This is a genomic window from Halonotius pteroides (assembly GCF_003605635.1).
GTDB lineage: Archaea > Halobacteriota > Halobacteria > Halobacteriales > Haloferacaceae > Halonotius > Halonotius pteroides.
This window is the reverse complement of the sequence record NZ_QMDW01000004.1, coordinates 55,204-157,694: the sequence shown is the minus strand read 5'-3', so window position 1 is coordinate 157,694 and position 102,491 is coordinate 55,204. Positions and strand designations below refer to the sequence as shown.

Below are 102,491 nucleotides of genomic sequence, written 5' to 3'. Positions count from 1 at the left end.
CGTCTTCCGGTCGGGATCGCTGGAGCTTGATCGGATCGGCGTTGTCGAGAATCCATTCGGCCTTTGTCGCCGAGAAATAGGCATCACATTCGAGGCCGGTCTTCTCGCGGATCTCCTCAACCTTGCCAGCTTCCTGGATCTCTTCGACGCGGTCGGTTGTGCGTCGATCCTGCCAGACGAGGGCGTTGTGTACTGGTTTGCCGGTTTCGGCATCCCAGATAATCGTGGTCTCCCGCTGGTTGGTGATGCCGATCGATTCGAGCTGGTCGGCATCGAGGCCCTCCTTGTCGAGCGCCTCGTTAATGACGAGCTTCGTGTTCTCCCAGATCTCCATCGGGTCGTGTTCGACCCAGCCGGGCTCCGGATAGATCTGTTCGTGTTTTTCATAAGCTTGCGATACGACGTTCCCGTCATGGTCGAAGACCATGAAACGAGTTCCGGTCGTCCCTTGGTCGATTGACCCAACGTATGTGTCTGTCATAGATATCACCTGGTCGTATGGCGGGTGTCATGGCGATCGTGACCCACCGCACAGTCGAGATCGTCGCTCGCCAGTGGCACCCGAGCCATGTTATGCGTACAGAAACCACCAGTATAAACATGATCATTAGAAATATATCATGTTTATATTTGTATATTAATTTCTGCTGAAACTGAGACTATATGCTATATAATGTTATTTTTAGCTATTTTTGATCCACAGCGAGCCGAATAACCGGATGCCCAATGTGTTAGAAAAACAGTGTATGTGCCGATCCCGCTGGTAACGATTACAGCTCTTTGTTTGCTGCCTTTGTGCGAAGCTCGTCGACGCGATCGCGGATCGCCGCCATCTCATCGGACTCCTGTTTGGTATCGACATGGCTATACATCAGCCCCATGCGGTGGTTGCTTCGCAGCTGCTCCTCGTTTCGGTCGAGAAAGTCCCAGTACAACGCGTTGAACGGACAGGCCTTCTCGCCGGTCGTCTTTGTTTTGTAGTACCGACAGTCAGCACAGTAATCCGACATTTTGTCGATATAGTTAGCAGACGACACGTACGGTTTTGTCGCGAAGACGCCGTGGCCGTACTGACCCATCTCGATCACGTTCGGGGTTGTCACCCAGTGGTAGGCGTCGACGTACGTCGCGTGAAACCAGTCGTTGAGCTCGCTCGGTTCGACACCCCACAGCGTCGCGAAGTTGGCCAACACCATCAGCCGCTGGATGTGATGGGAGTATCCTCGGTCGTGGACATCGCCGACCGTCTGTGAGAGACACTCCATCTCGGTGTCGCCATCCCAGTAGAACGCTGGCAGCGACTCGGTCGCATCCAGCTGGTTGGCCTCAGCTAAGGCCGGCATCGCGTGTCGATAGACGTGTCGCATAAACTCCCGCCAACCCAGAATCTGGCGAATACACCCTTCGACCGCGTTGAGCGGAGGCTCCTGTGAGTTGTAGGCGTCGGTGATCGCCTCGATAACCTCAACCGGGTGCAGCAGTCCAAGATTGATCGACGAGCCGAGCAGTGCGTGGGCCATCGCCCAGTCGTCGCTCCGCATTGCATCCTGATACTGACCAAACTCGCCGAGTCGTTCATCGATAAACCGGGCTAACGCCTCACAGGCCTGTTTGCGGGTGACCGGCCACGGAAACTCTTCGATCGACGCGTTCCCCCACGTCTCAAAGGTCTCTTCGACCCACGCGGCCGTTTCGGCGGTCTGGTCGTTGGGCTCGGGCGACGGCGTCGGCGGGGCCGTCCACGAGTCGTCTGGAAACTCCTGGTTTTCGTCGTCGTAGTTCCACTCGCCGCCGACCGGCTGGTCGCCGTCCATCAACACACCCGTTTCGCGGCGCAGCCACCGATACATGGACTCGTGTTTGAACGTCGGCGTCTCGTCGTCAGGGTCGGCGTTGGCCCACTCATCAAACGCCTGTCGGGTGCTGACAAACAGCTCGTTGTCAACAAACCGCACGTTGCCGTCAGCGTCCTCAATCAGGTCTCGAAACCGGCGTTCGGAGCCGTAGCTGGGCGATCGCATCGCAACCAACCGTTTGTCGGGGTGGTCGTCGAAAAACGCCGCAAACCCGTCGGCGAAGCTGTCGGCGTTGATGTAGGTGACCTCGTAGCCGGCCTCCCGCAGCCGATCGCGGAACTGTCGCATCGCACTGAAGACAAGCGTCAGCTTGTGGTGGTGATACGGTTTTCGGCCCGCAAAATCGTGGGCCTCGATCAGGAGTACCTGCGACCCCTCAGGCGCGCGGGCAAGCGGGCCAGACTGGGTGGTCAACTGCGTGCCGAGCAGCCACGGGACATCCGTGTCGGCAAGCGAATACTCCGGTGGGTCGCCGACGATCGGCTGATGCATACAATGGGTAGACGCCCCGCGTACTTAGACGTGTAGCCGCGGTGTCTATGTGGTTGGTCAGCCTGCTCACAGGTGCCATTGAGCGGCTACAACGTGGCGTCAGCTTTCGGGAGGGTGAGGGTAAACACACTCCCTGTCGGCTCGTTGTCGGTGATCTCGATCGCCCCGCCAAACAGCGTTATAAGCGTATCAACGAGATACAGCCCGATCCCAGAGCCCGGACTCTCCAAACCCTGCTCGCCGCGACCAAAGACCTCCTCGCGGCGGTCTTTGGGGATACCGGGGCCGTTGTCGGCGACGTGAACAACGACGCTGTCACCGTGTTCTTCGCCGTTGATTGTCACCTCGGGTGTCGATTTGTCGTTGTGCGTGACCGCGTTGGTGAGCAGGTTTCGGAACACCGACGAAAGCAGCTCGGTCGCCGCAACCTCAACCCCGGTGGGAAACCCATCGTCGATCCGGATGTCAGCATTCCCATAGGTATCGCGTGCTTTCCGGCATTCGTCGGTCACCACCGCGGTAAGATCGATCGGCTCCAGTTCGGGTTCGGCGTCGCCACGGAGGACATCAAGGAACTCACCGACGGTCTCGGTGATGTCGGTGATATGTGTCGCAGCCCGCAACATCGGCTGAAGCGAGTCCACTACCGACTCATCAAGCCGGTCGGCGAGACTGTTACCGTGGCCTAAGATCACCGCCACATCGTTTTTGATATCGTGGCGAACGACCTGATTCAGCAGCGCGAGTTCCTCGTTTGCGGCTTCGAGTTCGGCCTGTGTCTCTCGCAGCACCGCCTCGCGTTCAGCCTGATCAAGGGCCGCAGTGACCGTCGCTGCCAACACCTCGATCACCGTGCGATCGGTCTCCGAGAAGGCATGCGCTGTCGTTGCCCCGGTTACGAGGATCCCGTGATCGCCAAGCGGCACCAACATCTCTGAGCCGAACACCGTCTCCTCGTTGTGCAACGCCTCGGCGTCGGTGAGGTCGTCACACACCCGGGAGTTACCGTCGATGAACACCTCCCACGCCACGGCCTCACCCTGGTGGAATGTTGGCTGGCCGTCGAGTAACTCGGTTGCCGCAGTCGTCTGGGTCGCCGGCAGGAGCGCCTCGCGGTCGTTGTCGTACCACCAGACGCCGGTGAGCGACAGGTCGAGCACCGACGCCGCTTGATCGACTGTGACCTCAGCGATTGCGTCACGCGATTCCGCTGTCATCAGCTGTCTGGCGGTCTTGTTGAGCGCGGTGAGTTTGGCCGCAAACGCGTTGCTCGAAAGCTCTGACCCAAGCCATTGGGCAGCGATCTGGGCGAACGCGGTATCGCCGTCGGTAAACGCCTTGCTTCGGCTGTCTTGGGCGGTAAAGCAGAGCGTTCCGTAGGGTGTGTTGTCGACGACAACCGGCACACCGAGATAGGTCTGAAGCCCATCGGTTCCATACGCTGCCGTGTCGACGGTTTCATCCTCCGGCCCGCTGGTGAATGTGACGGGCTCGCCGGACGCAACAACAGAACTACAGTAGGTCTCCTCAAGATCGAAGCTGTCGCCGGCGGTAATCGGCCCGTTGTCCGGCACGGCGGCCTCCACCGCGTAGGTGCCGGCATCGACGCTGGCAAAGACGCCGATATCGACATCGAGATAGTCGACACCCAACTCCAACACCGATTCGACGGTTGCCGCAAAGGAGCGTTCCTCATCGGTCGTGATCGCGTGGAACCGCCGGAGGGCGTCGTTTCGGGCCTCGATCTGTCGCTCGTAGGCCATCCGGCTGCTCACATCACGGATCGATGCCAGCGTTGCCAACACCGCCCCGTTGGGGCCGGTCAGCGTTGTGCTGAGCGTCTCGCCCTCAAAGGTCGTGCCATCGGCCCGCTCGTAGGTGAGGACGTATGACTGGTCGTCGGCCGGGGCGGTGCCGTCGACCGCGCCGATAGGTTCCCCGTACAGCGTCGATACCGGCTGGCCGGCCACCTCCTCCGTTGTGTAGCCGAACAGCGATTCCGCGGTTGGGTTGAGATCCGTGATCCGACGGTCGCCGTCGGCGACGATCAGGGCGTCTGCGGTCTGCTCAAACACCGCCTCGAAGAGCCGTTGTTTCCGCTGTAGATCGAGGTCGTGGCCGTCCTGATCGGCGAGATCACGAAAGACCACAGTGAGCCCGGTGTCGCTGGGATGGGCCCGCACCGAGAACCATCGCGAAAGCGGCTCATAGTAGATGTCGAAGCGGGTCGCCTCGCCGGTCTCCATCGCGGTGCGAAACTCTTCACCGACGAGCCCCCCGGCGGCGTCCGGAAACGCCTCCCACAGCGTTTGGCCGAGCAGTGTCTCCGGGTCTGACGCAAGCAGCTCGGCGGCGTGCTGGTTACAGAAGGTAAACTCCCAGTCGGTATCCAGCGCGTAGACGGCATCGTCGATGCGGTCAAGCACTGTCGCAACCGCGGTATCATCGCTGCGCACAAAGGTGTCGTCGGTGGGCATCGCGCTATGACCCCCCGCCGGATTCCGAACTCTTGAACGCATCGGTATCGGCGTCCGCTGGCTGGTGGGAGTCGTCGGGGGACGTTGCTGCGTTGTCGTCTCCGGTCACGTCGTCGTTTTCGTTTTGAGCCGCCTGAAGTGCTTTAACTGTCGACTGCCGGGCGAGATACGCCTGCAGTTGGCTGTCGTACTCGCCCCGCTCGATCAGATCGGCGACAACACTCTTGAACTCAGCTTCCGACACCGGCTTGGTGAGATACTCATCGAAATCGAGATCGAAGAGGTCCGTACCGGGTTCCTCGGCGGTGATCATCACAACTCGGGTGTCGTACTCCTGTTCGCGGAGCCACGCCAACACCTCGTCGCCGGATCGCCCCGGCATTCGGCGATCAAGGACAAGCACGTCGACCTCGGGGCCGAGCTCCTCGATCGTCTCATCACCATCGTGGGCTGTGCGTACCGCGTACTTCCCGGAGAGCCACGCGGTGTGCATCGTTGCGACGCGTCGGTCGTCGTCGGCGACGACGATAATCCGCTCCTCCTCAGGGACGGTGTCAACCCAGTCGGCGAGCTGCCGGCAGATCGCCTCTAACTCGGCCCCACGATCGGTCAGCACGTAGGCGAACTCGGGTGGGTGCTGGCTGATCTCGACCCGTTCGAGACTGTCGGTGGCCTCCAGCGTTGACAGCGTCTCTCCGAGTAGTTCCTCGCTGATCTCGGGGAGTGCCGCGGCGAGCTCTTCAAACCTCATCCCGTCGCTGTCGGCCAATGCTCGGAGGACGACCGGTGGCCACGGCTCAGCAAGGAGCGCTGCGGCTTCACGGAAGGCGGTAGACGCACCGGCATCGCCAAGTGGCCCGCTGTCGCTCATGGGTGTACCACGAACAGCGGGTGTAAAATCACTTTGGGGCGGGTGATTGTCTGTGAGACAGGAAGTTGCCTCCACTGTCGACTATTCAAGCTCGAAGGCGACCTCAACCTCCGCTTGATACTCCTTGTCGTCGGCGGTGGCAAGTTCGACGCCCAACTCTTCGACTTCGACCCAATGGAGGTTTTCCAGAGTGTCGCGGGCGCGGGCGATCGCGTCGTCGACGGCTGCATCGAAGCCATCCGTGCTGGTGCCGATGAGTGTGACCTTTTTGTGTACCATCGCAACAACACATTTCACGCCGGTGAGTAAAAAGCCACCACCCGGAGTCAAGCGACGCCCGAAACGCTACTGCACCCCAAGCGACTGCCAGTCAGCTACGTCCAGACTACACTCCGCGTCGACCGATGGTTGCTGACCGGGAGCGAGCGCGTTGACGAAGATAAGCGGTATGCGTGGTGCAGGCACTGCACTTATACCAGTCGGCGTGCTCTGTGGCGGTATGCAGCGACGCCAGCGATCAACTCACCCCCGCTGTTCGGAGCGAGGGGTGTTCGATCGCTGTCGAATGAGGGCATCCGTGCGATGGGGTCGATAGATGGCAGAGATCGATCGCTCACTCCGCATCCGCTCGTTTCTCAACGAGTGGGCGACCGTGCTCAGTGTCATCCTGATACTCGCCGCCGCCGGCGTCGGCTGGTGGGCCTATCAGATCAATCTTGAACCCAGCGTCGAAACCGAACAGCGGCTGACAGAACAGTGGTCGGAGTCAACCGGCTACAGCCACAGCGCGCCGATCACCAACGATAGCCTACCGTTTGCCGCCGGCGAGCGAGCCAGTAATCGCCCCCTCTACTACACCGCGCTCTCAAAGCGGCTGGAGGGCACCTACAGCTACGAGTACACCGCCGACAGTGGCAGCGTTGTCGTTCGCACCGACACCTATCTGCTGATCCGCGGCGGGCAGATGGAAAACGGCAATATGACCGAAACCTACTGGGAGGTCTCCGAGCCATTAGCTGCCGACAGCGAGACACTTGCTCCTGAGGAAGCACACCGCCTCAACTTCACCGTCAATATCATCGATGTGTTGCGACGGATCGGCACCGTCGAACAGCAGCTTGCTGCGACCGAAGGTGTCGTCGACGTGCGGGTGGTATCGGTCTCGAACCTTTCAGGCAGTGTCGAAAGCGACAGCATCAACACGACCTACCGGAGCGAACTACCGATCGTCGTCTCGCCGTCGACGTTCCGGGTTGCTGAGGCCGAGACCATCGATGAAACACACCAATCCTTCGAGACCGTTGAGGTGTTTGCTGAGCCCTCACCGCTACAGGCCTACGGCTCGATAATCGCTTTCGGGCTCGTCGTCATGCTGTTGGCTGTCCTCATCGGACTGCGGTACACCGGCTACACCGAACTCACCGATGAAGAAGAGGAGCTCATTGACATCGAACAGGCCCGCGAGCGGTTCTCCGAGTGGATCACCACCGGCGAGTTCCCCTCCGAGCGGGAGTACGAACAGACTGTCCTCGTCGACACCCTCGAAGGGTTGGTCGACGTGGCGATCGATACCAACAAACGCGTTATCGAAGACGACCAGTTGGGTGTCAGCACCGTGTTGGATGACACGTACATCTACATCTACATCCAACCGGATTCGCCGGCCCGCGACTGGCTGGTGAGCTACGCGGATACGACCATCGATGAGTTCGATGAGTATGAGTTCTGATCCGGGTGTCCCTCGATGAAGCCCTCAGCGTTCCTGCAGTACGTCGCCGGCGGGCTGTTGATCGGATTTATCCTCCTGTTGTTGGTGAGTCAACTCCTCGGCCAGCCGGCGATCGTCTTCGTCGAAACCGGGAGTATGGCACCGACCTTGCAGCCAAACGACGGCTATCTCGCGGTGCCGGGGATGCTCGCCGGCGAGCCCGAGGTCGGCGATGTCATCCTCTTTCAATCACAGAATCTCGGCGGGGGTGAGCTGACGACCCACCGCGTCGTCGAGATCACCGACGAGGGGTATATTACCCAAGGGGATGCCAACCCGTTTACCGATCAGGATGGGGATGAACCCCCTGTCTCGGACGGCCAGATCAAATCCGTCGCGTTGACCGTCGGCGATGGGATCGTCGTGATTCCGGGGTTAGGTGCCTCGGTCACCGCGGTGCGGTCGGTTGGCACCGCGATTCAAAACGTTGTTCTCGTTCCGCTGGGCCTCGATATCGAGGTAACAACGCTATCGACGGCCGCGATGGTCACCGGCCTCGTGCTGTTTGTGTATGGGACGGTCACCGGCGCGACCGACAAACGACAGCGGAGCCGGACGCGGGGTGGCATCTTCGAAAATGCCATCATCGTGATCGCGGTGCTCACCTTGGTCGTTATCATCCCGCTCAATATCTCGATGCTGTTGCCCTCCGGTGTCTATCAGTATGAGATCCTAAGCTCGGAGTCCCCGACCGACAACCCACAGATCATTCCCGTTGGTGGCGAAAGCGAGGTGACCTACGCGATGCAGAACAGCGGCTACCTCCCGGTGGTGGTCTTCTTAGAGGCCGCAGGCGACGGCGTCGCGGTCAGTGACTCACAGATTTACGTCCCAAGACGCAGTACGGTAGAGACATCTATCACGATGCAGGCCCCCAATCAGACGGGGAGTTACCTGCGGTTTGTCCGTGAGTACCGGTATCTGGTCGTGTTGCCGCCGTCGTTGATCGCCAGCCTGCATACGATCCATCCGATCGTCGCCATCGCGGGGATCAACCTCTTTGTCGGGAGTGTCGTCGTTGGGGTGTTTGTGGCCACGGTCGGCACCGATCGGCTCCGGCTGCGCTCCAGAAAGCGCGAACTCGAACTCGGCGAGGAGCTGCGGCGGATCATGCCCTCGTTTCTGTTGCGGTATGTTGGCTCAGCCCCACCGAGCCCGCCCGGCGCGTCGCAGGACGCCGCAAACCGTGGCAGAAACTGGCTGCGCTCCGATGACCCCACCGGGGGCCCGACGCCACAGCCACCCGAGTCGACAGCTGAATCGGCGACTGAGACGACCACATCGTCGGCTGCCGACAGCCCACGATCGACGCTCACCGACTCGGAACAGGTCGCTGTCAACAACACGCTTGATGCGCCACCCGAGGCCGCCGGGCTTGACGCCGAGTCGTGGTCGTTGCCGCTGTTGCAGCGGTATCTCTTCGAGGAATACGGGATCGACTACCCACGTGAAGACTGCAAGAGACTGCTGCGACGGGCCGGTCATCTAGCGACGGACGCAGGGGTCGATACGCCACAGTCTACCGACGAGAGTGGGGCCAATGCTGCTGACTCTGCCCCTGATGACGCCGATGACCCCGTCGTCGGCCCGGAGCTGCAGTCAGCATTCGAGTCCGCCGTCGAAACGAAGCCGTCGGGTGAGCCCGATGGTGCTATCGCCGACGATAATGTTCTCGCTGATGCGGAAGCCGACCGCGACACCACAGCCGACAACCGGGATGATGACGGTATCGACGTAGACGACGACGGGGATGGGTGGGACGACGAGAGCGTCGACTCCGGAGATGGTGGCGATGATCTCACCGCCCACGACGACTTCATGTCGCTGGGTGGCGACGACGGTCTCACCGACGAACAGTACATGATGGTAATCACCGCTCTCAACGATACACCGTCAGCCGTCGCTGTCGACGCCGAGACGTGGACGCCGGCGGCGCTACAGACGTACCTGGCCGACACCTACGATGTTGCCTACTCCCGAGAACGGTGTGTTGAGTTGCTGCGATCAGCTGGTCATGAGGTGGGAGAGTAGCGCGTTCCCACTGCCGTCTGCAGATAGTATCGTTAAGTAGCTCCAGTTTGTCGCTCTCGGATAGAGCCGTCGTGTCGGCTACGTTACGATGAGTTCGATTATCTCACCCGACGCCCGCGAAAGTAAAAACACGCTGTTTAGCGTGTTGAGTAGCCATCGCCGGCGGTATGTGTTGTATGCCTGCAATCAAGCTGACGGCGAGACGACGCTGTCGGATGTCGCCGAACAGGTCGCTGCCTGGGAGTACGACAAGCCGATCGGCGAGATCACCTCGACAGAGCGAAAGCGTGTCTACACCTCGATCCAACAGCATCACCTCTCAAAGTTGGAAGACGCCGGATTGATCACTGTCGACGGCGACCGGCTGTCTCCGACAGCGAAAGCAACAAATCTCGATGTCTATCTCGAAGTCGTCCCCGAGGAGACGGTGCCGTGGTCGGTGTACTATCTTGGCTTAAGTCTCCTCGGCAGTGCCGTGCTCGGTTTTAGCTATCTCGACTGGCTGCCCGACGGTATCTCAGTGGGTGTTGTTACCGCGGTGTTGCTGGCAGCGTACCTGATCTCCTCGCTTGTCCATCTCAATCAGTCAGAGCGGGTCAGTCTCGGCGGGCTCGACGACGAGCCGGAGTTTGCCGACAGCGACGATGACACAGCGTGAGACGGCTTCCGAACGGTGCTTGCTCGGCTGTTCGTTTACCGAGATACCACACTTCGGTTTTCGATGACGATCCCGGTGTCGGGCCGAATCGAAAAGGCGATCTTATCGTCGACCTGTTGGCCCATGCCGGCGAAGCGACACACGTTGAGCCACCGATACTGCCGGTCGCCGGAGTTGTCGACCGTGATATCGAGCAGCACGTCAGCCACCGCTCGGAGTGGTTCCAGCGTTTCACGCGGCAGCCCGCTTGGCGACAGCAACAGCACGATCGTTGTGCCTGTCGCCATGATTCGCCGGAAGAATGAGAGAATCCGCTGGATAGCCCGACGGTAGCCATCCTTGGCGGCAAGCGACTCAACGGTTGGATCATACAGGAGGATATCGCTGAACGTATCCAAGATGACGACATCGCTCGTCCACAGCCGTTGGGCGGCCTGCAGCCGTGAAAGCAGTTCCGGCTGGTCGTCTGCATCGGAGCCGATGAGATTACCGTACAGATACAACAGATCACGCCGAAGCAGCGATCCCTGAACCGTATACGACAGCGATCGCATCTGGCTGAGAAAACGCCGAAACTCGCGTTCGGTTGAAAGATACGTAACCGTATGGGACTGTTCACAGAGCCCGTAAGCAAACCGGCCAGCCAGGGTACTTTTACCGGAGCCATGACGGCCCTCAACCGCAACGAGACTGCCCGTCGGCAGCCCGCCGCCGAAGGCGCGGTTTACCTGATCCCGGCCAGCCAACCCGAGTGAGTAGATGTGCTGCAGCTGCGGGGTCACAACCATAACCGCCCATTTGCTGTGAACCGATATAACCACCGGGGCCCGGCGCGTTTACACCTCGGGTGGCGAGTCCCGACCGATGTGGATCGCCTGTCCCTCGATCGACTCAAACGCGGCGACGAGTCCGCCGACCCGGATCCTGTCGTCGCCGGTATCAACGAGCAACGAGGCGACCGACTCGTTTTCGCGGAACTCGATGTCCTCGACGGCTCCGCTGATCACAACCGGCTCGCCCGTTTGGGTGTCTCGTCCCTCGACAGTTGCATAAAAATCCCCGCCGAGGTCGCGGATATCCTTGACCGCTCGGCGGATCGAGGCGTATCGCCGCGGAAACGCCCGCTCGGTCGGCGTCGTCGACAGCGTTTCGGCGGTCGTCCACAGGACGGTCTCGAAAAAGCCTGAGACCAGAAAGCCCAGCGCGGAGCGACTGAAGATCACACCGTAGCGATCCCGGTCATCACGGAGGGCATCCTGGGTCGCGTAGATCGAATCCGTGCCGTCGGCGACCGCAATCACCGGTGTCGTGATCCCCTCGCGGGCCCGAACGGTCGTTGCGACCGCCTGATACTCAAAGTCCGCCGGATCAGGGGCCTCACGGGCGGGCGTGAGCAGGAGTTCGATGCTGACGCCGCTATCGATCTGGTCGCCCAACGTTTCTTCGAACTCCGCCAGCAGCGATGGCGTCAGCGACAGCGTGAGCTCGTCGGCCGCGCTTTCGATGATCTCGGTGAGATAGCGAATGATCGTCGCCCGCGATTTGACCAACGACACCGCCTCGGTGTCCCGGGCCGGCGCGGTGTACCGGGCGGTAAGCTCGTCGACGAGCTCGGTAAACGACGACTGGAGGTCGCCGAAGGCCGTTTCGGGGTCGATGGCGACGACCTGCATCGGCCGTGACTCCCGGAGCTCAACGAGGGAGCGATCTGAGAGGCTGCGAACCGTATCGTAGACCCGCGGTTGAGGGATATCGGTGCGGTCGGCGATCTCGCTGGCGGTGAGCTCCCCGTGTTCAAGCACGGCAAGATAGGCGTCGATCTCGTACTCGCCGAGATTGAACCGCTCGCCGACGTGTTCTAGGGTCATCCGGAGGTCATCTGCCATACTGATCTGTTAGCGCCTGTGTGTATGAAATTTACTCTTTACTGAGTTGCACCTTGTTTCGGAACACAGTACTTCTGGCAGGGGTAGACGTTGCAGGCGAGATCGCAGGGGACAAGCCTTTTTCGCGGCGGCGGAGAGTTCCAGCCAATGACGACTCCCCAGCCGGCGGGGGCCACGGAGGCCGCAGCCGCCGAGGTGGCCGCTGTGTTGCTGCCGACGTGGCTGCAGTTCCCCGGCCACCGGGTTATCGCCGCGCTACTCGTTGTCGCCCTTGGCGTCTCGCTGTCGAAGGTGCTTGTGAGCCTTTTGGGGCGGCCGATCGCCCGTCGGTTTGAACGCCAGAGCGTCGCCCAGATCGTCTTAGGTGGCGTTCGTGCCACCACGATCGCCGTCACGCTCATTATCGCTGGCTCGCTTGTCGGCCTCCAGATCGGCAACATCGTCCTCTCGGTGACTGTCTTCTCGGCGGTCGTCGGGATCATCCTCGCACCGATCGTCGGCAACGTGCTCAACGGCATCTTTGTGCTGGCCGACCAGCCCTTCGAGATCGGTGATATGATCGAACTCGATGATGGCACCCGCGGCTTTGTCGACGATATCACGATCCGCTATACCAAGGTCGTCACCCTTGACAACACCTTTCTGGTGATTCCAAACGGCAACGTCCGCGACCGGGATGTGACCAACTACTCCGCGGAGGACGAACGCACCCGCCTCTCGCTTGACGTGTTGGTCACCTACGAGTCCGACATCCCGGAGGCCCGCCGCCAGATGGAGTTGGCCGCCCGAGACACCGACGACGTGATCAACGGCGGCCCGGATATCCGGGTCGGCAGCGCGCGGTACCCCGCCACCCCCAGCTGTTTCATCGCTGATTTCGCCGACAGCGGCGTGTTGCTTCGGTTGCGCTACTGGCTAACAAAGCCCTATAAGATCGCTACTATCGAATCCGCGGTTCGAACCGCGATCCGCCAGCGGTTCATCGACGCCGAGGCCACCCTTGGGATGGCTTACCCCCACCGGCAACTCGTCTATGCTGATCGCCCACGAACTGATCCGGCTGAGAGCCGCTCCGAGGAGCCGCCGGCAGCCGAGTCAACCGCCCCAGTTGGTGACAACGCCGCTTCGGACTCATCGACTGACAACGGCTAACCCGAGGGTGACAATCCCGTTCGCTCGGCTACGGATAGGGATGGTACGACCGATCCAGCCGTGGTTCGAAACCCATTGATTCCGGCACCGAACGAGCGCGCTCGCCGAAATACGGGGCTCCGGTAAACAACGGCTGGGCTGCCGGTACTACGGCTCGAACCGCCTCAAACCCAAGGGCGTCGATATCCCGGGTCGTCAGCCGCGCGGCGTAGGCGTCGAGATCAGCCGCCGACAGCCGATCACAGACGGCCCTCAGTTCAGCCGCACCCGTCACCGCCGGCTCGCCAACCCCCTCGGCCGGTATCCGACTGTCGGGGTCGACAAACGACTCGGCGGCCGCCGGTAGATCGGCGTACTCGGCGATCGCACCGCCCTGGTCAGCGGCCATCTCCGGGCCCATCGTCCGTAGTTCCATCCAGTTTTGGAGGGCCTCAGCGAGAGCCGACCGTGCCGCGGAAACCGGATCAAGGGTGGCCCCCGAGCCAACGGCAAACCGGGGCCACGCATCGTCGCGATGGACGGCGGCGGCCACGACAGGCACATCGACATCCTGTGTGACAAGCAGCAGGGTGACACTCAGTGACTCAGCCCGTGCTCGCTTGGTCAACTCGTCGACAACGTCGTCGTCAACTGCCAGCCCCAGCGGCTCGAACGTCGAGTACCACGCAAGCATCGTCGCGTCGCGTTCGATCACCTCATACAACCCCGCGAGCACCGCCTCTATCGGCGAGTTTCCAAGGCCAAGCCCGGTCGTGATCGCCGGGCGGTATCGTTGCGTGGGTGGCGGAAACCACACAAACTCCGCCGGCAGCGACACCGCCTCGCCGTCCGGCAGCGATCGCCCGTCGATCCAATCGATCCGGTGGGCTGGCTCCGGGTGGTCGAATCCGTCAGGGCGCACAAACCGACGCGGCGAAATGGGGGCAGCCAGCGTCCGTTCCGAGCCACGGGTCGCTGCTCGCGTTCGATACACGCCGGCACTGTATCGCTCAAGTGCCTCACCGATCGCCTTCATGTAGGCCCGATCCCAGTCAGGGTCGACCCCAGCGGCGAGGTCAGCGGCCGCCGTGTCGCTAAAGCCCGTGGTGTCGGCGATATCGGCGATGTAATAGGGCGCTGGGAACGACTCGCGCTCGCCGACGGTTGTGACGAGGCCGACCCGCTCGTCGACAGCGCGCTCGGCTCGCGTTAACGCGTCGTCGACAGCGACGCTGCGATGGGTCAGCGGAAGCGACCGTGAGACCGCCCCGTCACTACCACAGTCACAGTCCGGCACCGACAGCAGGTGCCGCTCAGGGCCTGGCAGCTCTCTGATCGTGCCGCCGGTCGTCTCGCCGGCTAGTAGCGAAATGAGTCGGTTGCCGGCGATAGCTCCGGCCAGCCGCACCGTGCTGCGATCGCCACAGGGGCTCTCACCGGATGCGTCCTCGTGGGCACCGACCCGGTAGGTTAGACAACGATAACAGGCTGTGTCGGGGCCGAACGTCGTCACCGCCGCGTCGATATCGGCGATCGGGTAGCCGCCGAGGCCACCGATCTCAACGGCGACCCAGCGGTCGAAGTGATCGGTTGCCACCGGAAACACCTCGGCACCAGTCGGGGCGACGACCGCCCCGGTTGCGGGCAGCGAGGCGGTCTTCTCGCTGAGGGCTGTCGGCTCGATCTGGCGGACGGTGCCGTCGATATCCTCGGCGGCGGCTGCGATGGCATCAACAGCGGGGCCGCGACCACAGACCGCGAGTTCCATACGTCGGCCACGACGGCCCAACGCAAAAACGGGTCGACTCCGGGCGCTTAGCTGAGGATGTCGGCGGCAGCGGCAGCGAGATTGTCGGCCGGGGCCTCCCGCAGTCGGTCGTCGCCGAGTTGGAGACGGAGCCGCGGCCGTCCGACATCGATCGGAACCTTCTCGGTTGTGATGACACCGGACTCCTCCAGTCGACTCTTTGTTCGTGAGAAGGTAGCCTTACTGGCGATCCCGACATCCTCACCCCACTTTGAGATGTCGTACAGCAGCACCTCGTTTTTCGCGGCGATGAGCAGTGAGATCGTCACCTCATCGAGGCCGTCGCCGTCACCGCGGGCTGTCTCAACTGAGGCCAGCAGCTGATCGAAATCCTCGCGGCTGGCCGCGCCGATCTCCTCGGCCAGCGTGGCTCGGATCTGTGAGATCGCTGGGGTTCGCAGCTGGAAGGGATCGGCTGCTGCCCACTGATCGGTGATGCTGTCCCGGGTTGTCTCGACGAACTCGGTGTCGTCGGTGCGGAGCCCGGCGACCTGTTCGCCCGCGGCGACGACGGCTGTGACCGCCTTCTCGGTGAGAATCAGTGAGTTCGTGGTTGGTGCCTCAAGCGTTCGCACCGCAAGCGAATCATCGTCGAGTAGATCCGCGGTGCGGCTGGCAACCAGAAAATCCCCAAACGTCGCTTTGAGCGTGTCCTCAGCGGCCAACAACCGCAGTTGCGGGAGCGTGGTAGTGTTACTGGCGACATCGACGACCGCGGTGATCGTTTCCGGGGTTGGATCGACAATCCAACAGCCATCCGTCGTCGCGGCCAGTGCCGTTGTGAGCAGCTCACGGCGGTCTTCTGTATGCGTGTTCGACGCCATCCTGATAAGTGAATTAGGGGCGAAGCCACACTTAATATTATCGACGACTACAGCGTTCATTACTCGATTTTTGGCTAATTTAACCAGCAAATAGTGCTAATAAATCTCCGTTGTTGCCCCTTCTACCAACCGGCGGGGTAGCCCTGTACAGACACACTTATTGGCCTGAACACCCCCGTTTCAGTATGGACTACGAGCAGGTTCGTGCGGTCGATCCGGCGGTCGCAGACGCGCTCGAAGGCGAGGATACTCGCCAAGAAGAGACGCTGGCGATGATCGCAAGCGAGAACCATGTTAGTAAGGCCGTCCTGGAAGCACAGGGTAGTGCGCTAACCAACAAGTACGCCGAGGGGTATCCGGGGAAACGCTACTACGCCGGCTGTGAGTACGCCGACGAGGTCGAAGAGCTCGCTATCGAGCGCGCCACGGAGCTTTGGGGGGCCGAACACGTCAACGTCCAGCCCCATTCGGGCACACAGGCCAATCAGGCCGTTTACTTTGCGACCCTCGACCCAGGTGACAAGATCCTCTCGTTGGATCTGACACACGGCGGCCACCTCAGCCACGGCCACCCCGCAAACTTCGTCGGCCAGTTCTACGAGGTCGAACAGTACGAGGTCAACCCCGAAACAGGGTATCTCGACTATGAGGGGCTCGCTGAGATGGCGGATACATTCGAGCCGGATATGATCGTTTCGGGGTACTCCGCCTATCCACGTGAGGTTGAGTGGCAGCGGATTCAGGATGTCGCCGACGACGTTGGAGCCTACCACCTCGCCGACATCGCTCACATTACCGGGCTCGTCGCCGCCGGCGTCCACCAGTCACCGGTCGGTGTCACCGACTTCGTGACAGGATCAACCCACAAAACGATCCGCGCCGGTCGCGGCGGGATCGTGATGACCAGCGAGGAACACGCCGACGACATCGACAACGCGGTCTTCCCCGGCGGACAGGGCGGCCCGCTCATGCATAACATCGCCGGCAAGGCCGTCGGCTTCAAGGAGGCACTCCAGCCGGAGTTTGACGAATACGCCCAACAGGTCGTCGACAACGCCGATGTGTTGGCTGAGACGTTTGCCGACCACGGCTTTGAGCTTGTCTCCGGCGGTACCGACACCCACCTCGTGCTCATCGACCTCCGGGAATCACATCCTGATCTGCCGGGCAGCCCAGCCGAAGACGCCCTTGCTGAGGCCGGGATTGTCCTCAACGCCAACACCGTCCCGGGTGAGACGCGCTCGCCGTTCAACCCCAGTGGTATCCGCGCCGGGACGCCGAGCCTGACGACCCGCGGATTCGATGAAGAAACGATCGCGGAGGTCGGTGACCTGATCTATCGCGTTGTCGACAACCACGACGACCAGCGTGTCATCGATGAGGTCAGCGAGCGGATCGACGAGCTCTGTGCGGCCTATCCGCTGTACGAGTAACGCGACCAACGCTGTCACCCCCGCCGTCTGACCTGCGTCTGACGGGTTCTTATTAGTACGCCACTATTTCACCCGACGTGTACCTGTTTCCCGCCCATGGGGGCGTCGGGCGGCAGCACCACACGCTGCAACGATGACCATCTCGCAGCTATGAGCTCCACACCCTGTTCCACCGGCGACCGCTCACTCGGCGATTCATCGTCGCCACCCGAGGAGGCAGCGCTCTCGACAACTGAGGAGGTATCGCCATCACACGCTGGGACTGACCGAGCCGCCGATCACGGGGGAGAGTTTGCGTTCGATCCAGATCTCGAACACCACGATCCGGTCGTCTCTCTCACCGAAGCCTACGAGCGTGGCGACCTCACAGCCTCGCTGTTAGAGCAAGCGGAGGTCGAATCGCTGAAAAGATTTGTCGTCCGCGCCGAAACCGGGGCCTTTGAGGTGCGATCAAATCCCGATCTGGAGGCCGCTGTCCGAATCGCTCGGTCGATTATTCACGAGCGACACCAGAGATAACCACACATCGAAGGTTATCGGTGTTTGAGCGATCAGGATTCGTCGCCGCCCAACAGCGTTGATTGGAGCGTCTTGCGCCACTGTGAGAGATCGTCGAGTTCGGCTTCAATATCGGTGATGCGCTCGCCGACATCACCCTCCTCGGAGAGTCGGTCTTCGAGCGTTGCCACGTCGCTACCGATGGACTCGATCTCCGCGGACAGCGAGGAGAGTTCCTCGGCGTGCTCATCGAGCGTTGCCGCCAACTCCGCACGGTGGTCGTCGGACGCCTCGAAGCCAGCGTCGACCTCCTCGCTGAGATCGCTCAGCGAGTCGGCGACACCGTCGACCTCGGCGGACACATCGGCGATATCGGCCTCGTTGTCCGCTGCCGTCTCCTCAACCGAGCCGATCGCCTCGTCGTGGGCGGCCGTCGTTTCATCGAGGTCGGCAATCGCCACGTCGTGGTGTTCCGTTGTTTCTTCAAGCGATTCGATGTCGTCGCCATGCTCCTCGGTTGTCTCGTCGAGCGTTTCGATCTCCTCGGCGTGAGCCGCAAGCTTGTCCGACAGGTTTGTCTCAACGGTATCGATCTCCTCGTCGATCGTATCGACCCGATCCTGTACCGCATCGATCCCGCCGCGCTGGGTTTCGAGTGTGGATTCGATGCTGTCGATGGTTTTGTTGTTGCTCCACAGCTCGTCTTCAAGCTCGTTGACATCGTTTTCGAGTTCGGTCAGCGCCGCATCGTGGGAGCGCGTCTCCGACTGGAGGGCACTAACATCGGCCTGCATCGATTCGAGCTCCTCCCGGGTGGTTTCGATGATCTCGCTGCCGGTGCCGTTCTCGCTGAGGAACTCCTCTAAGGCCGAGGTATAGGCTTGAAGCTTACTCAACTCGGTTTCCAGCCGCCGGATACGGGCCTCGTATTGGCCGCTGCCGACGGAGGCCTTCTCGACGGTTTCTTTGATCCCGTTGATGCTGTCGAGGAGTTCTTGGCCGATCGCTGACTCGGCTTGCGCTGCCGCCGCAACGACATCAGCCTCGTCGGTGTCGGACAGTGCCGGCTCCTCATCGGCTGTTGCGGCTGGTACCTCTGGCGTCTCGTCGGCGTCCGATTCCTCGACAGCCGCCTCGTCAGCCGGCTCTTCGGCCGCTTCCTTGTCAGCTGCGTCCTCGTCTGGGGGTGTCGCCGATGTCTCGGTCTCGGCTGGGGCCGTATCTGCCTCGCCGGGCTCCTCGCTGGCAGCGTCAGATTTCTGATTCGGGGACTGTGCGTCGTCGGTGGTGTCGGCTGTGTCGTCGGTCATAGATTGCGTAGGTGTGGTGGTGTCCTCGGCTGGCGATACGTCGTCGGCCGTCGAACCGGTCTGTTCGGCTGACGATACGTTGTCTGTCTGTTCCTCGGGTGGCAGTTCGACGGCGGCCTCGTATCGATCGCGGGTGTCTCTCACGAAGGCGACCCGGCTGTCAGTTTGTGCGGCGACCTCGGCGTTTGACAGCGACGGATTCCTCAGCATGACGCGAAGCACGTCGGCTTCGGCCTCGTCGATCAACGCGTCGTCGGGATGCAACGGCTCGGCATCGGTCGCTAACTCGACACTGTCGTCGGTGAGCGACGCCGACCTCTCGGCACCGTCGCCTGTTGTCTCGGCACCAGATTCCGCACCACTCCCAATCTCACCGTCGCTATCGCCGGTATCGACCGCCACGCCGTCGACAGCGGTTGTCTCGACAGCAGATTCTGTCTCGGTATCGCCGGCATCATCGTCAGCTCGCTCGACATCGTCATCGCCTGCTTCCTCGTCGTCATCGACGCCCGACGCCGCGGCAGTATCCTCGCTGTCGTCGACCGCACTCGATGCATCGGTTGAAGCCGCCGTCGCCGCAGCTGTTTCGTTGTCGGTGCTGGCACCATCGGGATCGGTAATCTCGATCTCCGGTTCCTCCATCCACTCGCTGAGGTTCGATTTCAACGCCCCCTCGTAGGTGTAGGCGGTACGAACCCCGTCGCTGTCGATCCGGGTGCTGAAGACGAGGTGATCGTCCTCGATCGTCCACGCCAGATCATCGTCGGCTCTGGAGGCGACGCGGTCGGCGTCGGCGACAGCCGGGATCGCCTCCCGGATGGTGACAGTCTTCGGCCCCGGCGACCACAACCGGATGTAGTACTCGATGCCGGCTGGGCCGTCGTCGAAGTCCTTGTACGACTTCGTTACCGTGATGTCGTCTTTGTTTATCGGCTCCATCGCTCTGTCATTAGCATCCGCTACCGAACGAGTGTACTTAGTAGTATACCTTCCCCGAGAACCGTCTCCCGTGGCGTGGTACGGCCATCGATCAAGCAGATGTTACTCCGGTCGTCGTCGGATGGGTGCTACGGACGCGGTGCCAGCAGCGCTATAGCTTCGCGTGCCGCTGGGCTGCGTCCGCGCGGGACTCACCACCTGATAGCCGGCCACCACAGCCGGTGATCGCCCGCCGTCACGCTCTTCGTGGTGGCTATCGAATCCCCGGTAGCAGTGGCTACGACGGGACTGAACGCAGCCCGAACGAGGACGGGTTCGCCATGACGTTTGACGCCTTCACCGACGCCGACAGCGACGACGCCGACGCGCGGATTATCCTCCATGTGGATATGGACTGCTTTTATGCGTCGTGTGAACGCCTCCGTGAGCCCGCGCTTCGCGGCGAACCCCTTGTCGTCGGGATGGGCTATGAGGCCGGCGAACCCCACGGCGCGGTCGCGACCGCGAGCTACGAGGCCCGCGACCACGGGATCGAAAGCGCCCAACCGATCAGTCAGGCGCTTGCGGTGCTCCCGCGGGCCGCTGAGACCAACGCGGATCCGGCCTGCCACTACCGCTCTGTCGACCTTGATTTCTACGAGGAGGTCGCCAGTGAACTGAAAGAGATCCTGCACGATTGCGCCGACGTTGTTCGTGAGGTCAGCATCGACGAGGCATATCTCGATGTGACCGACCGCACGAGTTGGGGGCTCGTTGACGACGGTGACGCCGATGCCGGTAGCGACGATGGCGGTGCCGACGACCCACGCACGATCGCGGAGGGGTACGCCCGACACGTCAAACAGCGGATCAGCCGCGAGGTCGGCGTGCCAGCCAGCGTCGGCGTCGCCCCGAACATGGCGACCGCAAAGATTGCCAGCGATCACGACAAACCCGACGGGCTGACCGTCGTCCGGCCTGCCGAGGTGGCAGCCTTTCTCGGGCCGCTGCCGGTGGCGGCGATCCACGGCGTCGGCCCGGTGACCGAACGTGAGCTCGCCGAGCTGGGCATTGAGACCGCCAGCGACCTCGCAGCCGCCGATCCGACCGTTCTTGTCGACCGCTTTGGTGAACGCGGCCGTGAACTTATCGCCCGCGCCCGTGGCGACGACGACCGCGAGGTGACACCAACCGGTCGCCCCAAAAGTCTCTCCAGAGAGTCGGCGTTCACCGAGACCACCGAGGAGCCTGCGGCCAAACGCGAACGGGTCAGCGCGCTTGCGGCCGATGTCGCCGCCCGCGCGCGGAGCCGCGACGCAATGTACCAGACCGTCGGGATCAAGATCGTTACCCCACCGTTCGATGTTACCACGCGTGCCTCCTCGCTGTCCGGGCCGGTCGACGATCCCAACCTTGTCGAATCTATCGCCCTTGAGTTGCTCGATGAGTTTGTTGACGCGCCGGTTCGCAAACTCGGCGTTCGGGTCTCGAATCTCAGCTTTGCCGCGGGTGAGCAGGTCAGACTTGATGGGTTTGACGCCGCATCCCTCGCCGGCGAGTCTGTTGATGACGCCAATGGCGTCGCCGCCGCCGGCTGGGCAGACCCCGCTCCTGTTGAGCACGCTGTCGACACCGACGCTCAACTCACCGATTGGATCGATGACGAAAGCGACGGTGGAGGCACTGATGACACAACACAGCCAGCCACAGACGACGACGGGCAGTCCTCGCTCGGATCGTTCGACTAACGTCAGACGCCCGGCTGACACCACCGACAACAGGAACTATGTGGGCTCACACAGACGAATAGGTAAATGAGCAGCGAGGAAACCATCACGGTCGCGGACGTGAGCGCTGGCCCTGGCGGCACCGACGCCATCACCTCCGGGACAGCCGTCGAGTTGCCGGTCGTCGACCTCCTCACGGGCCGTGGCTTCATCACAGGCAAAAGCGGCAGCGGGAAATCAAACACAGCCTCGGTGATGCTGGAAAATCTCCTTGACAACAACTTCCCCGTCCTCATCGTCGACAGCGACGGGGAGTACTACGGGCTCAAGGAGGCCTACGAGATCCTCCACGTTGGGGCTGACGAGGAATGTGATATTCAGGTCACCGCCGATCACGCCGAGAAGATCGCCTCCTTGGCCCTCGAAGAGAACATCCCGATCATTCTTGACGTCTCGGGGTATCTCGACGACGAGGACGCCAACGAACTGCTCTTAGAGACCGCTCGCCACCTCTTTGCGAAAGAGAAGAAGCTCAAAAAGCCCTTCCTGTTGGTCATCGAGGAGTGCCACGAGTACATCCCCGAACAGGGCGGGATGGGCGAAGCCGGCAAGATGCTGATCAAGATCGGCAAACGCGGCCGGAAACACGGCCTCGGGATCGTCGGCATCAGCCAACGTCCGGCTGACGTGAAGAAGGACTTCATCACACAGTGTGATTGGCTTGTCTGGCATCGACTCACGTGGCGCAACGACACCAAGGTCGTCGGGCGTATTCTTGGCTCGGAGTACGCCGACGCCGTCGAGGAGTTGGCTGACGGCGAGGGGTTCCTTGTCGCCGACTGGTCGGACGATATTCGCCGGGTACAGTTCCATCGCAAGGAAACCTTCGACGCCGGGGCAACCCCCGGCCTTGAGGATATCGAACAGCCGGAGCTCAAATCCGTTAGCGACGATCTGGTCTCTGAACTCACCGATATCTCCGACGAGAAGGCCCGCCGAGAAAGCGAGTTGGCTGACCTCCGTCAGGAACTCGACAAGAAGAACGCCCGGATCAGCGAACTGGAACGCGAGCTTGCGGAGGCCCGCGACCTGAGCCGGATGGCCGACCAGTTTGCCCAAGCGATGTTGCAACGATCCGAAGCCGCCTACCGTGGCCCCGACGAGCCCGCCGACGCGGAGACAGACACAGCATCCACCGACAGCACGCCGACTGACACCGCGGCGAACGGGGCTGAGATGACGGCTGAGGGTGTTTTCGGCGATGATCTCACGCCGGCTGATTTCGCCAACGCGGTTGCCGAAGCCGCAGAAGACGACGCCACGGCGGCTGAAGCTATCGCCAACGAGGCGACCAGTAGCGACGACAGCACGGACGAGACAGCATACGACGGCTCGGCCCCGATCGATCCCCAGCCGGTCGATCCCTCGGAGGTAACTGGCCCCGAGGAAACCACAGGGTCGACCGGTGGAAGCGCGCCCACGTCGACGCGGTTCGGCACCGTCACCCGCAGCGATATCGCCGAGGAGGCCATGGAGTTTGTTGAGGCTGTCGAACACGGCACCCGCGAGGCGGTCGTCACAGAACTCAAAGACCGCATCGCCGACCTGCCGCTGCGATCGGTTGGGATGTTAGAACACTACCGCGAGGGTGGCGAAAGCGACCCTGTCTCAGCACATATCGCCGCTGGTGGTGACGACGACCACCAACTCGCCTACAGCCGCAACCGGCCGCTCCGACAGTCACAGCTGATTCGACACGTTGGTGAAGGCCGCTACCGGTATGCGATCCCGGAACTCATCCGGGAGGCCTACGCTGATACGCTCACCGACAGCGAGCTGTCGACGATGGTACAAGCGGTCGAAGCCAGCTTTCTCGATGACGTCTCTGAGCCAGAATAAGCCGGGCGTCGCTTAGAGCCCGGAGACGAGATCTTCGAGGGCGGCCCGCGGATCGTCGGCTTTGGCGACGCCGCTGGCCAGCAGGATGCCCGAGGCACCGAGCTCTTCGGCGGTCGTCACGTCGTCACCGGTTGAGATCCCCGCGCCACAGTAGACATCGACGTCCTCGTCAACGCCGCTGGCGGCGGCGACAGCGTCGGTGACGATATCCGGATCGGCCGTGGCGACCGACACATCGCCGCCGATGAGCGCCGGCGGCTCGACGGCGACCGAATCAGGTTGGAGCGCGGCGGCGGCGGCGATCTGATCCGGGTTGTTCGCACAGACACAGGTTTCCAGGCCGGCGCGTTCGGCGGCCCGTACCGCGGCGTCGATGTCGGCGAGCTTGCGGCGGTTTTCCGAGTGGTTGAGCAGCGTCCCCTCCGCGCCGGCCTCGGCGACGGCCTCCGCGAGGGTGCTGCCGGTGAAGCTGCCGTAGCCGTTCGGCGAAACATGTTGGGCCCACGTTTCGACGCCGGTGTCGGCGACGGACTCGAGGTGGGCGGCCTGCGGCGAGACAGCGATACGGACGCCGGCGTCTTCGGCGACATCGCGGGCGGCGGTGGCGACTTCGATCGGATCACACGGGTACGCTTTCAGGTTCACCAAGATGAACATACTCCACCGTTTGTCGCCGGGGTGATATAGCTTCATCTTTCTGCCGTCGGCCCGACCTGTCAGAATCGTTCACAAATTATCAAATACCTCCCGTGGTAAGGTGACTGATAGTAGGGATGTCGTTGCAAGAGCTCATCGCGGATATCGAAGCCCGCACGATGACGCTGACAGTTATTAACACACCTGAGTCCATCGTCGACGATCTCCGCGAACAGTATGCGGATCGACATCTCACCATCGATACCCGAAGGCTCTCAGAGGAGCCCGAGCAGTTCGCGATCCTCAGTCGCGAGGATGCCTTTGTGACCGCGGTTTCCTTAGATGACATCTACCGGCCACCGGCGGCGGAGCAGTCGATAGCGGCAGGTGTCGACCGAAGCCCGATCCTCGACCACCTCGATGAGACGCTGTTTACCTCCTACTCGATCGAGGATATGTTCATGGCCTCCCGGGAGATCGAAGATCGCGCCTGGCGGATCGGCAGCGGCGAACTCCACGCTGGGTTTCAGACGCTATCAGTACTCGATGACCAGACAGACACCTACAACCAACTTGGCGAACACACCGCACTGTCGGTACATACCTACGCTGCACCCGTCAGCGACAGCCCAGTCGTGCCCGATCACGAATCGTACACCCTCCATATTGAACACGACGAGGAGATCCAGAAGACCTGGTTTGTCGCCTACGACGGCGATGGCGTCGATGAAAACATGTGCGCGCTGTTGGCTGAGGAGCGCGGCGACCGGGAGTTTTTCGGCTTTTGGACGTACGATCCGACGACTGTTGAGTATCTGATCGGCTACCTGAAAACGGCGTACGGCGATGTTGCCTCGATGGCCGATCTCGACGTCGACGGTGACTCACACGCCGTCTGAGCCGCCCGCGATCAGTCCTTTCGTTCGACCACATCGCCCAGCGTCATCGACCCGGTGGACTCGCCTGACCACTCGGTGTCGTCGACATCAGCCCCCTCGGTAAGCGTGATATCAAACGTCGATTCGAGCTTCTTGCGAACCTCGTCGCTTGGGAGCACGTCGCCGCCTTCGAGCTTCCGGATGAGACTTGCCTTCTCGTTGAGGTTGTTGGCGAGTTCCTCTTGGGTAAGCCCCTCACCCTCGCGGGCCTCCCGGATGCGGTCGTCGTAGTCGGTGGCGATCTCATCCATATCGTCAAACATGTCTTTCCGGCGTTGATTCGACGAGCCACCCGAGCTGCCCGTCGATCCTGTTGAGGTGGCACCGCTGCTCCCGCCCGAGGAGCCGGAGCTACTGCTTGAGGTCGAATACTTGCTTGACCCCGACGACGAAGATTCGGTTTTAACCGCCGTCCCGAACTCCGTACACTCGTCACAGAGTTCCAGTTTCGCCCCTTCGACTTTCGTGGTGGTAAGCGACGACTGCTCGGCACCACACATCTCACATTGGGCCATACGAACCGATACCGTATCGCCCGGTATAAACCATGCGCCGTCGGCGGCTTACAGATCGTTCCACGCGCCCCAGAATCGCTGGGCGGCGGTGAGATGGCCGATGAGCGTAAAGAAGGCCAACAGCAGTTCGACAACCCCATAGCCTGCCACAACTGGGCCGCTGACAACGGCGGCGGCGACACCGGTGAGCCCGATCAGCGCCAGTCGATCGGCCCGCCCGACGAGGCCGCCGTAGGCCCGCCCGAGGCCGACCGCCTGGATCTGCGTGCCGAGATACGAGGTCATCAACACGCCGGTCACAGCGAGAAAGCCGAGCGCGAAGTTACCGACACCGGCCGCGAGCCCGCCGATGATCGTCAGGTCTGCATAGCGGTCAATCACGTGATCCAAGAGGTCGCCGCCGGCGGAGGCGGTCTCCTGTTGGCGGGCGAGCGCGCCGTCGATCAGATCCAGCCAGCCGTTGGCGAAAACGAAGCCAGCACCGGCGGCGTAGAACAGCGGCTCGGCGACAACGAAGGCCCCAGCCGCGGCGACCGCGACGCCCAACGAGATGACGCTGACGCTGTTCGGTGTCAACCCAACCCGATCGGCTCCGGTGACAAACGGCGTCAACAGCCGGTCAGCGACGGGACGGAGGCGGTCGAGCGTCATTCAACGAGATACCCCGTGAAGTCGATCTCGCCGACACCGGGCTCGCGGTTGCCGTGGCGGACGGCAGCGATCTCGGCGGCGACCGCACTCGGCTCGCGATCGGTCGTGTCGATCTCGTAGACGGCCTCGCGGCCGTGTTGGTCGACCGCCTCCGAGAGCACGACATCCAGCGCCTCGCTTTCGGCGTTCTCGCGGGCTTTTGCCGCGGTGTCGCCGCGGTCACGCAGCCGGCGTTCGAGTTCGTTCGGTTTACACCGAAGAACGACGACGCGGTCGGCCTCAACGTGGTGAGCAAGGTGTGATTCGACGATCCCGCGCCACTCCCCGAGATGCTCTTTGACCGCCTCGAGATCGGTTACCAGCGAATCGCGCTCGGCGTCACGCTCACCGTAGAGATCGAACTCACGGATCACGTCGTTGAGGTGGATGATCTCCGCGTCAGTGTCGCCGGTGAGCTGTTCGGTCGCGGTCGTTTTGCCGGTGCCGGGCGTGCCGGTGACGACCAGTGTTTCGGCTACCTTATCGCCGGCTGTCGAGCCGGTCGTTGTTGGGTCATCTGTCATCGCCGGATCCGTGGTCGTGGCCGGCTCCTCTGTCACGTCGTCGTCACCTCGGCGACGATCTCGTTGAGCGTCTCGACGGCCGTTTTCGTCTGCTCGCGGGTGCCACAGGAGATCCGAACACAGCCCGGCAGCCCGAAGCTACCGCAGTCCCGAATGATGACGCCGGCGCGCTGGCTGGCTTCGGCGACGCGGCCGGCGTCGCCAACGTCAGCCAGCACGAAGTTTGCCGCGCTGTCGAAGGTCGGAGCGTCGAGGTTTTTATGCATGTACTCGCGGGCCCACCGAGCGGAGTCGACCGACTGCTCGACATGGTCGTCGTCATCGAGGGCCGCCAACGCGGCTCGACAGGCGACCTCGTTGGCCGCAAATGGTGTGTTGACGCGGGCGTAGGCGTCAGCCCACGATTCGGGGACGGCCGCGTAGCCGATTCGCAGCCCGGCGAGGCCGTAGGCTTTCGAGAAGGTTCGCAGAACGGCAAGGTTCTCAAACGCACCCAACAGACCGATACTGCTCGGCTCCTCGGAGTACTCGCCGTACGCCTCGTCGACGACAACGAGCGTTTCGTCGTCGACCTCGCCCAGCAGCGTCCGGATCTCGTCGCGCGTCCACTCGCTGCCGGTCGGGTTGTGCGGCGAGGTGATGTGGACGATCCGCTCGCCGTCGTACGAGTCGAGAACGAGATCGGCCGTCTGGGCGAAGCCGTCGGCCTTCGAAAGCTCGTACTCGGTGATCTCGCCGTGGTGGTGGCGTGTGCTCATCCGGTAGTACGAGAAGCCCGGATCGGGGACGAGCACCGACTGCCCTGGGTCAAGCATCGCGCGGGAGAGATAGTCGATCGCGCCGTCGGCACCGGGCGAGACCCAGATCTGCTCGTCGGCGACGCCCCACTTTGCGGCGAGTTTCTCGGCAAGATCGGTGTGGGACGCCTTTGGATAGACATGAAGGCCATCGTCGGCCTGTTGATAAACAGCGTCGACGGCTTTCGGACTGGAGCCGTGTGGATTCTCGTTGGAGGAGAGTTTGATAAGCTCGGCCGGATCGAGCCCGAGATCGCGAGCGACTTCCTCGATCCCCCGGCCCGGCACGTACGGGCTAGTGGCGGAGAGATCCCGTGGTTGCATACCCGTGTGGAGCGGCCCGCGGGACTTAAGCGTGCTTACACGGGGGCGGCTGAGAGGGGATGCACTGATCGCTGGTAGGACTGCTCTTGCTATCGATACTCGTCGATCCACTCGCAGAACGCCTCGAACTCTTCTGCGCCAGCATCGTCGGCAATGTCATGGAGCGTCCCGATGCTGATCGAATCGTGGGTCGTGACAGTTACAACGCAGGCGTCAGTCTGTTCGTGATCTTCAAAATATTGAGCGAGTCCGTGACAAACACCCGAATCCGCATCAGGAAGAATATCGTTGTTACGCCGACGATCTCGACGCCGAGATGCAGCATCCTGTAGTCAACGGAACCAGAAAAGGCTGCAAAGCGGGCAGTAAAAACTCTGAATCGGTATTGAGTGCGAATTCAGCCGTCGATCGAATCGAGCTTTTGCACCAGTTTTGCATACATACTCGGTGAACAGTACCACCCCGCTTCGATCATCTCGTCAATCACCGTTCGTGCTGTCTCAACACTGAGTACCTGCTGGTCAGCAAGGTGCAACACAAGATATGCGGTGCCGCGAGTTGTGACACCCTCAGTGGCGGCGACATCACGGCCGTAGGTTTCATCCATCACAGCGATGCCATCATGTTCGAACGCACACGCAAGCACTGCACAATCAGCGTTGCTGAGCTTCGGATTTCGGCACAGCCGCTGGAACACACCAGCCTCATCGACTGATTGTACGGTGAACGTCTCATCGTCGACACAGTGTTCGATCCGCCGAGCATCCGGATAGCCCTCTTCGATGCCTGTCTCAACGACCTCGGTATAAACCTGATCTGGGATGACACACGAATCGTCGAGCGCTGAGATCAGTGTGAGTTGGTCGACTTTTGCGAGATAGATGAGTGGCGTTGCATCAAAGACCCACATTCAGAGCGCCTCTAGGTCGTCATCGAGATGGTCGTCATCGACCCACGTGATGTCGTGCTCTTCGGCTAACTGAGCAAAATCCCAGACAGACATCTCTGCGAGTTCGGCCGCCTTGCTGAATGTCACCGTCCCATCGGACAACTGTTCGAGTGCTTGTTGTCGACGCCACTCTTCGAGGCTCTCTGAGAGTAGTTTGCGGACAGCCGTACTTCGGTCAAGATTCTCGTCTTCCAGATATGTCTCAAGCTCTGTCTCTAACTCATCCGGCACCCGCGCGGAAATTGTCCCCATGCTGTTTGCTATGTTTGCAATGTATACAAACGCTTCGGTCGGATATACGAAGGACTCTCCGTGTTTGTTTTCGTTGCGAATCCGCATTATCCCCCTCTAAGGGATCACCACGTCGTGTTCCAGCGTCCCGATCCCCTCGATCGCAACCTCCACATGATCGCCATCTGAGAGTGCGCCGACGCCAGCTGGCGTCCCTGTCGAGATCACGTCGCCCGGCTCTAAGGTCATGTACTCCGTGATTTCCGCGATCAGCTCCGCGACTGAGAAATAAAACTGGTCGATCGTCGCGTCCTGTTTGGTCTCGCCGTTGACCCGAAGTTTGATGCTGGCGTCGTCGGGCACCTCATCGGGCGTCGCTATCACCGGGCCGAGCGGTGCGGCGTTGTCAAAGGCCTTCCCGCGCACCCAGTTCTGTTCGCGGTCTTGGTCGTCGCGGTTCGAGAGATCGTTGAGACAGGTATACCCGCGAACGACATCAAGCGCGTCGGCCGCGGCGACGTTGCGGCACCCCTCGTCGATAACGACCGCAAGCTCGGCTTCCCAATCGATCCGCTCCTTCCCTGCAGGGAGCGTCACCGTCGACTCGGGGGCGGCGACGGCGTTTGGCGGTTTGAGGAACAACAGCGGCCGATCCGGCACGTCGGCGTCGCGTTCGGCGGCGTGGTCAGCGTAGTTGCGGCCGACACAGATGAGTTTCGTCGGCTCACAGGGCGGGAGGAGGTCGACGCTGTCGCGGGCGTGCTGTTGGTCGCCGAAGGCGACGGTGTCGTTGGTGGCGGTGCCCTGCCGGATGGTACCGGATGGATCACGGAATCTGACGAGATGCATACCGGCTGTCGTGGTGGTGAGCAAAAACGTGTTGTGGTCACCGCGGCTAGTGTTCAAAAACGTAGTTTTGTGAGGGTTGCAGACATAGAAAGCCCTCGGCGCGCTCGGCTCCCGGAACCCGCTGCGCTCCTCGTTCGCTTCGCTCACTGCGGTGCTTACGTCGTCCAGATTCGCCGACCTCACCTCGCCCTTTCATTCCACCAGGGCGGTAGTTGATCAGTTGGCTGACCTATTTGTTCGGCTGGCTTGTATCTGAACAACTCCTGACCACCCGGCCGAATTTTATATGCCTGCTGACGATAGTACCGTGTGACTATGTCGTTCGAACTCACCTATCACGGGCATTCCACATGGCACGTCACCGTCGACGACACCACCCTGCTGATCGACCCCTTCTTCGACAACGCACACAGCGAACTCACAGCCGACGACGTTGACACCCCAGATTACCTGCTGCTCACCCACGGCCACGCCGACCACATCGGCCACGCCGCACAGTTCACCGAGGCAACGCTGGTTGCGACCCCCGAGATCGTCAGCTACGCAGGCGACGAACTCGGCTTTGCGGATGCCATCGGTATGAATCTCGGCGGCACCGTCGAATGCGACGACGCCTTTGTGACGATGGTGCGGGCCGACCACACCAACGGCATCAACACCGACCACGAGTACGAGGGCGGGATGCCCGCGGGCTTCGTCATCAGCGACACCGAACCCACACAGGTCGCCGACACCGAGTCGACGACGTTCTACCACGCCGGCGACACCGCGCTGATGAGCGAGATGAAAGACGTGATCGGGCCGTCTCTCGAACCCGACGCCGCGGCCGTCCCGATCGGCGATCACTTCACAATGGGGCCGATGCAGGCAGCCATCGCTGTCGACTGGCTCGACGTTGAGCACGCGTTCCCGATGCATTACGACACCTTCCCGCCGATCGAGGTCGATACCGACGACTGGGAGCGGGAGGTACAGGCGACCGAAAGCGAGGTAACAACCCACATTCTTGACGGCGAGGAATCGGTCGTTCTCGATTGACGAACAGTACTGCGGCCACGAGAGCCGGGGGCAGCACGGCCGACGCCTGCTGTCGAACGCGGTGGTGGTGGTCTGTCATCGCCGTCCCGTCGTTGCTCACGAGATCACGAGCCCTAGGGTTGTGGCGACTCGGTGTCGACGGTTTTCCCAGAGGACGTATTCAAAGTAGCGCGTTACCACACTGTGAGGCAAGCTACCGGCGGAGACAACACTTCATCAGACACCACCACATCCCCGATCTTAGGCGACGTATCGCTCAGCCGTTCCCTCGACGATCGCCCCGAGTTCGGCCAGCGAGTCGATAACGTAGTCAGGTGTGACCGCTGACTCCGCGACAGCCGATCGACTCATAATCCCGGTCGTCACCAACACCGTCGTCATGCCGGCGGCCGCGCCGAGTTGGATATCGGTGTTGAGTCGGTCGCCAACGACGAGGCAGTCATCGGCGGGGACAGCAAGATAGTCGAGGACTGTTTCGCGGGCGTACGCTGAGGGTTTGCCACAGATCACATCGACCGATCGGTCGACAACGCCCTCCATCGCGTGGATGATCGCCCCCGAGCCCGGGCGGTCAGGGCCGTCCTGTGGGATAACCGTATCCGGGTCGGTGCCGACGAAGGCGGTGTCGTCGTCGATAGCGATAATCGTCTCACAGAGCGTCTCGTAGCCGAAGTCTGTCGACAGGGAGCCGACGACAACATCGGCCGCTCGTGGGTCGGTCGTCAGCGACAGCCCGGCGTCGGCAAGTTGGTCTCGAAGGCCGTCCTCGCCGACGAGAAACACCTGCTTGTCGCCGTGTTCGGTCTGGAGGTAGTCGGTGGTGATCGTCCCAGCAGTGAACACCTCATCGGCCGAGACGGTGAACCCGGCTTCAGCGAACCGTGCTTCGTAGGCCGCTGGTCGTTCAGTGGGGTTGTTCGAACAGAAGACTCGTCGGAGCCCCGCATCGTCGACGGCGTCCAGCCCCTCGGCCGCGCCGGCGATCGGTGCTGCCTCCCGGACGACCGTGCCATCGACATCGAGGACGATCCCCTGATAGCGCATAGGGGTAGTCACCGGAGCACCGAATTGAAACGCTCGGTTTGCTGGCCCCGGGCTAACAGAAAGACACTAAGTATATCCCCGCCTATGGGTTGGTGTGACGACCCAGCTGACTCTCATTCAGATCGACAACTACGGACCATGGACGGTCACCCCCGAACCACGCCGAGAAATGGATCTTCAGACGTTGCAATCCCGGCTGTTTGCCGACATCGCACAGTTCGTCGGGAGCCGCGGCGGCTACGTCTTTTTCAGCCGGTTTGACAACATGATCGCCGTCACCAACGGCATCGGTCGTGCCGGTCACAAATCCCTGCAAGAAAGCGTCCGCAACCGGTATCCGGTCACCGTCAGCCTCGGTATCGGCACCGCTGAGACGCCGGCGGCCGCCCTCGATGCGGCGACCGAGCAGATTCAGGCTGCCGGCAGTGCCCAAGACAAGAGTCGCACCGAGGTACTCGCCGGCGAGCCTTTAGACGGCGACGCTGACGCCACAACACATATGGCCCACTTCGATGTCAACGACGCGACGGGCAAATACACCGACCAACTCAACGAGTTCGACTCCTTCATTCACATCGAACGCAGTTACGCCTCGCTGATGGAGTACATGCGCGAGGCCCACGGCGCGCTCTCATTTTTTGTCGGCGGCGACAACATCATCGCTGTCTGCCCTGAGCTGCCGACGAATGCCTATCAGGACGCCATCGATCACGTCGAAGATGATGTCGGCGTCGAACTGAAGGTCGGTGTCGGCCGCGGCGCGACGGCCCATGACGCGGGGTACGACGCCAAACACGCCCTTGAGGACTGCCGATACGAGGGCACGGCCGTCGAGTTCGAGTACCCACAGGCAGCGACCGGAGACGATTGAAATGCCCCGCCACGATCGATCGCCACCCTACCGATGAGCGAGACCGCGCTGTACTTCACCGGCCCGGAGACGGTCGACCATCGTCCGGTCAACGTCGATCCGGCCCCGACTGAGGTGGTCGTCGAGACCGATGCCTCCGCGATCAGTGCCGGCTCGGAGCTGCTCGTCTACCACGATGAGATGCCGACCGACCTCCCGGTCGACGAGAGCATCGAGGCCTTCGACGACACCTTCGAGTACCCGATGCGATACGGCTATGCCGCCGCCGGTACCGTCGTCGAGGTCGGCAGCGACGTGACCGACAGCTGGCTGGATCGGTCGGTGTTTGCGTTCCGCCCACATCAGACGCGTTTTGTGGCCGACCCGGACGATCTTATCACGCTGCCTGAGGGTGTTTCGGCCGCCCACGGCAGCCTCCTGCCGACGGTTGAAACTGCGACGAACCTCGTTCTCGACAGCGAGCCGCGGCTCGGCGAGTCGGTCGTCGTGTTCGGGGCCGGTGTTGTCGGTCTCTGTACGACCCGGCTGTTGTCGGCGTTCCCACTCAACGAGCTCGTCGTTGTCGAACCACTTGCTGCCCGGCGAGAGGCGGCGACCGCGATGGGCGCAGATCGAACGGTGACGCCCGAGACTGCCGCGGCCGAACTGGGCGACTGTGATCTCGCCGTCGAACTCTCCGGTGAGCCGGCGGTGCTCAACGACGCCATCGACGCCGTCGGCTATGACGGCCGTGTCGTTGTGGGCTCGTGGTACGGCGAGAAGCGCGCGCCGATCGATCTTGGCGGCTCGTTCCACCGCGATCGGATCGAACTCGTCTCCAGTCAGGTGAGTACGATCGATCCCGCCCGGCGTGGCCGCTGGGATCGCGAACGCCGGTTCGACACCGCAGTTGAGTGGCTTGACCGGGTTAATTGTGAGCGACTTATCAGCCACCGAATCCCGTTCGAGCAGGCAGCCGACGCCTACGAACTGCTGGACGACCACTCGGAGCCGGCGTTACAGGTCGTCCTTACGTACTAACCCGCCCTCCCTTCTTTCATATAGCTCAAGATCGTCTGCCTGCGCCCGGCCAGCAGGCGCGTTGCGATGAAAAACGCGGCCGCCCCGATGGCGACCCCGACAAGGGTGTCTGAGAGATAATGGGTTCCAAGATACATCCGCGAGACAGCGATCAGGACAGCTAACACAGCTGTCGGCGCAAGTGGCAGCCGGTCGGAGCGGACAGCAAGAAGCGCGAAAACGGTGACACCGGCGGCATGTCCGGACGGAAACGAGTGGGCGACCATTTCGCCGCTCGTGACACAGACCGGATTTGGCGGAAACGGTCGCTGGACGAGACCCATCAGCGTCAGGACAACAGGCCCGGTGAGTCCAAGCGCAAGCACCGATGTTGCGACCTCCTCGTGGAGGTCGGCCAAATACAACAGCCCGACGATGACGGCCGCTGCGGTCGCCGAGCCGAGGCCGGTTACCGAGTTCATGATCTTCGTGATCGCGGGATCACGGATCGAAACGAGGAGGTCGGCGGCGAGGTGATCGAGACTGACAATGAGCGCGCCGATCTCGGCGATGAGTTGTGTCATATGGGTGCCGAATCGTTGGGCCGAACGGACAAAGCCTCGGCGGCATCGACTCAGTTCGGTGTGTTGCTGGCCCCGCGCCGCAGCGACCACGCGGCGAGTACGCCGACGGCCACCCAGAGCAGCACTTCGAGATAGAACGACGGGCTGCCGAGATAGACCCAGACAAACTCCCCCGGCGGGATCGCCGGCGGGGTCGGCGGCACCACCAGTGGCCAGCCGAGAAACAGCGCGTCGCTCGGTCGGCCGTTGATGACAACATGGAGCCCGTCGAGCAGGAGATGCGACCCCCAGCCGACGGCGAGTGCCAACCCCTGCCGACCGACGAGGCCAACCACAATCAGCACCGGCAACAACAGCGCGCTGTGGCCGAGTGAGTGGAAGAGATCGGTCACGCCGGCCATTCCCAGCGGTTTGTCGATAAAATCCGGCAACGCAGCCCCGACGACCAGCCAGCCGATAGACAGCGTGGGCTGGGAGGCGGGTTCCGTCGACGCCCCAGATCCTGCGGCACGGAGCCTACTCCCGATACCGATGCCGGCGGCGGCGACCAGATGCGTCGGAAACAACACAGGTTGGCGTACGACAGCGGCCGGCTTAAGCGTCGTCGCTGTGACCAGCGGCGTCTGTGCCGCAGTTCGGCGGATACAACCCGTTGATCGCTAGAATATCCCGCCCGAAAACCGCCAGCGACGGGGCGAGGATAATCGGTGCAAGCCGCCAGCCGAGTCCGGTCGGCACCACCGGCAGCAACACGGCCGTCAGGAAGCCCATCTGGACGCCTGCAAGGTATTTTCCAAGGTCACTGTCCGGCCGCTCGAAGACCGGCAAATCGCGAGCGCGACGGAGCCACCCCGCCCCGAGAAAGGCATACCGCGCCACCGACAGTAGCAGATACCACGGTGGCAACAACCCCCAGCAGACAGCCACAACCGGTGCAGCGACGAAGCCGGCGGTGTCGACAGCCATATCCAGCCGCTCGCCGAGGGCGGTCTCTTGGCCGACCGTCCGGGCGACCGTTCCGTCAAGCGTGTCGAGAACGATTCCGACGCCGTAACACAGCCCGGGCAGCCACACGACCATGGCGGTCGGGGCAGCAACAGCCAGCCCGGCGACAACACTGTAAAGGCCGCTCCGCAGCAGTGAAAGTGTGTTTGCGATCCCAAAGAGGTAGCGTACCGGCCGCTCGCCGAGCTCGGCACGCCCGGTTTGCCGCCCGATATGCCACAGCTGCCCGGCCCATACCACCGCAGCGACCGCCCACGGCGATACCGGCGACCACACCGCGGGTGTGGTTGATAGCCCGGCTGACACCAACACGGCGAGACAGCCCGCAGCGACCGCCGGCACCCCAAATCGGAGCCCGACCTCGATTGTCGCCGTCCGCCGATACCATGTGGACACGACTACCTCACCGAAGGAGCGCGATGAGGACGACAATCAACACGAGCTGTGCAACCTTGTCGATCGCTCCGATGGTGCCGATATCTGCCGGAAACGCCTTGCCGCCGGCCGCGAAGTTGACATAGTACCAGATACCGATCTGCACCGCGGTAAACGGGATGCCGACAGCATAGACCGTCCGGCGGCGGTAGTTGACGAGAACGAGACCGACCGCGCCGAGGAAGCCGAGCCCCGCAAGGATGAAGCTGATCCCGAGCGGCGACTGGATGAACCCGACGCCGAGCCGGAGATGGATCACCGCCGAGATGACCGCGGCGATGATACCGACGTAGGCGAGACCGCCCAGCGGTTCGGTGTCGACCGAGAGGCCACCGGTGTTTGTGCTCATAGCATCATATCGGCCGGAATCCACATAATCGTACCGCCTGTGTGACGATTACCGGCTGAACGCGGGGTCGCGGAGTTCGTCGATCCGTGCACAGTCATCCGGGCTGAGCCGTGTTGCTACCGCGGCTGCGTTGGCGACGATGTGCTCGTCGGTCGTGCTTGACGGAATTGGCACAACACCGCGGGTCGCGTTCCACGCCAACACGACGCCGGCCGGCGAGAGGTCGTATGTCTCGCCAAGCTCAGCCAACACCGGCTCCTCAAGCAGGCCGGGAGCCGACAGCGGTGAGTGAGCCACGACAGTCATATCATTGTTGTGGCAGAACTCGACAAGTTCAGACCGCGGCTGGTAGGGATGTCGCTCGATCTGGACGACAGCCGGCGGGATCGTTCCCGAGTCGAGGATCGTGTTGAGCTGTGACTGTGAGACATTACAGACGCCGAGTGTCTCCGCCCAGCCCCGCTCGGCGACCTGCTCAAGATTCGCCCACGCCTCCGGGAGCGAGACCGACGCCGGCTTGATCTCACCGTCGCCGTCGGTCGGAAAGGTCAGTGTCTCCTGTCGGTCGACCGGTTTCTGGGCCAGCCGATCCAGCGATCCCTGGTGAGCCCATGCCTCCGGCCAGTGGAGCATATAACAGTCGAAGGCGTCGATTCCGAGTTCGTTGAGACTCCCTTCGCAGGCTGCCAGTAGATGTTCCTGTCGGTGGTTCGTTCGCCAGACTTTCCCAAGGATCGTCAGCCGATCTCGATCCGGTGTCCCCGGCGCGGCCAGCAGCTCGCCGATCCGGAACTCGTTGCCGTACAGCTCCGCGCTATCGAGCAAGCGGTAGCCCGCATCGAGCGCGGTTGCGATCGACGCTTTGCGGTCGACGTACTCGTCGCCACGGTAACGCGAACAGCCGACGCCGATCGGCGGCATCGACATGCGACTCTCGTCGGGTGTTGTCGCTGTCAACGCCCTCATATCGGTGTCCGTGACGCCGTGGGTTGCCACGTCGATCGGGCCACCCTTGGCGGCCGCCGTCTCGATGGCGTTACAGACGGCGACGACATGGGCCCCGCGGCGCGCTGTTCGGCGATCCGGCTCGCCGGCAGTGACGCTGGCCGCAAGGTCGGTGACGGCGTCGATATACCGTCGTGAGTTGGTCGGCGACTGCGGCGGGACGGTCGTGTACGATCGGCCGAGCCCGCCGTACTGGACAGCGTCGTCGTCGGGTGCCATCCGACCGGTATTGTCGAGAAACAGCGAGCCATCGTCACCGTGGAGCTCCAGCCCGTAGAACTCTCGACTGCGGTGTGGCGCATAAAAGCTCGCTGTGAGCCGCACCGTCGGGCCATCTCGAAACGCCAGCGTCGCCTCAACGTGGCTGTCGGCGTCAGGCTGTTTGGGTTCCTCCGCCGGCCATGTGTCGAGGCTGTCAGCGACACGGACACGATCGACGGGGCCAAACCACGCGACCAGCAGTGACAGCGGATAAACTCCGCCGTCGTACAGCGGCCCGATAGAGAGGAAGGAGTCGGGGCGGTCATGCCAATCGGTGACGCGGCCGACGTGGGCGTGGGCGTAGGCCAGTTGGACTGATCCGAGTCGGCCCTCCCCGAGCAGGCGGCGGGCGCGCTGTTGTGTCGGCCCGTCCACGGATGCCGGTGCACAGCCAAGCGCGAGATCTCGATCGACGGCCATCTCGACCAGTTCACCGGCCGTCCCACTATCGAGTGCGAGCGGTTTCTCCGAGTAGACGTGGCGACCGGCTTCAAGAGCAGTGCGGGTGATCGCGGCATGGGCCGCGTGGCTCGTCAGGTTGACGACCAGCGGTGCGTCGAGTGTGTCAAGGGCGGCGTCGAGATCGGCGAAGGCAGGGCAGTCGTGGCCCGCGGCGAGGGATTCGGCGCGGTCGCTGTCGAGGTCACAGACGCCAGCCAGCGTGAGCGCCGTGTCACCGAGGCCATCGGCGTACGACGCCGCAATCGAGCCCGCGCCAACGAACAAACAGTGCACACTGTTATCGCGCGGGCGAGGGGTAAAATTCCCTCGGCGATGGGCTGTGATATCGCCGATGGGGTTTTGCCAGTCTCGGCCGAAGGATAGCCGTGATAGAACCGGGAATGAGCCGGCTTGGGACGGCCTATCTGCGGGCGATCCAGGCTGTCGGCCGTCGCCTGCCGTACGGGACGAACGTCTTCGAGCGATCGTGGGACGTGTTGGTGGTTCTTGACGGCTGTCGGGCCGACCTGCTCGCCGCGGTCGCCGACGACTACGAGTTCCTCCCCGAAGTCGGCTCGCTCCGCTCGGTCGGCAGTGCCTCCTCTGAGTGGCTTCAGAACAGTTTTGTCGGCCACCCCGAAACCGAGCGGACGGTCATGGTGACCGGAAACACGTGGACGGATCGCTATCTTGATGCGGACTCCTTCGCCGCGCTCGATGAGGTCTGGAAGTACGCGTGGGACGACGACCACGGAACGGTTCCACCGGATGCGATCACGGATCGAGCTATCGTACACACCCGAGAAAGCCGCCCTGAGCGACTCGTTGCCCACTACATGCAGCCACATCACCCCTTCGTCCCCGATCCGCTCGATGGCGACGACGGACTGATACGGGCTGGCAGCCACAGCAACACAGGGAATCCGTGGGTCGCGTTGCGGCAGAATCAGGTCAGCGCCGACCGTGTGTGGGACGCTTATAGGGCGAATCTTGCGTACGTACTCAACGAGGTCGAATCGTTGTGCGAGAACGTTGACGGTCGGGTTGCTATCACGGCCGATCACGGCAACCTCTTCGGCGAGTGGGGGCTGTACGGCCACCCGATGGAAACGCCGGTGCCCGCGCTCATCACCGTCCCGTGGGCGACGATAGCGGCCTCCGACCGACAGACGCGAACGCCGACGCTGCAACCGCCGGAATCGCTGCCTGTCTCGCGGGTTTACGGCGACGACACCGAAAGTGAGCAGCTGGCGGCGTTGGGATATCGCGAATGAAGCTTGGCTTTGTCGTCTACGGCGACCTCGACACCCAATCGGGCGGCTTTCACTACGACCGTCAGCTCATCGCGGAACTCAGAGCAGCCGGCGACAGCGTCGAGCTCATCGAGCTGCCGTGGCGATCCTATCCGCGCGGGCTGCTCGATAACTTATCCCGCCGGCTGCGGCGGCGACTCACCGGCGACTACGATGTCTTGCTGCAAGACGAACTCGCCCATCCCTCGCTGGCGTGGACGAACCACCACCTTTCGGCACCGATCGTGAGCATTGTTCATCACCTCCGGGCGAGTGAGAGCCGACGGCTTCAACCCCTGTATCGGGCAGTCGAACGCTGCTATCTCCGGGGTGTTGACGGCGTCGTCTGCAACAGCAGCGTCACGCGCGACGTTGTCACCGATTTCGGCGTCGCCGCCGACCGAACAGTGATCGCGCCGCCGGCCGGCGACCGGTTCGGTTCAGCCATCGCAGCCGACCGGATCACCGAGCGCGCCCACGAGGGGCCGCTTCGCGTGCTGTTCGTCGGCAACATCACGCCGCGGAAAGGCGTCGACACGCTCATCGACGGGCTGGCGGCTGCCGACGGCGACGCCGAGCTCACCGTTGTCGGCAAACCGGTCGACGAGGGCTACGTCTCACGGTGTCGCAACCGCGTCGCCGACCACGGGCTAAACGAGCGTGTTACGTTCACCGGCGGCATCGACGACGACGCGCTTGCCGCGGCGTTCCGTGATCACCACGTTTTGGCCGTTCCCTCCCAGTACGAGGGGTACGGGATCGTCTATCTCGAAGGGATGGGCTTCGGGCTGCCGGCGGTCGCCTCACGGGCCGGCGGCGCGACCGATATCGTCACCGAGGGGGAGAATGGGTTTCTCGTTGCGCCCGGCGACGCGGCGGCTGTCGCCGACGCGATCACGACGCTGGCGGCCGACCGCGACCGGCTGGCGACGATGGGGCTGGCTGCACGCAAGCGGTATGAGTCCCAACCCGACTGGCGAGAGACGACCGACAGGGTTCGGGAGCTTCTTAACTCGGTTGTCGACGGTGAACACAGCTAAGAACAGCGCACCGTCTCGTCGTGACTGGAGGTCGCGCTTCAACTGCGAAACGATGGTAGGCTGCCGGTTCAACACGTGACGGCGATAGCAACGAACTTGGAGCCGGTTGTAAGCGGCATGTTTGAGTGACTGTGAGCTTCTTCTGATGTGACGACCGTTCCGCGGCCGGTATACTGTTCATGCCACCAGGCAGTAGACTCGTGATCTCGTATTGTTTTTACTGCTTGAGGCTGAGTATCGGTGTATGACCGCGCTTTCGTTCGATGAAACCGGCGTCGACGTTGTCTACAACGGCACCGAGTTCCGTCTTGAGAAGGAGCTCATCGAGGATGCGATCCAGAAATCCTATCCCGATATCACCGACCACGAGGTGATCCAGATCGTCGAGGAGGCTCCCGAGCTATCGGGTGAACCCCGGCAGATCGCCGATCTGCTTGAGGAGTAATCGCCGCTTAGCAACAACACAGACCGAAAGACAGTTTCCAGCCGTCGGTGAATGTGAGGTATGCTCTCTCTTGCGCTCGCGGGGAAACCCAATGCGGGCAAATCGACGTTCTACACGGCGGCCACGCGCGCTGATGTCGATGTCGCCAACTACCCATTTACCACCATCGACGCCAACCGCGGCGTCGCCACGGCCCGCACCGACTGCCCCTGTCTCGAACTGGCTGAGCGGTGCGACAACGACCGCTGCCACGACGGAGTCCGCTACGTCCCCATCGAGCTCTACGACGTGGCCGGCCTCGTTCCCGGTGCCCACGAGGGCCGCGGCCTCGGCAATCAGTTTCTCGATGAGTTGACGAACGCAGACGCGATCCTCAACGTGTTGGACGCCTCCGGTAGCACCGATGAGGAGGGCGAACCTGTCGAAGCCGGGAGTCACGATCCCGTCGAAGACGTCGAGTTCATCGAACAGGAGATGAATCAGTGGCTGACCGGGATCATCGACCGCAACTGGGAGTCGGTCGAACGCAAATCCCGCTCGCCTGATTTTGACATCAACGACGCGCTCACCGACCTGCTCACTGGCTTCGGTGCGACGACCGCTGACGTGGCGGCCTGTCTGCGGGATCTCGACTATCCCGACGATCCGATCCAGTGGGACGACGGTGACACCGAAGCCCTCGCGGCGGCGGTTCGCGCGCGAACGAAGCCGATCATCCTCGTCGCTAACAAAGCCGATATCGCCGACAAGAAAACCCTCGAACGACTCCAAGACGCCGCTGAGATCGTCATCCCCGCGACGGCCGACGGCGAACTCGCGCTTCGCCGGGCAGTTGAGGCTGGCGTCATCGACTACACCCCCGGCGACGGCGACTTTGAGATCGTCGGCGACATCAGCGACGAGCAGGCCGCCGGGCTTGAGCAGATCCGCGATGTGATGGCCGAACACGGCGGCACCGGCGTCCAGACCGCGCTCAACGCGGCCGTCTATGACCTTCTTGATCATATTACGACCTACCCGGTTGAAAATGAGACAAAGTGGGTCGACGGACAGGGTAACGTCCTGCCTGATGCCTTCCTTCTGCCGGAGGGCTCGACACCGACTGATCTCGCAGCCAAGATCCACTCCGATATCGCCGAGGGGTATCTCCACGCTGTCAACGGGAAAACGAACCGCCGGATCTCAGATAGCTACGAACTCGAAGACGGCGATGTGATCAAGATCGTCAGTACAGCGAACTAAAGCGTTGGTGGGGTATCACTCACATCCCGTTGGACTCTTGTACAGAGTTGAGACACAGCTGAATAGTTGTGCCTGACTCGGTGTCAAACTCAATGCTTGCATCTGAATACTGTGTGATTCGCTCAATAAGCCACAGGCCAACGCCACTGCCATGCTCTAATGCTGTCTCCTCGTGCTTTGTGAGAACATCTAACTCCTCCTGTGGGATCCCTGGGCCATCGTCTGAGACCTCAAGCAGGACACCATCGTCAACCGTTGTTGTTCGCACCCGAATACAGTCTGCTCCTGTCCGCGGATCATTGACCGCATGCTCAAGGCTGTTTGATACCATATGATAGATCGCATCTGAAAGTTTAGGGTGTCCAACAACGTCGGCTGTTGTAGACAGATTCAAGCTGATCTCTGTCTGTGGTGACCGGGTACGAAGCCGCTCGACAGCATCTGTGACGGCGGTTTCAAGGTCGATGATCTTTGCCTCATTCCGAGTTTTAACCACATCCCGCATTGTACGGGCAGTGTTTGCGGTTCGTTCAAGACTTTCACACTTTGTGAGGATATTATCTACAAACTGAGATGTCTTATCGGCATCATCAGCTAACGCCTGGGCGTATCCTTTGATTACAGTAAGATCATTGCGGATATTGTGTCGAAGCACACGACCGATCACCTGATCAAGAAGATCAATCTCGTTACGATTATCAACTAACTGAGTTGCAGTCTCAAGGCTAGAGGCCAATGTAGTGATTATATCATGATCGATATCAGTGAACTCTTGTGAACGCACTGATCCGGCCACTAACAGCCCAAAGTCCCCAAGTGGAGCTATCACCTCTGAGTTGATTGGGCTGCTCTTGTTGTACACCTCAGGATGGGTATTAACATCATTAACAACTATTGTTTCGCCTGTTTGAAATGCTTCCCATGCAATACCTTCCCCTTCCGCAAAGCTAGGTGCTGTCCCAATGATCCTTTCAGCAGCATCAGTTTGTCCGATAGGATCAAGCTGATCCCGTGCAGAGTTATACTCCCAAATACCAGTCAATGGAAAGTTTAACGAATCCGGTAATTGACGCAAAATCGGGTCAACCATATCGTTCCGACTCTCGCTTGTCACAGCTGTTTCGGTGAGCTGTTGAATTTTCGCAAGGTTATCCGTTCGCCGGGCACGATTATTCGCTACCGCAGAGAGCGTAGCTAACAGTTCAATAAATTGACGACCAGCTTCGGTGAGTGAGCCTGCCTTTTTTCGCCCTACCACCAGCACGCCATGATCCGTGATCGGAAAAGCCATTCCGTCGGTGATATCGGACGTTTGATTAGCCTCAGCCCTCTCAATTGCCTGCATCCGCTCGCGGGTATAGGTCTTCCACAGCGTTGTACTACTACTCTCGAAGTTGATTGTCTCTCCACTTGTTGCGATAGGAATCAGTTCGTCGGCTGCCCTATCGTAAACGTGTATCTCAGCAACAGCTTGATCAACAACTTTTGCAGCGGTGTTAACTGTCTGTTTACAGACTGAGGCCCGGTCTTCGCATTCGAACAATGCTGTGACTTCTTGATAAAATGACTCCAACTCACGTTGACGATTCTTTTTAGATGTTATATCAATATACATTAAAAAGTACTCGGTAGCTTCACCGGTTGAAACAGGTATCGCTCGCAGTAGAAAGTCACCGGTTCCGTGTACTGTCTCCCGGCGAACCTCCTTGACTATCGGTTCACCACTGATTAGCTTGTCAGCAAGGTTGCTGTCTTCTCCAGCGGTCTGCACCGGTTCAAATCTGCCGGTCTGGTGTTCTGCTGGGGAACCAAACGTGTTAACAAACGATTCATTTGCCCGGTGTACGGTGGCCCCGTCGTCGGTAATAGTAAGATTCGCAACCGGTTCCTGAATAGCACTGAAAACCGCTTGGAACCGATTGCGTTCCTCACGGAGTTTATTCTGAGAGTCAATGGTCTTACAGGAGGTCGCAAGCTTTTCATTGAGTGGAGCAAGCGAGCTGATGATTGATTGATCAAGTCCGTTCCCTCGCTGGGCAAGAAGTAGCATACCAAACCCCGGAAGCTCGAACAGGTAGTATTCACCCGTTTGTGCCACTGATCCGCTGATCGGAAACTGGTTTTCGACGGAGTGATTCCCATCAGCACACTGGTGAAGCCGTTGAGCCCCAGCAACGAACAGCTCATCGCGCTCACCTGACGCAGGACGCCGTGCAAGCAGATCATACCCGTCGTCAGTCGCCTGATAAACCCCGCCGACCGAACAGTTTAATTTTTGTAAATAGACCGAAAGTGCTTCGGTAGCTGTCTCGACAAGTGTTTCACGAGGCTCGATTGACAGCGAGATCTCATAGAGGATTTGGATCTGTTGTTGACGATCAGACATGATATCACTCTGCTCTTATATGTCCGCGATTTCACCGACCACAGCGGTCTTGTTATAGTAATCTAAATGTCCCGAGCCATCGTTGGCAACTTCACCGATGGTCAACGCGCCGACTGCATCACGATTATTCGATAATGCGGCCAACTCCTGACTGAATGTGTCATCAAGATACTGTGCTCGGGAGATACAGTCAAATGTAAACAGCACAGTGTCTGCCGGATCTCGCTCAGCTGCTGCGTCGTAAGCACTGTCAGCTGCGTTGATTAACGTTTCAGCGTTACCTTCCAGAATGTGGACGAACTCCCCCTCCGGCAGGTCACCAAAACAGGTGAGTGACCCATCCGCAGCAACGTCAAACGGATCACGAACAATTTGTTCTCCCCCAAGTCGGCTTATGCCAAACGGATGGGACTTAGCAATCTCAAAGAAATTTTCTCTATCGATATACTTTCCAGTTTCACGTTCAACAATCTCTGAATAAACCTCATACGCGGGCTGTCTATCGATAGCATGTACAGTACGGCCATCAGCAGCAGTAATCTCAAACGGGCCACCGATTTCGGTCCACCCGTGTCTGACACCAATTGTGCTTTTCGCTGGAATGCGAGCAACCACGGCTGCATCATGCGTCAACCCCTCATTGGTAAACAAGCACAGCTGTCGATCATCATCCAGTGTCCCTGCCCCGCCACCGAGATAATTATATCCGACACCATAGGCGTTGAATAATTTATCTATAAACGTTTCACTTTGTTCAGCATACGCATCAACAAACACAAACATTGTCTCGTCGGCTGCCCGCTGGCTACTCTCAAGATCGATCGTATCATCGTTGGGCGTAATCGTGGTAACATCCGGGGCGACATGCAGTCCTAAGACAACGACTCCTCGCTCTTTGGTGTCACCCGCAAAGATAATCTCAGGGAAGATACCGCCAAATACCGGAGTTGAAAGATCGGCTAATGTCTCGTCTATCGCAGGTGGAGCAGGTGCGTCATTAGCCGCGGATAGTGCAAATATCCCCTCGATATCCGGGTCAGCATCAAACTCAGCCAGCGTCGACCGAAATGGTTCTTCACCAGTCGCGCAGTACTCTATGTGCATGATTATAATCGTAGCGTACTGCATATAAGTTTCTCCCGCGATCAGTCGTTTTGAACAGCCCGTCGCACTGTCGTGTAACTATTATGTGATATCTATCTACTGAAAGCGGTCTCTCTCAATGCCACACTCATGCAGTTGAGTGAACTACCCTTCGCGTTTTCGGTGGCCGCTTGCCAAAACGAGAGTACTTACCGCCTGCTTACAGCTAAAACGTCCCAGGAGTGTGATACTGTTCAGACGCAGACACGTTTTGATTCGTCTTTATTCGGGCAGCTATCACGGAATAGTGTACCGCGGCTTCCGGGCCTATCACCGAGGGGTGACAGTTTGGGGACGGCGAAACAATCCCATTTCTCGGGGGTATCAGGCCGTAGCTGCTGTTTCGCCGGATCAGCAGCAACGAACTGACGGCAACGTACCCGTACATATACCCGGCTACACGGAATCAACGAAGCTGAGCAGAGATTCTCCCTGAGCTTTGTGATCACTGCGTTACAGCTCGTGGTCGGCGTATATCTCGTCCATCTTTGCGGCCATCACGAAGTCGGCTTTGCGGAGCCCATCGATCTCGTGGGTGAACAGTTCGACGCCAACCTCACCCCACGTCAGGCTGAGATCCGGGTGGTGCCACTCATCCTCGGCGAGTTCGCCAACGGCGTAGGTGAACTCCAAGGCATCTCGGAAATCGTCGAACTCGTAGGTTGCTTCCAGATGGTGGCCATCGATGACATCCCAGACGCCGGTGTCGAGTTCCGCGAGATACCGTTGGGTCGCGTCTTCATCAAACGGTTCTTGATCGTCGCTGGTGTCCTCGACCGGTTCGGCTGCTAGATCTGATACCATACCCCGTGCAACGCGCCCCACGGGTTTGTATCTTGACGCTACAGCAACAGGCAACCCGAGAGCTTCTGTCGGCTATCGAACCGCAGCCGCCGCCTCACCCATGATCTCGATGGCCTCGCCGAGCGCGTCCTCGTCGGTCGCATACGAGATCCGCGCCAGGCCCGCGCCTTGCTCGCCGAAGGCATCACCCGGAACAACGATCACACCTCGGTCAATACACTCCTCAACGAAGCCGTCCGGCACCCGCGGCATGGCATAAAACGCACCGTGAGGAGTTGGACACTCGATGTCGTGTTCGGCCAATCCATCAAGCAAGAGATCACGGCGACGACGGAATGAGTCGGTCATCTCGCTGACTACGTCTTGGGGCCCGGTGAGGGCGGCCTCGGCAGCAAACTGGGCGGGCGCGCTCGCGCAGGCCTGGGTGTACTGGTGAACGCGCAACATCCGTTCGACCCGGTCGCTGCTGGCGGTCACCCAGCCGAGTCGCCACCCGGTCATCGAAAACAGCTTTGAGGCTGAGTTGACAACGACGATGTTGTCGCCCTCGGTGTACTCCAGTGGCGAGTGGTGTTCGCCCTCGAAGACCGTGTACTCATAGACCTCATCGGAGACACAGACCACGTCATGTTCGTCGGCGATCCGGGCAAACGCGCGGATGTCGGCTTCGCTGGCGACCGCGCCGGTCGGATTGGCCGGCGAATTAATCACGAACGCCGCGGTGTCGTCGGTGATGGCGTCCTCGACAGCCGCGGGATCGAGCGTCAGATCCTCGCGCAGCCCGACCGGTATCGACTCGCCGCCGACGAGTTTTGTCAGCGCGTCGTAGGAGACAAAGCCCGGATCCGGGATGATGACCTCCTCGCCGGCGTCAACATGGGCAGCCAGCGCGAGGTGTAACGCTTCGCTACCGCCGGAGGTCGCGATCACATCGTCAGGGTCGATATCGAGGCCCTGATCGCGCTCGTATTTTGTGGCGATAGCGTTGCGGAGCTCCGGGAGCCCCTTGTTTTCGGTGTAGTCGTCGGCCTTGCCGGCTTCGATGGCGTCGACAGCGGCTTGGCGGGCATGTTCTGGGGTCGGGAAATCCGGCTGCCCCAACCCGAGGTTGATCGCGTCGTCGCCGGCGGCTTCGAAGACATCTCGAATCCCACTAATCGAAATCCGTTCCACACGGTCGGCAAATCGGCTCATACCAATATACGGGGCGACCGCGCCCATAGCCTTTCGCACTTGGCGGCGATGATCGAAACGCTCAGGCATCGCTCGGTCATACGGCTGGTATGGCACGTTCCGGACTGCGGTATGCTGCCGGCGCGCTCGCGCTTGCGGTCGCGGCGATCCACGTCTACTGGGGGTTTCCACGGCTGGTGTTGTATCTTCAGGTTGGTCGGGCCCCCGATCCGCGGCCGTTTCTCTTCGTTGCCTCGGCGGTCATGATCGTCCTCGGCATCGCTCGCGTCCTTGACGGACGCAACGAGCGGGCGATCTATCTGGCCGGGATCGCGCTCATGGGAACCTACATCGTCGGCTATGGATTGTGGCACACTGGGCTCGAACACGGCGGGTTTTGGCCGTGGGGCCCCGAGCCGATCAGCCACACCGAGCCCGCCTGGCAGGTGCTTCTTGACCACATGCGGGCAGACGAGCTCGGTGTCGTCTCAAAGATACTGGAGACGACGCTTGCGGTCGTCTTAGCCCTGCTGTACCGAACTGACCGCGACGAACCGGTCGCTGATGACGGCATTCCGGCGATCGTTCAGGAGTAGTGTTTTGCCTCCGGGGTCTGTTCGCTCAGTCGTGAGTCGACTACGCGTGATCGTCGAACGCCTCTACGCGCTGCAGACGAACCTTCTCGAAGACATAGCGGCGTCAGCAATCCTGTTTATCGGGATCTCGTTGTTGTGGGAGCAGACACCAGCGGCGTGGCCACAGCCCATCTACTATATCGCGCTGGCGGTCGGGCTGTTCGGCTATTTCGAGGCTGTGAGCCCACCAGAAACCGCAGACCGCGAGGCGTAGCGATCGGTTAGCAGACCGGCTTGGGGTTGACACCCATCGCTTCCAGTGATTCGGTGTACTCGTCGTAGGCGGCCTGAATCGCCTCGCTTGCGGCATCGTGGGCGCGCTCGCGGTCGTCCTCGGTTTCACAGACCGCGTCGAGAAGATCCGCAGCCGACTCAATCTGCTCGCCAACGTCGTTGCCGAGCCCCCGGAAGAGGCTGGCTGTCTGGGGGTCAGCCTCGCCGGTGAAGTAGCCCGTGTACTGCTCCTTTGATTTCTTGGCGACGAGACAACGTCCGACGAGCCCGCCAACGCGTTTGACCGTGTCATCGAACGCTCGCAGCACCGACTGGATCGCCGGCGTCTCGCCATCGGCAGCCCGCGGTGGGTCGTCGAGTTCGGCGGCAACTGTTTTGTAGTGGGCAGCCTCCTCGTCGGCGACGGTCGCAAAGCAGTCGGCTGCCTCGGTGTGTTCCTCATCGTCGGCCCAGGCGGCGAAGGTTTCGCTGGCGGCATCCTCGGCGATGGCGGCCGCCCGCAGGACGGGATCAGGGTCAAGCTCGCCATTCGTCTCAGCATAGAGAGATTTTGAGGAGCCAAGCCGTGAGAGTGCCGTCTGGTTGGCCTCACTGACGCTGTCAATGAGATCGCTGTCGGTCATACGTGCTGATAGACGATGAGGGGTCTTGAGTCCTACCGGTTTGGTCACACGGTTACAGTTGGGTGACTGGAGTCGCGCAAAAATAAGCGGATTCGGTGTGTGAGTGTTGCTGCCAACTCAGGGAACGATGTCGCTCAGTCGTCGGCTTTGCCCGTCTTCGCGGGTCGGCGATGCCTCCCCGCTCCGATTCGAGGCCTCCGCCTTCGCTTGCTCGCGGGCAATGCCCGCTCGCTCAAACCGAGACTCTCCCGTTGGTCGAGTCTCGCGTTAGTCGTCAGCCTCGCCCGTTTCGATGGGCGCGCCAACGAGGTTCCCCCACTCGGTCCACGAGCCATCGTAGTTGATGGTGTCGTCGTAGCCGAGGAGTTCGTGTAGCGCGAACCAAGCAACCGACGATCGCTCGCCGATACGGCAGTAGGCGACGGTTGTCTCGTCGCCGCTGATACCCTTGTCGGCGTAGAGTTCTTCGATCTCGTCGGCGTCTTTGAATGTCCCGTCGTCGTTGGTGACGGCTGCCCACGAGATGTTCTGGGCACCCGGGATGTGGCCGCCGCGCTGGGCGGTCTCTTGGAGGCCGGTTGGCGCGAGAATCTCACCCGTGAACTCCTCGGGGGAGCGCACGTCGACGAGCGGCAGGCCACGATCGATGGCATTCTCGACATCGTCGCGGTAGGCGCGGATCGATTCCCGTGGGCCGGAAGCGGTGTACTCTTGGGCAGCGAACGATGGTTCCTCATCGGTCGTCGTGTAGTCGTTTTCGACCCAGTATTCACGCCCGCCATCAAGGAGTTTCACGTCGTCGTGACCGTAGTATTTAAACTGCCAGTAGGTGTAGGCCGCAAACCAGTTGGCGTTGTCACCGTAGAGGATGACCGTTGAGTCCTCGGTGATGCCGTGGGCACCCAGTAGCTCCTCGAAATCCTCCTTCGTGAGAATGTCACGGGTGGTCTGATCCTGCAGATCTGTTTCCCAGTTGAGGCCGATAGCACCAGGGGCGTGGCCTTCCCCGTAGGCCTCGGTGTCGACATCAACCTCGACAAGTCGGTGGTCGGGGTCGTCGCTCTGGAAGGCGTCCAGATTGTCCTCGACCCAGTCGGCCGTGACAAGCACGTCGTTTGCGTAGTCTGATGACATACATGGATTTCTATATCCCCTACCCGTATAATCCTACACGCAACGGTGGTTTCGACCGGTCCTAAACGATCCCGGATATTTTTGCAGGCATCGACCTAAGCTGTCGACAGCTGCTGTCGTTGGGGTCGCCGCAGTCCACGCCGTCCGGCTGGTAGCCCACTGGGACTCGACAACAACGAGCAAATATATCCGCTATCCGCGAACACCGGCGGCCATCGACCGCGGCGAACAGTTGAATGATCCGGGTGACAAACAGCGTGTATGCCTGAGACATCCTTGGTCGATCCTGCGTGGCTTGCCGACCACCAGAACGACCCATCAGTCCATATCGTCGACGTTCGTGAACCGTGGGCGTACGACTCGATCGGCCACCTTCCCGGGGCAGTAAACATCCCGTTCGACAGCTATCGCGACGCTGACAGCGGCGACCCAGGGACACTCCCCGGTGCCGACGCCTTCGCTCAGTTGCTCAGCGAGGCCGGCATCGCCCCCGGCGACACCATCGTCGCCTACGATGATACCCACGGCGTCTTCGCCGCCAGACTCCTCCTGACGGCCCTCGCTTACGGCCATGAGAACGTCGCCTTACTTAACGGTGACTTTAGCTCCTGGCAGCGAGCCTTCGAGACGACGACCGAGTCGCCGACGGTCGAGTCCGTCACCTACGCGATCGATGGCCTCGCAACAACGGCGCCGATCGTCGATCGGGCGGCTGTTGAGACGGTGATCGATGATGAGACGGTAACGCTGCTTGACACCCGTGATGAAACCGAGTATGAGGAACAACACATTCCGGGGGCGATCCGCATCGACTGGCGAGAGTTTGTCGACGACGAGAGCCGTGGGGTCAGGTCGGCCGCCGAGATTGAGACCCTGCTGGCCGATCGCGGGATCAGCACTGACCGTGACCACCGGATTATTCTTTACTGCAACACGTCTCGCCGCCTCAGCCACACCTTTGTGATGCTTCGCTCACTCGGGTTTACCGATGTTGCCATCTACGAAGGGAGTATGACCGACTGGACGGCTGCCGGCGGCGCGACCGAATCGCTCGTGTGACCACGGCGGATATTGTCACACCTCGCCGACACCGTTTACGCGGTTGACGCCGAACCCGGGTACATGTCTGATCGACCCGCCGACGACCCACCTGAGACAGCCGATCCAGCTGTCATCGAATATCTCGTCGTCACCGTTGAGGATGTCGTGACGGCGCTGGAAGCGACACTGGGCACCGGACGTGAAACAGTGCTGCGGGTCACCCCACCGTTCAGTAGCCGCATGCGCGCTCGGCTCCACGTCGCCGGCACCGCAGGCTCCTACGATGGCCCCGATCCGATCCTTGTCGATCCTCGGGTACTGGTTGAGCCGCTCCCGGCGTATCCAACCGCCGCGGACACAGCCGCCGAGTTAGATTCCCCGGCGGCAGTCAACACGGAGCAGCATCAGGAAACCCACGCGAAACGACTGGCTGCCTGGCGTGACTCTGTTTCTGCCTCGATCGCCGACAAGGCGACGATCGAAACGGCTGACGGCGCGGTCACCGTCACGGTACGCGCACTCGGGTCGACGGCTGACACTGACGATGAGGCGGCCGACTAACTGGCATGAGCTATCGACACGCATCTCACAACACAGCCGCGCCGCTCCGGGCGCGAAAAATACGAAACCCCGATCGTCGACCGCTACAACCGCTGTAGGTTCGTCGCGCGGGGGCCTTTGTCTGCCTGTTCGATGTCGAATTCAACTTCTTGACCCTCCTCGAGATCAGGGCCACCGACATCTTCCATGTGGAAGAACACGTCGTCGTCCGACTCGTCTGTTTCGATGAATCCGTAACCGCCTGTATCGTTGAAGAACGCAACCGTACCTTGTGCCATTCGCAACTACTCCATGTGAATAAATGACGCTCTGGTACAAATATGTATGGGTCACCCCGGATCGTGGGGTTCACCCGCGGCAGTACCGCCGTCATGGCAATCTCGTTGACGACCGGCGGCCGCTGTCACACGGATTTAAATAGTTGAGCGGCGAACGCGGGCGTATGTCAGACGACGACCCACTCAGCAGGCCGAGTGGACGGGATTTCGGCTTTGGGCCGATTATGGTGGCTCTCCTGTTGCTCATCGCTGCTGGTATCGCTGGCGTCGTTGGCCTCATCTTTCTCGCCCCGGATCTCGTTGAGGTTTCGCCGGGTGGAACCGTTATCACACACCAGTTCTGATCGCTTCCTCGGCGGCCGTCAGGGCGTCGCTGGCCGCAAACTGATCGACAATGGTGTTGAGTGTCTCCGACGCTGAGCCGTGCAGTTCCTCGGCGTGCTCGGTCATCGTTGGCACGGCGCGAATGATGTTGTCGACGATCGGGATCGCTGCCGTCTGAGCGGATCGAGAGAGCGGATTCAGGTCGATGACGATCTCGGTTTTGTCGAGATCGGCAAGCGCCTCGGCGCGGTCGCCGTCTTCCAGTGGTACCACAACCACGTCGGCCGCGCCGATCCCGTCGGCGTCGACCTTCGCGCGCTCGTGGCTCAGGTTCGGGATACGGCCGTCGGCGGTGAGTCCTTTCACCGCGTCGGCACCGTGTTCGCGGAGGTGAGCGGCGATGGCCTCCATTCGTTTCTCGGTACGATTGAACAGGTTGACCTCGATGTCGGCGTCGACAGCCGCGGCGAGGTCGACGATCTCGGGGGCGACCAACGCAGCGACGTTGCCGTTGACCGAGAGCACCGGGTGGTCGGCCAGCAACAACTGGGCGGCCGCGGCACGTTCGGCCCTGTCGGCACTCGGGATTGTTTGCTCACCCAACAGATAGTCGAAGGCCTCGCCGCGACCCTGGGCGATCAGCCCCTGTTTGCTTGTGATCCCCTTCTCGACGCCGTCCTCGATCCGGTGCCGCGTCAGCAACGACGCATACCGCGGGTGATCCGCCGGCAGCTCGATCTCGCTCATTGTCGGGTTTTCGGCTCCGGCGGCAAAACGTTCGCTCTTCGGGGTCGCCAGCCACACCTATGAGTCACACAGCCGCGCCCCACCGGCGTCAACCCGGCACTGTTGGGCGTCGTAGCCAGCCGCAGAGAGTCCCGTGCCGGTCGCAAACACAGTATTGCCGAGCATTGCCATCGCAGCACTACTGTCAATATCATCGCCTGAGTCACCGTCGGCCTTCGCAACGGCGTCGATAGCCGTAGCCACCTCCTCGGTCACAAGTCCCGCGTCATCAGCGAATTCACGAGAGGCAGTCATAAATCGACTAAGCGTCGGTCGCTCCAAGAGGTGGCTGAGTGCGGATTCACCGGCACGAGTCAGGTCGTCGGTATCGCCGGCGAGTACCGTTTCGGTCGATACCTCACCGAAGCTGATGTACTCGATCCGTGGGCGAGCGGCCACTCCGTCAACTCGGCCATGACTCGGCGAGCCCGGATCGATCCGGATCGGCAGCCCGCCGCGGGCCTGTGCAACCACGTCGCCCAGCCCGGTGCCGGCCTCGACTTCCGCGCAGTGGGCCATCGTGATCAGCTCGTTTTCGCTTTTGCCGCAGTCGAAGACGGCGTTGGCCGCGAGGGCGGTGCCGAGCGCGAGCGCGCCGGAGACCCCGAACCCCGCACCGAGCGGCAGCGACGTGGTGGCGTCGACGGCGGCATCGACCCCAAGGCGAGTGCACACGTCACCGACGGGCAGCATCTCGATTTCCTCGCCGTTGAGTTGGAGTCCCGAGCCAGGGGTGACTGTTACCTCGACACCGTCGGTGAGCGCGATCCCGGCCCCGCGGCTGCCCGCCTGTGCACAGGTGGCGGCCGTCTGCGCGCTGAAGAAACCGGTGATATGCCCTGGGACGAACACCGTCGCCGAGGAGTAATCGGCCTGTTGCATTGGTACTGATTGTAGCGCCTTCTGGGTGATCGACAGCCGCCGCTATGGGCTCAGTCGCTGCCGATCCCGTGGGAAGAGCACGCCCTCACGGATGTTGTCCAAGCCGAGCAGCGTCATCACGAGTCGCTCGCCGCCGAGGCCGAAGCCGGCGTGCGGCGGCATCCCGTATTTGAACATCTTCGTGTAGTAGTCGAAGGCCTCGGGGTCGAGACCCTGTTGTTCGAAGCCTTCGATCAGGTGGTCGTAGCGGTGTTCACGCTGGCCGCCGGAGACGAGTTCCATCCGTGGATGCATCAGGTCGAACCCGGTAGACAGCTGGTCGTCGTCGTCCTGATCCATGATGTAGAACGGCTTGATCTCGCTGGGCCAGTCGGTGATAAAGTAGTGTTCGCCGACATCCTCGCCGAGGGCGACCTCGCCTTCGGTCGGCAGGTCGTCACCCCACAGCAGTTGCTCGTCGAGTTCGCCGGTCGCGTTGATACGCTCGATGGCCTCCTCGTAGCTGAGCCGCGGGAACTCGCCTGAGGGGACTTCGAACTCCTCGGCAAGCCCGAGGGCGTCGAGTTCCTCAGAGCAGTTGGCGTCGACGGCCTCATAGACGGCGGTGACGACGGCTTCGGCCACATCCATCGCCTCGTGCTGGTCGCAGAAGGCCCCCTCGAAGTCGATAGAGGTCGCCTCGTTGAGGTGTCGCGGCGTGTTGTGTTCCTCGGCGCGGAAGATCGGGCCGATCTCGAAGACGCGCTCGACGTTCGAGCCGGCGATCAGCTGTTTGAACAGCTGCGGGCTCTGATTCATAAAGGCCTCCTCGCCGAAGTAGGTGATCGGGAACAGTTCCGTGCCGCCCTCGGTGCCGGTGGCGACGATCTTCGGCGTGTTGATCTCGGTGCAGTCCAGCTCGCGGAACGTCTCGCGGGCGGCGTGCTGGATCTCCGCGCGGATCGTGAAGATCGCCTGCACCTCCGCCTTCCGGAGGTCGAGCGTCCGGTTGTCGAGCCGCGTCGAGAGGTCGGCGTCGACCTTGCCGGATGGATCAAGCGGGAGTTCGGTGTCGGCCTCGGCGACGACCTCGACCGAGTCGGGCGTGATCTCGACGCCCGTGGGGGCGCGTGGCTCCTCGTCAACGTCGCCGGTGACCGAGATGACGCTCTCGCGGGCGACGTTGAGGCCGGTCTCGACGAGACCGTCGTCCATCTCGTCTTTCTCGAACTTGATCTGAATCTTGCCCGTCGTATCGCGCAGGATAAGAAAGGCGATGCCGCCGAGATCGCGGAGTTCGTGCACCCAGCCGGCGACCGTCACCGACTCACCGGGGTCGGCGTCGGCCGTGTACGTTCGGTTTTCCATACCCGATGCTGTCGGCCGCTGCCCTTAAACTCGGCTGATTCCGGCTGCGCCACCACCGGTGCGACGCGGTCTGTGCCTCGGGGTGTTTTTACCACCACACGATGAACAGAGGGGCGTGCTGACGAAGGATCTCCTCCGGGTCTCTCGCCGCGGCGGTCGCTACCGTCCCGAGGTCATCGGTCTGGAACGCCGTCGGCTTGCGGCCACGCTCATTGGCACCTATCAGGGCCACGTCGGTGAGCGACGCAAAACCCTTGAGAGGGCGGTCGACGAGATCGAACGTGAGACGGAGGATTTCAAGCTTGTTCGGGGGTTTGCCGCCCTACTCGACCGCGAGGCCACCTTCGAGACCGACACACCACTGCCGCCCGAGCGGGCTCGCCGGGTCGCCTTCGGGGCCGCCGAGGCCGTCGGCGTCGCCAACGACGACGAACGCGAGCAGGCGATCGCGCGGGCGAGCAACGATCTTGCGGTCGAACCCACCGCCATCGAGGACTCACTGTATGCCGACCGCGACTGCAATCAGCGACTCGCAACCTTCGACTCCCGGTGGGATCCCGACACACTCATCGAGCAGTACAATCTTTCGCTGGCCCAGACCGCGCTGTTCGACGCGACCGAGGTACGGCTTAAAAGCGACGACCCGCGAGCGTTGATCACGGCCGTCAAGCGGCTCGGACTGATGTACGAGATCGAACAGCCCAACAACGACGCGAACGACGGCGACAATGCGGATGACAGCGACGGCCCACTGGCCGATCAGCGAACGGTCGTCGTCACCGGCCCCGACCGGCTCTTTCGGCGTACCAGGCGGTACGGCACCGCTTTTGCCCGCTTGTTGCGGTCGGTCGCGGGTACAACCGAGTGGCAGTTGACAGCGACCGTCGACGACCACGGCACCGACCGCGAGATGACGCTCCAGGCCGGTGACGTGTCGGTGCCGGGCGTCGAGCCTGTTGCTGAGCCGAGTTATGACAGCGGCGTCGAACGCGAGTTCGCCGCGCGGTTTGAGGCTCTTGATCTCGACTGGGAGCTTCGCCGGGAGCCGGATCTGTTAGAAACGGGATCACGCGTGATGATTCCGGATTTCGCCTTCGATTATCGATTCGCCGACTTTCGGGTCTACTTCGAGGTGATGGGGTTTTGGACACCGGCGTACGTCGAAAAGAAACTCGGCCAACTGGCCGGTGTGGAGGCTGTCGAACTCATCGTCGCCGTCGACGAATCGCTGGGCGTCGGCGAGGCAATCGCCGCAAGCGACCACCGTGCGATCCCCTACTCCGGGTCGGTGCGCGTCAAAGACGTCGTTGACGGACTCCAGGCGTACGAGGCTGATCTCGTTGCCGACGCGACTGCCGACCTGCCAGCCACAATTCAGCCCAGCGATGATGTGACAACGCTGGCAGCTGTCGCCGACACGTACGGTGTGTCTGTCGATGCGATCGAGAACCAAGCGTTCCCGGAACACGAGCGACTCGGGCAGCTGCTGGTTCGGCCACCGGTGTTGGCAACGGTTTCTGCGGAGCTCTCTGCCGGCATGTCGCTGTCGGAGGCCGAATCCGTGTTGGACGACTACGAGCTGACCGACACCAGCGCGGTGCTGTCGGCGGTCGACTACCGTGTCGTGTGGGACGGGCTCTCGGGCGGGACGCTCGAAAAGCGAGAGCATGAAACCGACGAGTGAGCCGTCCTCTTTTTACGTGTCGTCCCGAAGCAGACCTGTGATGCTCTCCAAACTGTTTGCCTCCACTTGGACGCGGTTGTTCAGCGTGCTCTCCGTCGTCGTCACCGGCCTCCGGGCGGTGCTCAGTGGGAACCGACGCCTCGGTGCGGTGCTGCTCGGTGTCGCCGTCCTCGCCTACCGCTGGTCGCCGGCCGGCATCGCGCTCACACTGCTGTATCACCGGTACGGCGACCGAATCACGAGCCGCGCTCTCGACGGCGACACCGCCTAATTCGGCGGTCGCAACGACACCTACTCCGCCGCCAGCGGCGGCAACGATTCCTGATTGCCTTTCGGCACAGTTGATCGCAACTCCCCGTAGACGTACAGTCCAACACCGATCGGCTCGCGTTCGCCACCAACGTCACGGGCCGCGATAAGGTACCCCCAGTCGCCGTCCCAGTCGAGTTCCTGATCCTCGCCGCGGGCGAACGCCGCGGCGGCTTCGCCGCCGATCTCGATGACGTTTTTCGACGCGTGGCCGCCGAACCGCTGGATCGCGCTCTGGGTCGGCTTCCAGTGTTCCTGCCGAGTTCGCAGCACGGTCATCCCGAGACCCTCGACGCGGATCGGGCTCGGCGCGTCGGCGGCGAAGATCCAGATCTTGCCTTTGCCTTTCTCCCAGAATGAAAACCCCTCGAAGACGGCGGGATCAATGCCGAATCGGTTGGCAAAGAACCCGAGTACCGCCTCGCGTGAGACTCGCCCCTCAACCTCACGATCGGCCGCCGTCGCCGGCAAGCGGCCGAACTGCTGGCCGACGTTTTCAGTCTCGCCGCTCATCCGCCCACCTCCAGTTTCGCACAGTAGAAGCCGCCGGTATCGTTGAGATGGGGGTAGATCCGATGGGTTTGCTTGACACTCGAATCGTAGCTGTCGTCTTCCCACTCGGTGATACCGGAGACCGAATCGAGCGGACAGTCGAAGCCAACGACCTCACAGTCCTCGGTTTCGAGGACGTGATCAACCACGGCCTCGTTTTCCTCTGGGGCGAACGTACACGTTGAGTAGACGACCGTGCCGCCCGGCTTGGTCGCCTGGACGGCCCGCGAGAGGATACCTTTCTGGACGGCGGCGACGCTGTGAACATGCTCCAGCGTCCACTCCTCCAGTGTCGTCGGATTTTTGCGAACTGTTCCCTCACAGGAACAGGGCGCGTCAACGATAGCACGGTCGAACTCATCGAACTCGAAGGGATTGAACGAAAAGTTTCGGCCGTCTTGGTTGGTAACGACGAGATTCGTGACGCCAAGGCGTTCGGCGTTGTGCCGCAGCGACGAGAGCCGGCCGAGATTGTTGTCGTTGCCGACGACAACCCCGCGGTCGTCCATTATCGCCGACAGCTGTGTTGTCTTGCTGCCCGGTGCGGCACAGCTATCCCAGATTCTCTCGCCGGGTTGTGGATCGAGTACGAGTGCGGGTACCGCCGAAACCTCCTCTTGGCCGTGGAGCCAGCCGTGGAAATACGGCCAGTTCGTCCCCGGGGTGGCCTCGGGTAGCCGGAGAAGCTGGTCGTGCCACCCGACAGGTTCGTATTCGATACCCTCATGCTCAAGCGCGCGACGAGCGCGCTCTGGAGCAGTTTTGATCGTGTTAACGCGGACGACCGAGGGCAGCGGTCGCTCGCAGGCCGCAAAAAATGCCGCTTCGTCGTCGACGAGCGGGGCGTACCGCTCTAAGGGATTCATGGCGTCCGTTTTGCGGCCGCTGGTTTGTCGGTTTCGCTCCGTGTGACCGTCGGGTGATCTGCGTGACCGACGCCAGCGGGTGGGTAGGTCGCTGCTGTCGTATGCCCCAGTAGGGTTCTGAACGCTTAAGCCGCCGAAGGGCTTCCGCTCGTGTATGAGTGATGACGCAGCAGCGGTCGAAGACGAAGCCTCCGAGACGGACGCTGGGGCCGACGAGCCTGCAGCCGACGACAGCGAAGCTATCGAAGACGTGTCTACAGACGAACTCCTCGACCGTCTCACCGACAGCGATGAGACACCAACCGAGCCAGCAACGGAACTTCGATCCCGGATCGAGGCACTGGAGGATGCGGTCGCCGAGAAGAACAACGAGATCGACGAGCTCACCGAGAAGCTCTCTCGGGCGCGAGCCGATTTCAAGAACTACAAGAAACGAACAAAGCAACAACAGGCGGAGATGAAGGCGCGGGCGACCGAAGAGTTGGTCGAACGGCTGACCGATGTCCGCGACAACCTGGTTCGCGCACTTGATCAAGACGATGCTGCCGACATCCGTCCCGGCGTCGAGTCAACGCTGGAATCGTTTGATCGAGCACTCGAAGACGAAAATGTCGCGTTCATCTCGCCGGCGGCCGGCGACGAGGTCGACCCTGAACGCCATGAGGTCATGCAGCGTGTTGACAGCGACCAGCCCGCAGGCACCATCGTCGACATCTATCAAGAGGGCTACGAGATGGCTGACAAGGTGCTCCAGCCGGCGCGGGTGACGGTCAGCGCCGACGGGTAATACCGCAAGCGATGCTGCTGTGTGACCGCCACCGGTGGGCTTGCGGTTTATTTAAATACACCGACTACCCCAGCTCATCTCCCGGTCTAATCGCAAGACAGCGGTCTGGTTGTTGGTTTGTCTGTGTCGGCGTGTCTAGTAACCTTTAACCGATCCAAGGCGGTAGTTCAGACCAAGATGGCCAGTGAGAAGATTCTCGGTATTGACCTTGGCACCACGAACAGCGCGTTTGCAGTGATGGAGGGTGGCGACCCGGAGATCATCGTCAACGGCGAGGGCGACCGGACGACCCCTTCGGTCGTCGCCTTCGACGACGACGGCGAGCGGCTGATCGGGAAGCCAGCAAAAAATCAGGCCGTCCAGAATCCCGACGACACCATCGAGTCCATCAAACGCCACATGGGTGAGGAGGACTACGAGGTCGAGATCAGCGAGGCGTCGGTAGACGCCTCTGGCAGCCGGACGCAGTCCGGCGACGATGACGACAGTTACACGCCCGAGCAGATCTCGGCGATGATCCTCCAGAAGATCAAACGCGACGCCGAGGAGTATCTCGGCCACGATGTTGAGAAAGCTGTCATCACCGTGCCGGCGTACTTCAACGACCGGCAGCGACAGGCGACGAAGAACGCCGGCGAGATCGCCGGCTTCGAGGTCGAACGCATCGTCAACGAGCCGACCGCCGCGTCGATGGCCTACGGCCTCGATGACGAATCCGATCAGACCGTTCTTGTCTACGACCTTGGTGGCGGGACGTTCGATGTCTCTGTGCTAGAACTCGGCGGCGGCGTCTACGATGTCGTCGCCACGAACGGCGACAACGACCTCGGTGGCGACGACTGGGATGAGGCGATCATCGACCACCTCGCCGACGAGTTTGTGGACGACCACGGGATCGACCTCCGCGACGATCGGCAGGCCCTCCAGCGACTCAAGGAGGCCGCCGAGGAAGCGAAGATCGAACTCTCCTCCCGGAAGGAAGCCAACATCAATCTCCCGTTCATTACGGCAACCGACTCTGGCCCGGTTCACCTCGAAACGTCGATCACGCGGGCAACGTTCGAAAACATCACCAAAGACCTCATCGAGCGAACGGTGGAGCCGACCGAGCAGGCTCTCGACGATGCCGACAAATCCACGGGCAACATCGACGAAGTGATCTTGGTCGGTGGGTCGACCCGGATGCCGCAGGTATCCGACAAGGTCGAGGAACTCGTCGGCCAAGAGCCAAAGAAAAACGTCAATCCCGACGAAGCTGTCGCACTCGGTGCGGCGATTCAGGGCGGCGTCCTTGCCGGCGATGTCGACGACATCGTCCTGCTCGATGTGACACCGCTGAGCCTCGGGATCGAGGTCAAAGGTGGCATCTTCGAGCGACTGATCGAGAAGAACACCACGATCCCGACCGACGCCTCGAAGGTTTTCACCACGGCGGCGGACAACCAGACGTCGGTGCAGGTTCGCGTCTTCCAAGGCGAACGCGAGATCGCCGAGGAGAACGAACTGCTCGGAGAGTTCATGCTATCCGGGATCCCACCGGCACCCGCAGGCACGCCACAGATCGAAGTCGAGTTCTCGATCGACGCCGACGGCATCGTCAACGTTGCCGCCGAGGATCAGGGCTCGGGCAACGCCGAGTCGATCACCATCGAAGGCGGCGCGGGGCTCTCCGACGAGGAGGTCGAGCGGATGCAGGAGGAAGCCGAGCAACACGCCGAAGAGGATCAGCAACGCCGCGAGCGGATCGAAGCCCGCAACGAGGCCGAGGGCGCGGTTCAGCGCGCTGAATCCCTGCTTGAGGAGAACGAAGAGCAGGTCGACGACGATCTTGAGGCTGACATTCAGGACGCCATCGAGGAGGTCGAGGCAGTCCTCGAAAACGACGACGCCGAAACCGAGGAGCTACAGGACGTGACCGAGTCGCTCTCCGAGGAGCTCCAGGAAATCGGCAAGCAGATGTACGAACAACAGGCCCAACAGGCACAGGCTGGCCCCGGCGGCGCGGGCGGTCCCGAAGGCGGCTTCGGGCCCGATGGTGCCGGCCCGGCCGGCGCAGGCGGTGCTGCTGATGCTGACGGAGAGGGCGACGAGTACGTTGACGCTGACTTCGAAGACGCCGACGAAGACGACGAAAACGACGAGTAAGCCCCCACGCGCTGTTGGGCTGTTACCCTATTCTGCATCCGTTAGTGACGTTGTTTCTGTTGAATCTGTCGCAGTCAACGTAGCAAGGAGCGTCACAGCCGGTGTCTTTGCCAGCGGTTCATTCCCGTTGTCGCACTGCGGCGACTGCACGCAGGCCGGACAGCCGGCGAAGTCACAAAACCGATTAATTCACAACGGCGCACGGAAACGTTGAGACATGTACGAAACGGTGTTGTTCCCGACCGACGGTAGTGAGGCGGCCAGCGAAGCCGCATCCCACGCGATCGATCTGGCCGATAAACATGACGCTGCCATGCATATTCTCTACGTCGTCGACCACGAGCGCGTGAGTCAGATGGCCCCAAAGCTCGGCAGTGACCATATCAAAGGGACACTCCAAGAAGAGGGCGAACGCATCACCGATGCGGTTGCCGACGCCGCGAGTTCGGCAGGGCTCGATACAGTTGTGAGTATTCGCGAGGGCGCGCCCGGCGAGACGATCACAGAGTATGCCGACGATATCGACGCCGATACCATCGTGATGGGTACCAACGGCCGAACAGGGATGGATCGGCTCCTGATGGGCAGTGTCGCTGAACGCGTGATCCAAAACACCGAGCTACCGGTGATGACGGTCAAACGAGCCGACGACTGAGACGGCTGGTCAGCATCTTCGCACACAACAATAAGGGATTTATGAGGCTGTCTCCTTCCGGCTGATATGACCGGCTCCCCCGTCGCGTGGCTCCGCGACGAGCTGTTCACGATGGGGCCACTCTCAGATGCGTTGATCTGGGTCGTCGTGCTCCTCTTTGCGGCCGCCGGGGTCACCGAGTGGTACGGCCGCCGCTCGGGGACGGATCTCATGCAGCAGGCACGGGTGACCGCGACAACCGCATGGGTGGGCTTTGGACTCTTTTGGCTCAACTCGGTGCCATTCTGGTGGTTTGAACACCAGAGCTTCGTCGAGGCTCTGCTCGCGTTGGTCGGCGCGCCGGCGTGTTTCTATGCGGCCTACGAGCTCTACACCGGGCGAACGACGCTGTTCGTCCTCTCGCGGGCGATCGCCGTCATGGGATTCATCTACCTCCCGTTTGAGACGATTCCGGCGATTACGGTTGGTGGCCTCACGCTACCAGCCCCCCGACAGTATCTCATTGAAGTCACGACTGTTATCACCGGCTGGATTATCTCGGCGGCTGGCTACTCGCCGGCCCTCGTCGAGAGCCCGGAAGGATTCATGGCAACCTACCAGTGGACGTTGAGCGACGGCCACATCTACAACATCTACATTGTGTTGGCTTGCACTGGTCTTGGTAGCATCGCCGTGTTTAGCGGCCTTATTGCGGCCGTAAGAGCCCCGTTCCGCCGAAAGCTCCGCGCGCTGGCGGTGGCCGTACCGATCATTTTCGTGCTCAACGTGTTCCGCACCGCCTTCATCTCGATCGCCGCCGGCAACCAGTTGATGCACTGGTTTCCTGATGCGGTATTGTTCCTGTTCGGTGAGACCAATCCCTATCGCGTGTCGTTCCTTGTTTCCGATCGCATCATCAGCCAACTCGGCGCGGTCGTCGCGCTCATGGCGATCACCTATCTCGTGGCCCGACAGCTACCGGAGCTGTTGACCGTTCTGGAGGATGTCCTCTACCTCCTCACCGGCGACGATCACGACCTGCAGGCTGCCTTAGAGTTACCGCGCGAGCCGGTCGCTGAACAGCCCGGTGCACAACAGGGTGACTGATTACCGATCCGACTCAGTTGGAAGGTGCGGCACTGGTGTGCCGGCCAGCGCCTCCAGCGCGTCGGCCTCAACGTGGTGGAGCTCACCCGGAATAACGAGTAGATGCAGCGGGTCACCGAACGACCGCTCGGCCAGCACTGACAGCCGGTCGGCAGCAACGACGGGCTCCGGACTCCCGGCACGAGCGACGACGACAGCGAGTTCGTCTTCCCAGTCGGTTGCGAGTAATCCGGCGGCGTGATCGGCTCGCATATAGGGGTCGTCGGTATCGAGGGCTGAGAGCTCGCGGTGGCTGTCGATCTTGATGTCGAGATAGACGAGCGTGTGTAGCCCCCGCTCGCGGTTGGCGTCGATCGAGTCGACCACGCTTGGGGGCACGTCGCCCGATCCGTGCAGCCCGGGAAACGGGAGCGTGACCGCCTTGCCGAAGCGGTAGTTTTGCAACCCGGTCAACCCGCTGGCGGCGGTTTCGGCGGTAACGCCGTGGATCACGCGGGTGTCGATCCCGCGGTCGGCCGCTCGCACCCGGAGATCGGCGTGGGTCGTCGAGATCATCGTATCGCCGGCGGTGAGAAAGGCGACATCGCCGTCCGCAGCGGCCTGCAAGATCGGTTCCGGATCTTGTTCGACGCCCGCGCGATCCCGAACCTCGATCTCGATCCCGTGGTGGACTTCGAGATCGTCGACATCGGCTCCAAGCAGGCGGCTGGTGTAGAACTCCGCGAACACACGGTCGGCCGCCCGGAGTGCGGTCTCGCCCTCGCGGGTGATCGACCCCTCATCGTAGAGCCCTAACCCAATGAACGTCAGCATACCCCGACAGAGCGTGGCGAGGTGAATAAACGCCGTGTTCGTCGCGGGGTGTGTGATTCGCTGCTCAGAACACAACAGTGACCACGACGAATGCGAGGAGAATTGTTCCGGTCAACAGCAGTTGTGCAAGCGCTGAGCCCAACACGCCGGCGGCAGTGTAGATCGACCGCTTGGCAGCCGTCTCTGTATCGGCTCCCTCGACGAGTTCGAGGAAAAATACAGCCCCGATGACGCCGACGATGATGCCGAGCGGGCCGAGCACGAACAGCAAGACGAAGCCAACGGCGGCCGCGATGAGTGCGGTTCGGTTTGAGGAGCCGCTCAGCTTTGCCGCCACCGGGCCGCCGACGTGGTCGACGACGACCGTCCCAATCGCCGCCAGCGTCAACCCGCCGAGGGCCAGCGGGCCGAGCGGATCGCTGCCGAACAGCGCGTACGCCCAGATTCCGGCCAGCGAAAAGAGTCCGGAGGGAACCGCTGGGAGCACACTTCCGACCATCCCAGCGACCAACAGCACGACAGCGACAACGAAAACCACCTCAGCCATACCACCACTGGGCTGTCGAATGCGAAAAGAGATGCGACCGAGTGGTTGTCGGTACGTTCACTTGTTGTAATCTGTGCTTAGTTCTCGTACGTCGCGCGTTCCTCGGCGATGATGTCGCCACCGGATTCGCTGTCGACAGCCTCACAGAACTGCCTCGCGATCGCCCCGAAAGCACGTTTGCACTGCCGCTCAGAGACAAATCCGAGTTCGTCGGCGACGGTCGCCCACGGCGCACACTGCAGCACTTTCCGCACGAGGAGCCGCTCGGCTCGCGGCGACAGTTCGGCGACCGGCCGGATGAGATGGGCCATCGCAAGCTGCTGAAACACATGCGGAGCCGCCTCGTAGGTTCCTGGCCCGTAGGCGACGCCCGCGAGAACCCGCCAGTCGCGGTCGGCAGGATCGCATGTACCCAGTTCGTCGTCATCAGCCGACACTGACACCGCACGCAACACACCGCGAATGACATCCGGCGCGACGCCAGAAATCGTGTCAGCCAACTGCCCCGCGATCCGGTCGCGGAACCATCGGCTATGGCGGTCTGCGAGGTCAGTGCCCGCCGTCGAACACGGCCGCAGCATGAGCGCGGAGTGTTCCCCACTTGTTTCGTTTCGGGTCACCGAGAGATGGACGGGCCGATACCCGTTTGCGCGCCAAAACGACAGCAGACGCGGCGTTGCACCGAACCCAACACCGAACCAATCGACACTGTCGCTGAACTCGTCGTGACACCGCGAGAGGAGTGCCGAACCCAATCCGCGCGACCGGACGGCATGGTGGGTGGCGATCCGCATCACGCGATAGCCGACAGACCCCGCCGCTGTCGGATCCCGCAGTTGGCTTGTCAGGACGTCCGGCAGCATATTCCCCTGGACGCGCCGGCCGCGGTAGCTCTCCGCTTGTTGTTCGCTACTGAGCCCGCCTTCGCGGGCAAGCAGCGCGACCGACACCGGATGGCCGTCGGACAACAGCGCGCGCAGTTCGAGGTTCGGGGCCGCAAGCAGGCGCACGATGTCGTCGGGCTCAGTCTTGTAGTGGGCCGCGACCAACAGCCCGACAACAGACCGAAACAGGCTCTCATCGTCGGCGATGTCGTCAGTTGTAAGTGTGCGATAGGACACCGTCTCAGGTGTTGTGTCGGCAACAAGCTGGTCGGCTGGCGGCTCCGCATCAAGCAGGAGCGTCCACGCCAGCCACGCCTCGACTGGATCGTCCTGTCCGTAGCGGATCGGCTCGCGGAGTTCGATATCGGTCACGTCATAGGAGGACGCAGCCAGTCGCTCCCGGAACCGAACCGCAAACCCCCGGCCCGATCCCTCGTAGCCGTGGACTGTCGTACAGAAGCCGACAGCCGGTGCGTTGAGCAGGCGTTCCAGCAATCGAACCGGAAGCGCGGCCGCCTCGTCAACGATCACCACGTCAGGGTCGCTTGGGAGGTCGGCTGCGTCCGGTGGCGGTCTAAACCGGATGCGACCGCCAGCTGTCGTTGCCAACGGTGGGTCGACAGCGTCGGCCTCGTCGCCGGTCGATTCGCCGGCAGCCGGGTGATCGAGTGTCGCCAGCAGCTCGGCAGCTCGCTCGAAGAGTTCGGCCGCGTTGTCGACGCTGGGTGCCGTTACGAGGACGTCGTTGCCATCAGCCGCCAACGCGGCGGCGGCCAGCCCAGCCGCACTCGATTTGCCACGGCCGCGGTCGGCTTCGACGACGACGGCGTTGCTTGGGTTCGACAGTGCCGATAGGCCAGCAACCGCGCGAGCCTGATCACCGGTTCGACAGGCCTCATACGCGGCGTCGGGGAACGGGGTGTCGGTGTAGCTGTGTGGGTCAGATGGGGGTGTCGACTGTGATCGATTGCTCAGGCCGTCGCGTTCGATCTCGATTTCTTTGTGCTCGCCGTTCGGTGCCGCCGTCGATGGCGGGAGTCGCAGGATCGCCACACCTGGATGGTGGCGCAGTGTTGTGACCAGCCGTTGCCGAAAGTGAGTGCCGACATCGTCGCGGGAAAACGGCGGAACAGCCACCTGATCAACCAGCGCGGAGAGTTGAGTCGGGATCTCCTCCAGCGGCGGGAGCACCAACACGAGAAGGCCGCCGCCGTCAACCGCGCCGGTGACCTGGCCGAGGGCGTTGGCGGAAAATCCCTTGTGGCAATCAAAGATAACGATCTCTCGGGTTGTTCCGAGGAGTTCGTCGGCGTGATCAGGGTGGAGTCGGTGGTATCTGAACCCCTCGCGGGTTGTGACCAGACTTACCGCCTCGTCGTCGACGCCGGCTGCCTCAACTGCTGTATGGGCGGCGTCGACACCGGCCTCACGGTTGCCGGTGAGCGCGAGTAGCCGCCGCTCATTGGCGGCGCGGGCGTTCTCACGGAGGGTGGCAACAAAGCTCCGCAGATCCATACCCCGGCTTACAGCAGCGTCGGCAAGGCTCTTTCCGTCTATGCATCGTCACCTGTTTGCTCCGTGTCGCCGTCGCCGGCTGTCTCGTCGCCGAACCGGTCGGGTTCGTCGTACTGGTCTAACAGCTCCTGTCGATGATTGAGTTGCTCGGTTGCTCGACGGAGAGCACCCAACAGCGTGTGAATCTCTCGGCCGGTCGGGTGTGCACGCCCGATCAACCGTCGCATGAGCCGTTGGGTCTTCTCGCGTTTTCGATCATTGTAGCGTTGGGCGTCGAGAAACGTCCCGAAATAGTCGTAAAACCGTTCAATGTCGTCTTCGGCGGCGCGCTCGTGTTCGCGGTCAGGGAGTTGGGTCTCGTCGACGGTGAGATCACGGAGTTCATAGAGAACGGTCGTGGCGGCCTGTCCAAGGTTGAGGACTGGGTAGTCGTCGCTTGCGGGGATCGAGCAGATCTCATCGAGCTGCTCGATCTCCTCGTTGTAGAGTCCCCGCCCCTCTCGGCCGAAGACGATGGCTGTCCGGCTGTCGACCGTCTGGAGGCTGTCGGCCAACTCGGCGGGTGTGGTGTATGGAAACCGTCGATGGCGGCGGCTATCCTCGCCGGTGATCGCGGTACAGCCGACGGTGTGGTAGGTGGCAACGACATCCTCGAACGAAACCTCCTCGGCATTCGGTAACACGTCCTCGCGGGCATGGCCGGCAAACCCGTAGGCCTCGCCGCCGGGATCCAACGGCGGTGGATCGACCAGCTTGAGATCCGATAGGCCGAAGTTTTTCATCGCCCGAGCGATGGTGCCGACGTTGCCCGGCGTTTGTGCGTCGACAACGACGACGACCGGTTTGTGACTACTCATTGATCGGTGCTCGGATACTCGGTGTCAAGCCCGTCGATACCATCATCTGCAAGCGTGTCGTTGGCTGCCGCGGCTGTCTCGTCGTCAACGTACTCTCGCAGGTCGATCCGCTCGGGCTCATACCCCTCCGACAGCATCGCGTTGAGCTCCTCGGCGTCCGGTGGATCAGGCAACCCCTCGGGATCAGTCTCGACGTGTTCGACCGCCTCAAACCCATCGGGGGCGCGACCACCGTTGTCGAACCACTCCTCAAAGGCGTCATCGAACGTAGCACTGCCGCGATACTCGCTGCCCCCGTCGTTTTGATACCAGTACAGAAAGTCCGCCTCGTGGTCAGCACAGAGGACGACCTCATCGTTCGGTTCGCCGTAGACGACCGCCGCCTGTCTGGCACGATGAATCTCATCCTCGCCGTGAATCAGCCGGCAGGCGTCACACGGCTTCTCGACCAAAGAGACGAGCCGAAGCAGTCGTTGCCGGTCGTCCTTTGGGATCTCCTCAAGCTGTTTAAATAGCCCCTCATCGGTGAAGATGTCAGCTTCCGCAAACCGCCAGCCGCGAAGCCCGACGTTGACCTTGCCCATAGCAGCCCTACCGCCGGAGTAAATAAAAACCGACTGGGTTCGCCACGGTAAACCTCCATCGGTAGCGGCACGACCGGACAGTCTATACTCTGGGCTGACATAGCTGTCGTATGCGAACTGTCGATGCCGCCGGTCTGGAGATCGGTGACGACCAGCCGCCACGGATCATGGGCGTCTTAAACGTCAGCAGCGAATCTCCCTACAAGCCGAGCGTGTTCAACAGCCCAGGCGAGGCGGCTGAATACGTCGACCGCGAGTTGATCGACGAAGGGGCCGACATCGTTGATATCGGCCTTGAATCGGCCAACAAGAAGTTTGAGGTGCTCTCCGCGGAGGGTGAACTTGATCGGCTTGAGACCGCGTTGGAAACCATCGAAAGCGTCTCGGGGGATGCGATCTTTTCGATCGAAACCCGCTACCACGAGGTCGCCGAGGCGGCCCTCAACGGCGGCTTTGATATGGTCAACGACATCTGTGGCTTCGCTGATCCGAAGCTGCCTGAGATCTGTGCGGACTACGATGTTGCAGTCGGCAAGATGGCCTCACCGCCGAATCTTGAAGCCCCTGGTGCGATCGAAGATGTCGACGACATCTACGACGCACTGGAGCTGAACGGCCTGACCGACAAAACGATCATCGATCCCGCCTTCGGCGGCTGGAGCGAGGACAAGACAGTCGAAGACGACCGCGAGACGTTTCGCCGACTACGAGAGTTCCGCGGCTACGGCCACCCGATCTTGGTGTCGATTAACCGCAAAAACTTCCTCCGGTCGGTTGCCGGTCGTGACACCGAAGGGGCGCTGCCGGTCTCGTTGGCAGCGACAGCGATGGCAGTTGAACGCGGCGCACACGTTATCCGAACCCACGATGTGGCTGAAACCAGAGACGCCGCGCTGATCGGCAAGGAATTCAGCCGTGATCGACTGCGGGAGCGGGATGGTGAGGCACGTATTGAAGAGCTTGATATTACGACACGACGAGAAGCCGAGCGACATCTCGAAGGGCGTGCCGGAGACACCGACATTGCCGATCACAGCGTTACACGCACCTTTGAGATCGCTGGCCTCGCGACGACAGCGCGCGAGCAACTGCTGTCGGCCGCCGCGGAGGTGGCTGGGGTCGTCGTCAGCGATACGTCTGACAACGGGCTGGTGCTGATTGTTACGCCAGCCGGCGTCAAAACGCTCACCCGCCAGATAACAGCCGAGACACCCGCTGTTGCATCGATTGTGGAACGTATCAGCGAGCGGTGCTGCTAAACGAAACATATGTCGGATGATACGAAACGATCGGCTGGACGGCGAAACGGCAGTTGGGTGGCGGGGCATGGTGCCGTTCCAGCCCGTACAGTATCCGTGCCAACGAGCCCGCCGCTTGTCAGCCGATTCTCATGACATCAATGAGCGACGGTCTCGCGTTTGCCGAGTGGGAGCCGGTTTACGAGGCGATTCTCACGGATCTCGGATTTGAGCGGCGTGCCGACGAGCGTGCCCGTGATGTCGCCGCCGAACTCGTATCGCCGTTTTCAGCCGACCATCTGGCCGACTTCGAGAATGCGACTGTCGCCATCGTCGGTGCCGCACCCACATTGGCGACCGAGCTTGATGCGTTCGATCCCGGCAGCGTTGACGCCGTGGTTGCCGCCTCAACCGCGGTCGAGGTGTTGGCCGCCGCCGGCATCGCGGTCGATCTGATGGTCACTGATCTGGACAAAAACACTGAGACAGCATGCGAGCTAACACACGACGGTATTGGTGTGGCTGCGCACGCTCACGGGGATAACATCCCAGCCGTTCGGGAGTGGTTGCCACAGTTTGATAGCCAGCACACGATAGTGACGACACAGGCAGTGCCACGCGGTTCGGTCAGCAACTTCGGCGGCTTTACAGACGGCGACCGGGCAGCGTTTATCGCCGATGCGTTCGGTGCCAGCGAGCTTCGTTTTCTGGGTTGGGATGTCGATGACCCCACCGTCGAGCCGATGAAAGCACGCAAGCTCCGGTGGGCCGAACACCTGTTGTACTGGCTGGAGCGTCGCCGCGGCGACCGGTTTGGTCTGCTTGAGGGCCGACGTGAGTCACTGACGACCGATCTAACGACTGTGTCGACCGGCTAACCTGTCTCCACAACTTTCCTTACCCGCCCGCCCGTGGTATAGATATGCAACTCCACTGGCACCGCCAGGATCTTCGAGGAACCGACAACCGCTCGCTGGCGGCCGCCGCCGACGCAGCTGCTGCCGATGGAACCGAGCTACTCTCGTTGTTCGTGTTCGACGACAGCGTCTTAGAACATGCCGGCTCGCCGCGCGTCGCCTACCTCGTAGCTGCACTCGCTGAACTCCGTGAGTGGTACCGTGATCGTGGTGGTGACCTGCTAATTCGGCACGGCGACCCGGAATCGGTCGTTGTCGATGTGGCTACAACCGTTGCTGCCGACCGGGTGGTCTGGAACAAAAACTATTCTGGGGTCGCCCGCGACCGCGACACGGCAGTCCGGCAAGCACTTGCCGACGCCGACATCGCCCGCGAGTCGTTCCACGACGCCATCTGTCACGAACCGGGGTCGATCACGACCAACGACGGCGATCCCTACTCGGTGTTTACATACTTCGGCCGGAAGTGGCACGATCGCGACAAAGACGATCCCTACCCGGCACCGACGGCCGACGAGCTCGTCGACAGCGACACCCTCGATGTCGATGCCGGCGAGATCCCGACGCTCGCCGACCTCGGGTTCGACGAGCCGGAGGCCGATCTTCCGGACGCCGGGATGGCGGCCGCCCGCGACCGCCTTGCGGCGTTCTGTGACGACGGGATCTATCGTTACGACAGCGACCGCGATTACCCGACCCGGGAGTCGACCTCGCGGCTCTCGGCCGATCTCACCCACGGCACAATCGGGATCCGGACGGTCTACTGGGCCACCGAAGATATCAAAGCCGACGCGACCGACGACCAGCGCGAGGAGATCGAGGAGTTTCAGTCACAGCTCGCGTGGCGGGCCTTCTACACACACGTCCTGTGGTTCAATCCCGAGGTCGTCGACGAGAACTACAAGGAGTACAAAAACCCGATCGAGTGGGAGGACGACCCCGAGCACCTGCAGGCGTGGAAGGACGGCGAAACCGGGTATCCGATCGTCGACGCCGGGATGCGACAGCTTCGCGCGGAGGGATACATGCACAACCGCGTCCGGATGATCGTCGCCTCCTTTCTCACAAAGGATCTGCTGATCGACTGGCGGGAGGGGTATCACTGGTTCCGCGAGAAACTGGTCGATCACAACACCGCCAACAACAACGGCGGCTGGCAGTGGGCCGCCTCGACCGGGACGGACTCACAGCCGTATTTCCGGATCTTTAACCCGATGACACAGGGCGAACGCTACGACCCTGACGGCGAGTACATCACGAAATACGTGCCCGAACTGAACGGCGTCGATCCCGATATCATCCACTCGTGGCACGATGTATCGTCGCTACAGCGACGAAACGCCGCCCCAGCGTATCCCGCGCCGATTGTCGACCACAGCGAGCGACGTGACGAGGCACTGGCGATGTTTGAGGCGGCCCGCGGCGAGGAGTGAGAAACGGGCACACGCCGTCGGTTGGTGGGTACAGCATTCGTGGTGTTACCTGCTGAGGTCGGTTCAAACACCACCCTGTGTGGTCGCCGCTGCTCAGAGCGTGTCGGCCATCCGTTCGGCAGCGTCCGCAATACTGCCCTCGTTTTCAAGAAACTCAACCGGTGCGTTCTGTTCGCGAGCATACTGCAGGGCAGCCGACCGGTTCAACTGCTGTTCAAAGGCGATTTTTCGCGTGCTGTCGACATCCACAGTATCGCCCTCGCTGCGACGACTGCGGATTGTTTCCGGGGCAGCCTCAACAAGAATGAACGTTGTCGGCGAGAGATCATGTAATACTTCCTCTGGGAGTCCTTGGATATAGCCGGTTTCCGTCTCAACGGCGAGATGTGTCGAAAGCAGCACATTCGTCTGTGTTGCCTCGTCGGCGACGAACTCACCGGCTCGTCGCTGGAGTCGGCGGGTCTGTGTCTGGCTGAGTGTCGCTAACTCCGCACGATCAGTTGTGATCCCGCTGGTCGCCGCCTGTTCAAGCATCACGTCACCGAAATTCAGCAGGGTGTAGCTGTCGTCCAGTGTCCCGCGAACAGCCTGACACACACTGGTGAGGCCAACGCCGGTGACACCAGCAACGATGGTAACGCTCATCAGAAATTCACCTCCTGTTGGTCGTCATGTGACTGACCGATCCCACCGCGGTCATCGTAATATTTTCGTCCGATAAACTCCTCGCCGACAAAGGTCATCAATGTATCGTAGAGGCTATCAGCGGACTCAAACTCGTCTGTTTCACACCGGTCGATAACGTCGCCGATCGTTTTGTTTTCGCCACTGGGCGCGTCAAGAGCTGTACTACCGACCGTCTCCAGAACGGTTGCCCGTGTCGCCGGGAACTGTAGTTTCCGCGCAAAGAGGTCGCGTGTCTCTGGGAGGCGCATACGTGTGACAGGATAGCATCTGGTAAAGCGGTTGTGGTGAGCGAAGCTAGAGGATTACGCTGAGCCACGTCTGCAGATGAGCGCGTAACACGAGCCCGAACGACAGCGAATCAACACAGCGGTTCGGTGTGATTGCTGATCGGGGTCGCTAGCTGTTCACGACAGCCACTCGTCGGGTTTCGTGTCGTAATCGACCTCGTCGGCTTCGATCCGTGACTTGATCGTGTCGTCGAGTTCGTGTTCGGTGACGTCACCACCGTCGTACTGCAGTCGAACCCCGACCTCGGTGCCCGCTGGCTCCCGATTTTGTCGCTGTGCGCGCCGAAGCTCCTTGTCGTCATACTCTGTTTGGATCGTCGCCAGGCTCACCGGGCGGCCCCAGAGCTCAAACACCCGTTTGAGCGTCGCCGTCGCCTGTTGCTCGTCAAGCGCGACACCGTTATACTGGTGGCCTAAGAGCAACTCGCCACGATTTTTGAAGTTGCCGTCAAGCACCACAATCGTCGGCTTGCCGAAGTTCGTGAACTGCAGGAGCAGTTTTCGCTTCACAGCAGCGGCATCGGTGCTGGCGACGCGGAACTCGTCGCCGGCCTGACTGTACTCGTAGGTGAAGTAGTTCCGCTCGCGGACGAACTCGTCGGTGAGAAACTCATCGAGGAATGTTACGTCGTTGTGGCTCTCCCGAACCTCGTACATTCGGCTCCAGCCGGCGGTGCGATCGACATCGGCCAGCGCCTCGGCCACCGTCTCATAGCGGTCGACATCGAACATGTAGCGCGCTCGCTCCTCTAGTGTCGACCGCGAGAGATTACGCAGCGCGTTGCGGTGTTGTGGCCGCGACAAGACGTAGTGTCGCTCGGCCAACCCCTCGTAGGTGAGCAGCTTCCACGGATAGGCCTCGATATCCGGGCCGTCGGCGGCATCGGTATCACCCTCACGAATCGAAAGCGCGCGGTCGACGATCTCGGCGTCGACCCGTGGGTCACCGTCGGCGGCCAGCTCCGCAAGCTCGTCGAGCATTGCGGGGCCGGCACCCTCGATGGCCGGATGTGGCTGCAGCGTGTCGGCAACCTCATCGATGTCGATCTTTGCATGGAAGTTCTCCGGGGTGACACCGTCGACACGGAGCAGCTTGTCGACGACATCCCGCCGGGCGGCCTGTAGCTCGACATGTGTCCAGAGCTCGAAGCCGAGTTTGTAGGGGTTTAGCCCGGGCGAGCCGAGCACCCGCGACATGTGGTCGGCGTACGTGAGGAACTCGTCAGAACCGGCAAACCCTTCACCGCCCATCATGATCGACTCCCAGTAGGTCGCCCACCCCTCGTTCATCACCTTCGTCACCTTCTGGCCCGCAAAGTAGTAGGCCTCCTCGCGGATCGCGTCGATAACGGTCGTTTCCCAGGGCTCGCGGTCGACGGCCTTCCCTGTCTCGGAGTCGTATCGCTTCCCGTGATCCCGCAGGAAGGCGAGCACATCCGGCCGCGGCTTGTCGGGTTCGACACCGCCATCCTGAGACGTAAGCCACTCCTCGTCGAAGACATCGCCCTGCACCTCTTCGGAGAGATCAAGTTCGTCGATCTTTGCCTGCAATTCCTCTCTGGGGTCGTCGCCGTCGCTCGTCGGCTCGATCGCGTCACCATCGCGGGCGGCGTTGACGGGACTGTGCTGGTCGATGGTATCCTCCAGCGCAGAGACCGCATCGATCAGTCGTTCGACTGCCTCGCGGTCGACATCGGCCCGGCGGCCGATCTCCGCGAGCCGGTCGGCGTTGCGGCCCAGCCGGGCGACGGCGTTCGGGCCGTCCTCGCCGCGGTCAGCGTAGAGCCCAAACCAGTCGTTGTTCGCAAAGAAGTCAGCGTGGCCCTCAACGTGGGTGATGACAGCCTTCTGGTCGGCCATCGTGTTCGACTCCTGCAGAAAGGCGTGGCTCGGATCGTCGTTGTTGACGATCTCGAAGGCCTTCCCGAGGCCGTGGCGATCCTTCTTGCGCTGGCGGTCGTAGTTCATCCCCCATCGCCAATGGGGGTAGCGCTGCTGGAACCCGCCGTAGGCGATGAGCTCGTTCATCTCGTCGTGGTCGACAACCCAGTACCGAACCGGGTACGGATCGAGGCCGAGCCGCTCGGCGAGATTCCGGGCCTCGGCGGCCGGCTCGTCTAACTGTTCGGCCTCGCGTTTTGCTTCGAGTCTGTCATCTCTCATGAGTCGGTGTCCTCCGTGCTGAGTATCTCGTAGATCGCGTCGGTCACGTCGTCGGGTCCGGTAACACGGGCGACGGCAACGTTGTCAGTGTCGCCAAGGGCGCGTTCGACCTCCTCGGCATGTCGGGCGTTCTGTGTCGTCCCGCCCGGCTGGGTCTCGACGTAGGCGTGCAGGTTGGCGTCGATCGACCGCATCAGCGGGATCACGTTCTGCTGGGTGTCAGCACCGGCGTTTTCGGAGTCGCCGGCGGCAAACACGTATCGGTTCCACTCGTTGTAGGGGTACTCCTCAAGAATCTCCTCGACGCGCTCGTAGGCACTGGAGATCCGGGTGCCGCCGCCCGACTGGATTCCGAAGAACTCCTCGCGGTCGACCTCCCAGGCCTCGGCGTCGTGGACGATGTAGTGAAACTCAGCGGCGTCGTACTTCCCGGTCAGATACCAGTCCATCGGCGTGAACACGCGCTCGACGAGTTCCCGCTTGGTCTCCCGCATCGATCCAGAGGCATCTCTGATGTTGACGACGACCACATTTCGCTCGTGTTGTTCGATAACCTCGGGATGGCGGAACCGCTCGTCGGCCCGACGGAACGGGATGGTATCGATCCCCTGCCGGCGAATCCGTTTGCCTGCCGGCTCGCGGTCGACCTCGGCCGCAAGCGTCTCGAAATCAGCCCAGCGGGCGACGGATTCGACGGGTTCTCCCCGATCGGCTTCGATCTCGCGGGCCGCGTCGGCGATCCACGCCCGCGACACCGGAATGGATGCCTCGCGGGCCCAGGTGAACACCTCGTCGACACCAGCCCCGTCGACGAACAGCCCCTCGCGAACGTATGATTCGTCGAAATCGGTCGCGAGATGGCGTTTCAAGCCGCGTTTGAAGAACTCGTCGACGTCGAGCGACCCCTGCGGCCCGGTTCGAGCGGTGTCGGTGAAATCACCCTCGACCTCCTCGACGACCTGTTTGCCCTTGGGTTCGAGATCCAGCCCGAGTTCCTCGTCGAGCTCCTTTGCGAACTCCTCGGGATCCATCTCGTAGTACTCGTGGTCGCCGCCCTCTTCGCCCGGCTCGCCCGCCTCGTCGCCGTCATCCGGCTGGGGATCGACCGGCTGGCCGGGCTGTGGCTGGCCGTCGTCGCCTTGGCCGACGCCGCCGACCTCGCGTTGGTCGTACTCGAAGGCCGGCAGATCGACGATCTTGACCGGGATCCGCACCTGATCCGGCCCGGAGCCGCCAAGATCGCCGTGACTGATAAACTCGGTGAGGTCTTCGCGGCGGGCCTCGCCGATCTCGCTAAACCGTTCGCGATCCTCGGGCAGCCCCATCAGCGATCACCACCGTTGAGGGTGGCTGATGTGCCACCACTACCATCTTGTTCTTCCGGCGGCTCACCGCCGTCGGTCGACAGCGTTGCCCACTCGTCGCGGATCTCTCGCATCACTGCGCGGCTGGTGAGCTCCGCCGACGCGCGACTGTATCCCTGATCGACCATGCGCTCGATCGTCTCAGCTTTCACACGCTCGGTCTCGGTGTCAGCCGGGGGGTCAGCCCACTCACCTGGATCGAGTTCAGGGGATCGGCGTTTCAGATCAGCAAGATCGTTCGTTTCGAGAACCGACTGTAGCTCCGGAATCTCGCCGAGTTCGACATCGTCGACGCTAAACTCGTCGCCGCGGTTCCGCCACGCATACCGGGTGAGCGCGCGGATTACCTGCTCGCGGCGGAACTCAGCGACCGGTTCGGTCGGCTCCGTGCCGCGGTAGTCACTTTCGTCGAACTGGCCGAGGGTTTCGGTCTCGAAAACCTTCATCACCAGTCCGTCCGGCGACTCCTGGCCGCGGTCGGTTGCGACGGGCTCGTCGGCATCCCACGCGTAGACGTGTTCGACGTACTCCGCGACGGTCTCGGGCCCAACGGTTTCGGCTGCCAGCGCCGCGTCGACGACATCGGTCTGCTGTTGCTCCCGAACCCGCTCGGCGACCGCGGTGTGGCGGCTCTCGAACTCCTTGACCTCCGCCCGAGAGAACACCGGCGCGTCTGCCAGCCGGTCGACCATCGCGTCCAGCACGTCGTGTGGCGTCACGACCCGCTCAACGGGTAACTCGGGGTGGCTGCGCTCACTTTCCTCGCTTAGTAGGTCAGCGACGACATCGCGTGTGTAGGTGACGGGAATCCCGGTTCGACCGTCGTCGCCGCCAAACGATACGTCATCGGCGGTGATGACCTCGTCATCGCGGCGGAGTTCGCCCGTCTCATACAGCTGGGCCTTTTCAACCAGATCGATACCGGCGGGCAGATCCTCGGTTTCCAGCCGGGTGACGACCGCATACAGCGCGGCCGCGGCGATCGCAAGCGGTGCGAGTTCCCGCTGGCGTGTCCGACCGTCGTCGTCCCGCACGCTTGTTCGGACGGCGTCCCGAACGTGATCGGTGCTGGCACCGATCGCACTACGGGTCTCAGTCTGTCTGTCGCCGTTGGTCGCCTCGACAGCGTCCCCGCTGACCCCCGCACCGGGCACTCCGGTTCGGCCGGTGACCTCGCGGCGAAGCAGGGCCGCCTCAAGCCCGCGGTCGGTCAGATACCGGAACTCGTGGCGCGTCAGCCGGCGTTTCAGTGCCTTCAGCGGGTCGGCACCCTCCTTCTCGGCGTGGCGGTCGAGTTCGGCGTCGAGATCCGGGTTCGAGACGACGATCAGCTGGGTGTCGACATCCATCCCGATTCCCTTGTCGAGCTTGACGCGATTCTCGTCGGGCACGTTGAGCAGTCGCTGCAGCAGGTCGGCGTGCTGGCTGGCGTCCTCGACGATGGTGGCGACGCCGTTGCCCTGCGAGAGCACGCCGTCGTAGCTGAACGCCTGTGGGTTCTTTCGGCCCCGTGAGTCGAGTTCCCGCAGCATCCCGCTCATCCACGAGCCGACAAGGCGCTCCTTGGGGGTGCCGTCGTCCTCGGCGTGGAGGACGCCGATCCCCTGTCCAACGTCGACGACGTAGCTCGTCACCCGGAGGTGGTCGCGGTCGGTCACCGCCGAAAAGAGGTCGCGGCGGCCCTCCTCGCGGTACGTCGACTCCAGATGCTCGTAGGCCTCGCGGCTGAACGGGTCGAGATCGACATCGGCGGCGATGGGGTAGGCTGTCTCGTCGGCCACCGACTCGGCGATCTCCGCCCGGATATCGTCGGGAAACACCGACAGCGGGTTCGCCTGTACCGGACTACGGTACCACGCGGTAGCGTCGCCGCCGCTGCCGTACGACAGCGAGCGCGCCGAGCCCGCGGTGCCGGTCACGTTCCATTCAACGGTGTACCGCCGGCCCTCGTCGGTCTTCGAGAACTCCCGTAGCCCGTTGACCAGACATCGCTTGAACTCTGATTTTCCGGTCGCTGTCGGCCCGTCGATCCAGACGATCTTCTCGTCGTTGCCGCGGCCCGCAGCGGCCGCCCGGAGGTCGTCGACGAAGGCGTTCAGCGCGGCGGTGTTTCCTAACACCGCGTGTTCACCGTCGTTGAACGGGTCGTCGAAAAACCGGTAGCGATCCAGCGTCTCGCCGCGTTCCTCAACCGTGCGGGTGCCCTGCGATTCGATGGCGGCAAGCAGGTATCGTGGCCCAGAAGCGGCGGCGATCGGGTTCGTAAGCACACGGTCGACGTACTCGTCGAGGCTCATCGGCGAGTCGTAGGCCTGTTGCAGTCGCTCGTCGGCCGCCCGCCGAAACGTCTCGCCGTCTGTGGTGTCTGTCATCGCTCAGTCAGCTCCATCCTCCATCTCCGAGCGGGCGACGGCCGCGCCGGCGTACTCAAGTACCTCGGCGGCGCCATCCTCGGAGTAGCCGCGGTCGACGAGGGCGTCGACCCACGCGCCGCGTTCCTCCTCGTCGAGATCCGTCGCCGACACGAGCGCGGAGAAGTTGATGTTGTGTTTCTTGTCCTCCCACAGTTTCCGTTCGAGCGCCCGTCGCAGGCGGTCGTTGTCCTGTGGGTCGAAATCCCGTCCCTCCCGGGCTCGGCGGGAGACCCAGTTCGAGACCTCCTGTCGGAAGTCATCCTTGCGGTCGGAGGGGATATCGAGCTGCTCCTCGACCGCCCGGAGGAACGTCTCGTCCGGTTCGGTTTCTCGCCCGGTCAGCTCGTCGTCGACGGTGGCGTCGTCGATGTAGGCCATGACGTGATCCATGTATTTTTCACCTTGTCGGCGGAGTTCATCGACATCGTAGGCGAGGGCGTGGCGCACGTCCTCGATGGCGCGTTCGCGGTACTCCTCGCGGACGGTATCGAGCAGTCGCTCGTAGCGGTCGAGATCGTCGGCCGCGATCGAGCCGTGGCCGCCGAGATTCGCCTCGAAGTGATCGAAAACGGAGAGCGGCGACAGGTAGGATCGATCCCGATGGGTCGCATCCATGATCGCCTCGGCGATCTCGTCGCCGATGAACCGCGCGGAGACACCCTCCATCCCCTCGCCGATGTCGGCGGACTCCTCGGCGTCCTCCCGGAGCTTCCGGCGGTCGACCTCCTCGTCTTCGAGTTCGCCGTTGTAGACCTTCGCCTTCTCCAGTAGGTCGACCGTCTCGTCGGTCGGCTCTTCGAGGCGGGTCAGTACGCCGAAGAGGCCGGCCATCTCCAGTGTGTGTGGCTCGACGTGGACGTTCGGCACGTCGGCGTTCTGCAGCATCTTCTGGTAGATCTTCGACTCGCTTTCGTACTCTAACACGTAAGGGTAGTCGATCCGCTTGGTGCGGTCGTTGAACGCCTCCATCTTCTCGTCGCCGGTTTTCTCGCGGTACTCCGGCATGTTCGTCCGGCCGACGATCACCTGGTCGATATCGATCCGGGGGTTGTTCTTCGGCTTGATCGTCCCCTCCTGTGAGGCGTGTAAGAAGTCGTAGAGAAACTCCCGCTGGAGTTTGAGGAGTTCCTCGCCGGAGAACAGCCCGCGGTTGGCGTTACAGAACGCGCCGGCGTAATCGAAGGCCCGTGGGTCGGACTCGCCGTAGACGGCCAGCTTCGCGTAGTTGGTGTCGCCGGTGAGCTCGGTTTCGTCCTGGTTTTTCTTGTCTTTCGGCTCGAAGGTCTCGATGCACTCCCGGCGGTTCTCACTGGCGACGAGCCGGATTACCTCGATGTGATTTTCGAGAACGGCTTCCAGATTATCGTCGTAGTGGGCCAACAACTCATCCATGTAGAACTCCGAGGCAGGGTCAAGATGCTGGTCGTTGCGCAGCGTGTACGGCGCGTCGAGAATCTCGTTGAGATCCTCGATGACCGCGGTTCGCTGTTCTTTTGGGAGCAACACCAGCGGATCCTGATTCATCGGCGAGCGGACGGTGTCGTCGCCGGGATCCTGATCGTCGATCACCGAACAGAGGTCGGTCCACCGAAAGGTGTACATCCGGCCGGCGTCCTCGCGGGTGTAGGCCTCAAAGTACCGCCGGGTGAGAAAGTCGAAGTGTGATTTGCCGGAGCCGACGGGGCCAAGCAGGAGCTTGATGCGTTTCTCCGGTCCAAGGCCGCGAGCCCCGGATTTTACCTTGTTGACGAACTCGTGGATCGCCTCATGGATCTCGCGGCCGTAGAAGATGTTCTCACCGTCGTGGAGCGGATCCTCGGCGGCAAGGGCGTACTCGACGAGGCCGTCTGCCTCGTCGTACTGTGTTCCATAGTGGTCGAACATATCAGCGACACGCTGGTGGGCGTTTCGCGCGACCCGTGGGTCATCGTACAGCGTGTCGAGGTACCACGTGAATGAACGGGCCTCCCGAAGGTCGTCAGGAATCCCCGTCCGATACTCCTCGCTGAGTCGTTCAAGCGTGTGTCGATCTGTCATTTGTTTGTGAGCTCGGAAACGGTGGCGATCCGACAGGTCACCGTGGTTGCTATCGTTCTTGGCTGCCGGTGTGACAACATGGATATTTCGACAGCCGCATGGCTCATCGTCCCGACTCGGTGTCCGCACATCACGACGAGCAACAGTTCAACAGGAACCAACACGGCTGGGTGTCGTCTCGACCCGCATCCGATGCTAACTGTAAACTGGGGATTGACAGCAATAAGCATGTCGCATGGTACCATGCTCTTATCCAGCCTTCCCCCAGCGACCACCATCGACATGGCACCGATACCGGCGGCGACAGGCCTTGTTGAGCTATACCTGCGGTCTGCGACGAAACAGTGGTGATGATCACCAACACACCACTCCTGTTGGTACGTTTCAGCGGGGGAATCCTCCAATATATCCGTTTCGCGACCCAAGAACGGATATGGTTGAAGAGACAACTGGTGACCCGGTCACGGAGACTGACTGTCCAAACCCGGTCGCACTGTCGATAGCTGGTGGTGCCGTGGGAACGATCACCGGCCTCAAGCGCGGCGGTATCCCAGGGGCGATCACTGGTGGGCTTGTTGGCGGAACCGTTGGCTATGTGTCTGGTGCCGTTTCGGACGACCCAACAACCGTTGTTGAGAATCCACCAACCGACAGCGATCCGATCAGTATCGATCCCACAGAGGACACAACGACAGAGACAACACAGACAGACGACGCCGATGACGATGAGGACGGACATGCGGATGAACATGACGACAGTACCGACAATGCAAGCGATGACGCAGATCACGAGTCCGACGCCTAACGATGGCAACTGACTCAACGGCTCCAACGCCCGCTGTCGTGGCCGCGGGCATCGTTGGTGCAGCCGCCACAGTCGCTGGGAAACGCCTGCTGTCGCGGGTCACCCGTGGTCGCGTCGGTTCCACCGACGCCTACAATGTGGCGAAGGTGACCATCTCGGGGGCGATCCAGCGGGAACGAGGCCGGATGTCGCCGCTCTCAGGGTCGCGCGGGGCCGCGGCTGACACCATTGTCGAACAGATACACGCCGCTGACGATGATGCGGCAGTCGCGGCTCTCTTGATTGAACTCAACACGCCGGGCGGTGAGGTACTCCCGAGTGACGACATCCGTCGTGCCGCAGCCGACTTCGATGGCCCAACAATCGCCTATGCGACCGATACGTGTGCCTCCGGTGGCTACTGGATCGCCAGCGGCTGTGATGAGCTGTGGGCCAGAGATGTCAGTCTCGTCGGCTCGATTGGCGTTGTTGGCTCGCGGCCAAACGCAGCCGGACTGGCTGAGAAGCTCGGAATCTCGTATGAACAGTTCACGGCCGGAGCGTACAAGGACGCCGGCGTGCCGCTACGGGAGATCGAAGCCGACGAACGAGAGTATCTGCAGAGCATCGTTGACGGGTACTACGAACGATTTATCGAGACCGTCAGCGAGGGGCGAGAGATGGAGCCGGCTGCCATCCGTGAGACAGAAGCGCGCATCTACTTGGGGAGCGACGCCGCGGAGATCGGGCTTGTCGACGAACTCGGCACCGAGCAGGATGTCGAGAGCCGGATCGGCGACCTGATCGACAGCGACCCCGTAGTACAGGAGTTTGAACCATCTCGCAGCCTTACCGAACGCGTTGGATTGGCGGCAGAACGCATCGCCTTCGCCGCCGGTAGCGGGGTCGCCAACACGGTCGCGGGCGACGCCGGCGAGGTCGATATCGAGCTAAAATAACGATCCGCTATGAGTGACGACCAAAGCGATCCGCCGACCGCGCCGACTGACCTACCCACGCAGTCATCATGGCGCTCACAGTATCTGCAGACAGCGATTCTTGGGGCATTGGTGTTTGTTGTGCTCCCAGCAGCCTACTACTTTGTCGGTCTCCAGGCTGCTGTCCTCGTGATGTTGGTGTTTCTTTTTCTTATCATGTATTCCACCCAGATTGCGGAGTAACAGACAGCACCTGTCTCTCGTGTATTTTTCCGCTTATAGCAGCCTTCCGGCGTTTCTGTGATACAAGGATTCATATATCAGGTGCCGGCCAGCTACTCTATGACCGGTGACGACAAACCGGCGGATACCGAACTGAAAAAGCCATCGTTGCGGGTGGGCGAACAACGAGAGGAGACCTTTCTCACCACGGTTGCGCCGAAGGTCGGGCTATCTGGGAGGGAACATCCCGCGAAGGCGACCGATCCAACGGCACTTGATTTGCTGGCAGCGGGCACTCTAGCCGACCTCAAGACACAGGAGACACCGTTTTTCACCGCGAAGAAACAGTATGACCTTCCGCCACAGTATGTTGTGACGTTCAACCGCAATGATTACCAGCGGTACCGCCAGAAGCCGGCGGTAGACATCTACGTTTGGGTACGCTGGCGGGACGAACTGTCGGGGTGGGGCACTGAGGCCGAGGAGATGGAGGGTATCTGGCGAACCGGGGTTGCACAGATCGAAGCCACCGTTGAGTCGGAGCAGGCACCGCTGCATCAGTACAAGCGGCGGCAGGGTGATCAGGAAAACGCAAACGCGTCATATCTGCTGGATCTTCGTACGATGGACTGCCTCGGCTGTTTCACCGGACCGTGTGCCCAACGGGGCTGAGACATCTCTGACGATCACCGGAACCGGCCCAGCAGCCTGTAGTCCGTCTCCGGCGAGTAGCGACGGAACAGCAGGCTGTTGGTCAGCACTGAAACGCTGGAGATCGCCATTGCACCCGCAGCCAAGACGGGTTGGAGTAGCCCCAGTGACGCCAGCGGAATCATCGCCGTGTTGTAGCCAAGTGCCCACACAAGGTTCTGCTTGATCTTCGACAGCGTCGCCGCCGAGGTCCGGATCGCCTTCACCACGTCCAGTGGGTCGTCGCGCATGAGCGTCACGTCGGCGGCTTCGATGGCAACGTCGGTGCCGGAGCCGATGGCGGTGCCGACGGAGGCGACAGCGAGGGCGGGGGCGTCGTTGACGCCGTCGCCGACCATCATCGCCTTGCGACCGCCCGCCTGGATTTCCTCAACGGCGTCGGATTTGTCCTCCGGCAGGACGCCAGCGCGGACATTGTCGGGGTCGATGCCGACGTCCTTGGCAACTGCGCGAGCGGTACGCTCGTTGTCGCCGGTAATCATCATCACGTCGATAGCGCGGGCTTGCAGGGCGCTCACGGCCTCTTTCGCGCTCGGTTTGACCGTGTCGGCATCGGCGACAACGCCTGCGAGGTCGCCGTCGATAGCGACAAGCATCGCGGTTTTGCCCTCGCTTTCGAGGCGTTCCATCGTCTCAGCTGCGGGTTCGGTGTCGATCCCGTTGCCCGACAGGAGTTTGCGGTTGCCGACCAGCACTTCTCGATCCTCCACAGTCGCACGGATCCCCTGTCCGGGGACGTTCTCAAAGTCCTCAGGATCACCGAGTTCGATCCCGCGCTCTTCGGCACCCTCGACGATAGCACGCGCGAGTGGGTGTTCGCTGCCGCGCTCGGCACTCCCAGCGAGTCGGAGCACGTCGTCCTCGCCGCGCGCCTCGCGTTCAGCGAGTTGGCCGCCATCTGCAATCGCCTCACTTTCGCCATCGAAGGCGACCACGTCGGTCAACTCCATTTCGCCCTCGGTGAGCGTGCCGGTCTTATCAAAAACGACTGTGTCGACATCGCGGGCGCGCTCGAGGATGTCGCCGCCCTTGAACAGGACGCCGTTTTGGGCGCCGATTGTCGTCCCGACCATCGTCGCCGCGGGCGTCGCCAGCCCGAGCGCACAGGGACAGGCGATGAGGACGGCGGAAGCGAAGACGATCACCGCGAACTCGAAGACCGAGACTGTCCCGCCGACGACTGTCGAGCCACCGGCCACGGGATCCCACAGCGGGAGCCATGCAACGAAATCAGCCAGCGTTTCTGGCAGGAAGAACCACAACAAGCCCCACAGCACGGCGTTGGCGATGACGATGGGGACGAAGTACGCCGAGATGCGGTCGGCGACGTTCTGGATCTCCGGTTGGCGGGACTGGGCGTCTTTGACCGTCTGGACGATCTGCTGGAGGGCGGTATCGCTGCCGACCTTGGTGGCTTCGACGGTGAGGACACCGTTTTCGTTGATCGTCGAGCCGACGACCTCGTCGCCCTCGGTTTTTTCGACCGGCACCGACTCGCCGGTCACCATCGACTCGTCGACCGCGCTCTGACCGTCGACGACGACGCCGTCGGTCGGGATCTGCTCGCCCGGCCGGACTTTCATCTGATCGCCGACTTCGACATCCTCCAGTGGAATCTCCTCCTCGCCGTCGTCGGTGATGACGATCGCGGTGTCGGCCTCCATTTCGAGCAACTCCCGCAGCGCGTCGCCGGCTTGCCCCTTCGAGCGGGCTTCGAGATAGTTACCGAGCGTGATGAACACGAGGATCAACGCGGCGGTGTCGAAGTAGAGGCTGCCGGCGATCAACCTCCCAAGGACGGCAATCGAGTAGGTGTAAGCCGTTGTCGACCCCAGCGCAATCAGCACGTCCATGTTCGCCCGCCGGTTCTTCACGAGCGCGTCGTAGGAGTTGCTGTAGAACGGCCGGCCGAGCACAAGCTGGACGGGTGTTGCAAGCAGAAATTCGATCCAGCCGAGTTCGACGCCGAACACCGAGTCGGGGACGACCGCGCCGCCGAGCAGGAATTTGTCGGCGAGAAAGACGAGCAGCGGAGCCGACAACACAGCCCCGAACAGCGTCAGTCGAAGCTGTTTGCGGATCTCGCCCTCGCGGGCCGCATCACGAGCGTCGGTATCACTGCCGCTGTCATCGCCGGCTTCTCGAACCGGCTCGTAGCCGGCATTCTCGATAGCGTCATAGAACGTGTCGATGGTGGCGGCCGCGGGGTTGTACCGGACTTGCGCCCCGTCGGTGGCGTAGTTTACGTCCGCCTCGATGACACCGGGGAGTGCTTCGAGGGCCTCGGCGTTGGTGTCGGCGCAGTTCGCACACGACATCTCTGTGATCCCGATCCGGACGGTCTCCGAGACTGCCTCGTAGCCAGCGTCGTCGATCGCGTCGTATATCTCCGCGAGCGATACCGCTGTGGCGTCGTACGCGATGGTCGCCTTGTCGGTCGCGTAGTTGGCACTCGCGTCGTCGACGCCGTCAAGTTCGCTGAGGGTGTCCTCAATGGTTGCCGAACAGTTGGCGCAGGACATCCCCGTGATATCGAGGGTGATTGTCCGTGTGGTCATAGGTGTCTATACGGGTTCCATACTTACTGCGTTTTCTACTTCGAGACCACGGCTGAGACAGGCCGCAAACTTTGGACTCAAAAGCACCTACGCGTCTGATTCGAACTGCTGGTAGCGCTCCTCGAAGCGACTCAGACAGGAGGAACAACAGAAGTGATAGACCTCACCGCCGATCCGTGTTGTCTCACCCTCACTGTCAACGGTGTTGCCACACTCCGCGCAGGTCAAGGCGAACTCGACGCCGTCGATTGTGGGCGTCCACTCAACATCGTCGACGAGGGTGACAGTGTAGTCGTTGACGGCGATATTCTCGAAGAGCCCGGCGACCCACTCACGGATGTTTTGGGCTTCGACGCGGGCATAAAACCGCAGATCACCCTCGGCGGTGACGAAGATGTGTTCGACGGCGTCGGCGTCTTGGAGCTGGTCTCGCGCTGGCGTCACCGACTCCGCCGGCATGTCGAGATCGATCAACACCGGGACGCCCGCCCGCAGCGCGCCGCGGTTGACATCGATGGTAAAGGTGTTGATGATGCCGGTTTCTTGCAGTCGTGTGACACGATCGGAGACTGCTGGCCCCGAAAGACCGATTTCGTCGCCGATCTCGCTGAACGGGCGGCGTGAATCGGCGGCCAGCATCGAGAGGATCTCCATGTCGGTTTCGTCGAGATCGCGCATGGTGGCTGTACGCGTGTCGGATACAATACTATTGGCCACGATCCACTTTGGAATCCATGCTGTCCCCAACGCGCAGCCTTCAGATTAAAGCAACAATTTACAAGCCACCGAAGCCCCGATGTGTAGCCGGCTATGGGACAGGCGATCACTGTCGATGGGATGAGCTGTGAGCACCCCGAGGAGGCTGTCAAAGACGCTCTCATATCGGTAGATGGTGTGACGGCAGCGAGCGTGGATCGGGATGCGAGCACCGCCGAGATCGAGGGCACAGCCGCGGTTGCCGACCTCCTGTCGGCTGTCGAGGATGCCGGCTACGAGGCGTCGGCGTAACCCCTTGTGACCGGACTCTGTTTGGTCGTCGACCCGGCCCGGGTCACTGCTAAGCTACCACCAGCGGGGAATGAATTTTGATTACACGCAGTTCGCCGAGGTGCCGAAACCGCTTGTTTCAGCGGTCGAATCGTGTGGACTGCTACCATACAACTCCTCAAGCTTTAACAGCGTGCCACCAGTACGCGTGGATGGAGGAATTACCTATGAGCTACGAACTCACCCCACTTCCGTACGACTATGACGCCCTTGAGCCGCATATCAGTGAGCAGGTTCTGACGTGGCATCACGATACCCACAACCAGAGCTACGTTGATGGCTGGAACTCGGCCGAAGAGACCCTCGAAGAAAACCGCGAGAACCACGAGTTCGGTTCCAGCGCGGGCGCGATCCGCGATGTGACCCACAACTCCTCGGGACATATTCTCCATGACCTCTTCTGGCAGAACATGTCCCCGGAGGGTGGCGACGAGCCAAACGGCGACCTCGCCGACCGGATCGCCGAGGACTTCGGTTCGTATGAGGCGTGGAAAGGCGAGTTCGAGGCCGCAGCCGGCGACGCCTCCGGCTGGGCACTGCTCGTCTACGATACGTTCTCGAACCAGCTTCGCAATGTCGTGGTCGACAACCACGACGAAGGTGCGATCTGGGGCGGCCACCCGATTCTCTCACTCGACGTCTGGGAGCACTCCTACTACCACGATTACGGTCCGGCCCGCGACGACTTCGTTGATAACTTCTTCGAGGTCGTCGACTGGGAGGAACCGAGTGCACGCTACGAACAGGCCGTCGAGCTCTTCGAGTAACTCGGGCGTTCACACTATTTTTTGCGACGCTGACCGTGTAGTGGCGAGACACATCTCCCAGCTACAGCCAATCCGTACGGTTTTCGGGGGCGGCACTGCTATGGGCTGGTATGCCACGCCCGAAAGACGCCTTCGACGACCTGTATCCCTGTGATTTCTACACGCCCGAGGAACTGCTCGACGACGGGATGATGTACTCTGTCTACGAGATCGCCCGCCTGCTACAGGGGCTTGAGACCGACGCCGAGATCGACGAGGGCGTCGAGGACGTGCTGCTCGATTGGGCGATTCCATGGATCATGCGCAACGCTGAGGAACTGGTTATCGCCGAGCCACCAAACGAAGAGGAGCCCGGCTACTACGGCCTGAAAGACGAGCGTGTCGCTGCTGAGGATGACACCGCCGCCACCGACGACTGATCGATGAAACTACTCGTCGCCGGCGACGCCCGCGTCGACGCCGGCAAAACGACGTTCGCCGCCGGCCTGCTCGCGGCTCTTGACGGTGCGGTCGGCTTCAAACCACGCGCCGGCAACGACTACTGGTACGACCACGACGATGCCACCGCTGCTCTCAGCGACGGCCGTCTCTATGGCAAGGATGTCGCCACGCTGGCGGCCGCCGGCGACACTGACCTGCGGGAAGCACAACTGAACCCTGTCCACCGCCTCTGGCGGCCGACACCCGGCCGAACCGGGATGCTCGGCGAGACTGGCCGAACGTTCCTCGTTGATCGCGTGATGACGCCCGAGGGGCCGTCGTTCGTCATCAACGGCGTTGCCGAACGCGAGGGGTTGCTCCCGGATCCCGTTGCTGTGTCGCTGCCGTTGGACGACGCGCCCCGCGTCGAACATGTCGATCGGTTCAACACGATAATGTCCGAGCGGTATCTGCCGGCCTTCGATCGCGTCACCGATCGGATCGCCGCGACGACACCCGCGGTTGTCGAATCCTACGCCGACATCGCCCTGCCGGTCGAGGGAATCGACTTTGATGCGGTCGCTGTCGTCGCCCCAACACGCGTACAACTCTACGCTGGCTCGCGGTATCTAAAAGCCGACGAACTCGCCAGTGGCAGCAGCCGAGAGGGCCAACTGGAGGAGCGTGTCACCCGCGTCACCGAGATGATCGAACCGGTGTCGACACATACGCTACAGCCACTCAGCAGCGACACGCGTGGTGATCCACCCCGCGTCGCCGACGCCTACGCGGACAGCTACGAAGCACTCCTGAACGTGGCTCTCAGCGAGAAGCCGGCCGACAGCAACCGGTAGCGCAATACACTTGTAGCCGGCTCCGGTGATTCTACTAAGCCGCAATGCAGCAGTATCTCGACCTTGTCGCCGACACGCTCGCCGGCGGCGGGCACAAACCAAACCGCACCGGCGTTGACACCATCGCCGCCTTCAGCCAACAGTACAGGATCGACCTCCAAGAGGGGTTCCCGCTGTTGACGACAAAGGATCTCTCCGGCTTTCGGTGGAACTCACTGATCCACGAGTTCAGGTGGTATCTGAGCGGCGAGGAACACATCCGCAACCTCCGTGAGGAGACCGGCATCTGGGATGCGTGGGCCGACGAGCAGGGTCGTCTCGACACCGCCTACGGCCGCTTTTGGCGACGGTTCCCGGTTCCCGAGGAGGGCCTCGACGGCGAGGCATGGCCCGACGACGACCATCGGTGGCGCAACGACGACGGCACCTTCGATCAGATTCAGTACGTCGTTGACACCCTCAAGGAGTCGCCGAACTCGCGGCGACTCGTCGTTTCGGCATGGCACCCCGCCAACGCCGCCGTGAGCACGCTGCCGCCCTGTCACTACACGTTCGTCTTCAACGTCCAGGGCGACCAACTGAACTGCCATCTTACCCAGCGATCCGGCGATATCGCACTCGGGGTGCCGTTCAACATCGCGGCCTACGCGCTGCTCACCCACGCCGTCGCACAGGAGACCGGTTTCGAGGTCGGCGAGTTCGGCCACACTGTCGTTGACGCCCACGTCTACTGCGGCACCGACGACCGCGGCGAGTGGTACGCCGACAATCTTGATCGCCTGCAGGAGCGACTGGCCGCTGTCGACGAGCGCGCGGGGTACCTCGCTGTCCGTGACTGGCTCGAAACCGAAGCCCCCGACGAAACCGAGGACACCGATGGCTACGATCACGTCTCCGGGCTTCTCACCCAACTGTCACGTGAGCCACGCGAGCGGCCGCACATCGAGATCGCCGATAAACCGCTCGACGAACTCGGTTTCGCGGATATCGAATTAACAGCGTACGACCCGGCCGACGGGATCAGTTTCGCGGTCGCTGAATGATGGCTGAGAACACCGCTGCCGACGGCGACGACCCACCCATCGCCCTGATCGCCGCGGTCGCCGCCAACGGCGTTATCGGCGACGACGGCGAGATGCCGTGGCACCTGCCCGCGGATCTTCAACATTTCAAGCAGACGACGATGGGCAACCCGGTCGTCATGGGCCGGCGAACGCACGAATCTATCGCCGCCCAAATCGACGGCCCACTCCCGGGACGGCACAATATCGTGTTGAGTCGGAGCGAGCCCGATCTGCATGAGGGTGTCGTTGTCGCTGATTCGATCGATGCTGCTGTCGCCGAAGCCGAAGCTGTCTGTGCACTTGACGACGGTGCCGAACGGATCTTTGTGATCGGCGGGGCGACCGTCTACGAACAGTTTCTTGGGCTGGCCGACGAACTGGTGTTGACTGAACTCACCGATGCCTACGCGGGTGACACCGAGTTTCCTGAGTGGGACGACAGCGAGTGGTGTGAAGTCGATCGTGATGACCGCGATGACTTCGCGTTTGTCACGTATCGCCGACAGGAGGCGTAACTCAAGCTACTCTTCGCTTCTGGTTGTCGTTCCGATCGGGTCGGTATCACCCATCGAGCCGCTGGGAAACGGGATGCCGTCGGCGACGTCGGCCGGTCGCTGCTCCTCGATCTCATCCCACTTGTCGGCATCAGCAGCCGGGAACGACAGCGTCACCACCGTTCCGCGCGGGGAGTTTTGACTGATCGACAGCGAGCCGTCCATCCCGTCGACAATCCATTTGACCAACCAGAGGCCGAGGCCGCTGATGTGTTCTAAGGGGGTTTCGGCCTCGTTGGTGATCGCGCGCCGCTCACCTTCAGGGATGCCCGGCCCGTTGTCGCGGATCTCGACTTGCACGCGGTTGGTCTCATGGCGGCGGTCGACCTCGACTTCGATCTCCGGGCAGCTGTTGTCGTTGTGAACGATGGAGTTATCCAGCACGTTCCGAACCGCCGTTCGGATGAGCGTGTTGCCGATAATAGTCGTCTCGTCGATCCGCGAGCGGATGATGACGCTGGGATACTCATCGTGGATGGTACTGATCTCCTCACGGACGATCTGAGCGATATTAATTTGACGGAGTTGTCGGTCGACACCGTGGAGCTGTTGATCGATTGTTCGCACCTTGTCACCAAGGTTGACCAAGGACAGTGCTTTCTGGCGGATCGTCTCAGCGTGGGTTGTCACCTGATCATCGTCGGACTGCAACAGCATATCGGCGTGGCCAACGACAACGTTCATATCGTTGCGGAGGTCGTGGCGGAGAATACGGTTCATCACCTGTCGGCGTTGCTCGAACTGGTGACGGTCGGTCACATCCCGAGCCGTAACAATCAGCCCGTCAACAGCCGGCAGCGACCGGTTTTCTCGTATCGACACCTCGAACATCCGCCAGCCGTTGTTGTCTGTCTCTAACCGACAGTGATGGATGCTCGCATCACCGGTTTCATCGGCGATTTCCAGCGCCGTCTCAAGCGTCGAGCGGTCGTCTGGATGGACGATCTTGAGCAGGTTCTTCGAGACGGAGATCTCACTCGGCGATTTGGTCGCTGTCTCGGGTGGATCACTGACGTAGCGAACGGTGCCATCTGATCGGACGACGACAACCGTATCGGAGGTGTACCCCATCGCCGTTTTGAACTGCGATTCGATCCGGCGTTGGGCACTGACCTCCTCAAATAACAGTAGCCGATCGGCAGCAGCCGTCGACAGCGACGTGGCCTTGACAACAAAACAGCGCTTGATATCGCCCTGCGGAACAATGAGTTCCACGCCGTCGGTATGTGATCGCACTGCCGGTTCGGCGTCGACTTCCGCTGGCTGTGGGGCCGGGGCTAGCGTTGTCTCTGAAAGGGATTCACCGGGCGATAACTGTGTCAAATACTCACCCAGTGGTAAGGCCTCGCTGGCAGAAACGCCGATGTTGGCCTCCGAGAGCCCAAGTTTATCACGAACGGTCTCGTTTGCCCGCTGAATCGCTCCCTCGTCGTCGATAACAATCACACCGGCGTCGATCGCCGACAGGACTGCCGTGGTCAACTCATCGTCGGCGTGTTCCTCCGACCGGCTCATTCCGTCCCACATCCTCTGGGATATCGGGCAAACATCGATGAGAGGGCGGCCGGTGTGAGAAACATAGTTCGGATACTGCCGTTGAGAACGGATACCACATGAACATATATAATACACTCGGTCGCAGGTGTGGGATGATCGGTCGTTACGACTGCTCAAATCAGCGACCGAGTACCGGTTGTCTCCCCCGTCAGTGTCGCCGGAATCACTGACCGAACTCGCGGGCCGGATGTTTATATCCGCTCGTGTCATCATCTCCGGTAGTGTCGCTCCGTCGATTCGTTCGCGGCCACCCCAGTTGGTCGGCGATCGAAACCGTCGTTCGCTCCGTCGTTGAGCGATACGACCGCGCGCCCGCCCACGCTCGGTTTCTGGAAGCCGACAACTGGCTGTCGACGCCGGTCGTCATCGACGACGCGCTGTTTGTCAAGCTGATCAGCCAACAGAACACCCTCGTCCACGCGCTGTTTACGACCGGTCGGAATCTTGGTGCGGTCGCCAGCGGTACCGCCGGCTTCTTTGAATCCTTCCAGTCGCCCGCCGAGATGGCGCGACACGAACTGGAGGCCACCCAAAAGATGCGTAAGTTGGGGCTCAACACCCCGGAACCGATTGAGGCCTTCGAGGCTGAAGGCTACGGGGTCGTCGTCTTTGAGTATCTCCCCGCGTTCCGGCCGCTGGATTCACTCAACCCAAAGACCGAATCCTGGGTTGCCGAAGAGCTATTTGCCGCGCTTCGAACGCTCCACGACGCCGGCTTGGCCCACGGCGATCTCCGCGCTGAAAACGTGCTGTTGCTCGGTGACGAGCTCTACTTCATTGATGCGACAAGCGTCGACGGCGACGCCCAAGAGGGTATTCGGTCGTATGATCTCGCCTGCGCGCTGGCCGCGCTTGAACCGATTCTTGGCGCACGTGCGGCGGTCGCGGCCGCCGAACCCTCGTACCCAATGACGGATCTGCTTTCGGCCGCGGACTTTCTGCACTTTGTTCAACTCCGCCCGGATCACGACTTTGCGGCCGCCGGGCTCAGAAGCGAGATCGAACATCGGGCCACAGCAGAGTAGCTTACCCTCGGAGTAAGTTCATCACCTCGTCGGCCACGGCGGGTTCGACAGCCACAAGATACCGATCGCCGGCCGTCAGCATCGTCTCCGAACGAGCGACCCGATCGCCCTCGCTGTCGGAGATGATGAGCGTGCCATCGGGAAACCGTACCTCGGATAGCTGCTTGCCGGCTGCCGGTGCCTCCTCAGCGACGCGAATCAGCATGATATCGAGTGTTGCCGTGATATCAGCGAGCGTCTGGACATCGCTGCCGATGACCTCGTTGGCAGCCGTTCTCGCGCCGGCTTGTTCCGGGAAAATAAGGGCGTCGACAAAGCGCGTGTAGGATTCGCCGGCCGCCCGATCGATGCGGGCCACCGTACGGATCGACGGCGACAGCTCCACCGCGGCCAAACAAACCGCGAGATTCAGCCCGGTCTCGCCCGTGAGGGCGGCGATCACATCGGCGTCTTCGATCCCCGCCTGTTCGATGATGGTCGGGTTTGTCGCATCACCGGCGATCACCGTCGCCACCCACTCGTCGGCGATGTCGCTAACAACAGCCTCCTCGCGTTCGATGATCGTCACGTCGTGTCCGCGATCAGCCAGGATCTCGGCCGTCTGAAAGCCGACACGACCACCGCCGGCGATGACGACATCACGTGTTGTGGTCATATCTCCACCTCATCGTCCGACGACATTGTACTGTCGGTCGCTGTTTCGGGCTCAGATTCCGTCCCCACCCGTTTCAATCCGAGATAGGCAACGCCGCCAAGGGCAATCCAGCTAACGCTGAGAACGATCGCCAGCGGGTCGGTTCGAAACAGATACTCGACAAGGACGACGGTCAACAGCAGATTCAACGCAATTCCGATCAGCGGCGGGGCCGGATAGAACGGCATCTTGTATGGGCGATTCATCGCCGGCCGCTCGCGTCGGAGTCGGATCACCGCGACATTGACGATCACAAACGACAACAGGAAAAACAGACTCGACATATTGCCTGCACTCTGTGTTGGCAAGGCGACCGAGCCAAGCATGACGACCGCGCTGGCGAGGATGGCAACAAACGGCGTCCCGTAGCGGTGATGGAGGCGACCGAACGAGGGCAGCAGTTGGCCCTCTCGCCCCATCGAGAACGCAACCCGTGAGGAGGCGATAACGACCGCGTTGAGCGCGGTCAGCGTCGAGAAGACCGCCCCAAAGACGATCAGCGCGCCGCCGTTTTGGATGATCGGGAGGCCGGTCGGCATAAACGAGGTGGCGGCCGCTGCGATCCCGGCCTCGCCGGCATCAGCCAACCCATCAGCCCCGAGGGTGCCGACAGCAACGGTCACGACCGCGAGATAGACGATCACGGTCGCGATCAGACTCAGGAAGATCGCCTTGGGGATGTTCTCGCGTGGATTCTTGACCTCCTCGGTCACGGTGGTGATGAGGTCGTACCCCTCGAAGGCGATGAAGGTCAGCCCCATCGCCGGCAAGATCGCGGCTGCACCGGCATCCGACGGGAACAGCGGCTGAAACTCCGCGCCCGAAAACATCGGCGAACTCAGCCCAAACAGGATGAACACCACGAGAATGCTCACCTTGATAATCGTGAAGATGGTTTCGGCACTCCCGCTTGCGGCCGTCGAAACCGCGTTGAGCGCGACCAACGCGAGAACAGCGACAAACGCCAACAAAAACGCGAGCGGAACCGACAGATCGAGCAGTGGGATGGCGATCGCCCCGACCTCTCCCGGCGGGGCGACGAGCCCGTAAACGTGGAGTAACTCCAGAAAGTTCGGCGCAAAGCCCAGCGCGTAGAGCGCGCCGGCGATCATGTAGGCAAACCACAGCATCCACCCCATGATGAACGACGCGAAATCGTCGAAGATCTCCCGAACAAAGGCGTAGCCGCCACCGCTTTTGGGGATCGAGGCGGCGAGTTCGGCATACGACAGGCCGGTAAACGCTGTGACCGCGCCGTTGAGCGCGAAGACAACGATCGCGGCGGGGCCGGCGATCTCGGCAGCCAGCCCTGTCAGTACAAAGATCCCAGCCCCGATCATCGCCCCCATGCCGATCATCGTCGCATCAAGCAACCCCAACTCGGCATTCGGCGAGCGGTTTTCGCTGCTCACTGCGCCCAGCTCCTGTCGTGTGAGTGTCTAGCGAGGGACACTGTCTTGTACAAAAGCGTTGAGATACGGAAGAGGCTATCGGTGCCACCGTCGGCACGGTGGTTACACAGCCCGGCTACTCGGCTGTCGATGGCACCGCATCTAGCTCAGCGAGCGCGGCATCGATCACCGTTGCCTCAACGATATCACGGGGTTCGGTCATCGGATCGTCGGCGTCGGCCAACACCTCGCGGCTGCGCTCTAACAGACGGGTTTCCATCTTGGCGTGATCGATAGCCTCCTTCGTCTCGTTGAGCATGGCCTCAAAATCTTCCCGCAGGTCGAAGGAGGCGTAAGCAACATTGCACCGCGACAGTGGGTGGTGGTTCATCTCCACGGCGAGATCGCGAACCAACGCCCAGTCGTCAGCACAAAATTGGAGTGTTACCGGGGTGACGATGTCCTGCCAGGCGATCGGCCCGCTGTTTTCCATCAGCGTCACCGCCCGCGGCGGCACTTCGATCCGCCGGTCGGTTTTCGCGCTCCCACAGAGACAACACGGGGTGTCGGTGCGCCCGGTAAACATACCTGCTGTAGGGGGGCGAGAGATATGGAAGTTCCGACGGCGACCGCTACTGCTCGGCAACCGACAGATGCCGGTGCCACGATGGATCAACAGCAGGAACAACAATCTCCATCGACAACCCAGCCTGATCGGTTGGTGGCTCTGCGGGTAACGACGTAAGCGCGTGCTGGCCGGCGGCAACCAACACCAGCGCGTCGATGATGTCGTCGCGGGCGAGATGCTTGCGGTAGTGCTCGTCGAGGGCGGTCTGATAACGGTCGCGCCAGCCATCGAGTTCGGAATCGAGGACACCGAACCGCGCGGCCCGTCCACTCGTCGTCGATTTTGCTTGGGCGATCGGGTACCAATCGTTGAGCGCGGCAAAACAGCATTCGGGGTGGCTTTCACGAATGTTTTGGGTGGGGTGTTCGTTGCGGAGCACGGTATCGACCGCAGCGATTTTCGGGGTGATGTTCCACGCCTGTTTGGAGAGCCCGGAGCCAAGTTGTTCCCGTTGTAGCGTGTTCGCGTGGTCGTACGCTGCTGTGTCGCCCTCCCGTTGCACGTAGTCGACAACCGCCCGACACGGAACAGGAAATATCGAACTACCGCGTGCCCCGAGTCGCTGTCGGGCCGCGCTGTCGCAGGCTCGTGGCTCGCTGTCGGGAAGCCCGATCGGCATGTCGATAAGGAACGTGTCAGCCGCAGCGTGGTCGTCGACAACGGCCTCGATCGATTCATATCGACCACTGCGAAGGGGTTCGTCGCTATCGGCTGTCCACACCGCAAACCACCCGCCGGCACAGCCGTCGACACCGACCACAGATTGGGTCACACGCCGTGGTACCGGCCCCGAACCCAAACCAATACCGGTCGGGGACGACGGTTTGCCACCTGTCGAAGGGTGCTGTCGTCAACCCACCGCGCGTCGCAGCCGCGAGCGTCGCCTTAGAGTGCGAACGCTACGACCGGATCGAGGTCGGCGACAGCGTGTTGATCCTCGGTGAGGTTGTTCACGCCCACGTCAACGAGGCTGTCCTGACTGACGACAAGATCGATATCGACGCACCCGATACCGTCGGCCGGCTCGCCGGCAACTACTACGCCGCAACACAGGATCGGTTCGAGCTGGAGCGACCGCTGTAGTTGCGGCCGTTCGGTCGGCCTCGACAACTCGTGTCCTGCTGGCTATTAGCACTGATAGCCAAGGCCGTGTGTTTTTGTACGCCCCGATGGCACAAGAGGTATGATCGAGGTGTCGGGGCTGCGGAAGACCTACGGCGATTTTGCCGCCGTCGTCGACAGCAAGTTCGAGATCGACCGCGGGGAGATCTTCGGCGTCGTCGGCCCAAACGGCGCGGGCAAGACGACGACGCTGAAGATGCTGGCCGGGCTGATCGAACCAACCGCCGGAACGGCAACCGTCGCCGGCTACGACGCCGGCGACCCCGAAATGCGGCACCAACTCGGCTTTCTGCCGGAGGAATCGCCGCTGTATGAGGATATGACCGCGCGGTCGTATCTTCGATTTTTCGCTGATCTCTACGATGTGCCCCACGAGGTGGCACGCGATCGAATTGAGTCGACGCTTGATCGCCTTGACCTCGAATACCGTGACCGCCGACTGGGTGATGTCTCGAAGGGGATGAAACGCAAGGTCGCCATCGCCCGCTCGCTGGTCAACGATCCCGACGTGCTCATCTACGACGAACCCGCAAGCGGGCTTGACCCGTTGACGACGAACTCGGTGTTGGAGTTCACCGAGGAACTCCGTGAGGACGACAAGACGGTCATCTTCAGCGCGCACAATCTCTACCACGTCGAAAGCGTCTGTGACCGCGTCGTGATCATGAACGAGGGCCGGATCATCGCCCGCGGCTCGGTCGCCGATATCCGCGACCAGTACGGCGACACGACCTACCATGTCTACAGCGACACCGCACTCGACGGCACCGACCCAACCGCTGACGGCCGTCACCGGGCGGTCGTCGAAACGATGGCCGAAGTCGAGGCGATCCAGGCCGCCGCGACAGATGCAGGTGGCAGCGTCACCGATATTCGCACCGACGAGCCAAGCTTAGAATCGATCTTCCTGGAGCTGACCGGCCAACAGATGCCGAGCCCACGCACAGCCACAGACACAGAGCCAGCCAGCGAGCCCACGACAGATCAACATGAGGTGGAGGACGCGCCGTGACGCGGGTCGATCGCCTGCGAACACGGCTCGCGACCGCCGGGCGTCGACTCCGCCGGATCGCCCGGATCGCCCGCTGGGAACTCGGCCAGTCGACGAGCAGCTACAATCGGCGCACACTCGCCGTGATCGCCGTCCTCGTTGTCGTCGTTGCCAGCGTTGGCACCTCGGCTGTCGCCCTCGGCGTCGCCTCACCGTCGCCGAACACCGATATCTACCGGGTCGGCGTCGCCGACAACAGCCCCTACACCGCGGTGATCGACGACCACGCCAGCCTGACCGCCCGCCCGCCGGATCGAACCGCGCTGGCGACCGGCGAGATCGACCTGCTGATCGGCGGGGTTCGACAACCGACCGCTGGCCCCGGCCCGCGTTCGCCGACGCTCCTCGTTGAGCCGGCTGACGGCGAGAAGGGCGATGCCGCACTCACCGCGTTCCGCTCGGCGGTGCAGTCCTACAACGACCGGGCGATGGCATTAGAGCCGAATCGAACCGCCGCCTACCCGGTTGTCGTTGAGCTACAGTATATTCCACAATCGACGCTCGGCCCGGCCGCCCCGACAAATGCGGGCAACCTGACCGGTGATGATACACCCGGGGACGATGCTGACAGTGATGATGGAACCGATACTGACGCCAACGACACCGATACCAATGGAACGGCCGGCAACGTCGATGGGGGCCCAGCCAGTGGCAGCGGTGACAATACGACAGCCACCGACAACACTGACAGCGACGCGCCGCCCGTTGCCGACGGTGGTGGCGGCTCGCTGCTCGATCGCGCGCTGTTCGGCGGCGGCACCAGCGGCTCGCCAGCGGAGATCCAGCCACCCTTCCCCTTTGGCTCGTTGTTGTTGGCGTTTCTGTTTCTCGTGCCGATGAACTTCGTGATCCAATCCTATGGGAGCAGCGTGCTCAACGAGCGAATCAGCCGCCGGGGTGAGCTGTTGTTGGTCGCGCCCGTCGAGCGGCTGGACATTGTCGCCGGCAAAACCCTGCCGTACGCCGCTATCGCTGTCGCTACCACGGCGATTATCGCCGCGGCGATCGGCGGGAGCCTGTTGTCGGTGGCGGCGGTCGTCCCGATTGCGATGACCTTCTTGGCGGCGACGTTCCTCGGGGCGATGTTCGCTCGGTCGTTCAAGGAACTCACGTTCGTGACGATCACGATCACTGTCTTCCTCACGAGCTACGTGTTCATCCCCTCGATCTTCACCAACGTCACGCCGATCGCGCTGATCTCGCCGCTGACGCTTGTGGTCATGGAGCTCCAGGGTGAGGCCGTCACCCTCGGAAGCTACCTGTTTTCGACCGGCCCGTTCTACACGAGCACCGCCGTGTTGTTCCTGCTCGGCACCGGCGTCTACCGAGAGGAGGATATGTTCTCACAGAAGCCGGTGCCGTTGAAGTTCCTCGACGCACTGGATGCGCGATTGAGCGGGATTCGGTCGGTTGGCGTGTTGACCGCGCTGTTTTTGCCGTTTGTCTTTATCGCCGAGCTGTTGGCGATCGCCGTCTTGTTCGTGCTGCCGATTGAGGTGTCGATCCCGCTGATTCTCGTAGTGATCGCCGCCGTCGAGGAGGTTGCGAAAAGCGTTCACGTGTTTGCCGGCTTTGAGAGTGATCGGTTCGATCGATCGGTGCGAACCGCACTGCTGTTGGGGATTGCTTCCGGGATCGGCTTCTTCGTCGCCGAGAAGTTCACCGTCGTTGCCCAGTTGGTCGGCCTCCCGAATCTCCAACTCGGCGAAGCCGCTCTCCAGCCCGCCGGCATCGGGATTACGCCGTCGACATCGCTGTTGCTGTTGGCTGGCCCACTGGTGTTGCATACGGTGACCACCGGTGTCGCCGCGCTTGGCGCGCGAAAGAATCTGTGGTGGTATCTGGTGTCGCTGGTCGCCGCAACGGTGATTCACGCGGCGTACAACTTCGGGGTGGTGACCCTCTATGGGTGATCGAGACTGGCTGCGCGCTCAGTGGCACGCTGTTGCCGACCGCGTGAGCGATCCGCGGCTGACGATCGCCGGCCGTGAGCTGCGAGTGTTGGGCCGCGAAAAGACGATCATCCTCGCGGTCGTCATCCAACTGTTTGTCGCTGCGTTCTCTGGATTTCTTGTTGTCGGTCTTGTCTCGTTGTATGATCCTGGCAGCGTTGATGGCTATCAGATCGACGCCGCCGTCACCGGCGACGCCACCGATGAGATGCTGGCGGCGATCGAGGAGCGACCGGCCATCGAGGGCACGCGGTATGCGACGACCAGCGAGGCCTACGCCGATTTCCAAGATAACGCGGTAAACGCGGTGTTTCAGACGACCCGCAGCGACGGCCGTATCGAGGTGGTGATGACCGCCCCAGAGGGCAGCATTGAGACCACGCTAGTCGTCTCTGAGGGCCAAGAGGCCTTACGCGCTCTTGAGCGAAATCTCCGCACCGAACGCGCCGCCTCGCTGTCGAATCCGCCGCTGGCGCTGCCACCGGATACCGGCGGCAACCCCTACTACGATTTCACCTACACGATCCTGTTGCCGCTGTTAGTGTTCCTCCCGGTGTTTATCAGTGGCTCGATCACCGTCGACTCACTGACCGCCGAAAGCGAGCAGGGCACGCTTGAACTGTTGCGTGTCGCGCCGGTAACGATGGTCGATATCGTCGACGGCAAGTCGGCGGCGATGATCGCTATCGCCCCCTTGCAGGCGGTTGCGTGGCTGGGGCTACTTTCGTTGAATGGTGTCGCCATTGCCAACGTTGGCTGGCTGGCCGCGCTTGTGACAGCGGTGACAGCGATCGTTGTCGCATTGTCGGTGGCCGTTTCGCTGTTGGCACCCGACCGGCGATCCGCACAACTGCTGTTTTCGGTTGCGGTGTTGCTGTTTTTCGCCGGGGCGACGCTGTTGCCCGGTGGGCCAGCAAACACCGCGGCGCGACTGGCGATCGACAGCGCGACGCTGTCGACACGGCTGGCCGTTCTCGTCTACGGGATCGTCGGTGTTGCGGCCGTCGGTGCTGTCCGCCGGCTGGCAACCCGAATCAACCCGAACCGCCTGTGAGTGGGGTGAGCCATGACCCTCGGTGTCACGGACGTGTTTCGACGACCGGTTTTATTAGTGGATGTGGGTTGTAGGCGAAGATATGGACGTTGACGCACTGTTTCGCCCATTCGCGTTGTTGATGGAGTACCGGATGTACCTCCTTGCGGTGAGTGGCTTTCTCATCGCCGGCGCGGCCGTGACCTACGGACTGCGAACGGAGGACACCGTGATGGCTCTCGGCGCGCTGTTGTTCCTGCCGAACGCGCTCGTCCTGCTGGGTGTTGGCCTCCGCGAGCGCGGCTGGTTCGACGAGTCATCTTCGATCACCCCGGAATAACTCCATTATTACCCCCGAACTATCACCTGTGTTCCCATGACACCCGCTGAGGCAGAGATTCGTCGGCAACTCACCGAAGTCTTTGGGGCCGCCGAGTATCCGGTGACCGACCCCTTCGAGTTGATTCCGGTTTTGCCGGACGGTGCGGCAACAACCTTCGAGGCTGGCGACGTGACGATCGGCGCGATGGAGCTTGGAATGGAGTACGCCGACTATCAGGAGTATCCCTACGACAGCGTCGAGCCACTGGTCGATGATCTCATGGCCGGGCTTCGTGCCGAGGATGTGTTTGCGTGAGGAATGTGTCGACGCCGGTCTTACCCCGCGCTGAGTCGCTGTTGGATCAACTGATCGATATTGTACAGGAGCACAGCGACGGTTACCAGCGTCGTCGCAAAATAGATGATCAGCTCCGGAGGCCCAGAAACAGCCCCGCCGAGTGCGGTGCCGCCAAACCCAACAATGACCAGTTCGACCCAGGTCACAAAAACACGGGAGGCCAGCAGCGTCGGCG

Annotated in this window: 102 protein-coding genes (1 of these 102 running past the window's edge); 47 read left to right on the top strand and 55 right to left on the bottom strand. The window is 61.8% G+C overall.

Features of this window, described 5'->3' with window-relative positions:
• The 5 genes from DP106_RS04610 to DP106_RS04590 form a co-directional block, all read right to left on the bottom strand.
• The coding region (locus DP106_RS04610) for an FGGY family carbohydrate kinase (RefSeq protein ID WP_240625322.1) at positions 1-481 on the bottom strand (481 nt) is incomplete at its 3' end.
• 289 nt (positions 482-770) lie between these two features.
• Complete coding sequence (locus DP106_RS04605; RefSeq protein ID WP_120083701.1) at positions 771-2,348, bottom strand: cryptochrome/photolyase family protein; 1,578 nt, start codon at positions 2,346-2,348, stop codon at positions 771-773.
• An 86-nt stretch (positions 2,349-2,434) separates the two neighbouring features.
• On the bottom strand, positions 2,435-4,825 hold the full coding sequence (locus DP106_RS04600) for a GAF domain-containing protein (RefSeq protein WP_165857819.1): 2,391 nt from the start codon (positions 4,823-4,825) through the stop codon (positions 2,435-2,437).
• A gap of 4 nt (positions 4,826-4,829) precedes the next feature.
• Complete coding sequence (locus tag DP106_RS04595) at positions 4,830-5,696, bottom strand: winged helix-turn-helix transcriptional regulator (RefSeq protein WP_120083697.1); 867 nt, start codon at positions 5,694-5,696, stop codon at positions 4,830-4,832.
• A gap of 81 nt (positions 5,697-5,777) precedes the next feature.
• Positions 5,778-5,975 (bottom strand): dodecin, encoded by a 198-nt coding sequence (locus DP106_RS04590; RefSeq protein WP_120083696.1) that lies wholly within the window; start codon positions 5,973-5,975, stop codon positions 5,778-5,780.
• A 316-nt stretch (positions 5,976-6,291) separates the two neighbouring features.
• Here DP106_RS04590 and DP106_RS04585 point away from each other — a divergent pair, with 316 nt between their 5' ends.
• The 3 genes from DP106_RS04585 (at position 6,292) to DP106_RS04575 (ending at position 10,153) form a co-directional block, all read left to right on the top strand.
• Positions 6,292-7,425: a DUF5305 domain-containing protein gene (locus DP106_RS04585; RefSeq protein WP_120083695.1), complete on the top strand. Its 1,134-nt coding sequence runs from the start codon at positions 6,292-6,294 to the stop codon at positions 7,423-7,425.
• A 15-nt stretch (positions 7,426-7,440) separates the two neighbouring features.
• Positions 7,441-9,495, top strand: coding sequence for a hypothetical protein (locus DP106_RS04580; protein WP_120083694.1), 2,055 nt, complete (start codon positions 7,441-7,443; stop codon positions 9,493-9,495).
• A gap of 88 nt (positions 9,496-9,583) precedes the next feature.
• Positions 9,584-10,153 (top strand): DUF7344 domain-containing protein, encoded by a 570-nt coding sequence (locus DP106_RS04575; RefSeq protein WP_120083693.1) that lies wholly within the window; start codon positions 9,584-9,586, stop codon positions 10,151-10,153.
• Positions 10,154-10,188: 35 nt separating this feature from the next.
• On the opposite strand, the gene DP106_RS04570 is transcribed toward DP106_RS04575, so the two are convergent.
• On the bottom strand, positions 10,189-10,941 hold the full coding sequence (locus tag DP106_RS04570) for an ATPase domain-containing protein (protein WP_120083691.1): 753 nt from the start codon (positions 10,939-10,941) through the stop codon (positions 10,189-10,191).
• A gap of 48 nt (positions 10,942-10,989) precedes the next feature.
• Positions 10,990-12,039 (bottom strand): HTH-type sugar sensing transcriptional regulator TrmB, encoded by a 1,050-nt coding sequence (trmB, locus tag DP106_RS04565; RefSeq protein WP_120083690.1) that lies wholly within the window; start codon positions 12,037-12,039, stop codon positions 10,990-10,992.
• Positions 12,040-12,186: 147 nt separating this feature from the next.
• Between trmB and DP106_RS04560 the strand changes: the two genes are divergently transcribed.
• On the top strand, positions 12,187-13,191 hold the full coding sequence (locus tag DP106_RS04560) for a mechanosensitive ion channel family protein (protein ID WP_120083688.1): 1,005 nt from the start codon (positions 12,187-12,189) through the stop codon (positions 13,189-13,191).
• A gap of 28 nt (positions 13,192-13,219) precedes the next feature.
• On the opposite strand, the gene DP106_RS04555 is transcribed toward DP106_RS04560, so the two are convergent.
• Together DP106_RS04555 and tbsP are read right to left on the bottom strand one after the other, a co-directional pair.
• Positions 13,220-14,938, bottom strand: a complete 1,719-nt coding sequence (locus DP106_RS04555) for a YcaO-like family protein (protein WP_120083687.1) — start codon at positions 14,936-14,938, stop codon at positions 13,220-13,222.
• A 47-nt stretch (positions 14,939-14,985) separates the two neighbouring features.
• Positions 14,986-15,801, bottom strand: a complete 816-nt coding sequence (gene tbsP, locus DP106_RS04550; RefSeq protein ID WP_120083686.1) for a transcriptional regulator TbsP — start codon at positions 15,799-15,801, stop codon at positions 14,986-14,988.
• Between the two features lie 185 nt (positions 15,802-15,986).
• Here tbsP and glyA point away from each other — a divergent pair, with 185 nt between their 5' ends.
• Both glyA and DP106_RS04540 read left to right on the top strand, forming a co-directional pair.
• A complete protein-coding gene (gene glyA, locus DP106_RS04545) occupies positions 15,987-17,234 on the top strand; it encodes a serine hydroxymethyltransferase (protein WP_120083685.1) in 1,248 nt (415 codons plus the stop codon).
• 150 nt (positions 17,235-17,384) lie between these two features.
• Positions 17,385-17,753, top strand: coding sequence for a hypothetical protein (locus DP106_RS04540; RefSeq protein WP_120083683.1), 369 nt, complete (start codon positions 17,385-17,387; stop codon positions 17,751-17,753).
• A 32-nt stretch (positions 17,754-17,785) separates the two neighbouring features.
• On the opposite strand, the gene DP106_RS04535 is transcribed toward DP106_RS04540, so the two are convergent.
• Complete coding sequence (locus DP106_RS04535; protein WP_120083682.1) at positions 17,786-19,981, bottom strand: coiled-coil domain-containing protein; 2,196 nt, start codon at positions 19,979-19,981, stop codon at positions 17,786-17,788.
• A gap of 320 nt (positions 19,982-20,301) precedes the next feature.
• Between DP106_RS04535 and DP106_RS04530 the strand changes: the two genes are divergently transcribed.
• Positions 20,302-21,708: a DNA polymerase Y family protein gene (locus DP106_RS04530; protein WP_120083725.1), complete on the top strand. Its 1,407-nt coding sequence runs from the start codon at positions 20,302-20,304 to the stop codon at positions 21,706-21,708.
• 66 nt (positions 21,709-21,774) lie between these two features.
• Positions 21,775-23,586: an ATP-binding protein gene (locus DP106_RS04525; RefSeq protein ID WP_120083681.1), complete on the top strand. Its 1,812-nt coding sequence runs from the start codon at positions 21,775-21,777 to the stop codon at positions 23,584-23,586.
• A 12-nt stretch (positions 23,587-23,598) separates the two neighbouring features.
• Here DP106_RS04525 and tpiA read toward each other — a convergent pair whose 3' ends face one another.
• Entirely contained in the window at positions 23,599-24,243 is a 645-nt protein-coding gene (tpiA, locus tag DP106_RS04520; protein WP_120083723.1) for a triose-phosphate isomerase, read from the bottom strand.
• 116 nt (positions 24,244-24,359) lie between these two features.
• Between tpiA and DP106_RS04515 the strand changes: the two genes are divergently transcribed.
• Positions 24,360-25,121, top strand: a complete 762-nt coding sequence (locus DP106_RS04515; protein WP_120083679.1) for a DICT sensory domain-containing protein — start codon at positions 24,360-24,362, stop codon at positions 25,119-25,121.
• 11 nt (positions 25,122-25,132) lie between these two features.
• Here DP106_RS04515 and DP106_RS04510 read toward each other — a convergent pair whose 3' ends face one another.
• The 7 genes from DP106_RS04510 to DP106_RS04475 all read right to left on the bottom strand — a co-directional run bounded on the left by DP106_RS04510 (position 25,133) and on the right by DP106_RS04475 (position 30,039).
• Positions 25,133-25,675, bottom strand: coding sequence for a multiprotein bridging factor aMBF1 (locus DP106_RS04510; protein ID WP_120083678.1), 543 nt, complete (start codon positions 25,673-25,675; stop codon positions 25,133-25,135).
• A gap of 48 nt (positions 25,676-25,723) precedes the next feature.
• On the bottom strand, positions 25,724-26,326 hold the full coding sequence (locus DP106_RS04505; RefSeq protein ID WP_120083677.1) for a CDP-alcohol phosphatidyltransferase family protein: 603 nt from the start codon (positions 26,324-26,326) through the stop codon (positions 25,724-25,726).
• On the bottom strand, positions 26,323-26,889 hold the full coding sequence (locus DP106_RS04500) for an adenylate kinase family protein (RefSeq protein ID WP_120083721.1): 567 nt from the start codon (positions 26,887-26,889) through the stop codon (positions 26,323-26,325). The genes DP106_RS04505 and DP106_RS04500 overlap by 4 nt, the downstream gene beginning before the upstream one ends.
• A 32-nt stretch (positions 26,890-26,921) precedes the next feature.
• Positions 26,922-28,010, bottom strand: coding sequence for a histidinol-phosphate transaminase (gene hisC, locus DP106_RS04495; RefSeq protein WP_120083675.1), 1,089 nt, complete (start codon positions 28,008-28,010; stop codon positions 26,922-26,924).
• A 397-nt stretch (positions 28,011-28,407) separates the two neighbouring features.
• Complete coding sequence (locus DP106_RS04485; protein WP_120083674.1) at positions 28,408-28,920, bottom strand: DUF3368 domain-containing protein; 513 nt, start codon at positions 28,918-28,920, stop codon at positions 28,408-28,410.
• A complete protein-coding gene (locus DP106_RS04480; RefSeq protein WP_120083720.1) occupies positions 28,921-29,211 on the bottom strand; it encodes a UPF0175 family protein in 291 nt (96 codons plus the stop codon). It abuts the gene before it with no gap.
• Between the two features lie 96 nt (positions 29,212-29,307).
• Positions 29,308-30,039, bottom strand: a complete 732-nt coding sequence (locus DP106_RS04475; protein ID WP_120083673.1) for a fumarylacetoacetate hydrolase family protein — start codon at positions 30,037-30,039, stop codon at positions 29,308-29,310.
• A 315-nt stretch (positions 30,040-30,354) separates the two neighbouring features.
• Between DP106_RS04475 and DP106_RS04470 the strand changes: the two genes are divergently transcribed.
• Entirely contained in the window at positions 30,355-31,077 is a 723-nt protein-coding gene (locus tag DP106_RS04470) for a metal-dependent hydrolase (protein ID WP_120083672.1), read from the top strand.
• A gap of 240 nt (positions 31,078-31,317) precedes the next feature.
• Here the strand turns inward: DP106_RS04470 and DP106_RS04465 are convergent, their stop codons facing one another.
• A complete protein-coding gene (locus DP106_RS04465; protein WP_120083671.1) occupies positions 31,318-32,121 on the bottom strand; it encodes an HAD-IIA family hydrolase in 804 nt (267 codons plus the stop codon).
• Positions 32,122-32,215: 94 nt separating this feature from the next.
• Here DP106_RS04465 and DP106_RS04460 point away from each other — a divergent pair, with 94 nt between their 5' ends.
• Together DP106_RS04460 and DP106_RS04455 are read left to right on the top strand one after the other, a co-directional pair.
• On the top strand, positions 32,216-32,992 hold the full coding sequence (locus DP106_RS04460) for a GTP cyclohydrolase III (protein WP_120083669.1): 777 nt from the start codon (positions 32,216-32,218) through the stop codon (positions 32,990-32,992).
• Between the two features lie 33 nt (positions 32,993-33,025).
• Positions 33,026-34,012 carry a zinc-dependent alcohol dehydrogenase gene (locus DP106_RS04455; protein WP_120083668.1) on the top strand — a complete coding sequence of 329 codons (987 nt, stop codon included), beginning with the start codon at positions 33,026-33,028 and terminating at the stop codon, positions 34,010-34,012.
• On the opposite strand, the gene DP106_RS04450 is transcribed toward DP106_RS04455, so the two are convergent.
• From DP106_RS04450 to DP106_RS04430, 5 genes are read right to left on the bottom strand one after another with little or no spacing between them, the layout of a single operon-like run.
• Positions 34,009-34,575, bottom strand: a complete 567-nt coding sequence (locus DP106_RS04450; RefSeq protein WP_120083667.1) for a phosphatase PAP2 family protein — start codon at positions 34,573-34,575, stop codon at positions 34,009-34,011. The genes DP106_RS04455 and DP106_RS04450 overlap by 4 nt on opposite strands.
• Before the next feature lie 50 nt (positions 34,576-34,625).
• Positions 34,626-35,144: a metal-dependent hydrolase gene (locus DP106_RS04445; RefSeq protein ID WP_205738879.1), complete on the bottom strand. Its 519-nt coding sequence runs from the start codon at positions 35,142-35,144 to the stop codon at positions 34,626-34,628.
• A gap of 25 nt (positions 35,145-35,169) precedes the next feature.
• Positions 35,170-35,976: a CDP-alcohol phosphatidyltransferase family protein gene (locus tag DP106_RS04440; protein ID WP_205738878.1), complete on the bottom strand. Its 807-nt coding sequence runs from the start codon at positions 35,974-35,976 to the stop codon at positions 35,170-35,172.
• A gap of 7 nt (positions 35,977-35,983) precedes the next feature.
• Positions 35,984-36,364 carry a DUF7475 family protein gene (locus DP106_RS04435; RefSeq protein ID WP_120083666.1) on the bottom strand — a complete coding sequence of 127 codons (381 nt, stop codon included), beginning with the start codon at positions 36,362-36,364 and terminating at the stop codon, positions 35,984-35,986.
• 48 nt (positions 36,365-36,412) lie between these two features.
• Positions 36,413-38,365, bottom strand: a complete 1,953-nt coding sequence (locus tag DP106_RS04430; RefSeq protein WP_120083664.1) for an aldo/keto reductase — start codon at positions 38,363-38,365, stop codon at positions 36,413-36,415.
• A 107-nt stretch (positions 38,366-38,472) separates the two neighbouring features.
• On the opposite strand from DP106_RS04430, the gene DP106_RS04425 reads away from it, so the two are divergent.
• From DP106_RS04425 to DP106_RS04410, 4 genes are all read left to right on the top strand, one after another.
• A complete protein-coding gene (locus DP106_RS04425) occupies positions 38,473-39,345 on the top strand; it encodes an alkaline phosphatase family protein (RefSeq protein ID WP_120083662.1) in 873 nt (290 codons plus the stop codon).
• A complete protein-coding gene (locus DP106_RS04420) occupies positions 39,342-40,403 on the top strand; it encodes a glycosyltransferase family 4 protein (RefSeq protein WP_120083661.1) in 1,062 nt (353 codons plus the stop codon). The genes DP106_RS04425 and DP106_RS04420 overlap by 4 nt, the downstream gene beginning before the upstream one ends.
• Before the next feature lie 244 nt (positions 40,404-40,647).
• A complete protein-coding gene (locus DP106_RS04415; RefSeq protein ID WP_120083660.1) occupies positions 40,648-40,848 on the top strand; it encodes a DUF5800 family protein in 201 nt (66 codons plus the stop codon).
• A 60-nt stretch (positions 40,849-40,908) separates the two neighbouring features.
• Positions 40,909-42,090 carry a redox-regulated ATPase YchF gene (locus DP106_RS04410; protein ID WP_120083659.1) on the top strand — a complete coding sequence of 394 codons (1,182 nt, stop codon included), beginning with the start codon at positions 40,909-40,911 and terminating at the stop codon, positions 42,088-42,090.
• A gap of 19 nt (positions 42,091-42,109) precedes the next feature.
• On the opposite strand, the gene DP106_RS04405 is transcribed toward DP106_RS04410, so the two are convergent.
• The 4 genes from DP106_RS04405 to DP106_RS04390 form a co-directional block, all read right to left on the bottom strand.
• Complete coding sequence (locus DP106_RS04405; RefSeq protein WP_120083657.1) at positions 42,110-44,476, bottom strand: PAS domain-containing sensor histidine kinase; 2,367 nt, start codon at positions 44,474-44,476, stop codon at positions 42,110-42,112.
• 15 nt (positions 44,477-44,491) lie between these two features.
• A complete protein-coding gene (locus tag DP106_RS04400; protein WP_120083656.1) occupies positions 44,492-45,604 on the bottom strand; it encodes an FIST signal transduction protein in 1,113 nt (370 codons plus the stop codon).
• A 468-nt stretch (positions 45,605-46,072) separates the two neighbouring features.
• Positions 46,073-46,423: a 4a-hydroxytetrahydrobiopterin dehydratase gene (locus tag DP106_RS04395; RefSeq protein WP_120083655.1), complete on the bottom strand. Its 351-nt coding sequence runs from the start codon at positions 46,421-46,423 to the stop codon at positions 46,073-46,075.
• A 72-nt stretch (positions 46,424-46,495) separates the two neighbouring features.
• Positions 46,496-47,617, bottom strand: coding sequence for a pyridoxal phosphate-dependent aminotransferase (locus DP106_RS04390; protein ID WP_120083716.1), 1,122 nt, complete (start codon positions 47,615-47,617; stop codon positions 46,496-46,498).
• 89 nt (positions 47,618-47,706) lie between these two features.
• On the opposite strand from DP106_RS04390, the gene DP106_RS04385 reads away from it, so the two are divergent.
• Positions 47,707-48,192 carry a hypothetical protein gene (locus DP106_RS04385; RefSeq protein WP_120083654.1) on the top strand — a complete coding sequence of 162 codons (486 nt, stop codon included), beginning with the start codon at positions 47,707-47,709 and terminating at the stop codon, positions 48,190-48,192.
• 31 nt (positions 48,193-48,223) lie between these two features.
• The gene (locus tag DP106_RS04380; RefSeq protein WP_133305094.1) at positions 48,224-48,445 is read left to right on the top strand and encodes a hypothetical protein; all 222 of its coding nucleotides are present in this window, start codon (positions 48,224-48,226) and stop codon (positions 48,443-48,445) included.
• A 7-nt stretch (positions 48,446-48,452) separates the two neighbouring features.
• Here the strand turns inward: DP106_RS04380 and DP106_RS04375 are convergent, their stop codons facing one another.
• Both DP106_RS04375 and DP106_RS04370 read right to left on the bottom strand, forming a co-directional pair.
• Positions 48,453-49,088: a rubrerythrin family protein gene (locus DP106_RS04375; protein ID WP_120083651.1), complete on the bottom strand. Its 636-nt coding sequence runs from the start codon at positions 49,086-49,088 to the stop codon at positions 48,453-48,455.
• A gap of 267 nt (positions 49,089-49,355) precedes the next feature.
• Positions 49,356-50,222, bottom strand: a complete 867-nt coding sequence (locus tag DP106_RS04370; protein ID WP_120083649.1) for a sulfurtransferase — start codon at positions 50,220-50,222, stop codon at positions 49,356-49,358.
• Positions 50,223-50,483: 261 nt separating this feature from the next.
• On the opposite strand from DP106_RS04370, the gene DP106_RS04365 reads away from it, so the two are divergent.
• Together DP106_RS04365 and DP106_RS04360 are read left to right on the top strand one after the other, a co-directional pair.
• Complete coding sequence (locus DP106_RS04365; RefSeq protein ID WP_120083648.1) at positions 50,484-51,281, top strand: sulfurtransferase; 798 nt, start codon at positions 50,484-50,486, stop codon at positions 51,279-51,281.
• A 63-nt stretch (positions 51,282-51,344) separates the two neighbouring features.
• Positions 51,345-51,824, top strand: a complete 480-nt coding sequence (locus DP106_RS04360) for a hypothetical protein (RefSeq protein ID WP_205738877.1) — start codon at positions 51,345-51,347, stop codon at positions 51,822-51,824.
• Positions 51,825-51,907: 83 nt separating this feature from the next.
• Here the strand turns inward: DP106_RS04360 and DP106_RS04355 are convergent, their stop codons facing one another.
• Complete coding sequence (locus DP106_RS04355; RefSeq protein WP_120083647.1) at positions 51,908-52,102, bottom strand: cold-shock protein; 195 nt, start codon at positions 52,100-52,102, stop codon at positions 51,908-51,910.
• A 164-nt stretch (positions 52,103-52,266) separates the two neighbouring features.
• Here DP106_RS04355 and DP106_RS04350 point away from each other — a divergent pair, with 164 nt between their 5' ends.
• Positions 52,267-52,446, top strand: a complete 180-nt coding sequence (locus DP106_RS04350; protein ID WP_120083646.1) for a hypothetical protein — start codon at positions 52,267-52,269, stop codon at positions 52,444-52,446.
• Here the strand turns inward: DP106_RS04350 and DP106_RS04345 are convergent.
• From DP106_RS04345 to aspS, 3 genes are read right to left on the bottom strand one after another with little or no spacing between them, the layout of a single operon-like run.
• Positions 52,430-53,173 (bottom strand): 4-phosphopantoate--beta-alanine ligase, encoded by a 744-nt coding sequence (locus DP106_RS04345; protein ID WP_120083714.1) that lies wholly within the window; start codon positions 53,171-53,173, stop codon positions 52,430-52,432. The genes DP106_RS04350 and DP106_RS04345 overlap by 17 nt on opposite strands.
• Before the next feature lie 57 nt (positions 53,174-53,230).
• A complete protein-coding gene (locus tag DP106_RS04340; RefSeq protein WP_120083645.1) occupies positions 53,231-54,094 on the bottom strand; it encodes a pantoate kinase in 864 nt (287 codons plus the stop codon).
• Positions 54,095-54,136: 42 nt separating this feature from the next.
• A complete protein-coding gene (gene aspS, locus DP106_RS04335) occupies positions 54,137-55,441 on the bottom strand; it encodes an aspartate--tRNA(Asn) ligase (RefSeq protein ID WP_120083643.1) in 1,305 nt (434 codons plus the stop codon).
• A 115-nt stretch (positions 55,442-55,556) separates the two neighbouring features.
• Between aspS and DP106_RS04330 the strand changes: the two genes are divergently transcribed.
• Both DP106_RS04330 and DP106_RS04325 read left to right on the top strand, forming a co-directional pair.
• Positions 55,557-57,125 carry a DUF790 family protein gene (locus tag DP106_RS04330; protein WP_120083642.1) on the top strand — a complete coding sequence of 523 codons (1,569 nt, stop codon included), beginning with the start codon at positions 55,557-55,559 and terminating at the stop codon, positions 57,123-57,125.
• Between the two features lie 40 nt (positions 57,126-57,165).
• Positions 57,166-57,396, top strand: coding sequence for a hypothetical protein (locus DP106_RS04325; protein ID WP_120083641.1), 231 nt, complete (start codon positions 57,166-57,168; stop codon positions 57,394-57,396).
• 20 nt (positions 57,397-57,416) lie between these two features.
• Here DP106_RS04325 and DP106_RS04320 read toward each other — a convergent pair whose 3' ends face one another.
• Positions 57,417-57,947 carry a DUF7122 family protein gene (locus tag DP106_RS04320; RefSeq protein ID WP_120083640.1) on the bottom strand — a complete coding sequence of 177 codons (531 nt, stop codon included), beginning with the start codon at positions 57,945-57,947 and terminating at the stop codon, positions 57,417-57,419.
• Positions 57,944-58,852: an RsmB/NOP family class I SAM-dependent RNA methyltransferase gene (locus tag DP106_RS04315; protein WP_120083639.1), complete on the bottom strand. Its 909-nt coding sequence runs from the start codon at positions 58,850-58,852 to the stop codon at positions 57,944-57,946. Before DP106_RS04315 ends, DP106_RS04320 begins: the two co-directional genes overlap by 4 nt.
• Before the next feature lie 154 nt (positions 58,853-59,006).
• Between DP106_RS04315 and grpE the strand changes: the two genes are divergently transcribed.
• The 4 genes from grpE to artA all read left to right on the top strand — a co-directional run bounded on the left by grpE (position 59,007) and on the right by artA (position 63,525).
• The gene (gene grpE, locus DP106_RS04310; RefSeq protein WP_120083637.1) at positions 59,007-59,639 is read left to right on the top strand and encodes a nucleotide exchange factor GrpE; all 633 of its coding nucleotides are present in this window, start codon (positions 59,007-59,009) and stop codon (positions 59,637-59,639) included.
• A gap of 177 nt (positions 59,640-59,816) precedes the next feature.
• A complete protein-coding gene (dnaK, locus tag DP106_RS04305) occupies positions 59,817-61,784 on the top strand; it encodes a molecular chaperone DnaK (RefSeq protein WP_120083636.1) in 1,968 nt (655 codons plus the stop codon).
• A 217-nt stretch (positions 61,785-62,001) separates the two neighbouring features.
• On the top strand, positions 62,002-62,439 hold the full coding sequence (locus DP106_RS04300) for a universal stress protein (RefSeq protein ID WP_120083635.1): 438 nt from the start codon (positions 62,002-62,004) through the stop codon (positions 62,437-62,439).
• A gap of 66 nt (positions 62,440-62,505) precedes the next feature.
• On the top strand, positions 62,506-63,525 hold the full coding sequence (gene artA / locus DP106_RS04295; RefSeq protein WP_394343448.1) for an archaeosortase A: 1,020 nt from the start codon (positions 62,506-62,508) through the stop codon (positions 63,523-63,525).
• Here artA and dph5 read toward each other — a convergent pair whose 3' ends face one another.
• The 5 genes from dph5 to DP106_RS04270 all read right to left on the bottom strand — a co-directional run bounded on the left by dph5 (position 63,526) and on the right by DP106_RS04270 (position 68,725).
• Complete coding sequence (gene dph5, locus DP106_RS04290; RefSeq protein ID WP_120083633.1) at positions 63,526-64,338, bottom strand: diphthine synthase; 813 nt, start codon at positions 64,336-64,338, stop codon at positions 63,526-63,528.
• 64 nt (positions 64,339-64,402) lie between these two features.
• A complete protein-coding gene (locus DP106_RS04285; RefSeq protein ID WP_120083632.1) occupies positions 64,403-64,885 on the bottom strand; it encodes a DUF456 domain-containing protein in 483 nt (160 codons plus the stop codon).
• 77 nt (positions 64,886-64,962) lie between these two features.
• Entirely contained in the window at positions 64,963-67,284 is a 2,322-nt protein-coding gene (tmcA, locus tag DP106_RS04280; protein ID WP_120083631.1) for a tRNA(Met) cytidine acetyltransferase TmcA, read from the bottom strand.
• Between the two features lie 38 nt (positions 67,285-67,322).
• Entirely contained in the window at positions 67,323-68,141 is an 819-nt protein-coding gene (locus DP106_RS04275) for an RNA methyltransferase (protein ID WP_120083630.1), read from the bottom strand.
• Positions 68,138-68,725 carry a hypothetical protein gene (locus tag DP106_RS04270; protein ID WP_120083628.1) on the bottom strand — a complete coding sequence of 196 codons (588 nt, stop codon included), beginning with the start codon at positions 68,723-68,725 and terminating at the stop codon, positions 68,138-68,140. Before DP106_RS04270 ends, DP106_RS04275 begins: the two co-directional genes overlap by 4 nt.
• 110 nt (positions 68,726-68,835) lie before the next feature.
• Here DP106_RS04270 and DP106_RS04265 point away from each other — a divergent pair, with 110 nt between their 5' ends.
• The 3 genes from DP106_RS04265 to DP106_RS04255 all read left to right on the top strand — a co-directional run bounded on the left by DP106_RS04265 (position 68,836) and on the right by DP106_RS04255 (position 72,313).
• Positions 68,836-69,984 carry a dihydropteroate synthase gene (locus DP106_RS04265; protein WP_120083627.1) on the top strand — a complete coding sequence of 383 codons (1,149 nt, stop codon included), beginning with the start codon at positions 68,836-68,838 and terminating at the stop codon, positions 69,982-69,984.
• A 140-nt stretch (positions 69,985-70,124) separates the two neighbouring features.
• Positions 70,125-70,841 (top strand): 6-hydroxymethylpterin diphosphokinase MptE-like protein, encoded by a 717-nt coding sequence (locus tag DP106_RS04260; protein ID WP_120083625.1) that lies wholly within the window; start codon positions 70,125-70,127, stop codon positions 70,839-70,841.
• Positions 70,842-70,885: 44 nt separating this feature from the next.
• Positions 70,886-72,313, top strand: coding sequence for a cryptochrome/photolyase family protein (locus tag DP106_RS04255; protein WP_120083624.1), 1,428 nt, complete (start codon positions 70,886-70,888; stop codon positions 72,311-72,313).
• 93 nt (positions 72,314-72,406) lie between these two features.
• On the opposite strand, the gene DP106_RS04250 is transcribed toward DP106_RS04255, so the two are convergent.
• The 6 genes from DP106_RS04250 to DP106_RS04225 all read right to left on the bottom strand — a co-directional run bounded on the left by DP106_RS04250 (position 72,407) and on the right by DP106_RS04225 (position 81,265).
• Entirely contained in the window at positions 72,407-72,958 is a 552-nt protein-coding gene (locus tag DP106_RS04250) for an adenylate kinase (protein ID WP_120083622.1), read from the bottom strand.
• Positions 72,958-73,248, bottom strand: a complete 291-nt coding sequence (locus tag DP106_RS04245) for a DUF5789 family protein (RefSeq protein ID WP_120083621.1) — start codon at positions 73,246-73,248, stop codon at positions 72,958-72,960. Before DP106_RS04245 ends, DP106_RS04250 begins: the two co-directional genes overlap by 1 nt.
• 156 nt (positions 73,249-73,404) lie before the next feature.
• Complete coding sequence (locus DP106_RS04240) at positions 73,405-75,450, bottom strand: SpoVR family protein (protein WP_120083619.1); 2,046 nt, start codon at positions 75,448-75,450, stop codon at positions 73,405-73,407.
• Positions 75,447-76,775 carry a DUF444 family protein gene (locus DP106_RS04235; protein ID WP_120083618.1) on the bottom strand — a complete coding sequence of 443 codons (1,329 nt, stop codon included), beginning with the start codon at positions 76,773-76,775 and terminating at the stop codon, positions 75,447-75,449. Before DP106_RS04235 ends, DP106_RS04240 begins: the two co-directional genes overlap by 4 nt.
• On the bottom strand, positions 76,775-79,186 hold the full coding sequence (locus DP106_RS04230) for a kinase anchor protein (protein WP_120083617.1): 2,412 nt from the start codon (positions 79,184-79,186) through the stop codon (positions 76,775-76,777). Before DP106_RS04230 ends, DP106_RS04235 begins: the two co-directional genes overlap by 1 nt.
• Before the next feature lie 3 nt (positions 79,187-79,189).
• Entirely contained in the window at positions 79,190-81,265 is a 2,076-nt protein-coding gene (locus DP106_RS04225) for a PrkA family serine protein kinase (protein ID WP_120083616.1), read from the bottom strand.
• Between the two features lie 433 nt (positions 81,266-81,698).
• On the opposite strand from DP106_RS04225, the gene DP106_RS04220 reads away from it, so the two are divergent.
• From DP106_RS04220 to DP106_RS04205, 4 genes are all read left to right on the top strand, one after another.
• The gene (locus DP106_RS04220) at positions 81,699-82,070 is read left to right on the top strand and encodes a hypothetical protein (RefSeq protein WP_120083614.1); all 372 of its coding nucleotides are present in this window, start codon (positions 81,699-81,701) and stop codon (positions 82,068-82,070) included.
• 2 nt (positions 82,071-82,072) lie between these two features.
• A complete protein-coding gene (gene sppA, locus DP106_RS04215; RefSeq protein WP_120083613.1) occupies positions 82,073-83,008 on the top strand; it encodes a signal peptide peptidase SppA in 936 nt (311 codons plus the stop codon).
• Between the two features lie 9 nt (positions 83,009-83,017).
• Entirely contained in the window at positions 83,018-83,230 is a 213-nt protein-coding gene (locus tag DP106_RS04210) for a hypothetical protein (RefSeq protein WP_120083612.1), read from the top strand.
• 99 nt (positions 83,231-83,329) lie between these two features.
• Positions 83,330-83,881, top strand: coding sequence for a hypothetical protein (locus DP106_RS04205; RefSeq protein WP_120083611.1), 552 nt, complete (start codon positions 83,330-83,332; stop codon positions 83,879-83,881).
• A 14-nt stretch (positions 83,882-83,895) separates the two neighbouring features.
• Here DP106_RS04205 and DP106_RS04200 read toward each other — a convergent pair whose 3' ends face one another.
• Both DP106_RS04200 and DP106_RS04195 read right to left on the bottom strand, forming a co-directional pair.
• Positions 83,896-86,478, bottom strand: coding sequence for a heavy metal translocating P-type ATPase (locus DP106_RS04200; RefSeq protein WP_120083610.1), 2,583 nt, complete (start codon positions 86,476-86,478; stop codon positions 83,896-83,898).
• An 87-nt stretch (positions 86,479-86,565) separates the two neighbouring features.
• Positions 86,566-87,156: an AsnC family transcriptional regulator gene (locus tag DP106_RS04195; protein WP_120083608.1), complete on the bottom strand. Its 591-nt coding sequence runs from the start codon at positions 87,154-87,156 to the stop codon at positions 86,566-86,568.
• 132 nt (positions 87,157-87,288) lie between these two features.
• Between DP106_RS04195 and DP106_RS04190 the strand changes: the two genes are divergently transcribed.
• The 6 genes from DP106_RS04190 to DP106_RS04165 all read left to right on the top strand — a co-directional run bounded on the left by DP106_RS04190 (position 87,289) and on the right by DP106_RS04165 (position 91,145).
• Positions 87,289-87,486 (top strand): heavy-metal-associated domain-containing protein, encoded by a 198-nt coding sequence (locus DP106_RS04190; RefSeq protein ID WP_120083607.1) that lies wholly within the window; start codon positions 87,289-87,291, stop codon positions 87,484-87,486.
• A 206-nt stretch (positions 87,487-87,692) separates the two neighbouring features.
• Complete coding sequence (gene sod / locus DP106_RS04185; protein ID WP_120083606.1) at positions 87,693-88,292, top strand: superoxide dismutase; 600 nt, start codon at positions 87,693-87,695, stop codon at positions 88,290-88,292.
• A 110-nt stretch (positions 88,293-88,402) separates the two neighbouring features.
• Positions 88,403-88,711, top strand: a complete 309-nt coding sequence (locus tag DP106_RS04180) for a DUF5827 family protein (RefSeq protein ID WP_120083604.1) — start codon at positions 88,403-88,405, stop codon at positions 88,709-88,711.
• A gap of 3 nt (positions 88,712-88,714) precedes the next feature.
• Complete coding sequence (locus DP106_RS04175; protein ID WP_120083603.1) at positions 88,715-89,566, top strand: ATPase; 852 nt, start codon at positions 88,715-88,717, stop codon at positions 89,564-89,566.
• Positions 89,567-89,610: 44 nt separating this feature from the next.
• Positions 89,611-90,609, top strand: a complete 999-nt coding sequence (gene thyA, locus DP106_RS04170) for a thymidylate synthase (protein ID WP_120083602.1) — start codon at positions 89,611-89,613, stop codon at positions 90,607-90,609.
• Entirely contained in the window at positions 90,609-91,145 is a 537-nt protein-coding gene (locus tag DP106_RS04165; RefSeq protein ID WP_120083711.1) for a dihydrofolate reductase, read from the top strand. The genes thyA and DP106_RS04165 overlap by 1 nt, the downstream gene beginning before the upstream one ends.
• Before the next feature lie 6 nt (positions 91,146-91,151).
• Here the strand turns inward: DP106_RS04165 and DP106_RS04160 are convergent, their stop codons facing one another.
• Positions 91,152-92,699 (bottom strand): sensor histidine kinase, encoded by a 1,548-nt coding sequence (locus tag DP106_RS04160; protein WP_165857818.1) that lies wholly within the window; start codon positions 92,697-92,699, stop codon positions 91,152-91,154.
• Positions 92,700-92,962: 263 nt separating this feature from the next.
• Between DP106_RS04160 and DP106_RS04155 the strand changes: the two genes are divergently transcribed.
• Entirely contained in the window at positions 92,963-93,766 is an 804-nt protein-coding gene (locus DP106_RS04155; protein ID WP_120083600.1) for an RIO1 family regulatory kinase/ATPase domain-containing protein, read from the top strand.
• A 1-nt stretch (position 93,767) separates the two neighbouring features.
• Here the strand turns inward: DP106_RS04155 and DP106_RS04150 are convergent, their stop codons facing one another.
• The 4 genes from DP106_RS04150 to DP106_RS04135 form a co-directional block, all read right to left on the bottom strand.
• On the bottom strand, positions 93,768-94,421 hold the full coding sequence (locus DP106_RS04150) for a potassium channel family protein (protein WP_120083598.1): 654 nt from the start codon (positions 94,419-94,421) through the stop codon (positions 93,768-93,770).
• Entirely contained in the window at positions 94,418-95,818 is a 1,401-nt protein-coding gene (locus tag DP106_RS04145) for an APC family permease (RefSeq protein WP_120083710.1), read from the bottom strand. The genes DP106_RS04150 and DP106_RS04145 overlap by 4 nt, the downstream gene beginning before the upstream one ends.
• A 169-nt stretch (positions 95,819-95,987) precedes the next feature.
• Entirely contained in the window at positions 95,988-96,437 is a 450-nt protein-coding gene (locus DP106_RS04140) for a hypothetical protein (protein ID WP_120083597.1), read from the bottom strand.
• A 46-nt stretch (positions 96,438-96,483) separates the two neighbouring features.
• Positions 96,484-97,251, bottom strand: a complete 768-nt coding sequence (locus tag DP106_RS04135; RefSeq protein ID WP_165857817.1) for a DUF429 domain-containing protein — start codon at positions 97,249-97,251, stop codon at positions 96,484-96,486.
• Between the two features lie 5 nt (positions 97,252-97,256).
• On the opposite strand from DP106_RS04135, the gene DP106_RS04130 reads away from it, so the two are divergent.
• The 6 genes from DP106_RS04130 (at position 97,257) to DP106_RS04105 (ending at position 102,274) form a co-directional block, all read left to right on the top strand.
• Positions 97,257-97,562, top strand: coding sequence for a flavin reductase family protein (locus DP106_RS04130; RefSeq protein WP_240625319.1), 306 nt, complete (start codon positions 97,257-97,259; stop codon positions 97,560-97,562).
• A gap of 100 nt (positions 97,563-97,662) precedes the next feature.
• Complete coding sequence (locus DP106_RS04125; RefSeq protein WP_120083595.1) at positions 97,663-98,613, top strand: ABC transporter ATP-binding protein; 951 nt, start codon at positions 97,663-97,665, stop codon at positions 98,611-98,613.
• Positions 98,610-100,565, top strand: a complete 1,956-nt coding sequence (locus DP106_RS04120) for an ABC transporter permease family protein (RefSeq protein ID WP_240625318.1) — start codon at positions 98,610-98,612, stop codon at positions 100,563-100,565. The genes DP106_RS04125 and DP106_RS04120 overlap by 4 nt, the downstream gene beginning before the upstream one ends.
• Positions 100,558-101,658: an ABC transporter permease gene (locus DP106_RS04115; RefSeq protein ID WP_120083594.1), complete on the top strand. Its 1,101-nt coding sequence runs from the start codon at positions 100,558-100,560 to the stop codon at positions 101,656-101,658. Before DP106_RS04120 ends, DP106_RS04115 begins: the two co-directional genes overlap by 8 nt.
• Before the next feature lie 82 nt (positions 101,659-101,740).
• Positions 101,741-101,977 carry a hypothetical protein gene (locus tag DP106_RS04110; protein WP_120083592.1) on the top strand — a complete coding sequence of 79 codons (237 nt, stop codon included), beginning with the start codon at positions 101,741-101,743 and terminating at the stop codon, positions 101,975-101,977.
• A 36-nt stretch (positions 101,978-102,013) separates the two neighbouring features.
• The gene (locus tag DP106_RS04105) at positions 102,014-102,274 is read left to right on the top strand and encodes an MTH865 family protein (protein ID WP_120083591.1); all 261 of its coding nucleotides are present in this window, start codon (positions 102,014-102,016) and stop codon (positions 102,272-102,274) included.
• Between the two features lie 20 nt (positions 102,275-102,294).
• On the opposite strand, the gene DP106_RS04100 is transcribed toward DP106_RS04105, so the two are convergent.
• Positions 102,295-102,491, bottom strand: partial view of a hypothetical protein gene (locus DP106_RS04100; protein WP_120083590.1) — the 3' portion only. 16 nt of this gene lie beyond the right edge of the window; 197 of the gene's 213 nt are visible here — the last part of the coding sequence; its start codon lies beyond the right edge, outside the window; its stop codon occupies positions 102,295-102,297.

What these genes read in the sequence shown, in the direction of transcription:
- DP106_RS04455 (WP_120083668.1), top strand. Translation starts at nt 33,026, where the DNA reads ATGAGCGAGACCGCGCTGTACTTCACCGGCCCGGAGACGGTCGACCAT.
- DP106_RS04195 (WP_120083608.1), bottom strand. Translation starts at nt 87,156, where the DNA reads ATGCGCGATCTCGACGAAACCGACATGGAGATCCTCTCGATGCTGGCC.
- DP106_RS04365 (WP_120083648.1), top strand. Translation starts at nt 50,484, where the DNA reads ATGCCTGAGACATCCTTGGTCGATCCTGCGTGGCTTGCCGACCACCAG.
- trmB (WP_120083690.1), bottom strand. Translation starts at nt 12,039, where the DNA reads ATGGCAGATGACCTCCGGATGACCCTAGAACACGTCGGCGAGCGGTTC.
- artA (WP_394343448.1), top strand. Translation starts at nt 62,506, where the DNA reads ATGACCGGCTCCCCCGTCGCGTGGCTCCGCGACGAGCTGTTCACGATG.
- DP106_RS04605 (WP_120083701.1), bottom strand. Translation starts at nt 2,348, where the DNA reads ATGCATCAGCCGATCGTCGGCGACCCACCGGAGTATTCGCTTGCCGAC.
- DP106_RS04555 (WP_120083687.1), bottom strand. Translation starts at nt 14,938, where the DNA reads ATGGAACTCGCGGTCTGTGGTCGCGGCCCCGCTGTTGATGCCATCGCA.
- aspS (WP_120083643.1), bottom strand. Translation starts at nt 55,441, where the DNA reads ATGGAAAACCGAACGTACACGGCCGACGCCGACCCCGGTGAGTCGGTG.
- DP106_RS04570 (WP_120083691.1), bottom strand. Translation starts at nt 10,941, where the DNA reads ATGGTTGTGACCCCGCAGCTGCAGCACATCTACTCACTCGGGTTGGCT.
- DP106_RS04145 (WP_120083710.1), bottom strand. Translation starts at nt 95,818, where the DNA reads ATGATCGGCATGGGGGCGATGATCGGGGCTGGGATCTTTGTACTGACA.
- DP106_RS04320 (WP_120083640.1), bottom strand. Translation starts at nt 57,947, where the DNA reads ATGAGCGGCGAGACTGAAAACGTCGGCCAGCAGTTCGGCCGCTTGCCG.
- DP106_RS04235 (WP_120083618.1), bottom strand. Translation starts at nt 76,775, where the DNA reads ATGGGGCTGCCCGAGGATCGCGAACGGTTTAGCGAGATCGGCGAGGCC.
- sod (WP_120083606.1), top strand. Translation starts at nt 87,693, where the DNA reads ATGAGCTACGAACTCACCCCACTTCCGTACGACTATGACGCCCTTGAG.
- DP106_RS04465 (WP_120083671.1), bottom strand. Translation starts at nt 32,121, where the DNA reads ATGCGCTATCAGGGGATCGTCCTCGATGTCGATGGCACGGTCGTCCGG.
- DP106_RS04340 (WP_120083645.1), bottom strand. Translation starts at nt 54,094, where the DNA reads ATGCAACAGGCCGATTACTCCTCGGCGACGGTGTTCGTCCCAGGGCAT.
- grpE (WP_120083637.1), top strand. Translation starts at nt 59,007, where the DNA reads ATGAGTGATGACGCAGCAGCGGTCGAAGACGAAGCCTCCGAGACGGAC.
- DP106_RS04150 (WP_120083598.1), bottom strand. Translation starts at nt 94,421, where the DNA reads ATGACCACAACACGTGATGTCGTCATCGCCGGCGGTGGTCGTGTCGGC.
- DP106_RS04435 (WP_120083666.1), bottom strand. Translation starts at nt 36,364, where the DNA reads ATGAGCACAAACACCGGTGGCCTCTCGGTCGACACCGAACCGCTGGGC.
- DP106_RS04300 (WP_120083635.1), top strand. Translation starts at nt 62,002, where the DNA reads ATGTACGAAACGGTGTTGTTCCCGACCGACGGTAGTGAGGCGGCCAGC.
- DP106_RS04270 (WP_120083628.1), bottom strand. Translation starts at nt 68,725, where the DNA reads ATGGGCAAGGTCAACGTCGGGCTTCGCGGCTGGCGGTTTGCGGAAGCT.
- DP106_RS04390 (WP_120083716.1), bottom strand. Translation starts at nt 47,617, where the DNA reads ATGAGCCGATTTGCCGACCGTGTGGAACGGATTTCGATTAGTGGGATT.
- DP106_RS04540 (WP_120083683.1), top strand. Translation starts at nt 17,385, where the DNA reads ATGAGCTCCACACCCTGTTCCACCGGCGACCGCTCACTCGGCGATTCA.
- DP106_RS04395 (WP_120083655.1), bottom strand. Translation starts at nt 46,423, where the DNA reads ATGGTATCAGATCTAGCAGCCGAACCGGTCGAGGACACCAGCGACGAT.
- DP106_RS04180 (WP_120083604.1), top strand. Translation starts at nt 88,403, where the DNA reads ATGCCACGCCCGAAAGACGCCTTCGACGACCTGTATCCCTGTGATTTC.
- DP106_RS04575 (WP_120083693.1), top strand. Translation starts at nt 9,584, where the DNA reads ATGAGTTCGATTATCTCACCCGACGCCCGCGAAAGTAAAAACACGCTG.
- DP106_RS04260 (WP_120083625.1), top strand. Translation starts at nt 70,125, where the DNA reads ATGAGCGACGGTCTCGCGTTTGCCGAGTGGGAGCCGGTTTACGAGGCG.
- DP106_RS04265 (WP_120083627.1), top strand. Translation starts at nt 68,836, where the DNA reads ATGCGAACTGTCGATGCCGCCGGTCTGGAGATCGGTGACGACCAGCCG.
- DP106_RS04200 (WP_120083610.1), bottom strand. Translation starts at nt 86,478, where the DNA reads ATGACCACACGGACAATCACCCTCGATATCACGGGGATGTCCTGCGCC.
- DP106_RS04420 (WP_120083661.1), top strand. Translation starts at nt 39,342, where the DNA reads ATGAAGCTTGGCTTTGTCGTCTACGGCGACCTCGACACCCAATCGGGC.
- glyA (WP_120083685.1), top strand. Translation starts at nt 15,987, where the DNA reads ATGGACTACGAGCAGGTTCGTGCGGTCGATCCGGCGGTCGCAGACGCG.
- DP106_RS04125 (WP_120083595.1), top strand. Translation starts at nt 97,663, where the DNA reads ATGATCGAGGTGTCGGGGCTGCGGAAGACCTACGGCGATTTTGCCGCC.
- DP106_RS04405 (WP_120083657.1), bottom strand. Translation starts at nt 44,476, where the DNA reads ATGTCTGATCGTCAACAACAGATCCAAATCCTCTATGAGATCTCGCTG.
- DP106_RS04250 (WP_120083622.1), bottom strand. Translation starts at nt 72,958, where the DNA reads ATGAGCGTTACCATCGTTGCTGGTGTCACCGGCGTTGGCCTCACCAGT.
- DP106_RS04535 (WP_120083682.1), bottom strand. Translation starts at nt 19,981, where the DNA reads ATGGAGCCGATAAACAAAGACGACATCACGGTAACGAAGTCGTACAAG.
- DP106_RS04205 (WP_120083611.1), top strand. Translation starts at nt 83,330, where the DNA reads ATGACCGGTGACGACAAACCGGCGGATACCGAACTGAAAAAGCCATCG.
- DP106_RS04560 (WP_120083688.1), top strand. Translation starts at nt 12,187, where the DNA reads ATGACGACTCCCCAGCCGGCGGGGGCCACGGAGGCCGCAGCCGCCGAG.
- DP106_RS04175 (WP_120083603.1), top strand. Translation starts at nt 88,715, where the DNA reads ATGAAACTACTCGTCGCCGGCGACGCCCGCGTCGACGCCGGCAAAACG.
- DP106_RS04400 (WP_120083656.1), bottom strand. Translation starts at nt 45,604, where the DNA reads ATGCAGTACGCTACGATTATAATCATGCACATAGAGTACTGCGCGACT.
- tbsP (WP_120083686.1), bottom strand. Translation starts at nt 15,801, where the DNA reads ATGGCGTCGAACACGCATACAGAAGACCGCCGTGAGCTGCTCACAACG.
- DP106_RS04410 (WP_120083659.1), top strand. Translation starts at nt 40,909, where the DNA reads ATGCTCTCTCTTGCGCTCGCGGGGAAACCCAATGCGGGCAAATCGACG.
- DP106_RS04425 (WP_120083662.1), top strand. Translation starts at nt 38,473, where the DNA reads ATGAGCCGGCTTGGGACGGCCTATCTGCGGGCGATCCAGGCTGTCGGC.
- DP106_RS04600 (WP_165857819.1), bottom strand. Translation starts at nt 4,825, where the DNA reads ATGCCCACCGACGACACCTTTGTGCGCAGCGATGATACCGCGGTTGCG.
- DP106_RS04315 (WP_120083639.1), bottom strand. Translation starts at nt 58,852, where the DNA reads ATGAATCCCTTAGAGCGGTACGCCCCGCTCGTCGACGACGAAGCGGCA.
- tmcA (WP_120083631.1), bottom strand. Translation starts at nt 67,284, where the DNA reads ATGGATCTGCGGAGCTTTGTTGCCACCCTCCGTGAGAACGCCCGCGCC.
- DP106_RS04470 (WP_120083672.1), top strand. Translation starts at nt 30,355, where the DNA reads ATGTCGTTCGAACTCACCTATCACGGGCATTCCACATGGCACGTCACC.
- hisC (WP_120083675.1), bottom strand. Translation starts at nt 28,010, where the DNA reads ATGCAACCACGGGATCTCTCCGCCACTAGCCCGTACGTGCCGGGCCGG.
- sppA (WP_120083613.1), top strand. Translation starts at nt 82,073, where the DNA reads ATGGCAACTGACTCAACGGCTCCAACGCCCGCTGTCGTGGCCGCGGGC.
- DP106_RS04190 (WP_120083607.1), top strand. Translation starts at nt 87,289, where the DNA reads ATGGGACAGGCGATCACTGTCGATGGGATGAGCTGTGAGCACCCCGAG.
- thyA (WP_120083602.1), top strand. Translation starts at nt 89,611, where the DNA reads ATGCAGCAGTATCTCGACCTTGTCGCCGACACGCTCGCCGGCGGCGGG.
- DP106_RS04510 (WP_120083678.1), bottom strand. Translation starts at nt 25,675, where the DNA reads ATGGCCCAATGTGAGATGTGTGGTGCCGAGCAGTCGTCGCTTACCACC.
- DP106_RS04415 (WP_120083660.1), top strand. Translation starts at nt 40,648, where the DNA reads ATGACCGCGCTTTCGTTCGATGAAACCGGCGTCGACGTTGTCTACAAC.
- DP106_RS04345 (WP_120083714.1), bottom strand. Translation starts at nt 53,173, where the DNA reads ATGAGCGAGATCGAGCTGCCGGCGGATCACCCGCGGTATGCGTCGTTG.
- DP106_RS04245 (WP_120083621.1), bottom strand. Translation starts at nt 73,248, where the DNA reads ATGCGCCTCCCAGAGACACGCGACCTCTTTGCGCGGAAACTACAGTTC.
- DP106_RS04505 (WP_120083677.1), bottom strand. Translation starts at nt 26,326, where the DNA reads ATGACGCTCGACCGCCTCCGTCCCGTCGCTGACCGGCTGTTGACGCCG.
- DP106_RS04220 (WP_120083614.1), top strand. Translation starts at nt 81,699, where the DNA reads ATGGTTGAAGAGACAACTGGTGACCCGGTCACGGAGACTGACTGTCCA.
- DP106_RS04475 (WP_120083673.1), bottom strand. Translation starts at nt 30,039, where the DNA reads ATGCATCTCGTCAGATTCCGTGATCCATCCGGTACCATCCGGCAGGGC.
- DP106_RS04480 (WP_120083720.1), bottom strand. Translation starts at nt 29,211, where the DNA reads ATGGGGACAATTTCCGCGCGGGTGCCGGATGAGTTAGAGACAGAGCTT.
- DP106_RS04375 (WP_120083651.1), bottom strand. Translation starts at nt 49,088, where the DNA reads ATGACCGACAGCGATCTCATTGACAGCGTCAGTGAGGCCAACCAGACG.
- DP106_RS04140 (WP_120083597.1), bottom strand. Translation starts at nt 96,437, where the DNA reads ATGTTTACCGGGCGCACCGACACCCCGTGTTGTCTCTGTGGGAGCGCG.
- DP106_RS04230 (WP_120083617.1), bottom strand. Translation starts at nt 79,186, where the DNA reads ATGACAGACACCACAGACGGCGAGACGTTTCGGCGGGCGGCCGACGAG.
- DP106_RS04500 (WP_120083721.1), bottom strand. Translation starts at nt 26,889, where the DNA reads ATGACAGATGACCCAACAACGACCGGCTCGACAGCCGGCGATAAGGTA.
- tpiA (WP_120083723.1), bottom strand. Translation starts at nt 24,243, where the DNA reads ATGTTCATCTTGGTGAACCTGAAAGCGTACCCGTGTGATCCGATCGAA.
- dnaK (WP_120083636.1), top strand. Translation starts at nt 59,817, where the DNA reads ATGGCCAGTGAGAAGATTCTCGGTATTGACCTTGGCACCACGAACAGC.
- DP106_RS04355 (WP_120083647.1), bottom strand. Translation starts at nt 52,102, where the DNA reads ATGGCACAAGGTACGGTTGCGTTCTTCAACGATACAGGCGGTTACGGA.
- DP106_RS04525 (WP_120083681.1), top strand. Translation starts at nt 21,775, where the DNA reads ATGAGCAGCGAGGAAACCATCACGGTCGCGGACGTGAGCGCTGGCCCT.
- DP106_RS04110 (WP_120083592.1), top strand. Translation starts at nt 101,741, where the DNA reads ATGGACGTTGACGCACTGTTTCGCCCATTCGCGTTGTTGATGGAGTAC.
- DP106_RS04360 (WP_205738877.1), top strand. Translation starts at nt 51,345, where the DNA reads ATGTCTGATCGACCCGCCGACGACCCACCTGAGACAGCCGATCCAGCT.
- DP106_RS04325 (WP_120083641.1), top strand. Translation starts at nt 57,166, where the DNA reads ATGCTCTCCAAACTGTTTGCCTCCACTTGGACGCGGTTGTTCAGCGTG.
- DP106_RS04165 (WP_120083711.1), top strand. Translation starts at nt 90,609, where the DNA reads ATGGCTGAGAACACCGCTGCCGACGGCGACGACCCACCCATCGCCCTG.
- DP106_RS04225 (WP_120083616.1), bottom strand. Translation starts at nt 81,265, where the DNA reads ATGACAGATCGACACACGCTTGAACGACTCAGCGAGGAGTATCGGACG.
- DP106_RS04115 (WP_120083594.1), top strand. Translation starts at nt 100,558, where the DNA reads ATGGGTGATCGAGACTGGCTGCGCGCTCAGTGGCACGCTGTTGCCGAC.
- DP106_RS04370 (WP_120083649.1), bottom strand. Translation starts at nt 50,222, where the DNA reads ATGTCATCAGACTACGCAAACGACGTGCTTGTCACGGCCGACTGGGTC.
- DP106_RS04160 (WP_165857818.1), bottom strand. Translation starts at nt 92,699, where the DNA reads ATGAGCCGGTCGGAGGAACACGCCGACGATGAGTTGACCACGGCAGTC.
- DP106_RS04275 (WP_120083630.1), bottom strand. Translation starts at nt 68,141, where the DNA reads ATGAGTAGTCACAAACCGGTCGTCGTCGTTGTCGACGCACAAACGCCG.
- DP106_RS04450 (WP_120083667.1), bottom strand. Translation starts at nt 34,575, where the DNA reads ATGACACAACTCATCGCCGAGATCGGCGCGCTCATTGTCAGTCTCGAT.
- DP106_RS04285 (WP_120083632.1), bottom strand. Translation starts at nt 64,885, where the DNA reads ATGGCTGAGGTGGTTTTCGTTGTCGCTGTCGTGCTGTTGGTCGCTGGG.
- DP106_RS04105 (WP_120083591.1), top strand. Translation starts at nt 102,014, where the DNA reads ATGACACCCGCTGAGGCAGAGATTCGTCGGCAACTCACCGAAGTCTTT.
- DP106_RS04385 (WP_120083654.1), top strand. Translation starts at nt 47,707, where the DNA reads ATGGCACGTTCCGGACTGCGGTATGCTGCCGGCGCGCTCGCGCTTGCG.
- DP106_RS04350 (WP_120083646.1), top strand. Translation starts at nt 52,267, where the DNA reads ATGTCAGACGACGACCCACTCAGCAGGCCGAGTGGACGGGATTTCGGC.
- DP106_RS04580 (WP_120083694.1), top strand. Translation starts at nt 7,441, where the DNA reads ATGAAGCCCTCAGCGTTCCTGCAGTACGTCGCCGGCGGGCTGTTGATC.
- DP106_RS04585 (WP_120083695.1), top strand. Translation starts at nt 6,292, where the DNA reads ATGGCAGAGATCGATCGCTCACTCCGCATCCGCTCGTTTCTCAACGAG.
- DP106_RS04595 (WP_120083697.1), bottom strand. Translation starts at nt 5,696, where the DNA reads ATGAGCGACAGCGGGCCACTTGGCGATGCCGGTGCGTCTACCGCCTTC.
- DP106_RS04255 (WP_120083624.1), top strand. Translation starts at nt 70,886, where the DNA reads ATGCAACTCCACTGGCACCGCCAGGATCTTCGAGGAACCGACAACCGC.
- DP106_RS04590 (WP_120083696.1), bottom strand. Translation starts at nt 5,975, where the DNA reads ATGGTACACAAAAAGGTCACACTCATCGGCACCAGCACGGATGGCTTC.
- DP106_RS04530 (WP_120083725.1), top strand. Translation starts at nt 20,302, where the DNA reads ATGACGTTTGACGCCTTCACCGACGCCGACAGCGACGACGCCGACGCG.
- DP106_RS04485 (WP_120083674.1), bottom strand. Translation starts at nt 28,920, where the DNA reads ATGTGGGTCTTTGATGCAACGCCACTCATCTATCTCGCAAAAGTCGAC.
- dph5 (WP_120083633.1), bottom strand. Translation starts at nt 64,338, where the DNA reads ATGCTGACGTTCATTGGGTTAGGGCTCTACGATGAGGGGTCGATCACC.
- DP106_RS04515 (WP_120083679.1), top strand. Translation starts at nt 24,360, where the DNA reads ATGTCGTTGCAAGAGCTCATCGCGGATATCGAAGCCCGCACGATGACG.
- DP106_RS04240 (WP_120083619.1), bottom strand. Translation starts at nt 75,450, where the DNA reads ATGAGAGATGACAGACTCGAAGCAAAACGCGAGGCCGAACAGTTAGAC.
- DP106_RS04210 (WP_120083612.1), top strand. Translation starts at nt 83,018, where the DNA reads ATGAGTGACGACCAAAGCGATCCGCCGACCGCGCCGACTGACCTACCC.